Origin of the sequence: Methanobacterium sp. BRmetb2 (assembly GCA_003491285.1) — an archaeon.
GTDB lineage: Archaea > Methanobacteriota > Methanobacteria > Methanobacteriales > Methanobacteriaceae > UBA117.
In genome coordinates, this window is the sequence record CP022705.1 from 848,186 (window position 1) to 963,528 (window position 115,343).

The 115,343-nt window shown below is 33.3% G+C and carries 126 protein-coding genes, 5 tRNA genes, 1 other RNA gene and 2 pseudogenes; 51 read left to right on the forward strand and 83 right to left on the reverse strand.

Going from position 1 to position 115,343, the window contains the following annotated elements:
* The first annotated feature begins 11 nt into the window (after positions 1–11).
* The 4 genes and pseudogenes from CIT01_04275 (at position 12) to CIT01_04290 (ending at position 3,870) form a co-directional block, all read left to right on the forward strand.
* Positions 12–233, forward strand: a complete 222-nt coding sequence (locus CIT01_04275; GenBank protein ID AXV37469.1) for a deoxyribonuclease — start codon at positions 12–14, stop codon at positions 231–233.
* Positions 234–628: 395 nt separating this feature from the next.
* Positions 629–2,055 (forward strand): annotated as a pseudogene (locus CIT01_04280) (potassium transporter).
* A 154-nt stretch (positions 2,056–2,209) separates the two neighbouring features.
* Entirely contained in the window at positions 2,210–2,860 is a 651-nt protein-coding gene (locus tag CIT01_04285; protein AXV37470.1) for a potassium transporter TrkA, read from the forward strand.
* Between the two features lie 65 nt (positions 2,861–2,925).
* Positions 2,926–3,870 carry a metal-dependent hydrolase gene (locus tag CIT01_04290; GenBank protein ID AXV37471.1) on the forward strand — a complete coding sequence of 315 codons (945 nt, stop codon included), beginning with the start codon at positions 2,926–2,928 and terminating at the stop codon, positions 3,868–3,870.
* A 24-nt stretch (positions 3,871–3,894) separates the two neighbouring features.
* Here the strand turns inward: CIT01_04290 and CIT01_04295 are convergent, their stop codons facing one another.
* The 7 genes from CIT01_04295 to CIT01_04325 all read right to left on the reverse strand — a co-directional run bounded on the left by CIT01_04295 (position 3,895) and on the right by CIT01_04325 (position 10,164).
* On the reverse strand, positions 3,895–4,512 hold the full coding sequence (locus CIT01_04295; GenBank protein AXV37472.1) for an MBL fold metallo-hydrolase: 618 nt from the start codon (positions 4,510–4,512) through the stop codon (positions 3,895–3,897).
* Positions 4,513–4,749: 237 nt separating this feature from the next.
* Positions 4,750–4,891 (reverse strand) — tRNA-Trp (locus CIT01_04300).
* A 55-nt stretch (positions 4,892–4,946) separates the two neighbouring features.
* A tRNA-Cys gene (locus tag CIT01_04305) sits at positions 4,947–5,018 on the reverse strand.
* 228 nt (positions 5,019–5,246) lie between these two features.
* Complete coding sequence (locus CIT01_04310) at positions 5,247–6,026, reverse strand: hypothetical protein (protein AXV37473.1); 780 nt, start codon at positions 6,024–6,026, stop codon at positions 5,247–5,249.
* A gap of 116 nt (positions 6,027–6,142) precedes the next feature.
* On the reverse strand, positions 6,143–6,907 hold the full coding sequence (locus CIT01_04315) for an SAM-dependent methyltransferase (protein ID AXV37474.1): 765 nt from the start codon (positions 6,905–6,907) through the stop codon (positions 6,143–6,145).
* A 69-nt stretch (positions 6,908–6,976) separates the two neighbouring features.
* Entirely contained in the window at positions 6,977–8,989 is a 2,013-nt protein-coding gene (locus tag CIT01_04320) for a hypothetical protein (protein AXV37475.1), read from the reverse strand.
* Positions 8,990–9,048: 59 nt separating this feature from the next.
* Positions 9,049–10,164, reverse strand: coding sequence for an ABC transporter permease (locus CIT01_04325; GenBank protein ID AXV37476.1), 1,116 nt, complete (start codon positions 10,162–10,164; stop codon positions 9,049–9,051).
* A gap of 497 nt (positions 10,165–10,661) precedes the next feature.
* Between CIT01_04325 and CIT01_04330 the strand changes: the two genes are divergently transcribed.
* Both CIT01_04330 and CIT01_04335 read left to right on the forward strand, forming a co-directional pair.
* Positions 10,662–11,048, forward strand: coding sequence for a hypothetical protein (locus tag CIT01_04330; protein AXV37477.1), 387 nt, complete (start codon positions 10,662–10,664; stop codon positions 11,046–11,048).
* 44 nt (positions 11,049–11,092) lie between these two features.
* Positions 11,093–12,118 (forward strand): hypothetical protein, encoded by a 1,026-nt coding sequence (locus tag CIT01_04335; GenBank protein AXV37478.1) that lies wholly within the window; start codon positions 11,093–11,095, stop codon positions 12,116–12,118.
* A gap of 371 nt (positions 12,119–12,489) precedes the next feature.
* Here the strand turns inward: CIT01_04335 and CIT01_04340 are convergent, their stop codons facing one another.
* The 4 genes from CIT01_04340 to CIT01_04355 form a co-directional block, all read right to left on the reverse strand.
* Complete coding sequence (locus CIT01_04340) at positions 12,490–13,158, reverse strand: peptide transporter (GenBank protein ID AXV37479.1); 669 nt, start codon at positions 13,156–13,158, stop codon at positions 12,490–12,492.
* Positions 13,151–14,203 carry an ABC transporter permease gene (locus CIT01_04345; GenBank protein ID AXV37480.1) on the reverse strand — a complete coding sequence of 351 codons (1,053 nt, stop codon included), beginning with the start codon at positions 14,201–14,203 and terminating at the stop codon, positions 13,151–13,153. The genes CIT01_04340 and CIT01_04345 overlap by 8 nt, the downstream gene beginning before the upstream one ends.
* 446 nt (positions 14,204–14,649) lie before the next feature.
* Positions 14,650–15,261 carry a hypothetical protein gene (locus CIT01_04350; GenBank protein ID AXV37481.1) on the reverse strand — a complete coding sequence of 204 codons (612 nt, stop codon included), beginning with the start codon at positions 15,259–15,261 and terminating at the stop codon, positions 14,650–14,652.
* Positions 15,262–15,278: 17 nt separating this feature from the next.
* Positions 15,279–15,599, reverse strand: coding sequence for a PadR family transcriptional regulator (locus CIT01_04355; protein ID AXV37482.1), 321 nt, complete (start codon positions 15,597–15,599; stop codon positions 15,279–15,281).
* 254 nt (positions 15,600–15,853) lie between these two features.
* On the opposite strand from CIT01_04355, the gene CIT01_04360 reads away from it, so the two are divergent.
* Both CIT01_04360 and CIT01_04365 read left to right on the forward strand, forming a co-directional pair.
* Positions 15,854–16,402, forward strand: a complete 549-nt coding sequence (locus tag CIT01_04360) for a hypothetical protein (protein AXV37483.1) — start codon at positions 15,854–15,856, stop codon at positions 16,400–16,402.
* 167 nt (positions 16,403–16,569) lie between these two features.
* Entirely contained in the window at positions 16,570–18,378 is a 1,809-nt protein-coding gene (locus CIT01_04365) for a DNA polymerase (GenBank protein AXV37484.1), read from the forward strand.
* A 54-nt stretch (positions 18,379–18,432) separates the two neighbouring features.
* On the opposite strand, the gene CIT01_04370 is transcribed toward CIT01_04365, so the two are convergent.
* The 20 genes from CIT01_04370 to CIT01_04465 form a co-directional block, all read right to left on the reverse strand.
* The gene (locus CIT01_04370) at positions 18,433–19,023 is read right to left on the reverse strand and encodes an NAD(P)H dehydrogenase (GenBank protein ID AXV37485.1); all 591 of its coding nucleotides are present in this window, start codon (positions 19,021–19,023) and stop codon (positions 18,433–18,435) included.
* Positions 19,024–19,062: 39 nt separating this feature from the next.
* The gene (locus CIT01_04375; GenBank protein ID AXV37486.1) at positions 19,063–19,866 is read right to left on the reverse strand and encodes an SAM-dependent methyltransferase; all 804 of its coding nucleotides are present in this window, start codon (positions 19,864–19,866) and stop codon (positions 19,063–19,065) included.
* Positions 19,867–19,875: 9 nt separating this feature from the next.
* Entirely contained in the window at positions 19,876–20,676 is an 801-nt protein-coding gene (locus CIT01_04380) for a hypothetical protein (GenBank protein ID AXV37487.1), read from the reverse strand.
* Between the two features lie 48 nt (positions 20,677–20,724).
* Positions 20,725–21,558 (reverse strand): 2,3-dimethylmalate lyase, encoded by an 834-nt coding sequence (locus CIT01_04385; GenBank protein AXV37488.1) that lies wholly within the window; start codon positions 21,556–21,558, stop codon positions 20,725–20,727.
* 191 nt (positions 21,559–21,749) lie between these two features.
* Complete coding sequence (locus CIT01_04390) at positions 21,750–22,049, reverse strand: hypothetical protein (GenBank protein AXV37489.1); 300 nt, start codon at positions 22,047–22,049, stop codon at positions 21,750–21,752.
* 30 nt (positions 22,050–22,079) lie between these two features.
* Entirely contained in the window at positions 22,080–22,361 is a 282-nt protein-coding gene (locus CIT01_04395) for a transcriptional regulator (protein AXV37490.1), read from the reverse strand.
* A 150-nt stretch (positions 22,362–22,511) separates the two neighbouring features.
* A complete protein-coding gene (locus tag CIT01_04400) occupies positions 22,512–23,066 on the reverse strand; it encodes a hypothetical protein (protein AXV37491.1) in 555 nt (184 codons plus the stop codon).
* The gene (locus tag CIT01_04405; protein ID AXV37492.1) at positions 23,057–23,251 is read right to left on the reverse strand and encodes a hypothetical protein; all 195 of its coding nucleotides are present in this window, start codon (positions 23,249–23,251) and stop codon (positions 23,057–23,059) included. The genes CIT01_04400 and CIT01_04405 overlap by 10 nt, the downstream gene beginning before the upstream one ends.
* Positions 23,248–24,162, reverse strand: coding sequence for an ABC transporter ATP-binding protein (locus tag CIT01_04410; GenBank protein ID AXV37493.1), 915 nt, complete (start codon positions 24,160–24,162; stop codon positions 23,248–23,250). Before CIT01_04410 ends, CIT01_04405 begins: the two co-directional genes overlap by 4 nt.
* Before the next feature lie 395 nt (positions 24,163–24,557).
* Positions 24,558–24,995, reverse strand: a complete 438-nt coding sequence (locus CIT01_04415; protein AXV37494.1) for a hypothetical protein — start codon at positions 24,993–24,995, stop codon at positions 24,558–24,560.
* A 132-nt stretch (positions 24,996–25,127) separates the two neighbouring features.
* The gene (locus CIT01_04420) at positions 25,128–25,544 is read right to left on the reverse strand and encodes a hypothetical protein (protein ID AXV37495.1); all 417 of its coding nucleotides are present in this window, start codon (positions 25,542–25,544) and stop codon (positions 25,128–25,130) included.
* Complete coding sequence (locus CIT01_04425) at positions 25,496–26,215, reverse strand: hypothetical protein (protein AXV37496.1); 720 nt, start codon at positions 26,213–26,215, stop codon at positions 25,496–25,498. Before CIT01_04425 ends, CIT01_04420 begins: the two co-directional genes overlap by 49 nt.
* Before the next feature lie 198 nt (positions 26,216–26,413).
* Complete coding sequence (locus CIT01_04430; protein AXV37497.1) at positions 26,414–27,424, reverse strand: NAD(P)-dependent alcohol dehydrogenase; 1,011 nt, start codon at positions 27,422–27,424, stop codon at positions 26,414–26,416.
* Positions 27,425–27,428: 4 nt separating this feature from the next.
* A complete protein-coding gene (locus tag CIT01_04435) occupies positions 27,429–27,941 on the reverse strand; it encodes a flavodoxin (GenBank protein AXV37498.1) in 513 nt (170 codons plus the stop codon).
* A gap of 74 nt (positions 27,942–28,015) precedes the next feature.
* Entirely contained in the window at positions 28,016–28,471 is a 456-nt protein-coding gene (locus tag CIT01_04440; GenBank protein AXV37499.1) for a hypothetical protein, read from the reverse strand.
* A gap of 191 nt (positions 28,472–28,662) precedes the next feature.
* Entirely contained in the window at positions 28,663–29,478 is an 816-nt protein-coding gene (locus CIT01_04445; protein ID AXV38720.1) for a ferredoxin, read from the reverse strand.
* A 180-nt stretch (positions 29,479–29,658) separates the two neighbouring features.
* Positions 29,659–31,620 (reverse strand): cell surface protein, encoded by a 1,962-nt coding sequence (locus CIT01_04450; GenBank protein ID AXV38721.1) that lies wholly within the window; start codon positions 31,618–31,620, stop codon positions 29,659–29,661.
* A gap of 582 nt (positions 31,621–32,202) precedes the next feature.
* Positions 32,203–33,030 (reverse strand): hypothetical protein, encoded by an 828-nt coding sequence (locus CIT01_04455; protein AXV37500.1) that lies wholly within the window; start codon positions 33,028–33,030, stop codon positions 32,203–32,205.
* Positions 33,031–33,079: 49 nt separating this feature from the next.
* Positions 33,080–33,544, reverse strand: a complete 465-nt coding sequence (locus tag CIT01_04460) for a flavodoxin (protein AXV37501.1) — start codon at positions 33,542–33,544, stop codon at positions 33,080–33,082.
* Between the two features lie 27 nt (positions 33,545–33,571).
* Positions 33,572–34,231, reverse strand: a complete 660-nt coding sequence (locus CIT01_04465; GenBank protein AXV37502.1) for an MBL fold metallo-hydrolase — start codon at positions 34,229–34,231, stop codon at positions 33,572–33,574.
* 425 nt (positions 34,232–34,656) lie between these two features.
* Here CIT01_04465 and CIT01_04470 point away from each other — a divergent pair, with 425 nt between their 5' ends.
* The gene (locus CIT01_04470; GenBank protein ID AXV37503.1) at positions 34,657–35,082 is read left to right on the forward strand and encodes a MarR family transcriptional regulator; all 426 of its coding nucleotides are present in this window, start codon (positions 34,657–34,659) and stop codon (positions 35,080–35,082) included.
* Between the two features lie 117 nt (positions 35,083–35,199).
* A complete protein-coding gene (mraW, locus tag CIT01_04475; GenBank protein ID AXV37504.1) occupies positions 35,200–35,979 on the forward strand; it encodes a 16S rRNA (cytosine(1402)-N(4))-methyltransferase in 780 nt (259 codons plus the stop codon).
* A gap of 46 nt (positions 35,980–36,025) precedes the next feature.
* Here mraW and CIT01_04480 read toward each other — a convergent pair whose 3' ends face one another.
* The 10 genes from CIT01_04480 to CIT01_04525 form a co-directional block, all read right to left on the reverse strand.
* Positions 36,026–36,661, reverse strand: a complete 636-nt coding sequence (locus CIT01_04480) for a hydrolase (protein AXV37505.1) — start codon at positions 36,659–36,661, stop codon at positions 36,026–36,028.
* 1 nt (position 36,662) lies between these two features.
* Positions 36,663–37,256 (reverse strand): hypothetical protein, encoded by a 594-nt coding sequence (locus tag CIT01_04485; protein ID AXV37506.1) that lies wholly within the window; start codon positions 37,254–37,256, stop codon positions 36,663–36,665.
* Positions 37,257–37,430: 174 nt separating this feature from the next.
* A complete protein-coding gene (locus CIT01_04490) occupies positions 37,431–38,027 on the reverse strand; it encodes a hypothetical protein (protein ID AXV37507.1) in 597 nt (198 codons plus the stop codon).
* A gap of 101 nt (positions 38,028–38,128) precedes the next feature.
* Positions 38,129–38,692 carry a GNAT family N-acetyltransferase gene (locus CIT01_04495; protein ID AXV37508.1) on the reverse strand — a complete coding sequence of 188 codons (564 nt, stop codon included), beginning with the start codon at positions 38,690–38,692 and terminating at the stop codon, positions 38,129–38,131.
* A gap of 72 nt (positions 38,693–38,764) precedes the next feature.
* Positions 38,765–39,334: a methyltransferase type 11 gene (locus CIT01_04500; GenBank protein ID AXV37509.1), complete on the reverse strand. Its 570-nt coding sequence runs from the start codon at positions 39,332–39,334 to the stop codon at positions 38,765–38,767.
* A gap of 39 nt (positions 39,335–39,373) precedes the next feature.
* Positions 39,374–39,709 carry a hypothetical protein gene (locus CIT01_04505; GenBank protein ID AXV37510.1) on the reverse strand — a complete coding sequence of 112 codons (336 nt, stop codon included), beginning with the start codon at positions 39,707–39,709 and terminating at the stop codon, positions 39,374–39,376.
* Between the two features lie 202 nt (positions 39,710–39,911).
* The gene (locus tag CIT01_04510) at positions 39,912–40,343 is read right to left on the reverse strand and encodes a hypothetical protein (protein ID AXV38722.1); all 432 of its coding nucleotides are present in this window, start codon (positions 40,341–40,343) and stop codon (positions 39,912–39,914) included.
* Between the two features lie 417 nt (positions 40,344–40,760).
* Positions 40,761–41,513: a daunorubicin ABC transporter permease gene (locus CIT01_04515; GenBank protein ID AXV37511.1), complete on the reverse strand. Its 753-nt coding sequence runs from the start codon at positions 41,511–41,513 to the stop codon at positions 40,761–40,763.
* A complete protein-coding gene (locus tag CIT01_04520) occupies positions 41,510–42,499 on the reverse strand; it encodes an ABC transporter ATP-binding protein (protein ID AXV37512.1) in 990 nt (329 codons plus the stop codon). The genes CIT01_04515 and CIT01_04520 overlap by 4 nt, the downstream gene beginning before the upstream one ends.
* Positions 42,500–42,679: 180 nt before the next feature.
* Positions 42,680–43,282 carry a GNAT family N-acetyltransferase gene (locus CIT01_04525; GenBank protein AXV37513.1) on the reverse strand — a complete coding sequence of 201 codons (603 nt, stop codon included), beginning with the start codon at positions 43,280–43,282 and terminating at the stop codon, positions 42,680–42,682.
* Positions 43,283–43,359: 77 nt separating this feature from the next.
* Between CIT01_04525 and CIT01_04530 the strand changes: the two genes are divergently transcribed.
* The 11 genes from CIT01_04530 (at position 43,360) to CIT01_04580 (ending at position 52,117) form a co-directional block, all read left to right on the forward strand.
* Complete coding sequence (locus tag CIT01_04530; protein AXV37514.1) at positions 43,360–43,863, forward strand: hypothetical protein; 504 nt, start codon at positions 43,360–43,362, stop codon at positions 43,861–43,863.
* A 9-nt stretch (positions 43,864–43,872) separates the two neighbouring features.
* Positions 43,873–44,826: a hypothetical protein gene (locus tag CIT01_04535; GenBank protein ID AXV37515.1), complete on the forward strand. Its 954-nt coding sequence runs from the start codon at positions 43,873–43,875 to the stop codon at positions 44,824–44,826.
* Positions 44,827–44,890: 64 nt separating this feature from the next.
* The gene (locus CIT01_04540) at positions 44,891–46,042 is read left to right on the forward strand and encodes a nicotinate phosphoribosyltransferase (GenBank protein ID AXV37516.1); all 1,152 of its coding nucleotides are present in this window, start codon (positions 44,891–44,893) and stop codon (positions 46,040–46,042) included.
* A 16-nt stretch (positions 46,043–46,058) separates the two neighbouring features.
* Positions 46,059–46,754, forward strand: coding sequence for a hypothetical protein (locus tag CIT01_04545; GenBank protein AXV38723.1), 696 nt, complete (start codon positions 46,059–46,061; stop codon positions 46,752–46,754).
* An 8-nt stretch (positions 46,755–46,762) separates the two neighbouring features.
* Positions 46,763–47,725 (forward strand): hypothetical protein, encoded by a 963-nt coding sequence (locus tag CIT01_04550; protein ID AXV37517.1) that lies wholly within the window; start codon positions 46,763–46,765, stop codon positions 47,723–47,725.
* Between the two features lie 59 nt (positions 47,726–47,784).
* Complete coding sequence (locus CIT01_04555; GenBank protein ID AXV37518.1) at positions 47,785–48,468, forward strand: (Fe-S)-binding protein; 684 nt, start codon at positions 47,785–47,787, stop codon at positions 48,466–48,468.
* Between the two features lie 91 nt (positions 48,469–48,559).
* Positions 48,560–49,039 (forward strand): GNAT family N-acetyltransferase, encoded by a 480-nt coding sequence (locus CIT01_04560; GenBank protein ID AXV37519.1) that lies wholly within the window; start codon positions 48,560–48,562, stop codon positions 49,037–49,039.
* Between the two features lie 30 nt (positions 49,040–49,069).
* Positions 49,070–49,762 carry a methyltransferase type 12 gene (locus tag CIT01_04565; GenBank protein AXV37520.1) on the forward strand — a complete coding sequence of 231 codons (693 nt, stop codon included), beginning with the start codon at positions 49,070–49,072 and terminating at the stop codon, positions 49,760–49,762.
* 44 nt (positions 49,763–49,806) lie between these two features.
* Complete coding sequence (locus CIT01_04570; protein ID AXV37521.1) at positions 49,807–50,511, forward strand: 4Fe-4S ferredoxin; 705 nt, start codon at positions 49,807–49,809, stop codon at positions 50,509–50,511.
* A gap of 456 nt (positions 50,512–50,967) precedes the next feature.
* Positions 50,968–51,660, forward strand: coding sequence for a hypothetical protein (locus CIT01_04575; GenBank protein AXV37522.1), 693 nt, complete (start codon positions 50,968–50,970; stop codon positions 51,658–51,660).
* A gap of 118 nt (positions 51,661–51,778) precedes the next feature.
* Positions 51,779–52,117 (forward strand): transcriptional regulator, encoded by a 339-nt coding sequence (locus CIT01_04580; protein ID AXV37523.1) that lies wholly within the window; start codon positions 51,779–51,781, stop codon positions 52,115–52,117.
* Between the two features lie 78 nt (positions 52,118–52,195).
* On the opposite strand, the gene CIT01_04585 is transcribed toward CIT01_04580, so the two are convergent.
* On the reverse strand, positions 52,196–52,969 hold the full coding sequence (locus CIT01_04585) for a hypothetical protein (GenBank protein ID AXV37524.1): 774 nt from the start codon (positions 52,967–52,969) through the stop codon (positions 52,196–52,198).
* 224 nt (positions 52,970–53,193) lie between these two features.
* Between CIT01_04585 and hypF the strand changes: the two genes are divergently transcribed.
* Positions 53,194–55,509, forward strand: a complete 2,316-nt coding sequence (hypF, locus tag CIT01_04590; protein AXV37525.1) for a carbamoyltransferase HypF — start codon at positions 53,194–53,196, stop codon at positions 55,507–55,509.
* A gap of 47 nt (positions 55,510–55,556) precedes the next feature.
* Here hypF and CIT01_04595 read toward each other — a convergent pair whose 3' ends face one another.
* Positions 55,557–56,030 (reverse strand): transcriptional regulator, encoded by a 474-nt coding sequence (locus CIT01_04595; protein ID AXV37526.1) that lies wholly within the window; start codon positions 56,028–56,030, stop codon positions 55,557–55,559.
* Positions 56,031–56,206: 176 nt separating this feature from the next.
* Here CIT01_04595 and grpE point away from each other — a divergent pair, with 176 nt between their 5' ends.
* The 4 genes from grpE (at position 56,207) to CIT01_04615 (ending at position 60,849) form a co-directional block, all read left to right on the forward strand.
* Entirely contained in the window at positions 56,207–56,785 is a 579-nt protein-coding gene (gene grpE / locus CIT01_04600; protein ID AXV37527.1) for a nucleotide exchange factor GrpE, read from the forward strand.
* Positions 56,786–56,910: 125 nt separating this feature from the next.
* Entirely contained in the window at positions 56,911–58,785 is a 1,875-nt protein-coding gene (locus CIT01_04605; GenBank protein ID AXV37528.1) for a molecular chaperone DnaK, read from the forward strand.
* A 192-nt stretch (positions 58,786–58,977) separates the two neighbouring features.
* On the forward strand, positions 58,978–60,117 hold the full coding sequence (gene dnaJ, locus CIT01_04610) for a molecular chaperone DnaJ (GenBank protein ID AXV37529.1): 1,140 nt from the start codon (positions 58,978–58,980) through the stop codon (positions 60,115–60,117).
* 252 nt (positions 60,118–60,369) lie between these two features.
* Positions 60,370–60,849, forward strand: a complete 480-nt coding sequence (locus CIT01_04615; GenBank protein AXV37530.1) for a hypothetical protein — start codon at positions 60,370–60,372, stop codon at positions 60,847–60,849.
* A 168-nt stretch (positions 60,850–61,017) separates the two neighbouring features.
* Here the strand turns inward: CIT01_04615 and rnpB are convergent.
* The 7 genes from rnpB to CIT01_04650 all read right to left on the reverse strand — a co-directional run bounded on the left by rnpB (position 61,018) and on the right by CIT01_04650 (position 64,233).
* An RNA gene (rnpB, locus tag CIT01_04620) (RNase P RNA component) lies at positions 61,018–61,315 on the reverse strand.
* A 104-nt stretch (positions 61,316–61,419) separates the two neighbouring features.
* Positions 61,420–62,091, reverse strand: a complete 672-nt coding sequence (locus CIT01_04625; GenBank protein ID AXV37531.1) for a 2-heptaprenyl-1,4-naphthoquinone methyltransferase — start codon at positions 62,089–62,091, stop codon at positions 61,420–61,422.
* A gap of 205 nt (positions 62,092–62,296) precedes the next feature.
* A tRNA-Met gene (locus CIT01_04630) sits at positions 62,297–62,371 on the reverse strand.
* 64 nt (positions 62,372–62,435) lie between these two features.
* The gene (locus CIT01_04635; GenBank protein AXV37532.1) at positions 62,436–62,768 is read right to left on the reverse strand and encodes a hypothetical protein; all 333 of its coding nucleotides are present in this window, start codon (positions 62,766–62,768) and stop codon (positions 62,436–62,438) included.
* A gap of 12 nt (positions 62,769–62,780) precedes the next feature.
* On the reverse strand, positions 62,781–63,326 hold the full coding sequence (locus CIT01_04640; GenBank protein AXV37533.1) for a hypothetical protein: 546 nt from the start codon (positions 63,324–63,326) through the stop codon (positions 62,781–62,783).
* Positions 63,327–63,328: 2 nt separating this feature from the next.
* On the reverse strand, positions 63,329–63,760 hold the full coding sequence (locus CIT01_04645; protein AXV37534.1) for a hypothetical protein: 432 nt from the start codon (positions 63,758–63,760) through the stop codon (positions 63,329–63,331).
* A gap of 122 nt (positions 63,761–63,882) precedes the next feature.
* Entirely contained in the window at positions 63,883–64,233 is a 351-nt protein-coding gene (locus CIT01_04650; GenBank protein AXV37535.1) for a hypothetical protein, read from the reverse strand.
* A gap of 128 nt (positions 64,234–64,361) precedes the next feature.
* Here CIT01_04650 and CIT01_04655 point away from each other — a divergent pair, with 128 nt between their 5' ends.
* Positions 64,362–65,288: a type II methionyl aminopeptidase gene (locus CIT01_04655; protein AXV37536.1), complete on the forward strand. Its 927-nt coding sequence runs from the start codon at positions 64,362–64,364 to the stop codon at positions 65,286–65,288.
* A 232-nt stretch (positions 65,289–65,520) separates the two neighbouring features.
* Here the strand turns inward: CIT01_04655 and frhB are convergent, their stop codons facing one another.
* The 4 genes from frhB to frhA are packed head-to-tail and all read right to left on the reverse strand — an operon-like array spanning position 65,521 to position 68,874.
* Complete coding sequence (gene frhB, locus CIT01_04660; protein AXV37537.1) at positions 65,521–66,366, reverse strand: coenzyme F420 hydrogenase subunit beta; 846 nt, start codon at positions 66,364–66,366, stop codon at positions 65,521–65,523.
* A 12-nt stretch (positions 66,367–66,378) separates the two neighbouring features.
* Positions 66,379–67,170, reverse strand: a complete 792-nt coding sequence (frhG, locus tag CIT01_04665; GenBank protein ID AXV37538.1) for a coenzyme F420 hydrogenase subunit gamma — start codon at positions 67,168–67,170, stop codon at positions 66,379–66,381.
* 3 nt (positions 67,171–67,173) lie between these two features.
* The gene (frhD, locus tag CIT01_04670) at positions 67,174–67,644 is read right to left on the reverse strand and encodes a coenzyme F420-reducing hydrogenase, FrhD protein (GenBank protein AXV37539.1); all 471 of its coding nucleotides are present in this window, start codon (positions 67,642–67,644) and stop codon (positions 67,174–67,176) included.
* A 9-nt stretch (positions 67,645–67,653) separates the two neighbouring features.
* The gene (gene frhA, locus CIT01_04675) at positions 67,654–68,874 is read right to left on the reverse strand and encodes a coenzyme F420 hydrogenase subunit alpha (GenBank protein AXV37540.1); all 1,221 of its coding nucleotides are present in this window, start codon (positions 68,872–68,874) and stop codon (positions 67,654–67,656) included.
* A 459-nt stretch (positions 68,875–69,333) separates the two neighbouring features.
* Here frhA and CIT01_04680 point away from each other — a divergent pair, with 459 nt between their 5' ends.
* The 4 genes from CIT01_04680 to CIT01_04695 all read left to right on the forward strand — a co-directional run bounded on the left by CIT01_04680 (position 69,334) and on the right by CIT01_04695 (position 70,807).
* Entirely contained in the window at positions 69,334–69,780 is a 447-nt protein-coding gene (locus tag CIT01_04680; GenBank protein AXV38724.1) for a hypothetical protein, read from the forward strand.
* On the forward strand, positions 69,777–70,496 hold the full coding sequence (locus tag CIT01_04685; protein ID AXV37541.1) for a proteasome assembly chaperone family protein: 720 nt from the start codon (positions 69,777–69,779) through the stop codon (positions 70,494–70,496). Before CIT01_04680 ends, CIT01_04685 begins: the two co-directional genes overlap by 4 nt.
* A gap of 35 nt (positions 70,497–70,531) precedes the next feature.
* Positions 70,532–70,605 (forward strand) — tRNA-Arg (locus CIT01_04690).
* A gap of 127 nt (positions 70,606–70,732) precedes the next feature.
* Positions 70,733–70,807 (forward strand) — tRNA-Arg (locus CIT01_04695).
* Between the two features lie 3 nt (positions 70,808–70,810).
* Here CIT01_04695 and CIT01_04700 read toward each other — a convergent pair.
* The 17 genes from CIT01_04700 to CIT01_04780 all read right to left on the reverse strand — a co-directional run bounded on the left by CIT01_04700 (position 70,811) and on the right by CIT01_04780 (position 82,041).
* Positions 70,811–71,314 (reverse strand): N-acetyltransferase, encoded by a 504-nt coding sequence (locus tag CIT01_04700; GenBank protein ID AXV37542.1) that lies wholly within the window; start codon positions 71,312–71,314, stop codon positions 70,811–70,813.
* 182 nt (positions 71,315–71,496) lie between these two features.
* Positions 71,497–71,709: a hypothetical protein gene (locus CIT01_04705; GenBank protein AXV37543.1), complete on the reverse strand. Its 213-nt coding sequence runs from the start codon at positions 71,707–71,709 to the stop codon at positions 71,497–71,499.
* A 50-nt stretch (positions 71,710–71,759) separates the two neighbouring features.
* Positions 71,760–72,392, reverse strand: a complete 633-nt coding sequence (locus tag CIT01_04710; GenBank protein AXV37544.1) for a hypothetical protein — start codon at positions 72,390–72,392, stop codon at positions 71,760–71,762.
* A 186-nt stretch (positions 72,393–72,578) separates the two neighbouring features.
* Positions 72,579–73,763 carry a TIGR00375 family protein gene (locus tag CIT01_04715; GenBank protein ID AXV37545.1) on the reverse strand — a complete coding sequence of 395 codons (1,185 nt, stop codon included), beginning with the start codon at positions 73,761–73,763 and terminating at the stop codon, positions 72,579–72,581.
* A 49-nt stretch (positions 73,764–73,812) separates the two neighbouring features.
* Entirely contained in the window at positions 73,813–74,586 is a 774-nt protein-coding gene (locus CIT01_04720; GenBank protein AXV37546.1) for a proteasome assembly chaperone family protein, read from the reverse strand.
* Positions 74,549–74,758: a ribosome biogenesis protein gene (locus CIT01_04725; protein AXV37547.1), complete on the reverse strand. Its 210-nt coding sequence runs from the start codon at positions 74,756–74,758 to the stop codon at positions 74,549–74,551. The genes CIT01_04720 and CIT01_04725 overlap by 38 nt, the downstream gene beginning before the upstream one ends.
* Positions 74,755–75,534 (reverse strand): translation initiation factor IF-2 subunit alpha, encoded by a 780-nt coding sequence (locus CIT01_04730; protein ID AXV37548.1) that lies wholly within the window; start codon positions 75,532–75,534, stop codon positions 74,755–74,757. Before CIT01_04730 ends, CIT01_04725 begins: the two co-directional genes overlap by 4 nt.
* 20 nt (positions 75,535–75,554) lie before the next feature.
* Positions 75,555–75,740: a 30S ribosomal protein S27e gene (locus CIT01_04735; GenBank protein AXV37549.1), complete on the reverse strand. Its 186-nt coding sequence runs from the start codon at positions 75,738–75,740 to the stop codon at positions 75,555–75,557.
* Positions 75,741–75,745: 5 nt separating this feature from the next.
* A complete protein-coding gene (locus tag CIT01_04740) occupies positions 75,746–76,027 on the reverse strand; it encodes a 50S ribosomal protein L44e (protein ID AXV37550.1) in 282 nt (93 codons plus the stop codon).
* 104 nt (positions 76,028–76,131) lie between these two features.
* Positions 76,132–76,965 carry a hypothetical protein gene (locus CIT01_04745; protein ID AXV37551.1) on the reverse strand — a complete coding sequence of 278 codons (834 nt, stop codon included), beginning with the start codon at positions 76,963–76,965 and terminating at the stop codon, positions 76,132–76,134.
* 199 nt (positions 76,966–77,164) lie between these two features.
* Positions 77,165–77,899: a proliferating cell nuclear antigen (pcna) gene (gene pcn / locus CIT01_04750; protein AXV37552.1), complete on the reverse strand. Its 735-nt coding sequence runs from the start codon at positions 77,897–77,899 to the stop codon at positions 77,165–77,167.
* 22 nt (positions 77,900–77,921) lie between these two features.
* Positions 77,922–78,521, reverse strand: a complete 600-nt coding sequence (locus CIT01_04755; GenBank protein AXV37553.1) for a hypothetical protein — start codon at positions 78,519–78,521, stop codon at positions 77,922–77,924.
* Positions 78,522–78,548: 27 nt separating this feature from the next.
* Complete coding sequence (locus CIT01_04760; GenBank protein ID AXV37554.1) at positions 78,549–78,869, reverse strand: transcription factor S; 321 nt, start codon at positions 78,867–78,869, stop codon at positions 78,549–78,551.
* A gap of 296 nt (positions 78,870–79,165) precedes the next feature.
* Positions 79,166–79,588: a DNA mismatch repair protein MutT gene (locus CIT01_04765; GenBank protein AXV37555.1), complete on the reverse strand. Its 423-nt coding sequence runs from the start codon at positions 79,586–79,588 to the stop codon at positions 79,166–79,168.
* A gap of 80 nt (positions 79,589–79,668) precedes the next feature.
* Complete coding sequence (locus CIT01_04770) at positions 79,669–80,265, reverse strand: hypothetical protein (protein ID AXV37556.1); 597 nt, start codon at positions 80,263–80,265, stop codon at positions 79,669–79,671.
* 59 nt (positions 80,266–80,324) lie between these two features.
* Positions 80,325–80,735: a DNA-directed RNA polymerase subunit L gene (locus tag CIT01_04775; protein ID AXV37557.1), complete on the reverse strand. Its 411-nt coding sequence runs from the start codon at positions 80,733–80,735 to the stop codon at positions 80,325–80,327.
* Positions 80,736–81,459: 724 nt separating this feature from the next.
* Entirely contained in the window at positions 81,460–82,041 is a 582-nt protein-coding gene (locus tag CIT01_04780) for a hypothetical protein (GenBank protein ID AXV37558.1), read from the reverse strand.
* 214 nt (positions 82,042–82,255) lie between these two features.
* Between CIT01_04780 and CIT01_04785 the strand changes: the two genes are divergently transcribed.
* The 4 genes from CIT01_04785 to CIT01_04800 all read left to right on the forward strand — a co-directional run bounded on the left by CIT01_04785 (position 82,256) and on the right by CIT01_04800 (position 86,995).
* A complete protein-coding gene (locus tag CIT01_04785; protein AXV37559.1) occupies positions 82,256–83,995 on the forward strand; it encodes a hypothetical protein in 1,740 nt (579 codons plus the stop codon).
* Between the two features lie 58 nt (positions 83,996–84,053).
* On the forward strand, positions 84,054–84,887 hold the full coding sequence (locus CIT01_04790) for a hypothetical protein (protein ID AXV37560.1): 834 nt from the start codon (positions 84,054–84,056) through the stop codon (positions 84,885–84,887).
* A gap of 282 nt (positions 84,888–85,169) precedes the next feature.
* Positions 85,170–85,994, forward strand: coding sequence for a hypothetical protein (locus tag CIT01_04795; GenBank protein AXV37561.1), 825 nt, complete (start codon positions 85,170–85,172; stop codon positions 85,992–85,994).
* A 656-nt stretch (positions 85,995–86,650) separates the two neighbouring features.
* Positions 86,651–86,995, forward strand: coding sequence for a hypothetical protein (locus CIT01_04800; GenBank protein AXV37562.1), 345 nt, complete (start codon positions 86,651–86,653; stop codon positions 86,993–86,995).
* Positions 86,996–87,426: 431 nt separating this feature from the next.
* Here CIT01_04800 and CIT01_04805 read toward each other — a convergent pair whose 3' ends face one another.
* The 4 genes from CIT01_04805 to CIT01_04820 form a co-directional block, all read right to left on the reverse strand.
* Complete coding sequence (locus tag CIT01_04805) at positions 87,427–87,996, reverse strand: RNA-binding protein (GenBank protein AXV37563.1); 570 nt, start codon at positions 87,994–87,996, stop codon at positions 87,427–87,429.
* A gap of 105 nt (positions 87,997–88,101) precedes the next feature.
* On the reverse strand, positions 88,102–89,121 hold the full coding sequence (dph2, locus tag CIT01_04810; GenBank protein AXV38725.1) for a diphthamide biosynthesis enzyme Dph2: 1,020 nt from the start codon (positions 89,119–89,121) through the stop codon (positions 88,102–88,104).
* A gap of 40 nt (positions 89,122–89,161) precedes the next feature.
* Positions 89,162–89,731: an adenine phosphoribosyltransferase gene (locus CIT01_04815; GenBank protein AXV37564.1), complete on the reverse strand. Its 570-nt coding sequence runs from the start codon at positions 89,729–89,731 to the stop codon at positions 89,162–89,164.
* Between the two features lie 154 nt (positions 89,732–89,885).
* Positions 89,886–91,010 carry a hypothetical protein gene (locus CIT01_04820; protein AXV37565.1) on the reverse strand — a complete coding sequence of 375 codons (1,125 nt, stop codon included), beginning with the start codon at positions 91,008–91,010 and terminating at the stop codon, positions 89,886–89,888.
* Positions 91,011–91,513: 503 nt separating this feature from the next.
* Between CIT01_04820 and CIT01_04825 the strand changes: the two genes are divergently transcribed.
* From CIT01_04825 to CIT01_04885, 13 genes are all read left to right on the forward strand, one after another.
* On the forward strand, positions 91,514–92,842 hold the full coding sequence (locus CIT01_04825; protein ID AXV37566.1) for a signal recognition particle protein: 1,329 nt from the start codon (positions 91,514–91,516) through the stop codon (positions 92,840–92,842).
* A gap of 271 nt (positions 92,843–93,113) precedes the next feature.
* Positions 93,114–94,340 (forward strand): tRNA pseudouridine(54/55) synthase Pus10, encoded by a 1,227-nt coding sequence (locus tag CIT01_04830; GenBank protein ID AXV37567.1) that lies wholly within the window; start codon positions 93,114–93,116, stop codon positions 94,338–94,340.
* Positions 94,341–94,596: 256 nt separating this feature from the next.
* Positions 94,597–94,890: a 50S ribosomal protein L21e gene (locus CIT01_04835; protein AXV38726.1), complete on the forward strand. Its 294-nt coding sequence runs from the start codon at positions 94,597–94,599 to the stop codon at positions 94,888–94,890.
* A 4-nt stretch (positions 94,891–94,894) separates the two neighbouring features.
* Positions 94,895–95,227, forward strand: coding sequence for a DNA-directed RNA polymerase subunit F (locus CIT01_04840; protein ID AXV37568.1), 333 nt, complete (start codon positions 94,895–94,897; stop codon positions 95,225–95,227).
* 44 nt (positions 95,228–95,271) lie between these two features.
* A complete protein-coding gene (locus CIT01_04845; protein ID AXV37569.1) occupies positions 95,272–95,850 on the forward strand; it encodes a DNA-binding protein in 579 nt (192 codons plus the stop codon).
* Between the two features lie 50 nt (positions 95,851–95,900).
* Positions 95,901–96,767, forward strand: a complete 867-nt coding sequence (locus CIT01_04850; protein AXV37570.1) for a 16S rRNA (adenine(1518)-N(6)/adenine(1519)-N(6))-dimethyltransferase — start codon at positions 95,901–95,903, stop codon at positions 96,765–96,767.
* 144 nt (positions 96,768–96,911) lie between these two features.
* A complete protein-coding gene (locus CIT01_04855) occupies positions 96,912–97,343 on the forward strand; it encodes a hypothetical protein (GenBank protein ID AXV37571.1) in 432 nt (143 codons plus the stop codon).
* Between the two features lie 58 nt (positions 97,344–97,401).
* Positions 97,402–97,599 (forward strand): transcriptional regulator, encoded by a 198-nt coding sequence (locus CIT01_04860; protein ID AXV37572.1) that lies wholly within the window; start codon positions 97,402–97,404, stop codon positions 97,597–97,599.
* Positions 97,600–97,614: 15 nt separating this feature from the next.
* Complete coding sequence (locus CIT01_04865) at positions 97,615–97,923, forward strand: 4-carboxymuconolactone decarboxylase (protein ID AXV37573.1); 309 nt, start codon at positions 97,615–97,617, stop codon at positions 97,921–97,923.
* Positions 97,924–97,976: 53 nt separating this feature from the next.
* The gene (locus CIT01_04870) at positions 97,977–98,645 is read left to right on the forward strand and encodes a hypothetical protein (GenBank protein AXV37574.1); all 669 of its coding nucleotides are present in this window, start codon (positions 97,977–97,979) and stop codon (positions 98,643–98,645) included.
* Entirely contained in the window at positions 98,646–99,785 is a 1,140-nt protein-coding gene (locus CIT01_04875) for a hypothetical protein (GenBank protein ID AXV37575.1), read from the forward strand. It begins immediately after the preceding gene.
* Positions 99,786–99,914: 129 nt separating this feature from the next.
* Entirely contained in the window at positions 99,915–100,745 is an 831-nt protein-coding gene (locus CIT01_04880) for a hypothetical protein (GenBank protein AXV37576.1), read from the forward strand.
* A 14-nt stretch (positions 100,746–100,759) separates the two neighbouring features.
* On the forward strand, positions 100,760–101,350 hold the full coding sequence (locus tag CIT01_04885) for a methyltransferase (GenBank protein AXV38727.1): 591 nt from the start codon (positions 100,760–100,762) through the stop codon (positions 101,348–101,350).
* Positions 101,351–101,454: 104 nt separating this feature from the next.
* Here the strand turns inward: CIT01_04885 and CIT01_04890 are convergent, their stop codons facing one another.
* The 4 genes from CIT01_04890 to CIT01_04905 form a co-directional block, all read right to left on the reverse strand.
* Positions 101,455–102,855, reverse strand: a complete 1,401-nt coding sequence (locus CIT01_04890; GenBank protein AXV37577.1) for a hypothetical protein — start codon at positions 102,853–102,855, stop codon at positions 101,455–101,457.
* Positions 102,856–102,949: 94 nt separating this feature from the next.
* Entirely contained in the window at positions 102,950–103,828 is an 879-nt protein-coding gene (locus CIT01_04895; GenBank protein AXV37578.1) for a diaminopimelate epimerase, read from the reverse strand.
* Between the two features lie 59 nt (positions 103,829–103,887).
* A complete protein-coding gene (lysA, locus tag CIT01_04900) occupies positions 103,888–105,174 on the reverse strand; it encodes a diaminopimelate decarboxylase (protein AXV37579.1) in 1,287 nt (428 codons plus the stop codon).
* Positions 105,175–105,696: 522 nt separating this feature from the next.
* Positions 105,697–106,638 carry a hypothetical protein gene (locus CIT01_04905; GenBank protein AXV37580.1) on the reverse strand — a complete coding sequence of 314 codons (942 nt, stop codon included), beginning with the start codon at positions 106,636–106,638 and terminating at the stop codon, positions 105,697–105,699.
* 686 nt (positions 106,639–107,324) lie between these two features.
* Between CIT01_04905 and CIT01_04910 the strand changes: the two genes are divergently transcribed.
* Both CIT01_04910 and CIT01_04915 read left to right on the forward strand, forming a co-directional pair.
* Positions 107,325–109,400 carry a hypothetical protein gene (locus CIT01_04910; GenBank protein ID AXV37581.1) on the forward strand — a complete coding sequence of 692 codons (2,076 nt, stop codon included), beginning with the start codon at positions 107,325–107,327 and terminating at the stop codon, positions 109,398–109,400.
* A gap of 77 nt (positions 109,401–109,477) precedes the next feature.
* Positions 109,478–110,871, forward strand: a pseudogene (locus CIT01_04915) (MFS transporter).
* Between the two features lie 70 nt (positions 110,872–110,941).
* On the opposite strand, the gene CIT01_04920 reads toward CIT01_04915, so the two are convergent.
* Complete coding sequence (locus CIT01_04920) at positions 110,942–112,108, reverse strand: aspartate aminotransferase family protein (GenBank protein AXV37582.1); 1,167 nt, start codon at positions 112,106–112,108, stop codon at positions 110,942–110,944.
* A gap of 172 nt (positions 112,109–112,280) precedes the next feature.
* Between CIT01_04920 and CIT01_04925 the strand changes: the two genes are divergently transcribed.
* On the forward strand, positions 112,281–112,706 hold the full coding sequence (locus CIT01_04925; protein ID AXV37583.1) for a peptidylprolyl isomerase: 426 nt from the start codon (positions 112,281–112,283) through the stop codon (positions 112,704–112,706).
* 59 nt (positions 112,707–112,765) lie between these two features.
* Here the strand turns inward: CIT01_04925 and CIT01_04930 are convergent, their stop codons facing one another.
* The 3 genes from CIT01_04930 to CIT01_04940 all read right to left on the reverse strand — a co-directional run bounded on the left by CIT01_04930 (position 112,766) and on the right by CIT01_04940 (position 115,156).
* The gene (locus tag CIT01_04930) at positions 112,766–113,293 is read right to left on the reverse strand and encodes a histidine kinase (GenBank protein AXV38728.1); all 528 of its coding nucleotides are present in this window, start codon (positions 113,291–113,293) and stop codon (positions 112,766–112,768) included.
* A 170-nt stretch (positions 113,294–113,463) separates the two neighbouring features.
* Positions 113,464–114,066, reverse strand: coding sequence for a hypothetical protein (locus tag CIT01_04935; GenBank protein AXV37584.1), 603 nt, complete (start codon positions 114,064–114,066; stop codon positions 113,464–113,466).
* A gap of 112 nt (positions 114,067–114,178) precedes the next feature.
* The gene (locus tag CIT01_04940) at positions 114,179–115,156 is read right to left on the reverse strand and encodes a DNA lyase (GenBank protein ID AXV37585.1); all 978 of its coding nucleotides are present in this window, start codon (positions 115,154–115,156) and stop codon (positions 114,179–114,181) included.
* Positions 115,157–115,343: the final 187 nt, after the last annotated feature.

A 115,343-nucleotide genomic window follows, 5' to 3' on the forward strand; every position in this document is an offset into this window, starting at 1 on the left:
GATGTGATGAATTGTTTGAAAGTAGTTACAACAAACAACAGAACTATTCAACTCCTGTGAATGTGGGAGAAGAATATGATGTTAAAATTGAAGATGAAGGTAGAGATGGTGACGGAATCGCCCGTATAGAAGGCTTTGTGGTATTTGTATCAGGAGCTAAAGTCGGTGATGAAGTTAAAATAAGAATTAACTCTGCCCGAAGAAAATTCGCTTTTGCTGAAATAGTCGAATAAATAAACATATAAATTAGTATTAGATTAAGGTTCTTGAAAATTGATTTAATTAATTTTCATGAATTATTTATTTTTTGTAAACTTAACCAGTTTTAATCTGTTTTATCTATTTTTTCAAATCAATACCAAAATATTACTAATTTTGCATTAATAACAGAAAAGATGATTTTTTTAAACCTATCTAAATAAAGTTATTTAGATATATAGGACTTTTTATTGTAAATTAAACTATACAAGCAGATATAATACGTTTAAATCTATTTTTAAATTATAATAAATCATTAAAATGTTAACAGATAATTTATAGCCGTATTATATTTTAACAATATGTATAACTTAAGTTGTATTTATGACTAAATTTATATGCTGTGCTGATTATCTTTTATACGGTGTAAATGATAGGTCATTTAAATAGAACTGATATTCGAGTAATCTCGGAACATTTAGGAATAATTTTTCAAGGCATAGGAGTTGCAGTTTTAATTCCATTAATTGCTGCTCTGATATACAACGATACAAATTTTATGGCATTTATTATTCCTTCTGCAATTTCTATATTAGTTGGAACATTTTTTAGAAAATTTTTAGCAGGTAAAGGTCAAATAAAACTTAAACATGGTATGATTGTGGCTGGTATGGCCTGGCTCTGGGCTGCTTTGATTGGTAGTTTTGTTTTAATGCTTGCTGTTAACATAGATTTTTTAAATGCTTATTTTGAAAGTATGTCTGCCTGGACTGGCAGCGGTCTTAGTATATTTAGCAATGTGGAAATACTTCCAAAATCTATCCTGTTTTTAAGAAGCCTTGAACAGTGGATTGGTGGATTAGGAGTTGTTATAGTAGTTATAGGGATACTAATTAGGCCCGGAACTGCTGCGGCAAGATTATATAAAGCAGAAGCTCGAGAAGAGCGAATAAGGCCCAGTATAGTTAATACAGTTAAGACCATATGGTGGATTTATTTATTTTACACAGTTCTAGGAATTATTCTTTACATACTTGCAGGTATGTCTCTTTTTGATGCAATTAATAACACCCTGACCAATTTATCAACTGGTGGGATGTCCATCAATAACAACAATATTGGAGCATATAACAGCAATTTAATTTATGTTATAACTATGATATTAATGATAATCGGAGGTACAAGCTTTTTAGTGCATTACAGAGCCATAAAAGGCAAAATAACCGATGTTCTAAAAGACATTCAATTTCAGGCCATGATAATTATATTAACTCTGTTTTCCATTCTTATGATTGTAAATACAAATCTGGGTATTATGAATTCTGTTTTTAATGTTGTATCAGCCCTTACTTGTACTGGATCCAGCATTCAACCTACAAATATCATGATTGCCTGGCCAGCTTATGCTAAAGTTATAATAATAGGTGCCATGATGATTGGTTGTGCTGCAGGTTCGACCACTGGTGCTATAAAACTCATAAGAATAGTTACCATCTTAAAGGGAGTTTATTGGGAATTAATACGAATTTTATCACCTGTAGGAACTGTTATACCTCGTAAAATATCCGGTAAATCCGTTAGTGATGTGGAAATTAGAGAAGCAGGATCATACGTTTTCTTATATTTAATTTTTATTTTTATTAGCTGGAGCGTCCTAGTTAGCCAGGGATATGATGGTTTAAATTCCCTTTTGAAGTATTCTCTGCTCAAGGTAATGTGGGACTTTCCATGGGCATAGTTTCTTATAACATGCCCGATATAAGCCAGATAGCTTTAATAGGGAATATGTGGATTGGAAGACTGGAAATAATTCCTGTGCTTGTTTTATTAAAAAGTTTTTTTGATGTATTTCAATGATTATAGATACATTTTTAAGAGTAAAGTTGAAAATTAATATGCCGAATAACTAAATCAAGAAAATTGATAAATTTCATTATATTCAGATAATTAATGTTAATAAAATTTTTAATCACTATAATTCGTGAAAATAATTATTCTTAAAGGTGTGGACATGTATGTAGTAATCATGGGTGGAGGAAGAGTTGGACTTAACTTAGCATCATTTCTTATTTCAGACGGACACGATGTTACACTTATTGAAAACGATGACAGTTTATGTGGAAATGCAGCAGTTGAACTAGATGCACTGGTTATATGCGGTAATGGAACTGATACCAAAACTTTGGAAGAAGCAAATATAAAAGATGCTGATGTTTTCGTTGCCGCAACAGGTAACGATGAAGCTAACCTTCTATCGTGTATACTGGTAAGAGAATACAAAATACCCAAAATAATAGCCCGTGTAAGCAATCCCGACCATGAGGAAGCCTTCAGAAAGGTGGGTATTGACGATGTTATAAGTCCAGAACTGACAGCTGCAGGATACTTAGAAAAACTTATAACAAGACCAAAAGTCGCTGATCTTATTGTATTGGGAAAAGGAGATGCCGAAATACTGGATATTCCTGTTGAGAACAAAAAGGTAATTGGAAAAAGAATTGGAGAAATAAGTCCCTCCGAAGATTACATTATTGTGGCATTGTACAATAACGGTGAAATAACCATTCCCCATTCAGACATGACCTTGGAGAAGGGAAATAAAATTTCAGTTCTGGTCAAAACTAAGAGTGTAAAAAAAATTACAAAATTATTCACCCAATAACTCTTATTACTAATTATTAGTGAAACTATAGGCTTAAAAATGATATTCAATTAACCAGGGTAATTATGGATATAATAACTCATTTTATTGTTCCCTATATAATACTGTTTTTTGTTGGCAGTAAACATAAGCTAGAAGGGGCTCTAGGGGGAATTTCTCTTGATTTTGATACCTTCATAGTTTTTGTAGGCATATTATTTCCCCAGTTATTTGTTTTCAGCCACCGGGGCATAACTCATTCCTTTATTTTTGGTTTTATAACTGCTGTGATATTTTTATATATAATTACACGCCGCCCTGTGCAGAAATTAATTGGAAAAATAATACGAAGAAATCTCAATCTTAAATTCACAAAGAAAACAGTTTTACTTGCTTACTTTGGAGCCTTAACCCATTTATTACTTGATTTTCTCACCACTGGAGGTATACCTCTCCTTTTCCCTTTTTCTCTAACCCGATTTAGCGCTGAAATTTACAGCTATATTGATCCTGTTACTACCCTGGCTGCATTAATAGTATTGGCCACCATCTACTTCAGAATAGATGTTAGATACAAGAAAGCAGCTATGATCATCTTCATGGTAATGTTAATCTCTTTTGGAGGAATACGAATATGCGAAAAAAATAATGCCATAAACTCATTAAACCCTGATTTAAATGAAAATTTCACTCAAATATCGGCTTATCCAACTTCAGACATGTTTGTGTGGAAAGTAGTGTTGAATGACCCTGAAAAACAAAAATACAAGTTATATGAATACGACGGACTTACCGGGACTAAAAATTTCCAGGGAAACTACAAATCATTAACCATTAAAAATGGAAGCTATGAATCTGCTATTTCTGCAACAAAAAAGGCAAACCAATTGATTGAAGTTCAAGAATTTAGATGGAATGCTTTTTACACATGTATTAATGCCCAATACGAAAATAGTCAGTGGAAATTAACCTATTATGATTTTATAGGATCTTATTCAAGTCGGAGTAATTTGACTGTTTATATAGATTAAAAGATTTAAATTTCTTAATTTAAGTTAAATACCTTTAAAAAACTGTGAAACCATTTCAACATGTTTGGATCCATTTTTAACCCATGGTCCATGGCCCGGTAACAAATATTCAATTTCAAGTTTGTTTAATTTTTCTATAGAGTTTTTCATATCCTCTACACTACCACCAATATCTAAACGTCCGAAACCTCCACCAGCAAAAACCGTGTCACCAGAGATTAGAGTTTCTCCATCATACAAACAAATTCCTCCGGAAGTGTGGCCAGGGGTGTGAATTACTTGAAAATCATGGATCTTGTCACCTTCTTTAAGACGAAAATCAACGTTTACGGGTTCAAATGATCTTCCAAACATGTAAGAAACTGTAGCTATATCATCACCATTTTCCAGAGCAGCTGCATCCTCCTGGTGAATTGCTATTTTTTTAGAGATACAATGATCTCCCCCTGCATGATCATAGTGACAATGAGTATTAACAATCATTGATATATCATCCAAAGACATATCAGCTTTTTTAAGGGAATTTAATATGTATTCAATATTATCACCAGTTCCCGTATCCACCATTACATCATCAAAGACATAAATATTAGAATCAAAACCAGTACCTTCAATTATTAAAATATCATTGATTTTATCCATTATAACACCTGTAAAGATTATTTAATAATTATTTAACAGTATCATATTGTTCTCATCATAATTTAGTTTTAACTAGATATGGAATTTTGAATTATAATTTGATTTTAATTAGATAGTGTATTTTGATATTGATCCACATTTTAATAGTGGCCTATTAACTCAAAAAGTTAGTATATTAATTTATATTACTCATAACAACAAAAAATAATTAAATTAGTCCGAAATAAAATGTATAGATGGGGTCACCGGGATTTGAACCCAGATCCTAGGATTTCTCTTGTCTCAGTACTCCAATTGGTCATCATACTGTCCTCAGAGCGCGCATTTTCTTCAAAGACAACTGGAGTCCCAGATGATAGCCTGGTTACACTATGACCCCTAATATGCATAAAACATCTGCTTTTTATAATTAAAGCATTGAATGATATTTAAAAAGCCAAGGGTGAGATTTGAACTCACGTGTAATGGATCTGCAGTCCACCGCTTCGCCTCTAAGCTACCTTGGCATAGTAGTTATAGTTAAGTGTTGTTTATATTTAAACTTTACGGAGGAATATCTGGTTAATTAGTCATTTTTAAAGACTGAACAAAAAACAAAATCATCACTTGAACCAAGCCCATTAATGGAGAATCTTTTTAATAAAATTCAAAGATTTAGTTTACATTAAATAATATAAAATATAAGATTTTAGTAGGTGATTATCATAGAACGTGGTTGGGACTATTAACTAAAATCAAGCAGTTTTTATAGTTACCTGAAATAATTCCTTAAACATGGCGGATAACTCACTATCCATTACCTGTAAACCAGCTTCCGTTATTCCTCCCCGGGTAGCGACCCTTGAGATTAACTCATCAAAATCTATTTCCAAAAGTAATTTGGAAGTACCATCCAGTGTTGCTTTAATCATGTAATCCACTTCTTTTTGCGAAAATGTTCCCTGTCTAATTGCTTCATCACTAAATTTCTTGCAAAAAAATGTAATAAAAGCAGGAAAACAACTGGTTAAAACTGTAGCCCGCTCCATATCTTCTTCAAAAACAGTTTTTATTTGACCTAATGATTTAAAAAGCGTGTCTACAAAAATAATATCCTGATCATCAACTCTTTCACTATGAGATATAAGACTAACACCTTTAGAAACTTCACCAGTTACACTGGGAATAACATGACTGATTTTACCCGGAAAGATAGTTTCCAATTCTTTAATAGTTACACCTGCTGAAATGTAGATAATATGTGTATCTGGAGATAAATTTGGCTTAATTTCTTCTAATACATTTTTTAACTCCGCAGTATTAACCATGAGAATTATTTTACTGCATTTGTCTGCTAGCAATAATTTATTGGAAGTAATTTCTATTTTTGGATGAATTTTCTTTAATTCGTCCAGTTTATCCATGTTCCTTGTTGAGATAATCATTTCACCCGGTTCAATTATGTTTGAAGACATAAATCCTTTAATAATCATCTTTCCCATACTGCCATAACCAATAAATCCTATTTTATTCATTAAAACACCTTAAACAAATTATAATATTTTTCGAAGTTTAGAAACTTTGTGAAAATTCTTTAAATAAACTAACTTAAATTCATTTCTAGATAGTGAACTATTCTTAATTTTAAAATTTAATCAGAGATATGCTCGGCTATAACAAGCATCTCATAATCTTCAGTGGTGAGTATATCCTTTCTGCTAAATTTTCCCAATTTACAGCTATATATATCAATTTTATGGAAATTTAAAGATTTAAGAAGCCAAGTAATCTCTGATGGAACATAATATCTTTCATTACAATTTAAAAACAGCTTCTGGCCCTGGTCATCTTCTATTTCTAACTGATATACATCACGGAAAGTCATAAGATCAAATGTGTTTTCATGATTAATCTGGCTGGGAGAATTGGAATTAATGAAGTCCTTAACTGAATGAAACAGAGGATATAAACCATTAAGAGTGGTAAAAATTAGTTTCCCATTCTTTTTCAAGGCTTTTGCAGCGTTTTTTAGGATTTGAAAGTTCATCTCATCAGTTTCCATTAATGGAAAGGCTCCCTCACAGATCATGATCACCAGATCAAATTCATTTTCAAATGGTAGTTGCCGGGCATCGGCAGCCATAAAATTAGCATCAAAGTTACATTTTTTAGCTTTTTCTCTGGCTTTATTCAGCATAGACTCTGAAAGATCAATTCCAGTTATATCATAACCTCTTCTGGTTAATTCTATAGTATGACGTCCAGTACCACAACCAATATCCAGTATTTTGAGGCTTTTATCAAAATCTATCTCTTTTTCTATGAAATCAACTTCTCCAGTCGTTCCCTCAGTAAAAACTTCTTTATCATATTTTTCTGCATAATTAGTAAAAAGTTCCTCGTACCATTGTTTCATGTTAAAACCTCATTATAATAATTTATAAAATTATGTTTAAACTCGCTTAAAAAATTATTAGACGTATTATTATAATAATCTTCTGTATCGACTCAGTAAACCTGATTCTGACGCATTTTTCATATTTTCAGTAAGTAACTGCATATCAGATATGATCCATTGTAAATACTGTACAGTATCATCTGAAATATGGCCTTCTAAATTAAGGGAAAGCTCCTTTTTTAAATGTTTTAAATCCTTTTCATCCACATATTCAAATTCAACATTTTCCCTTATACTTTCAACCATATTAGTCATGGTTTTTTGCACAAAATTTGATAATGGCGAAAGATCTGATCCCGAATACTTTTTTAATTCTAATTTTGAGGCGATTGCCGATACATTTGCTGTTAATGCATAATTAACTGCTGTTATGTTATTATATAATCCCACATCATCCGAAACGTCGACAAAACTATCCTGAAGTTTTTTAATGGCAGATTCCAGGTTATTATGTTCCAGAAGGAAATTTTTTAAACTGGAAACAGTTTTATCATGATTATACTTATTCAAAGGCGATACAAAAACAGTTTTTATGTATTTACAGTTTGTTTCTAATGTTTTAGATAATTGCAACGGTAAATCTATTGTTACACGACTAGGAAATAGTGCATAAGCACATATCAGTGCAACCGTGGCCCCTATAAAAATGTCAACTAAACGGGCCAATCCATTTTCCATTACAGTTCCATAAGGCCATAAAAGTACTATAAAAATAGTCATAGCCATGACTGATGGTCCTATATAATTGGGTAAAAAAGCCCTAAATAAAAATATCATCAAAAATGCCAGCCATACTAACAGGAAATGGGGAAATATAAAGCCCAAAATAATAGCAATGATTACTCCTACGAAATTGAAGGATACTCTTAAAAGCATATTATTAACTGTGCTTGTTACATCTGGTTTAAGAACTATTAAAATTCCCATTACAACCCATAATGCATCTCTATTTTTTGTAAAGTGTACAATTAAGAGTCCTATTGTCATTGCTATGGTGAAACGGATTGCATGACGCATATACATATTTTTAAGGTTAAAATTCGCCTGAAGGGTTTGTTTAAGAGAACTGGAGGTACTTGGTAACTTGAAATCAGGAGAAGTCATTTTATCATTCTTTAAAAGGCGGTTGACACTGCTAAAAATAGTGCCTATACTATTTGCTACTGTATTTGCTGCATTTAAATCAGAATATCCTGTTGATTTACTTTTATCATTGATTTTTTTAAGTTCTAAACCAAATTCAGATAAATCAACCTGCTTATCCTTATCTACTATGTTTTTAACTATGTTATTGCCTGTTTTATCAGTTATTTCTAAGAATTTTTTGAAAACATTATTTGAATCTGATGATAACTTAGATATTACCATGTTACTGTATCCCCTGAAACCAGTATAATAAGTTCCAAGTCTCAGTAGCTGATACATATAAGGTTTTAGAGAGATTCCTTCTAGACTTTTCCGAATAACCATAGTTGATCTTAGTGAATTATGTGAACTAAATGTAGAAGCAACAAATTTCCGAATATCTTTATTTCTCTGTAAAAATTTAGGTATTAACAATATTGAAGCTACCAAATACCCGAAAACAGGATAACTAACCCATTCAATAAGTGTTGATTGAGCGTGGAATAATACTGCTGCTAAGAAATAGATAGAAAAAAAGAGAAACCCAACAAATCCATCAGTTTCCCCAAAAATATAGATGGATAATGTAAAAAATGACCACAAAATCGTGAAAAATATGAAAATAGGTAAAGATGTTGAAGATAAATAGACTGACAAAAATGCCAGAATAGTTATAAATGCTCCTAACAATCCTAAATAGAGAACTTTTTTAAAAGGCAACGGTAGATCCAATATCAACGATGCAAAGAGAGTAGTGATCATTATAACATTCACACCCACCCCTAAACCAAGATATTGTGCCAGAACTCCGGCAATTATCATTAAAATAATGGTTCGAATTGCTTGTTTCCATAAAATTCCGCCTTTAGGCCTGCTTAAAATTTTTATTCTACCCAATAAACCTATTTTTTCCATATTTAACCTCTGAAAAACTATTTTAAATCTAAAAAAGAAATGAAAATATTTAAAATATATTATTCATAGCGTAGTGCTTCTGTTGGTGGCAACTGACTTGCACGGTAAGCAGGGTAAAATCCTCCAATTAAACCTACTACTAAAGCCACTACAAATGCTCTTAAAAATACAGATGGTGTGTAAACCGGCTTGATAAATCCGCCCATTCCAATTGCCATAAGAACCTGAATAGCCAGTACCCCCATAATTGTACCAACTAAACCAGCAACCAATGTCAAAACCAAAGATTCTCCCAGTATCATACCCAGAATTCTCCTATTTTTCCATCCCACAGCTTTTAAAACTCCTATCTCTCTAGTACGCTCAAATACGGACATTATCATGGTATTTATAACACCTATACCTCCGATTACGATAGCCAAAAGAGATATAGCCCATGAAGCAGTATCTATGGTATCTAAACCCTGATTAACACTCTGTAAATCTTCTAATGAAGCTATGGTAGTAAGATCATTCCCATACTTATCTTCAATAGATTTGGTAACCTGATCAACGTTGGCATTATTATCAATCTTTACATAAATCATGGTCACCTTACCCTCCTTCTCCTCAATTTTTTGAAGATTGTCCATGGAAATAAATGCTCCTCCATCTTGCTGAAGATCTCCAGTTTGAAATATCCCTGTTATTTTATATTCTTCATCTTTTAGAGTTATAGTATCTCCAACTGTTTTATTCAATTTTTCTGAAGCTACTTTCCCGATTATAATCTCTTTAACATCTCCCCCTGAGAAAGCTTTGCCTTGTGTGATTTTAATTCCACTTAGTGATAATTTAGCAGGATCTATACCTATCAACACAAAATAGGGATTATCTCCTAACCGTTGAACGGCAAGCAGAACCCCGACACTATCATTTACTCCATCAATATTATTAATTTTGTCTACGAACCCCTCATCTATTTTGCTTAAGAACATGTCTGATACGTTGCTCTCAACTACCGTAAAATCAGCATCTCCTGCCTTAAGAGTTTCTTCTGTAGAAGCTTTAAGGCCATCGGTAATTATTCCCAATGCCACAATCGTAGCGATACCTATGGCAATGCCCATAACTGCTAAAGCCGTTCTTGTCTTGTTTCTGAATGGATTTTTCATTACCAGACTTAAAAATGACATTTTTTTCTCTCCCCATTCTAATTCAAATGGAATACTATGCAACTACATAAATTATGATATGAAATGGATTTCTTTAGAAATCTAAATAGGTTAAAGATGATTAATACTCTAACCTAATCATCATAAACTTATCTTCAATTATATCTTATAAAATTTAAATAATATATTAAATATGACATAAATTAAGTTGGAGGGGGACTTAAAATAACGGAAAACTACCATATTGACTTAAAAAAATACTCTCTTAATGAGTTTAAGAAAGAATTAGAGCAAGGCAATTTACTTCCAAGCCGAAAGATACTAAAAGAAGGAATAAATGAGAAATTTCATGTCTTAAAAGAGGAAGGCATCCAAAATCTTCATGACCTCTCTATTAAATTGAAAACCCCCAATAAAGCTAAAAAATTCGCTGCTCAGTCTGGTTTGCCTGAGGATTATGTTTTGATTTTAAGAAGAGAAGTTTACAGTTACCTGCCAAAACCTGTAAATCTGGATAAATTTCCAGGAATAAAAAAGAACCTATTGATAAACTAAATAATATAGGAATTAAAAACACTCTTCATTTGTTTAATAGAGTTAAAACTCCAGATGATCGGAATGAAGTGGCAAGTGAGACTGGTTTAAGCAATGATGAAATCATGAGATTAACTAAATTTTGTGATTTATCACGGGTTAAATGGATGGGGCCTATTTTTGCTCGGCTTTTTTTAGAATCAAAAGCAGATACTGTGGAAAAACTTTCCGAATCGAATCCTGAAATTCTATATGAAAAATTAGTTGAAATCAACAATAGCAAAGGTTATACTAAAGCCAAATTTGTTGAAAATGATGTTAGATTGTGTGTTAATATTGCTAAAATGGTTCCTAATGTTATAAAATATTAAATATAAATATTAAAAATTTATTATCTCTATTTTAGGATGTAACAATGACAAATTGGATATCTAAATTCAATTATAATCCTATTAAACCACTTCTTGAATCAAAAAATAATGCAGTTATCTATTTTACTAAAGAGTTATTAGAAAAGCCAGTTAAAGACATAGATTACATTTGGAATTTACCAGAAGTCCAGGAAATGCTAAAAAACCAGGCCAAAAATGGTTCATGGCCATCAAAAACAAAAAAAAATGAGAAACATGGAGTCAAATATCCATTAATTGAAACCTGGAAACAGTTAAGATTTTTAATTCAACAATATAATATGAACAAAACACATCCCTCAATTGAAAAAGCCGCTGAATACATATTTTCTTGTCAAAGCATAGAAGGGGATATAAGGGGTATTTTAGCTAATCAATATGCTCCTTATTATACCGGAGCTATAATGTACTTGTTAATAAAAGCAGGTTATGACGACGACCCTCGGATAAAAAAAGGATTTAAATGGCTTATAAAAATGCGACAAGATGATGGAGGTTGGGTTATTGGAAGTCCGGGGATGATTGGTGTTAAACTATCAAGGCAAGAATCCAATGATTTGACTTCAAATATAAATAGAAAAACTATGCAAGCTTTTGATAAATCTAAACCCTTTTCTGCTGCAGGTACTGGAATGGTAATAAGAGCTTTTGCAGTTCATCCGTCTTATCGAAGGTCCAAATATGCATTAAAAGCGGCTGAACTTCTAAAATCAAAATTTTTTAAAAAAGATAACTGGACATCATATCAACATCCTGATAATTGGGTTAGATTCCAATATCCATTTTGGTGGACAAACATAATCTCTGCATTGGATTCTATCTCTTTGATTGGTCTCCCTCATGAAGATGATGATATTAAAAATGTTTTAAAATGGCTTATAAAAAAGCAACAAAAGGACGGGCTGTGGAATGTGTCCTATTCACAGATCCATAAAACTCCGGATATCCAGAAAACTTTTGAAATGAGATTATGGATTAGTTTAGCAGTTTGCAGGATTTTTAAAAGATTTTTTAACAATGGAAATATTTAATTTATGAGGTTAAATATGATACGCAAAGCTAATAAAAAAAGATATGGATGAAATTGTGGATCTAAAAAGAAAAATAAGTTTAACTAATGGACAACATGCTTGAATAAGGCATTCCAATACTAGAGTGTATACAATAAATACATCGTAAACTTATAATTCCTTTGGAGTTAACATTTCTAATTATTATGCAGCCTTTGTGATTTCCATTATTATTGTCTGAATGAATAACTATTTAGATAATACTTTTACCTAGAGAATCGTGTTTAAATAATGATTAATATCATTATAGGAGGCGGTGATTCCCTAATTCAAAAAATTACCCACCCGCCCAGCATGATCTAAATAGTTATCATGATTCTGATATTCATTTTTTATTCCACACTATTTACAATCTCTCCATCCCTCATCTGGATAGTTTGATCTGCAAAACTTGCTAACTTAGGGTTGTGAGTAACTACAACTATACTTACCCCATCATTTTGATTTAGATCCTTAAGCAGTTGCATTATAGAATTTGCATTTTTTGTATCCAACTCTCCTGTTGGCTCATCAGCGAGTATAATAGACGGATTGTTGATAAGAGCTCGAGCTATTGCAACACGCTGTTGTTCTCCTCCTGAAAGCTGTCCTGGACGTTTGTTGTATTTACTTTCCAATCCCATTTTTTCCAATATTTCTTCTGCTTTTTTGAAATCTTCTTTGATCATAGGTAACATAACATTCTCAATGGCAGAAAGCTGTGAAATAAGATTGAGTCGCTGAAATATAAATCCAATTTCGTTCCTTCGAAGCTTTGCTTGCTCTTTTACGGGAAGTTTACTGGTTTCTTTTCCATTTAGTTTAAATGTTCCTTTGGTAGGCATATCCAGAATCCCTGCCACGTGCAGGAAAGTGGATTTTCCAGATCCAGAAGGTCCCATAACTGCTGTGAATGAACCATCATCCAAAGTTAAATTTAAACCTGCTAATGCATTTATTTCTTCGCCGCCCATATTGTAAGTCTTCCATACATTATTAAACTCAATTAAATGATTAGTCATCTCTCAAAGCCTCCACAACATTCAATTTTGAAGCACGCATCGCAGGATAGAGTCCTGCAATGATACTTAAAAATGTAGCACCAGCAATAACACCCCCAATTAACCATAACGGCATCATTTCCGGTATGTATTCAGTAAAATTCAACACATTTGCAACTACTATAATGCCCAAAATACCTAGAATAACTCCTATAACTGATCCTAAAAGTCCTAAAAGGCCAGATTCAAATAGTATACTTCCTTTTATTTCCCAGTTTGTAAATCCAATCGCTTTTAATACCCCCAATTCTCTTGTTCTTTCCATAACGCTCATTAACATGGTATTTATCACACTTATGATTCCTACTAAAAGAGCTATGCTGGCAATAAATCCTATAAAAAGTAGAGCCTGATTAGTCATTTCTTGAACCCGGATTATCTCTTCCGATTTAGTTCCCACGGAAATACCATCTATATCTTTTTCAAGTTCATCAGCAGTAGTTTCTGGGTCTCCCTTTGTCCTAGCGTAGATTACACTCACTTTATCATTTGTGATTTGCTTTGCAACATCCTGACTTATGTAGACATATGAAACTTGTTCTTCTTTAGATATTCCAGTGACAACTAATTCATAATTTTCGACATTTATTTTGCTGCCAATGTCATAACCCAACTTATCCACAACACCCTGAGTTATTACAACTTTCGGCGTACCTTTCTTCAATGTAATCTGTTTCCAGTCATTTATTCCTTCAAAATTTATCCTCTTTCCTTTTATATTCTCCGAAAAAAAAGTTACTTCACGAAAATCAGAAAGCTCAGGTGTGTTTTTTATTTTCGATATGGTTTCAGAATCAATTAAACTATTTCCACTGGTGGATGCTGGCGCTATTGTTACATCGTACATATATCTACTTGTTTCATTTTTAACTGCAGATGTTGCTCCTGCAGTTATTCCTAAAAGTACGACAATTGTTGCAACACCAATTATTATACCAAGCATCGTTAATGCACTTCTAAGTTTTTTTCTACGAATATTATTAAATGCCAATTTATAAAGATCCATTATTTCACCTCAAATAAACTATAAATAGTTCTATACTTCTAAATAAAAAAATGAAATTAATATTTGCCTTAAAATTATTTATAACTTTTTTATACATATTTACACTGGTTTTGAATAAGACAAGAAGTTTTAACATCACTTTTTTAGATTAGGTATTCATAGTGATCACATGTTTTTACAAGGTACCATTTAATGCAAGGTACTATTTATAGTTTTTGAATGTCGGATGTTAAAAAGTTGAAAAAACTAGGATTACCTTTTTACAAAAAATATCATTAGTAATCTGACTTATCTGAATATGTAAATATGAAAAGTCTATGAAAGGTCAGCAAAACCTGTTCATATTGCTTCATTGGCCCTGAAACTTATACAATAAAAAAAATATGTAACAAAAAATAAATTTGTAATTATATCCAAAATAAATTTTTAATGGAAGCATTCACTTATTAAAGTTCATTTGTTTGCTTTTTTATAAACCTCAAATTAAATTTTAAGTACCTGATTGCTAAGTTATAGAACCATTTAATTATGAATGCCATAATTCCTACAATAACAATGCCTCCTACTCCTAGAATGATGCCCCATACAATTGTAACCACCGTACTAAAAGTTCCATCAGCAGCAAATGGAAATGTTCTATAAAAAGTTTCATTTGGAATAAGTATTTGTAGCAAAGGTGAAAGCGCCGTTAAAATCCCAACAACAATTATAGCTACACCTGCTACAAATAAAGCCAGTATAATAAGTGAAAGTACTAAAGCAGGTACCGCTACAAATATCAGATTAAAAAAACCAAGTCCTGATATTGACAGTGCTGCTTTGATTATAGAGCCCAGTGATGGTTTATTTTCGGCCAGATTAACCATATACTCTGCTTTAATCTGTTTTACAATCGTTTTTGGATCCCCTAATGCTTTTGAAATTTCTTCTTCAGTTCTGCCTTTTTCTATACCAATCCTAAAATGTTCTTCATAATCTGAAAGTATATCTTCTCTATCCTCTTTTGGCAATTTTTTTAACATTATAGAGAGTTTTTTAAGATATTCATCCTTATTCATCCTTAATCTCCTCTAAACTAATCCTCGATTTTGGAATATAATAAATTAGTAACACCCACAGAAAATTTATCCCATTCTTCTACTAATTCTTTCTTTTTTTCTTTTCCCAAATCAGTAATACGATAATATTTTCTTGAAGGACCACTATGGGATTCTTTTAAGTATGAAATCACCAATCCTTCTTTTTTTAGTCTTTTTAGAAGGGGATAGATACTGCCCTCTGAAATTAATATATTTTTGGAGATTTCATCAACCATTTCATAACCATAACAGTCTTTTCTATCAAGAAGTACTAAAACACAAAGTTCCAATACTCCTTTTTTAAATTGAGTGTTCATAATACCACTGTATTTTTACAAGGTATTGTATATTATAGGGTACTATTTAAATTTTAGAAAAGTAAAATAAAAGGCATAATCTACATTCAGGATTTGCCGAAGATCCAGTAAAACATTTAAAAAGCAGTGCACATATATTTCATGATTTCTAAAAAAATTATGAAAATTCTGGAGTAAAATATTCATTAATCAAAGCATAGCAAAGAGTTACGATTTTAATCTAACAATATAATAATAATATATATCTCCTCAAAATGAGATTATGGATTAATTTAGCAGTATGTAACATTTTTAAGAAATTTGATGAACATACACTTTCATCAGATTATCAGATGGAAACTATGATACGCAAAGCTAATAAAAAAGATATGGATGCAATTGTGGGTCTATGGGAAGAAATGATGAAATTTCATGTCAAGTTAAGTAATTTGTACGAATTAAAAACTAATGCAAAAGAAACCTATCACGAATATCTTAACGAGATTCTTAAAAACGATGCAGCTATAATATTAGTCTATGAAATGGAAAATAGGCTATGTGGCTATTTAATAGCAGAAGAATCCGAACTTCCACCAGTTTATAAACAAACAAGAATAGGTTCCATACTGGAAATATCAGTAACCGAAAAGCATCAAAATAAGGATATAGGAAGCCAATTGTTAAAAGAAATCGAAAAAATATTCATAAGTAAAGGCATTGATAGAATGGAATGCATGGTGTCATGTTTTAATGAAATATCTAAGAAATTTTGGTTTAAAAACGGTTTTAAAACATATAATACGGTTTGTTTTAAGAATATTTAATAAATAATATTCTTTATGTATAATGGAGTTATTTTAATTACTTGAAGTTAATTCAATGCTTTTTGTAACTTTTAAATTTTAGATCATACAGTTGAAATTGATGGAAATATCATTATGAAATTATTATTTAACAATTTATATTAGATTCATATTATAAAGTGAATCACATGGAAACTAAGAAATTCACACTCCTGGACATTGATTATATAACGGAGGATGAAAAGCCAGTAGTAAGACTATTTGGAAAGATCAGGGAAGAATCTGAAGACAGATCTATAATAGCCCTTGACAAAAAATTCAAACCATACATTTACGTTATTCCTGAAAATGAAACTGACTTTAATGATTGTATCATGGATTTAAACGAATTAGATATTGAAAGTATTGAAACAGTACAAAAAACTGATATCAAGCAAGAAATAGAAGTTCTAAAAGTATTCTTGAAACATCCACAAGACGTCCCTAAACTCCGAGATAAAATATGGGGCTTAGAAACTGTAAAAGAAATCAGAGAACATGATATCCCTTTCTACAGAAGATATCTTATAGACAATGGCCTGTTTCCCATGGATGATGTGGAAATTGAAGGAAAAACAGTTAATGAATCGTTGGATAATCCATCCTCCTCAAAGAATATTATTAGATTTGAAATAGAATGTAAACCTGTACATGTGGAACCCGTAAATTCTGATCTTAAGGTTATGAGCTTCGATATAGAGGTAAGAAACCCTGAAGGCATGCCCCAGGCAGATAAGGATGAAATTATCATGATCAGTATGGCCAGTAATTTTGGTCTAAAAAAGGTTTTATCAACCAAAAAATCGTCTTTTGATTATGTGGAAACAGTTAAAACTGAAAAAAAAATGCTTGAAAGATTTGTTGATATTGTTAATTCTTATAACCCTGATTTAATTGTTGGTTATAATTCTGACAATTTTGATTTTCCTTACATTAATGAAAGAGCAATTAAATGCAGAGTTTCATTAAATATGGGGGTTGATGGTTCTAAATTAAAGTTCATGCGCCGTGGATTTGCAAACGCCGCATTTATGCGTGGTAGGATCCACGTGGATTTATATCTTTTGATGAGACGGTACATAAGACTCGATCGTTACACTCTGGAGAGAGTCTATAAGGAACTTTTTGGTGAAGAAAAAAAAGATATTAAAGGAGATATTTTATGGAAATACTGGGACGCTAACGGAGAAAAACTGCAAACCCTCTTTGAGTACTCTATGGATGATGCAATTGCCGCCTATAAAATAAGTGAAAAAATCCTACCCCTGAACATGGAATTAACTCGTATTGTAGGACAACCTTTTTTCGATATTGCTCGTATGGCTACAGGACAGCAGGTAGAATGGTTTCTCATTAGAAAAGCCTTTGAATATAATGATCTAGTTCCCAACAAACCATCACAAAGGGAACATTCACGCAGAAGAAGTGAAAGGGCTGTGGGAGGTTATGTAAAAGAACCAGAAAAGGGTCTGCATGAAAATATTGTCTATTTTGATTTTAGAAGCTTATATCCAAGTATAATTATTTCTAAAAATGTTTCTCTAGATACTTTGATACTTAATGAAATAAATGAAGATAGCCAGGATGATTCTAATTTTCATATAGCTCCAGAAGTAGGATATAAATTTTTAAAAGAACCTTTAGGATTTGTGCCATCAGTTATTGGTAAAGTTTTAGAAGAGCGGACCAAAATTAAAAATAGAATGAAGCAGTCACAGGATCCATTGGAGCAAAGAGTTTTAGATGTGCAGCAAGAAGCCCTAAAAAGACTTGCAAATTCGATGTATGGAGTTTATGGATTTTCAAGATTCAGATGGTACAGTATTGAATGTGCAGATGCCATAACAGCCTGGGGTAGAGATTACATCAAAAAAACAATGAAAAAAGCCGAATTATTTGGATTTCATGCTATTTATGCTGATACTGATGGATTTTATGCAGTTTATAAGCAAAGTTAAGTCCAAAATTAACTTTTCACTTGAATTATATTAATTACTCCTTTTAAAAAGATTTTAAGGAAAATAGGTATCAATTATTTCTTGAACCTCATTTAACCATCTTTTTCTCTCTTCAATTGTACTGCTGGCCACTATTCTAAATATTTTCCGGTGAAAATTCTTAATTCCGCAGAAATCGAAAATACAACTTTTCCAAATATTTTCCAGTGGATCTCCAAAAACTTCCATTTCCCTATCTTCCGGAGTATTGGAAGTATTAAAAACCATAGCGATTTCAGCTTTTAAAAGTCCATCTGGAACTCCGGATCCATCATCTCCTTCTTCAAATTCATAAGCCACTCCTGATCGAAGCACACGATCAATCCAACCTTTTAAAATTGCAGGGGGTTGACCCCACCAGTTGGGGTGAATGATGATAATTCCATTGGCTGTCTGGATCTCTTTTCGATGCTGAATTACCAGAGAATCTGAAGTTTCACCATTAACCAGTTCATTACCTTCCAATAAAGGATCAAATCCTTCTTTATAAATGTTATGGGCAAAAATATGGTGACCTTTTTCTTTGAGCGTTTTAAGGACTTTTTCATAAATGGCGTGATTAAAACTTTTTTCATAGGGATGGGCCAGAATTACCAATATATCCATGCTTATCACTTCCCTAAGTTTTCAGAACTTAATTTGATTTTAAGATTTTACAGCTACTCCTTTAAAAAAGTTATAAAAGAATGTGCCGTCTTTTTTGGCAGATTTATACAGATCGTCAATGCCTTTTTCCCATTCCTGGTGACTGACCAAACCTGATTTTATGGCTTGATCCTTAACTCCTTCCACCATGGCAATTATAGTCTTTTTTATAAATCCATCCACCAGTTGGGGCTTGCTATTATCCACATAAACTATCCGGGGTGTTACCACTATCCCTTCAAAACCTGCCTCATCCAGTAAAGGGTACAATCTTCTTCCTACCATAGGATCTCCCCCTAAATCTTGTTGAGATTTAATAAGACATTCCCATGCCTTGACTGCTTCCCTAGTTTCTGGATGGAAATAACATGATCCATGATCTCCTTCTATAATAGTTATGGTTCCTCTGGTTTTTAAATATTTTTTAAGTTCTAAGAGAGCTTCCACTGGATTTATTAGATGTTCCAAGACAAAACAAATAAAAATATGATCAAAACTTTCTTTTTCAAAGGGAAGATTCATGATATCTTCTTTTTGGAATTTAACATTATTTATTCCTTCTTTTTTAATCAAATCTTTGGCCTGGTTTAAAGAATCTTCTGAAATATCTATTGAAGTTATTTTTGCATCAGGACTGTTTTTAGCAAGTATTATGGTTTGAGCCCCTACTCCACATCCCGCTTCCAGGACTTTACTTCCTGCTGGGAATTGGGTGTCATAATGAAGTATTTCTGCCAGAGTATCGGCCTGATCTACCAGCCTTTCAGATTCTCTTTTAGAGTAACCATGTACATAATCGTTCAAATTTAACACCTAAATATATAGTTTTTCAAGAAATTCAAGCATACAATTGTTAAATTCATCAATATTTTCAAGATTACTGACATGACCTGCATTTGATATAATCTTTAATTGCGAATCCTTTATTTTTTCATACATAGTATTAGATGAAGCGATCGGAGTAAAATTATCATTTTCTCCAACCATTATCAACGTTGGAACGTTGATTTTAGGAAGTACATGAGTCATGTCAGTTCTCCCAGCCTGTGCAAGTAAAACTCCACATATCCCCAATTGGGATGAAGAAAGAATCATGTTTTGAATTAGTTTAATCGCATCAAAACATAATTTAAAGCTTTCTGGAGCAAATATTGTTTTTATGAATTCTTCTGTAAAAGGTTGTAATTCATTTTGTTTAATTGATTCTATGGAGTTTTCTCGCCAGTATTTTGTTTCATTTGAGTCAGCTTCAGCCCGTGTATCACATAGTATTAGTGCATGGGCACGTTGGGGATGCATTTCAAATGCACGTATAGCAATGGCTCCACCCATTGAAAGACCACAAAAAACAGCTTTATTAATTTTTAAATAGTCCATTAAAGCAATATGATCCTCTGCAAACATTTTATAAGTATATTGACCTTCTATCACATCGGTTTTTCCATGTCCACGTATATCGTAAGTGATTAAACGGTAATTTTCTTTTAAAAATTCGATTTGAGGAGCCCACATCCTATGATCCAATGTCATGCCATGTGCAAAAACAATTGGGAGAGCATCTGGATTTCCAACATCTATGTAATGCATTTTAATTCCATTAATCTTTGCTTTCATCAAAACACCCAATCTTGTTTTTTAAATAATTCCAATATAAATAAACTGTTAATCCAATATATCATTTAAATCATTAACTGAAAGTAATAGTCCCTTTTCCATAATTGATGCTAGTTTATCTACATTAGCATATTCAAGAGATTCTTTAATTGCTTGTAAACTGGATAAAATAAGTAATGATGGTAAACTTACTCTTTTTACACCGCAGTTTATTAAATCATTAATCGAAAACTCATTTATATTATAAGGCATTCCTGCAGCAATACTAATTGGTCCTTTAACTTCTTTTGTGACTTGTTTAACCTCATCAAGTGTTTCAATATAAGTTATGAATGTTAAATCTGCACCTGCATCTAAATATTGATTAGCACGATCAATGGCAATTTCTAATCCTTCGTCCCTATTGTCAGTTGATCTTAAAGCATCTGTACGGCCATTAATTATAAAATCAGGTTTTTCTTCAGCATCTGCTGTTTCACGAGCATTTATGATTTTTTGAACCATCAAATCTTCATCTACAATGGATAATTTGTTTTTTCCATTTGGAATCTGGTCTTCTATATTAAGTCCTGCGACACCAGCATCTATAAACCGTTTAATTGTGTTAATTATTTCTTCTGTACCCCCGTATCCATCTTCAGCATCTGCCATTACAGGAACATCTACTGATTCAACAATTCTACTTGTCCATTCAATATTTTCATCTAGAGTCACATCTGATTCTCTTTTATATCCTGCCTGAATTGAAAAACTATAGCCAGAACATTGTATTGCTTTAAATCCTGCGTTTTCAATTAATTTCGCACTTATAGAATCATATGCATCCGGCATAATAAGTGATTTGCCCGAATTTAAGAGTTTTTTAAGCTTATTACTTTTCATGAACATCCCCCTTTATTCAATAAAACTTAATCTGAAGGTTTGTTTAATATTATTAGGATAATGTCAATTTATTATTAACTGAAAAGAGTCAATTTTCTATAAAGTTTAAGCTGTTAATACTTAAAATAAAATATTGATAAATAAATGTGAATAAACACTTCTAACCTGATATATTGCGGGTAATCATTCATCTACCATGTAACTTTTAAAAGTACAGATAATGCAATAAATAATATTATATTATTTATTATCAGAAGTACCCCCACTCCACGACCAAAACCCCCATGAAAGAGTATGCTTAGTGTTAAAAAGAGACTCTGAAGTAAGAGGAATGAAGAAAAAATCAGAATCCCAATATTAAATCTAGATTTAATTTCTTGATAATTTTGCCAGTATATATAGGACAATACAATTAACAAAATTATGTTGCCTACTCCGATAATTGCCGCTATATTAAAAGACCATAATTCAATTGTAGTATTAACTGCCATTTTTTACACCCAAATTTATACTAATTAAAATTATTTTTCCACGATTTCTTCCCATATCTCTAAGAAATTTTCATAATTTACTTTCATTTTATCTGTAAGGAAGTATAAAGTTCCATATTTTCTTCCCACAGGTATAACAACTTCATTATCTTCTAAAACATTAATATGATAGCTTATAGTTTTATAATCTACTTCAAGTATATCCGCAAGCTGATTAACATTGTAAGGCCTTTCATTGAGGAGTTTAATTATTTTAGCCCTATTTACACCGCCCCTAGTGCCTGCAATCAAGTACCATAACATCCTTCTCATGTTAACCTCTCTAAAACCTAAATATCCTTATTATACTTTTAGAATTATATTAAGGTTACCAATCTGAGTTATGTACTATATACAAACATTATTTCATGAAATATATTCTACATTTTCCTAAATTCTAATTATAATATGTTGAATTTTATCTCAATACTGGTCCAAAAAATGGAAGTAAATTAATAAAACACTTAAAAACACCCCTGAATAAAATAAAATCGATATTACTGGATAAATGAGATCTATGTTACCTAAATAACCTGCAAATTTTAGTACAATCACTTCTGGAGCAGCCCAAGGAGAAAGATAGCATTTATCCCAATGGTAAACAGTCAAGTTGGGAATGATTCCAGCTACCGATATAACCATAGCTGGGATGAAATTGCGGAACAACAGAGTCAAAAGCATTGCAAATGGCAAGATTACCAGTGTAGTAACACTTGCTAACATTAAATAGCCAGTATAATTAAATATTTCACTAATAGTAATGCTAAAACCCAAACCAAATGCACATAAAATATTGACTAAAGCCACACAAGCATATAAACCAATAATCAAAAGAGAAATATATCCTAGCTTTCCCAAAATAATTTTTGATCTGGAATAGGGAGTGGTCAGCATATTTCCCATTGTGTGTGACTGATACTCATAAAAAACCGCGCTTACTGCAATAAACGAAGTAAGAAGAGGCCCTATTAAAAACATGAAAAAAAAACCACCCGACCAAAAAAGGAATGCCAAGTGTAGACTCCCTGAGTTATTAAATCTTCCCGAACCATTAAAGTACCAATCGCGATTAAGATAACCGGTGATATCATCCCTAAAATGCCAAGAGTATAAATATAAGTACCTTTGTACTTTTTATATTCTGATTGAAATAAGTTTATCATGACATCACCCTTAATTCCTGATTGGTTATTCCTAAAAATCGCTCTTCCAATGTTTTTGAAACTGATTTCAAATTATAAACATTAATATCTTGTTTAACCAGTTCACGATTAATAAATACATTATCTTCACGTTTGCAGAAGATTTTTAATCCTCTCTCCATTTTCTCAAAATCAAAATTCAAAGATGTGATAATTTGAATCGTTTTCTGTAACTGATCAGTTTCCACAAGCAGAAAACTTTGTTCGTCGGTGGTAATGAGTTCTATTTCGCCTTCATGGATCAATCGACCGTGATCAATAATCCCAATATAATCTGCAATTTGCTGTACTTCACTCAGTAAATGACTGGAAACAAGAATCGATATTCCCATGGATTCTGAAAGGTCCCGGATCAACTTCCGCATTTCAATTATTCCTGCTGGGTCTAAACCATTGGTAGGCTCATCCAGAATTAAAATCCGTGGTGAATGAATTAAAGCATTAGCTATTCCTAATCTCTGCTTCATTCCCAGAGAAAAATTACTTACAGGCTTGTCTCCAATATTTGAAAGACCTGCAAGTTTCAATGATTGTTCAATCCTATTTATTTTAGTTTTAAACATTTTAGCAGTTATTTCAAGGTTTTCGTAAGCCGATAGATTCTCATAAAAACCAGGAATTTCAATTATTGCTCCGATTTCAGCCAGATATTTACTGTTGTTGCGACTCATTTCCTGACCAAATATCTTTACTATTCCTTTATCTGGTTTAATAAGACCCATTATCATCCTTATTGTGGTGGTTTTCCCTGAACCATTTCTTCCTAAAAAACCATACACTTTACCTACAGGTACCCTTATTTCTAAGTCTTTAACTGCGTCAAGATCCCCATAACTTTTAGTAAGGCATTCTGTTTCAATTGCATATTCCATATGATCCCTCATTTTAAATTGATCGAAATATTGTAACATGTTTTAAATCAACACAGGATTTAGCATGATTACTTCAAATCCATGGTAAAATAGTGATTAAAAAAGAATATAAAGATTTTTCCAGTTCTTTTCTAGATTAGTTCAAGATCTCTTCCAGATCTCTTCCAGATTTAGATATTATTAAATAAATCATGAAAAATTGAAAAAACAAAAAATTAAATAATACTAAAAATTTTAAAATAGTGATTTAAGTCCATTTGTCTATTATATCTATTTAGGTCTATTTAGGAAGATTTGTCTCCTATTTCAGACAACAAACCACATATGATTTATCATTAAGGAATTTTACATAGTATTCGTGGCCTTTTTTATCCGTTTTTATCCAGAACATGGATTTATTCTCTCTTACGAGTTTTTTTTAAAGGTGATCTAACTAAAATTAAATCTTTAATATCGCTTAGGCCCGTTTTAGAAGTTACTTTTAGGTATATCCATTTACCTTCACGAATTGGTTCTTTATTTTCAATAATTTCCTTTGTTTCAGAACTAATATCCGATTTTAAGGCATTTTTAACCTCTTCTCCATTTAAAATAATTTGCACCATAAACTCATTCTCTCCAGGATAGATAGAAATTATTACCTTGCCTGATTTGCGATATCTTAAAGCCCAGCCAAAATTTTTACCATAAAACTTGAATTCACCACTAATTTTATAATTATCTTCTATAAAACTGATCAAATCCTCCCATAATGGTTTTATTGATGAAATGACTTCATAAACCTCTTTTTCAGTAGGTTTATGGTTTTTATCTGTAAATATGCCTTTACTCATTAAATAAACCCCCTAATTTACTTCTTTATTTAAATCTTATGAACCATTTGAGAATTTAGTTATTTTCATATCATTAAGAAGATAGCTTATTATTCCTTTAGTATTTCATGTAGATCAGTTAAAATGTGGATATTAATTCTCAACCATCAATTTTTCAATTTTAAAAATCACTGGTCGTATTGCATCAGTACAACAGGTTATCATGGTTTTATCATCTTTCATCCAACCCTCAAAAATATCCTTAGAGAAATTGCCTCCTGCCAATAAGACTGCAACAAATTTGTAAATATCGTTCCATGCCCAATCACAGAAACCTTCTGGTTTTTCAAATCCTGTGATAAATTCTTGTCCTTCTCTAAAAACGGGGCAAGTTGTCACTTCATTCTGGCAATATTCTTGAGCTAATTCTTCATCTAGATTTTTCTTTAATACTGTTATTTTACATTTTAACGACAAAAAAATACCCCCATAATATATTAATAATATGTGGTCCATAAAATTCATTTCGTTGAAAATAAGATTAAACTTCGACCAATTAAAACCAACCATACAAGTAAAAGTATGCCAGATAAAATGGCAATAATTAGAAGAAGTATGAGTTCAGATGGCAAAAAGATTATTCTGAGGTAATCAGCTAAGGAAATGGCAAAAGCCAATATTCCCACATAAGCCGTTGTTTTGCTGAATATATTGCTCTGTAGCATAATTTTCGATATCAAAAGACCAGCGATGGAAATTAGTAGAAATCCTGTGTTGAACCCTCCCACAGCTCTTTGACCTGTATTAACAAGTAAAGTCTGCCCCGCGGCCAGTAAAATAGATTTTTGCACTTCTGTGGTGGCAATTAAGTATTGATTGCTTAATGGAATCATGGAAAATGAGTTGTTAGTTGCTAAAAATATGGTTATCCCCACAATAGCAAGTGTTATTGAGAGCAACATGTAACTTTCATTTAATCGTTTGAGGGCCATGTATAGGGCAAGAAAGATGGGGATGAAAAGAGCATAGGCAATAAATTCTAAGAGATAAAAGTCGATTAATCCAATAAGTTTATTGCTCTGAATTAACGTAAAATAGCCTAAAGCAGTGGTAGGTTGGGGCCATAGCGTAAAAACTATGATTTCAATTAGAAGTAACACTGCGGATATAATGGCCGCTACCCCTCCCATTTTGTAGAGATTCTTCCATTTTGAATTTTCTTCTGCAATATATTTGTCCATATTCTAATTCCTCCCTTCATTTTCAAATAAAGTTAATGTCTGTGCAATACATAATTATTTCGTCAAAATAGAATTATATTCAGATAATAATATCTCCATTCTCTTCATTAAATAGTAAATGTCTTGATTTGAACCAGTTCAAAATTCTTTTCTCCCTCATCATAATTATTTGCTAGCAAATTCCAAATCGTTTCTGATTTAATAATTCCAATCCCCATCAACCATTTTAGATGTATCATTACCCACAGTTATGATCACATTACCCTTCTTATGTCCTTTTTCCACATACTTGTGGGCTTCAGCAGTCTGTTCCAAAGTATAACGTCTATCAATAACTGCATCTATGCCTCCAGATTCCATAAGTCCTTTTAGTAATATTAAATCTTCATTCTTTGCACTTTCTGTTCCACTTATAACCCTGTTGTTGCTTGTGACTCCAGCCCATCGCCCCCGAACCATCTGCGAGATCCCCGGATTGCCTAAAAGATAGCTTCCATTTCTTTTAAGTGATTTTAGGCTGTTTGAGAACGGACTTTTTCCAACTACGTCAAAAATAACATGATAAGTCTCTCCTCTATCGGTGAAATCTTCTTTAGCGTAATCAATGACATGATCTGCACCAATGGATCGCACCATGTCCAAATTTGTAGTACTGCATACACCAGTAACTTCTGCTCCTAAATACTTGGCAAAATGCACTGCTATCGTGCCAATACTACCTGATGCACCATTGATCAGAACCTTATCTCCACTCTGGATATTTCCTTTCTTTAAATAATGCAATGCTATAATTCCACCCATAGGAACAGTAGCAGCTTCCTCGTAGGTCATGTTAACTGGTTTTTCAGCCAACACCCCCTCTTCTGAGACGCATGCATATTCGGCATAAGCACCTAAACTGAAACCTGTAAATGCAAAAACCTGTGCCCCTTTCCTGAATCGTTTAACATCTTTACCTATCTCTTCAATTTCTCCGGCAAGCTCCTGTCCTAATATTTTTTTCCTTGGTCCTGTGAAACCAAATCCTATTCGTGCCGGGATCCATAACCAAGTAGGCATCTGGAATCTTCGAATCTCACAGTCCCCTGCAGTTACAGTTGCAGCATGTATTCTTATTAGCACTTCATTGTCTTTTGGAATGGGTTTTTCTACCTCTTTCAACTTAAGAACATCTGGAGGTCCGTATTTCGTGCAAACAATAGCTTTCATAATTTCAAATAAGATTAAAGTTTTTTTTAAGATTCACTGCAAACTCTTCAGCATTTTTAAGATCATCAGCATTAGGTCTACCCCTATTCATTCCCCCAAATAATTTAAGAAAACTATTGGTGTTAAAACCTTTGCATTGAAATTCATCGACAATAATGTAGCCTTTCAGTTCTAGTTTTTCCCTAAGGGCGGTGTGATCTTTGAAAGCTTTGGATTTCCCCGTTATTCCGGCAGTTGAAAAAAGGAATGCTTTCTTATTATCTACTTCCTTCAATTCATAAGTAAGTTCAAGCAGGGATTCATGATGCTTTGCACTATAAATCCCTGAACCAAAACCTAAAAGATCATACTCTTGAAGTTTTTCAGGGTTAACCTGGTTTGGTGTTTCTATTTCTGCATCTAAAACCTTCGCGAAGACTTTAGCTATCTTCTCAGTATTATGGTGATGATATGAACACAAAATTATGAGAGATTTCATTGGCAACGAATTTTCGGACTTTTTTTCGTTCTTTTCCATTTTTCTACCTTCATTTTTATCATTATATTGACCGTTATGACCACATTGCCATTTTTATATGTTTTATTTCATATTTACTCGGCATCTTCTGGAAAAATTTTCTTTCCTTTTTCTGTGTATTCAATAAACCCTAATTGTTTGAAGAAATCCAATTGGTCATCAAGCTCGCCACCTTCTACAATTTTACCATTTACTATGCGAAAGAAAAAAACCATAGGCATTGTTATCTTGTTGCCTGTCGGAGGTAATGGAACTCCAAAAAGATCCCAATCACCAGTATGTGTCCCTGTAGCTGTAACACGAACCCATACCCATTCCCCTTCAGCAATCATGTCTTCAATAGACTCATACCAATCTGGAAAGCCTTCGAAAGCTAGAGTAAATAATTGTTTGAATTTATCTCGACCTTGTTGTTGATGGGTGTGGTCAATATAATCTGGTGCCACTAAATCATCAAACACATCCAAGTTTCGATTATTATAGGCTTCAATAAACCTGCAAAGAATCGCTTTATTCTCTTCTACTGACATTCTAAAATCACCCGTCCTTACTTTTTAAATTATTTTGTTCAGATTATTTTGCCATTGTGTTAGCATTTATTCCTCCAAATACTTTTTCAACTTCTATTAGCTTCCGAGTAGTTAATATCTCCATTGAAAAGTGTAATCAACTTATAAAGTTACCTATTAATTTAAATCGTTTTTATAACAAGTGAAATACTTTAATATTTTTGTTCAACAATCTCGTCAGCAGATGCATAAGGATGAGAATACCTGTCATTTTCTTCAGTGTATATTTTATAAAAGCTTGAAGACTTTATCTGTACTGCTTGGTTGGGACAGTAATTTAAACAGGCATTACATAAAAAGCAGTGAACATCTTTCTGCCACACCGGTTTTCCATTATCCATCTTTATTTTACCAGACAAACAAACCTTTTCACATGTTCCACAACCTACACAATTTGAATCTGAATAAAAATCGGCACTGTATAATCTATTAACGTGCGGAAAAATCCATGAAAGAAGTGAAAATGCAGGAACTGGATCTGTGTAACTATTGTCTTCTTCCTGACTCTTTTCTTTATTCAAAACAATTTTCTGTATATAATCCAGATTATTTTGAACTTCATTTTCTAGAGCAGATATTTCTTTTTCAGTTGCAGCATGCCAGTTTTCACGTTTTGGATCATTACTGGCCATGTTTAAAGTAAAATAAGAATCTAAAATTTTGCCCTTTCTTTTTAATATATTTTCCAAGTCTTTAAATGCTCTATGCTGAGTACCTGCTCGTGTAGCGATGGCAAAAATATATTCAGCACCCTGTAAGTTTAGATTATCAAGAAATTTCAGTACAACCCATGGAGCCATCGTGAGGTGTATTGGAAATACGAAACCTATACTTTCGAAATTGGTTTGAATATTATCTTTGTTAAGAAGACTTATCAAAGGTATTAAACTTATATCTGGAATACGTTTTTGTAATTCTCTTGCCACGTACAGTGAATTGCCAGTACCTGAAAAATAATAAATTTCCACACTCATAAATAAAATCTTCCTATAATATTAAGTAGATAACAATTTATTAAACTTTCAATAAGTTATTAACTTTTTTCATGTTTACTCACTGAGCATTATTTTATCATAGCACTGTTTTCCTTTAGATTACTAAAAATTTATTGATTAAAATATTGATCTTTTATATAAAAATAGAGGCTTCTATTTTCTCCCGGTTACTGCTAAACTACATAAAACTATCAGAATTGCAAGTATTAGTCCCTGAACTGGCATTCCAGTTTTTTGCATTCCTACTGTTTTATTTGTCTTTGATCCTGCTAGGATGTTAACAAATGTTTGGACAGTTTGATAGTCTGATGCAGTTACTTTAGCAATTCCTGGCCCCTCATCTGCAGTTAAAGTGGCAATTGCACGTCCATTAATCCAAGGAACTGTAATAGACTTACTTCCCACACTACCTAAATTTGTTGTAAAAGTTACTCGTGACCCACTGAAGAATTGAGCAGTATTTGCACTATGATCACCACCTGCTGAATCCCTATAAACATCAGCAGCAATAATTGAAGTTTGACCAGCATATATCGTGGATGGAACTGCTTTGATAGTTAAAACCAACCATGGAGAGTAAATGAGAGTTCCATTACCCTTAAAGAATTTATTATTGTCCGGCTTATTAGTTCCATACCAGTTATAGGTAGCAGTAGTATGGCTGTTTTCCAATTGATGGAAAAGCTTATCTAAATCATCTCTGATTGGCTGTAGAATGGGTTTAAGTTCAGGATGATTTTTGATGGCATCATCAATAGGCTTAAGCATTTCATCAATACTAGGCCCGAAAGACGAAAATAAAAAGTTTTGAATGTAATGATTGAAGTTTACAATCCGATTATAAGTAATTATTCCATTAGGAGAACATGTTACAATTCCTATCCCTGATCCATCCCCTTCAAGATTGTTTCCTTTGACAACTGTATTATTAAAACCAATAGTTATCATAGCCACTTCATTAGCGCCTTTGACCTGATTTACTGTATTATGCAACATGAAAAGATCCTTTAATGCCGTGCCTACAATACCAGCTGCTATATTGGGTGAGTTAATATCAGAAACTATGTTATTTTCTAAATGGGCACTGTTCCCTAATCCAACGCCCAGAATTCCTATGGCTGCTTTGGCATTATAAATATTCGATACCTTATTATCTTCTAATTTCAAATTACCAAATGAGATAATCACAATTCCTGCTGCCTGTTCATCTGCAACTATTTGGGATACTTGATTTTTAGAAACATATACAGGCCCCGTGCCAATAATGGCAGCTTCCAATCCAAAAATTGAGCTACCACTAACACCATTTAAATTAGACAATTTGTTCTCTGATATTAAAACGTTTATACTGTTGCAAACTAATTCCATCCCTATAACAGCACCGTTAGCACTGTAACTATTAATGTCAGTAATTATATTTTTATTAACTGTCAAATTCGTGACGTTATCCACTTCAGGATTTCCATCGGCGCCTTTGCTTTTTCCAATTTGAATTCCGAATGCACTGCCACCGAATGCAGCTATGTTTGAAATAGTATTACCTATCGCTGTTAAATCAATTAAAGTTCCGTTAATAGTAATCGTAATACCATTTGCTGATCCTGCGCCAATTATGTTTGATACAACGTTTCCATTAAATGTGAAGAAACCCCCAGTAAGATTTCCTAGAACTCCATTTTCTGATTGACCAAATATAACATTATTAATTATTGTATTATTACTATTTGAAACCACGATTCCTGTTTTACCCCCGATAATTTCATTACCTTCAACATTACAGTTGTCTGCACTGATATTAACACCTATTCCTGTGGGGGAATTAGTTATTTTGAACCCGTATATGGTGCTTCCACTGCCATCACCGGTTGCATCGTTTACTAGCGTGAATCCTGTGTTTGTGGGTTTTAATTCTACATTATCACCCATATTGGCTTGAATAGTCAATTTTTTGTTTACCACAACATCTTCAGTATATATACCAGAATATACATTTATTATATCATCATCAAGAGTGTTTTCATTGTTTATTGCCTCTTGAATAGTGGTATAATCCTGACCATCACCAACATTCCACTGGGCAGCAGTTACTTCACTTACTCCAAAACATGACCCCATAATAATAGATATAAGCAAAAATGACAAAAATGAAACTTTTTTACTTTTTTTAGTTTTTTTCAACTTCTACACTCCATTTTACCTCAATAATGACAAATCAAAAATGAATTGGATAGCTAATTGAATACAAAGATTAAATAATAAACAAGGACTTTAAAATTGTAAATAATCAGTGCGTTATTATTAATTTACTGATTATTATCTTATTATAATAAACAAATTTCCATATATTAATTTTATTATTTTAGTCAAATCAAAAAGTTTTTATAAAGACAATTGTAGCTTGTCCCATTATTTTCGGGCATTCTTAGACTTTTATTAACTGAAATTTCATATATTTATTATCCTATGAAATCTGTTGATAATGAGTGGAACACCATTAACAACTGAATGATAAACCGGGAAAAACAATCCCTATCACATCTGCATCACTTTCTATTATCTCTTTATTCATCACCGATGGGATAGGAATAAGTTCACCATCAATTTTTCTCGCAATATCCCGAGCTACCACCAGCGAATTCCCAGTACCTGAAAAATAATAAATTTCAGCACTCGTAACAATTTTAATTATTTGAATTTCTAATTAAACATGTCTGAAACCTTGACATCTGGATGATGATACCTTGCTTCCTCTGATATCCAATCGCCATGAATTGCGTTGTTGGAACACCAGTTTAAACAAGCAAAACATACCACGCAGTGATGCTGCCATTCTGGCCTTCCTTCCACTATTCTAATATTATCCACTGGACAAACTTTTGAACAAGTTCCACAGCCTTCGCAATTTTCGTCACTATAAAAACGTTTGTCTGACAATGATACCAACTCATCAAATGGTAAATCTGATGAATTTGAGAGTTTTTTCAACAATTTTAAAGTCCGGGATTTATAATAGAAAAAAATGGGGGCAAATATTATTTTAAACAATAATGCCATACTTTCAAATCTACCCTCATCTCTGGCATTAACATATTCATAGATAAATTCAAGCTTCTCTTCCCATTCATCAAACAGTTTTTGTTGTTCCTCTTTAGATATAACATCTATGTTACTTGGCATTTGTACAGTAAAACCTGCAGCAAGATTTCCACCATTTGACTGAATAATTTTCCCTAAATTTTCTATCGCCGACCCAGACCAGCCCCCGCAAGTGCAAACTGCAAATATGTACTTTGAATTAATATTTTTCAGTTTTTTAGTAAATTTCTGGACTATATTAGGGACTCCATTAACTACTGAAAAGTGAACCGGAAAAACAATCCCTGTCACATCTGCATCACTTTCTATTATCTCTTTATTCATCACCGATGGGATAGGAATAAGTTCACCATCAATTTTTCTCGCAATATCCCGAGCTACCACCAGCGAATTCCCAGTACCTGAAAAATAATAAATTTCGGCGTTCATAATCAGACATCCTACCTGATATAATTGATCTTTCTGCTATAAACTGAAATCAGAATAATACACTGAACTTTCGAATCAAGTCTTCAATCTTTTTATCAACATCGCCTCTCCAGATCACAATATCTGTTCCTACAACAGTTCCGCCCTTAGACTCACAGATTTTTTTCATAATACCAATGGCTTTGTTTCCTCCAGTCCAGTTAAAAGGTAAACCCTTAGTAACAAAACACGCAATTTTTTTATCTTGCAAAGATGAAATTTGCTCCAAATATGCATTCATAGCTGGTGCAAGGGTAAATGCATGAACTGGTGAACCAAAAACAATAGCATCATATCCAGAAACCTCAGGCTCATTTTGGAACTCTACAACTTTTGCCCGTGGAGGTACATCACCAACTGGTACAACCCTTTCAACTTCCACTTCATGTCCACTTTCTACAAGCTTATCCTTAAGCTTTAAAGCCACAGAATAGCTATTTTCTGTTTGGGAAAAAACGATAATTCCAATTTTCATAACTCATCCCTCCTTTTATTCATTCACCTAGGTAAAAAGATTCCACAGGAACGGATTCCCATGGCCCGGGTAAACATTATTTATATTAAACTTCCTCAGCTTTTCAATACTATCATTTGCAGCTTTTTCATCAGGCATGATAGAATTTATAGCTGGTTTTTTGGTGTTGCTGAATAGGTCTCCACAGAAAAGATCCCCCTCTTTGGTTAGTATACCAATAGATCCTGACGAGTGGCCTGGAATGTGGATAATTCTGGCGTCAAACCCATATTCCGTTAAATTATAACCATCAACAACAAAAAAATCTGGTGTAAACCTTTCTGATTTATTTAAACCCATGAAAGGCATTATTATCCTGGAAATAATATTGCTTTTTCTGTTCCATAGCATGTCTCCATGTTCTGCCATTCCAGAATCTTTCTGGTGCATGGCTATTTTGGCACCGTATTTATCCTGGAGATATGCGCAATTTCCAATATGATCTGAATCACCATGAGTTATCAGGATTAAATTAAGATTTTCTGGTTTACAACCCGCTTCTTGCAGATTTTTTTCAAGTTTGCTGCGAGTTTTTGAAGTTCCAGTATCAATTAAAACAAATTCGTTGCCTGTTCTGACAAGGTAACAATTTACACTTGCTAAACCAGCAAACATTTCCAATTTAATGGTTTTAATTTCTTGGGACATTTTTAACCTCAATATATAGATATTTATCTTTAAGTTCACTAATTTGAGATCCAGAGATATAATCTTAACTTCTCATGTTCTATAATATGGTCATCTTAATTAAAATATGATGTGATATGGTCGGGATGGGGAATAATAATATTGCAGACCTTTTTTGTAAATTCCTGAGGAAAGAAATTTGTATTTTTTCAGTTCATTTTCATCCATAATCATTTTATCATACTTATTATTCATTTAAGATAATATTCTTATTTTAAAGAAAAAAATGGATATTTATAATCGTTTTCAGATAAATAACACTTTTAAAAAACCACTATTTAGTACATGGCTAAAACCGTTACAAATAATAAATATGACAATCATTTTAACAAAGTTTTTATAATAGTTAGTTAGATAAAACTATATATTTAGTGAGGATGAAATTTATGACCCAAGAGATTGAACTGGTAGAATCCATTGATAAAATAAGTGGATTAATTGAAAAATTAAAATCAGAAATTCTTACTGGGGATTTAAAAGAATATACACTGCGACAACTTTATTATATTGAATTAATTAATAAATACGAAAATATAAGCATCTCTGAAATATCTAGAATGTTAGAAGTCAAAAAATCAACTGTGTCTATCGCTATTAACCATTTGATAGAACAGGGGATAGTAATTAAGGTCCAGTCAACCACAGATAAACGCTTTTATTTCCTCAAATTAACACCAAAAGGGAAAAATATAATTAAAATACATATGCAAGTTCATAAAAATGCAATTAAACGTATTTTAGAAATTTTAAATAAAGAAGAAGTTGATAAATTCATTAAAATTGTAAACAAACTCACCACATCAGGATTATAATTTTTTTTTCAAATATGTAGTTAGTTTTATAAAACTAATTATATGAAAAAATAGGTATTTCATAAAGAATTGAGTTCATAGAAAAAAACATTCCAAGGAGGTTTTATTATAAAACAAATGAACAAAGATCGTTTTCATTCGAAAACTATGGCAAAAACGTACGACAAGATGTGTAACTTACTTGTACCAGGATATGATTTCATGCAGGATACACTAATAAATATCCTAAAATTTGAAAACATGGCCAAAATTGTTCTTTTAGATTTAGGTGCCGGAAGTGGTATTTTAATTGAAAAAGTATTAAAAGAATTTCCTGATTCAGTCTGCTATTATTTAGATTTTTCTGATGATTTTATATCTGTCGCAGAGGAAAAATTGGAGAAATATGAGAATAGAGTGATCTTCATCAAGTCTGATTTTTGCAGTAACTGGGAATCAAAGATTAAAGAAAAGCCCAACGTGATTACATCCATGTCTGCAATCCATCACCTCTCTAACATGAATAAAAAGCAGTTGTACTCAAATTGCTATAATATCCTAAAAGAAGATGGTTGGTTCTTCAATATCGACGAAATGAAAACCATACACAGAGATGCCTACGAGAAAAGTCTATATTACTGGATTTATCATGTTGAAAATCAAAAAAATCTAATTTCAAATGATGAAATGGATTTTTATTTTAAATGGATGGATCAATACGAGAATTGGAAAACCCGAAATGTGGATAATATCCATTTACCTAAAAAGGAAGGTGATGACCTGCATGAATCATTTTTATTGCAATTAAACTGGCTTAAAGAAATTGGTTTTAAAGAAACTGATGTATTTTCAAAACATTTCTTGTGGTGCCTGATAGGTGGAAAAAAACCTGCAACAACGTCTAATAACACCATATAGTCTAGGCCGGTTAAAATCATAATCCCGGTATTAACTTTTCTGATTTTTACTTAGATAATTTTCCAACTGCATCAACACGTTTAATGGGTTCACCATGCGCAAGGCATATCCATTCAAAATCATAATCAGCAATTTTTTCAATAGATTCTTCTAAAATAGTTTCATTCCAATTCATATGGGATTCCATGGGTTTTAACTGTCCTTTGGAATTCCTGATAAGATCTCCTGCAAACAAAACATTTTTATAAATTAGACAAACGTGCCCCGGAGTATGTCCTGGAGTTGGAATCACCTCAACATCGTTAATTTTTTGATTTTCCGGAAAAGATGTTATATTTTCTGGTTTTTTTACTCTCATAAAGAAGGATATGATTTTTTTAAGTCCAGGGCGGCTTTTATCACCATAAATATAGGGAATATCTTCTTTTGATGCCCATACATGAGCCCCCGTCTCTTTTTCAAGAAAAACAAGGTTTCCAATATGATCTAAATCATGATGAGTAATTAAAATATGTTTAATCTCTTTAGCTTTAATGTTCAGAGAATTTAATTCTTTTATAATACCTTTTCCCTGCCCGGGAAGTCCGGTGTCAACCAAAATTTTTTCTTCACCCAATATTAGATAAGCACAGCTCCAGTTTTTTGTTGAATCAAAAACATATACTTCATCATTTATTTTCAAATTATAACGCCTCCCCACTTCTTAAATCATGAAAATTATCGTATTCTTCTAATTCTTTAATACACTCTTCGGCCCATTTAATCAAAGTTTTTAAAGTCATTTTACCCCGTTTAATAGTAAAATGCCAGAAAAGTTCTTCTTTTTTTGGAGATTCCACTGAAAATTCACTGCTACAGATACTAAAATTCTTCTCGATTTCATTCAATTTATTTAAATGATCATTTTTTTGTGAAATAAATCGTTGAAGTTGTTTTAATAATTCTTTTTTTTCCAAATTCGAACCAAAAAATATTCTAAGCATGAATGCATCTCTCTTAACGGAAGATATCTTCTCCGGGGAATCTTTCAACCACTCTAAAAACGCATCCCTACCTTCTCTGGTTATATTGTAGATCCTTTTATCTGGCCTATCTTCCTGTTTTTGAATATTAGAAGATACATACCCCTTATTTTCCAGATCAGACAGTTCCCTATAAATTTGACTAAGACTAGCAGCCCAAACCTGGGAAATAGATGTATCAAAGACTTTTTTTAAATTGTAACCCGTCATAGGGCTGTAAGTTAAAATGCCCAGCATTGCATAAGATAATGACATCAAAATTCCTCCATATGAAAGATACTCATAATATATAACTTGTTATATATAACTTGTTGTATAATATGACATATGTTATATATAAAAATAAAGATTGTGGAGTAGCATATTAAAAAGTGTAAAAATGGAAATATAACCATCATCACAACCAACCAATAACACTGGCTCTGGGGATTATATTTCTCCTAAAAGTATCTTAGCCACTTCCTCTGGCTGAGTAATCATACAGTTGTGTATGGTGTCCAATTCGAAAGTTTTCCAATTATCCTTTTTTGCCCGAGAATCAAGATCTTTACATGCTTTACTACTTATGTCAATAAATTCACTCTTTGTACATCTAATATGAGTTTTGGGAATTTTTTTAAGTGTTTCTTCATCAAAATATAAAGGTTCTGTATAAGGATCAAATGCATCAAGGCCTTGTCGTTGTGCACTGATATTATAATGTTTAAAGTAGTCAAAAAGCGAAAATCCACTTATTGGAAAAAGAGTGTCGATATATACTAATTGATAAATATCTTCAGGGATTTTATTAGCAACACCAGTAATTACCAGACCCCCGTAACTGTGACCTACCAAAATAACTTTTTTAATATCATTTTTTTCAATAAGTTCATATACTTCTAAAATATGATTGGTCAAGGTACTGGTTCTCTCATTAGATAAATTAAGAGAATAAACTGTATGGCTCTTTTCTTTTAATAATGGCACTATTTTATTCCATACATATTTGTTAGAGCTACCACCATGTACTAAAACGTAGTTTGACATAATATAATTCCCAAGTGATAATCATATATCTTTTGTTTATTATTGATTATATTAGATTTTTTTGGGAAATGCCCTATAACTGTCTATATGCAAAGTTCGAATTAAAGATCCCTTATCATTATGGTCCTTTGGGGATTATTATAAAAGCCATTTTTTAGATAAAATTTTTCAGCTGGAATTTTTTTATTAGTTAATAATGTTAAACGAGTATAACCTTCCTTATTGAGATATTCACTCACACAATCGAGAAGTTTAGTTCCCATCCCTTCTCCTTGCCTATCATTAGCAACGAAAAATTCGTCAATAAAGAATTCTTTCCCCATCCACCATGATCTGCTGTGTCCCAAACATGTTCCAACAACTTTAGAAGCTTCACATATCACAAATCCGTCAAAAACAGGATTTTTAACTAGTTCATTTAAATATGTTTTTGTTTGATCTAGAGAAACCCATTCATCATACCATGGGCTTGATGAAAAGACCTGTTTAAACAGAACAGAACATTCATCCAGGTCTTTTAATGCAAATCTGCGGATATTCAATTTGTTATCAGTGAAAATTGGTTTTGAAATATTATTTTCATGATTATGTGGAAAAAAATATTCTAAATGCTCTGAAATAGGACTGTTTGAAAAATGATCTTTAACTAATGTTTTTATAGACATTTATTCCCGCCCCTGAAAGTAAAGTTTTATACTGTGCTTCGAATTACAGTTTAAACTTCATTTGGCAAAGATTTAGGATTTACTTTCAAATATTATGAATAACTGATCCTGTAAAAAATCAAAATTTTCTAAAGGTGAAAATCCAGCACTATCCATTGTTTCAATAAGAGTATTTTTTGATGTATAATGGCCAAATAACCCGGTGAAACTAAATTTTTTCTTTTTATAATCAATAATAGCTATCCTACCATTGTCTTTAAGAATTTTTTTGATATTTTTAAAATATTCAAGTGGTTCTGATAGATGATGGAATACATTTCTTTGAAAAAACAGATCCACACTTTTTCCAGGTAAATTTAAATTATATGGATTAGCCAGTTTAATTTCAATATTTTTTATTCCTTTTTTTTCGATATTATCAGATATAAAATCAAGAAATTCCTTATTTATATCGATGGCATAAACTTTACCTTTTTGTCCCACTTTTTTAGAAAATTCAATGGCAAAGTATCCTCCACCAGTTCCTACATCCCCAACAACCATTCCTTTCTCTATATTAAGTTTTTCTATTATTTTTAATGGTTTATTTTTTGGTGAAGACGCTCTTCTGTTTAACATTCTTAATTTAAACCCTGTTAACATTCAATAATCTCCAATTATTTTTTTTATAGTAATTAGATATTAAAAAGGCGCATTGGTGAGAACTGTGCCCCATGTTACACTTGAACTTGCTTCAGAGGCTGTCAATAACTCATTTTCTCCAATTTGTCCCAATCCTGCCATATTTGCAGCCAGTTTGTGAATATAAGAAAATCCTTCCGTGCCTATTTTTGGGACAACAAAGGCTTTGTATCCTTTATCTTGTAATAAAAATATTAAACTAGCCGTAATATTATCTAATTGACTTTCAATATCATGATAAAATGTTTTGTTCTCCAATATTGATAAGCGTGCTGAGTCCAAATAGGGCAGAGTTATCCCTATGGAAATGGCCCACTGATATTCATTAAGTAACAAACCATATTTTTGAACAGCGAATTTTCAACAGTAGAAAGGTCTGCAACGCCCAGATAATAATCTTCACATTCATTCTCAATGATATTTCTTACCAAATCCTCAAATTGCACATTATTACATCCAATTTTTTATTTAAAATTATAAAATCCCTTCAGTATTTTATAAAACACTTGGAGGCGGTTTTTTTACTTACCAAAGGGATCTATTTTTCATCATTAAGGGATTCCATTATCACTTTAATTCTATCATTCAGAGATTTTATCCTCTTTTTATGAGGAATGAGCTTTTCATTTTTGATATCTTCTAAATAAGAAAGATAATTGTCCATTTCTATTAATGCACTTTCAATGGCCAAATCCCCTCGATCAGAACTGCTTGGTCGATAATTATGTCCAAATAGTTCATAGACGGTTTCTCGTCCAGTATCTGTCAATTCATATCTTCCATCTTCTAATTTGGTTATTAGCTCTTCGGCCACCATTTTTTTCAGCATAGGATATACTGAACCGGGTGATGGGCGTGAAGATGCATGTCTCATTGTTTTTTTAAGATGGTGGTTGTAATGTTTGTCAGCTTTATCATGATGCATCCTAGTCCGGTACATCTCTTGGTGATGTTCTTCTATAGAGTCCATTATTTCTACACCATTTTTAGGGCCGTGACTCAAAACATGGAGTATCCATATCCTTAAACCACCTAACTTGTGCAATTTATCCATCCTTTCATGAAGATTCTTCCAGTTATTCAGTGTATTTCGCCAATTATTCCACATTGGAACAAGTTCTCCTATATCGTGTGTTTGATACAATATCGTTAATTTGATATTCAAAATATTTTTAAAAATATTTTTTTAGTTATTACAAATTTATTGATAGATATTGAATATAAGAATATCGATTAATTGATATCGACTACTTGATATTTCAGTAAAGTATCTTATAAAGATTTCGGTTGATATCCATCTCTGAAAAAAATAGAAACAATAATTTGTATAAATCAAGCAAAATATTAATTAATAATATTATAAATCTTTTTTATTTCTTCAAACAGGTTATTGTCTTTTACTGAATAGATACGTTCCAATAATAATCATCACCACGTCAAAAGAACATATAATCAATAGATCAATATGAATTGGCATTATAGTTTGCCATCCATTTATCATAACCCCCCGAAGAGCATCCACCCCATAAGTCAGGGGGTTGATATAAAAGGCCCATTTTATCCATGAAGGTAAATTGTTGATTGGGAATAGCGCACCACTTAAAAAAAACATTGGCATATTTACAAATGTCACAATAGTTCCAAAACTTTCCAAACTAGTTATGAGACTAGCAATTATCAATCCAATACAAGTCAAACCTACTGTAATTAATATCATTAAAGGAAGTGCTAAACTTATTGAATACAACGTTAAAGGGACACCTATAATAATTCCCAACACAATCACGATTAATCCTTGTATAAGAGCAGCAGAACCTACCCCAAACATCTTTCCTACGAAAATAGAAACCCTACTAATTGGTGCCACCAAAATTTCCTTCATAAAACCAAACTGCCGATCCCATATCACAGATATACCCAGAAATATAGCTGTAAAAAGAAGTGTTTGGGCAATAATACCCGGTAAAAGAAATTGCGTATAATTAAAACCAGACTTTGAAAGGGAAAGACCTAACCCCCCACCAAAAATTACGAGCCATAATACTGGTGAGAAAATTGAACTAATTAACCGTGCACGGTCACGAACAAAACGTTTAAGTTCACGCCGCCATAAAGCACTAATACCTCTAAATTCGCTTATTTTATCCTCCTCCTAAGTATAGCTCCCATACCTCTAAGTTCTTTACTACCACCACCATCACGAATTTTTTTACCTGTAAAATGCATGAAAACATCATTTAAATCAGGTTCTCTTATGGAAATATTGTTGATATACACACCAACTGAAACTGCCAACTCAACGATACGTGCCAAGGTAGTATGGGCATTTTTAACACATAAATTAAGTTCATTCTCTGTTTTAAGGATGTTATCAGCAAGTTTAGCGTCTTCAATCTTATTAGATAAAAGATCATTATCACTGGACTCGATAATGATAGTCTCGCCACCCAATTCATCCTTAAGTGTTTTAGGTGTGTCCAAGGCAATGATCTTGCTTTGATCAATAATGGCTATTCTATCACAGAGTTTATCTGCTTCTTCCATGTAATGGGTGGTAAGAATTATAGTTATATTCTCCTGTTCTTTTAAATCTTTTATATAATTCCAGATATACTCTCGACTTTGTGGATCCAACCCGATAGTAGGTTCATCCAAGAATAACACTTTAGGATAATGAATCAAACTCCTCGCTATCTCCAATCGCCTCCTCATACCCCCAGAATAAGTGTTAACATAATTTGAAGAGCGATCTTCTAATTCAACTAATTGCAGTACCTCCTCTATTCTGGAGTGCATCACATCCCGGGGTACATCATACAGATCAGCGTGCATTTCCATGTTTTCCATGCCTGTAAGTCTATCATCAATACTCGGATCCTGGAAGACTATGCCTATCGAACGCCGCACCTTTGATGCTTCTTTCAAGATATCATAGCCTTCCACCAGGGCTGTGCCAGATGAAGGCTTTAAAATAGTACATAACATGGAGATGAATGTACTTTTACCAGCACCATTTGGACCTAGTAATCCAAATATTTCACCCTGATCTACTTCTAAATTTACTTTATTCACTGCTGTGAGGCTTCCGAACTTTTTTGTCAAATTTTTAGTCTCTATCGCTTTCATTTGACTCTCCAACAAATATAAAAATAATTTACTTTTTTTAGAAGATGTTTCTAAAGCTTTTTTTAAAATTTAACTTCTTTTGTATGTTTTATTGCCAATTATTTCCCATTCAAATATTTTATATTTATTAACAATATTATATCTCCCGAATTGAAAATATTTATATAAATTTTTAAAAATTTAAATTAAAAACTGCATATTCAAAGCCCCTTTCTCTCCACCAATCCAAGGAATAGCATTTTTATTAAAAACTTTGAAACCCATCCTTTTATAGAGCCTATAAGCACCTTTATTATCTAAATCCACATCCAGAACTGCCCTTTTAAATCCATGCTTTCTTGCAATTTCTATGGCATTTTTCAAAATAAATGTACCAATACCTTTTCCACGAGCCTCTTCATCAACTGCCACGCAAGCTAAATAAAAATCTTCTTCATTTAAATCTGCCAGAAAATGGCTGTCCCACCATTCCATGATAGTAAATTTTAGTACATCCCATAAATTGAGATTTTCTCGTAAAACCTTAAATTCATCCATTTTTTTAGCTTCATCACCACAAGAATAAACCAAAACACCTTGAACTTCTTTATTATTATCAATAACCACCATGATTCTCTCAAAACTTAACCCATTATTTCCAGCTCGGACTAATTTTTCAATTTTTTTGGCAGCATTTTCCTTATCCCTAAAGAAAAAATCGAAAAGATCAGTATCTGTTTCATAAATCAATTCAGATACTTTTAGAGTGTCATGCCTCATCAAGTTAAGTTTTTGAATTTCCATATGAGTTCATCTCACTCTTTAGTATTATATTATATGTATGTAAAAAATATTATAAGAGATGTTAATCTGGTGATCTAATGGAAAATAGTTGTTATGAGAACTATCCTCTCAAAATGGTGCTTTTATCCAATTTACTCTCTTTATCTATATATATTATTGGTGCTTACATCCTCTTTAATCTCGCAATTATATTCGGGATATTATATCTTATTTATTGCCTTTTCTTGGAAATTAGACTATTGAGAAAGAGTTGTATAGATTGTTATTATTATGGAAAAACTTGTGGTTTTGGTAAAGGCCGTTTGAGTTCCCTATTTTTTAAAAAAGGCGATAATTCCAAATTTCCCCAACAGGAAATAAGTTGGAAGGACATGATCCCAGATTTAATGATTTTTATTTTCCCCTTAGTAGGAGGAGTAATCATTTTGATTTCAAAGTTCTCTTGGATTATTTTATTATTGATTCTAATATTATTGATTTTATCTTCAATAGGTAATGCTATTATAAGAGGTGTTTTTACCTGTAAATATTGTAAACAACATAAATTAGGTTGTCCAGCTGAAAGACTATTTAATAAATAGAGGGATTTTATGAATATCAATTTAAAACCGTATTCTGAAAGTTTAATTAGAGTTTTAGGAGTAATTCTCCTTGTAATTGGATTAATAGGCCTATTTTATGGCCCTTTAGAAATATATTGTTTCTACATGTTCTCTGCAGGGGGCCAGTTCTATTATGATGGCTTCCAGATAGGTTCATTATGGTTTGCCTATTTAACCATCCAAAATGCAGTATATTACATTGTAGCATTTTTCATGATACCCATTGGAATTGGAACTATTAAACTAAAGAATTGGGGCCGTAAACTTTCTTTAAACCTTTTATATATCTGGCTTATTGTGGGTATTAGCCTAACTATCAGTTTCATTACAACAACCCCCCAACTAAGTCAAAAACTTAATTTATTTGTTACTTTGATTATATTCGTATTCATTTGTTTAATGGGAATTATAATCCCATTTATTCTTATCAAAATTTATAACAGCCAGAAAATCAAACATTTATTCAAAAATAAGAGTAACAATTGCATAGATAAAATTTCCCAAGTTATATTATTAGTATGTTGCTTAAATATCCTGTTTATACTGTTTCTTCATACTAGCCCATTGTTCCAGTACATTTTTCCTTTATTCGGGAAAATTATTATTCACCGAGAAGCTGTTCCTTATATAAGTATCTGCGTGGTCTTTTTAGCAATTTTAACATATGGTTACTACAAAAAGTATTTATTAGCATTCTGGGGTTTGATCGTGTACTACGGATTGTTACTGGTTTCCATCATATTAACCTTCAGTAAATACTCCGTTTCTGAGATAATAACACTGTTAAATTATCCCGTTCATGAACAAAATGTTATGATCCCCCTCCTATATTTTGTTACAAACTATACTCTAACTGCGTTTTTAGCGTCATTCATAATTATTACATTATGTTTAATTATTTATTCTAGAAAATCTTTCTATAATAAAAAAATACTAACCTAAATTAGTTTTAATTAACATATAACTACTGTAACGTTAGTTAATTTATAAAAAACAAGGTGGCATTATGTTCCATATGGCAGAAGAAAAGGAGATTTTGGAAGGAAAGATAACTGACATCTACTTTGAACGTACTCTCCAGATTCTAAAAAGTAAAAATATTAACTGTAAAGTCCGTGCTGAGGTTGTTGCGAAGGATTTGCCTAAAAAATGGGAATGGGCTGTTTTAGCAGGTTTAGAAGAAGTATTATATATTCTAAAAGATATTCCTGTAAATGTTAGGGCTATGAAAGAGGGTACTGTTTTCCATCCACATGAAGTGGTGCTGGAGATAGAGGGAAACTATCAGGATTTTTGTGTATTTGAAACTGCTATTTTAGGGATGCTTTGTCAGGCCAGCGGAATCGCAACCAAAGCTGCCCGTTTTAAACAACTGGCCGGAGAAAGAATGGTAATGAGTTTTGGTGCCAGGAGAATGCACCCTGCAATTGCCCCCATGATAGAAAGAAGTGCCTACATAGGTGGGTGTGACGGAGTATCCGTGGTTAAAAGTGGTGAAATAATTGGTGAAGACCCTTTGGGCACCATACCTCATGCTCTAATATTATGCATAGGATCCACTTTAGAATCAATCAAAGCATTTGATGAAATTATTGACCCTGAAGTGAATAGAGTGGCCCTAATTGATACTTTTAATGATGAAAAATTTGAATCATTAAATATAGCTGAAGTTATGGGGAATAAACTGTTTGGTTTACGTTTTGACACTCCTTCTTCTAGAAGAGGTAATTTTTATAGCATACTTCAAGAAGCAAGATGGGAATTAGACTTAAGAGGATACGAAAATGTTCAAATTATAGTTAGTGGAGGTATCCAGGAAGAAGACATTCCCCTGTTAAATCCATTGGTAGATGCTTACGGTATTGGAACTTCTATTAGTAACGCTCCAGTAGTGGATTTTTCCATGGATATAGTGGAAATTAATGGGGAACCTATTGCCAAAAGAGGAAAGCATTCTGGTGCTAAAAATGTTTTAAAATGTTCTGAATGTGGCAATAGTATAATTTTACCTCTTGAAAAAGGATTAGATTATTGTAATTGTGGTGGAACCTATGAAAAACTTATTTATCCTGTTATAGAATATAATAAGATATTAAATGAATTACCTGATCCTGGTAGAATAAGACAATATGTATTAGAGCAAATTGGAAGAAAATAAAAGAGTAAGTGATATTATGATACCTTATGTAATATTGTTTAATGCAATGAGTGTTGATGGTCGTTTAGACTTTTTAGAAACCGAGTCAAGTATTTACTATCTTTATTATGAATTGGCGTCCCAGTGGCAAACTGATGCTGTTTTAATGGGCAGTGAAACCATATTAAAAGGGTTTAATGCCACAAATGGTGAAATTAGAGGTAATGCTAAAGAAGTGAGGGAAAAAAGGGATAAATTCTCTCCAGACAATCGACCACTTCTCGTGGTACCTGATAGCAAAGGTAGAGTAGGTGTTTGGGCCGAAGTATTAGAAATGCCATATATCAAAGAGGTAGTAGTTTTATGTTCTAAATCAACTCCCCCAGAATATACAGATTTCTTAGAAAATAATGAAATAGAATACCTTGTTTCTGGAAAAGATCGTGTAGAGTTAAAGGAAGCACTGGATGAATTGAACAAAAATTATGATGTGGAAAATGTCCGAGTCGATAGTGGAGGTACATTAAATGGTGTTCTTCTTCGTGAGGGTTTGGTTGATGAAATACGCCTCTTAATTAACCCCTGCCTTATCGGAGGAATCACACCAAGTTCAATTTTTCAAGCTTCTGATTTAAAATCTGTAAAAAATGTTATAAATCTTGAATTAATTGAAATAGAAAAGATGAAAGATGATATAGTTCATCTACGATATCAGATAATTAAAAAAGGTTAGTTGATTACATGTGGTTGGAAAAACTTCTTTATGACCCATTAGAACCTTTAATTAGTTCTGAAAATTTTGCTATTGAACATTTTACCAGAAGAGATCTTTTAGATGAAAAAGTATCCTCTTTAACTAATCTTTGGGATTTAGATTCTCCTCAAAAAATCATCCGCAAGCAGCAGGAAGATGGTTCCTGGAAATATCCTGGGGGACATAAACATGTTAGATCATCTGAAAATTATAATCAATTTGAAACTCTCAAACAACTGGGAGAACTGGTAGAGAAATATGGATTTAATAAAAATCACCCCTCAATTGAAAAAGCCGCAAAATTCCTTTTTAAATTTCAAACTGACGAAGGAGATATAAGAGGTATTTACGGAAACCAATACACTCCTACTTATACATCAGCCATTATGGAACTTCTAATTAAAGCCGGATACTATGATGATCCCCATATAAAAAAAGGATTTCAGTGGCTACTTAAAAATCGTCAGGATGATGGTGGCTGGGCCATACCACTTAGAACCATGAAAATAAAATATTCTGACGCCCTTAAACTTCAAGATACTATTAAAAGTGATAATAATAAGCCATTTTCGCATTTAGTTACTGGAATGGTGTTAAGAGCCTTTGCAGCACATCCAAAATATCGTGAATCTGAAGAAGCCATAAATGCAGCAGAATTACTGGTCAGCAGATTATTCCTGTCGGATAAATATCCTGATCGAAAAGATAAAAAATATTGGAAAAGGGTTTCATATCCTTTTTTGTTCACTGATATTATCAGTGCTTTGGATTCATTATCGTTTCTTGGATTCAATAGTGAAAATCATCATATTCAGGAAGGATTAGACTTTTTAAAGGAAAGACAAAACAATGAAGGACTTTTTGATTTGCATATTGTACGGGGAAGCGACAAGGATTTAAAATATTGGATTTGTCTGGCTATCTGTCGATTGTTCAAAAGATATGGTTAATAAATTGAAAAATAATAAGAAAATCAGAGATTCAAATAAGATATATGGGTGGTGATTCCATGAATTCAAAAACAATTAAAAATATCACATTAAAACTCGGGGCGGATCTTTGTGGAATCGCCAGTGTTGAAAGATTTCAAGATGCACCATCTGGATTTAATCCATTAGACATTTATTCCAACTGCAAATCTGTAATAGTTTTCGCCAAGAGAGTTCCAGCAGGTTCTTTATTAACTGAAAACTGTGTGCCATACACTCACGTAAACAACATAGTGACCCAAGAAGTTGATATAATAGGAGTTGAACTATGTCTGGTTTTAGAAGATTCTGGAGTAGAAACTGTTCCAATACCCTCTGATGATCCGTCAGAATACTGGGAAATTGAAAACCAGTATGCCAGAGGTATTTTATCATTGCGACATGCCGGTTATTTAGCGGGTTTGGGCGTTATGGGAAAAAATACACTTCTAATAAATGAAAAATATGGTAATATGATTCAGATAGGGGCAATTTTGGTTGATATCAAGCTGGAAAGTGACTCAATAGCAGATTTTGCTGCTTGCATGGAAAATTGCGGTCTTTGCATAGATAAGTGCCCTCAAAAAGCTTTGAATGGTGAAACAGTTAACCAAAAAAAGTGTAGAATCTTATCGAATTTTGTGACAGAAAGAGGATTTGTTTTAAAGAAATGTAACTTATGTAGAAGTGTATGTCCCAATGTTGTAGGATCAAATGGCAAATAATCCTATTGTAACCAGTATTTATTTATTCAGATTATTATCCAATGATATTAAAGATGGGTATTATGGAATATAATGTTTAGGAATAGGTTATATGGTAAATCTAACATTTATTGACACTGGATCTGAAACTCTGGATTTAATCCAGCCATTATGGGAAAAACTCAATGAACATCACCTGAATCAAAAATCAGATTTCAATGAACATTACGCAAATTTCACTTTCCAGGATCGCAAGGAAGTGCTCTTGAGGAAATCTCATGATGGGGACATGTTCATTAATCTGGCTGAGGATAAAGACTCTGGACTTATATTGGGATACTGTATCACTACTCTATCCTCTGAAAACGGGGGAGAAATTTATTCCATCTATGTTGAAGAAAAATATAGGTCTCTGGGCATTGGTAGCGAGATAATGAAACGTGCTCTGAAATGGATGGATGAAAAAGGTGTGAATACTAAAAAAGTGGTGGTGGGTGTGGGTAACCAGAAAGCAATGTCATTTTATGAAGGTTATGGATTTCATCCCCGGTCAATAACACTTGAACAAACAATTAAACCTAATAAAAGGTAATTTAATATAAATCATTAGGGTTGATTATTCTTGGAGAAAAAAAGTCTCGAACAGTTGTTAAAGGAAAAGTTCGGTCAGGGAACTGAAGAATATGACCAACAACGCAAACATGTTATTCCATGCCTGGAAGATCTTTACCAAATAACAGCTGATTTATCTACAGTCGAAACTTCCCAGCCAAAGATACTTGATTTAGGTGCTGGTACTGGGCTTCTGACCAGCTACCTTTATGAAAGATACCCACAAAGTAGTTTCACCCTCCTGGACTTATCAGAAGAAATGCTGGACATTGCCCGGGCCAGGTTCGAAAATGCACCAAATTTTAGTTATGTGGTGGCAGACTACTTGAAACATGATTTTGAAGGATTTTTTGATATTGTAGTTTCATCCCTTTCCATTCACCACATGGAACACCAAAATAAAGAGGTCCTGTACCACAAAGTGTATGATCACTTGAATCCGGGTGGTATCTTTGTTAATGTCGACCAGGTTCTGGGACCACACCCTGCCAATGAAGAAGAATATCAAAATAATTGGATGGACAAAATAAAGGTGGATTCCCTCTCTGAATCTGAAAAAAGGATCATGTTTGATCGTATGAAACTGGATAATCCTGCCAGTCTGGAAGATAACCTGAAGTGGCTGGATGAAAGTGGTTACCACGATGTGGACGTTTATTATAAATATTATAATTTTGTGGTTATGTTTGGAAGGAAAAAATAATATAATAATAAATATAATCAAATTATAATTTGTTGATGTTTATTATGAATCTCTACGAAAAAATAAAAGAAATCGCAGAAAACGACGGTATTGAATTTGTGGGAGTGGCTGATTTATCCCCTGCACGTGATTTTATCCAGGATTATGCCCAGAATATGTTAGATAAATATCCCAAAGCCATAACATTAGGTATGCGGCTTTTAGATGATGTAGTAAATGAACTACCTCTAAAAAAAGAGAAACCTGTTGCTGTTAATTATTTTCATGCCTATGAACTCACTAATCAACGTTTAGATATAGTATCCTATAAAATTAGCAACTTAATCCAAAAAGAAGGTTATCATGTTCTGCCCATACCTGCGTCCAAACGTTGTGATGATGAACGTATTGCTGCGGAATTTTCTCATAAATTAGCAGCCCATATGGCAGGTATTGGTTGGATAGGCAAAAGTTGTTTATTGATCAATCCGGAAGCCGGTCCTCGTGTTAGATGGATAACAGTTTTGACTGATGCACCTCTAGATGCAACTGGTAGTCCCATGGAAGAATCTTGTGGAGATTGTAATAAGTGTGTGGATATATGTCCCGTGAATGCCTTTAGTGGGCGGTCTTTTAAAATAGATGAACCTCGTGAAGCAAGATATGATGCTCGTAAGTGTGAACAATATTTTAAAGAATTAGAAGAAAAGGGTGAACTACCTGTTTGCGGGCTTTGTATTTATGTCTGTCCCCATGGACAAAAAGGTTGAAATTAAATAGTAAAAATAAAAATAAAATAAAAAAAAGATTTTATAAATCCAATTATTCTTCAGCGTCCATCATTTCACCGTAAATGACTTCTATTTCGCATCCTTTAGGACCGCAGCAGAAGTGTTGTAAGTCTAATTTTATTTGCATTTTTTTCACCTCGTAATTGTTCAACAATATAGTAAAGTTACTTATTGTATTTAAAGTATGTACTATCAATGAGAGTATATACATACAAATAGTATACTAACTATACATTTTGTAACATAATAATGAAAATGAAACTTCAGTAAATAATAAATTATAAATTACGTAGGAATTATTTCAATATTGTGGACTTAAACTAAACAATAATCAATTTATCAGTATCTTGCTGGATCTTAATATTTATCAAAAAAATGAATCTTTATAGTTTCTCTGCTAATGAAAAACTATAAGTTTAGACGGAACAGATATGAATAGAACTGGAGAAGATTCAGTTGTCAGATGTCATTAAAAAACATGCCCATGAAAAGGAGTACAAAGAAAATTCCGCGCTACAAGTGTTACTGCGCAATAAAAATCGGCTTGAAAATTTTGTTGATGCGGTTTTTGCCATAGCCATTACTCTTTTAGTCCTTGATTTAGCAGTTCCAATTTTAAAAGATTCTAATGATGCACTTTTTAGCTTTTTAATGATTACCTGGCCTAAATTTTTAGCATATTTCATAGCCTTTTTTGTTTTAGCTGCTCTTCTCAATAACCATCATCGGCAATTTATAAATATAAAATACGCGGATCAAAAACTTTGGTGGAACAACATGGCATTTCTAGCTTTCATTGTCCTTGTTCCATTTTCAACATCAGTTATCAGCGAATATGGCGATACTTTAATAGGTATAATAATATTTAATTTTAATCTCTTTATTGCAGGTCTGCTTTTATATATAAACTGGGCTATAGTAATGAAACGTAAGTATCTTCTCAGAGAGAACACCACATTTCAAACAACCGAAATAATTAAATATATAAACCTATCCGTACCATTAACCACATTATTGGTAATTGGATTAGCTTTTATTAATCCCAGAATGAGTATATTTGGATATTTATTGATAATAATTTTTTATTTATTTGCTAAACCGTTATTTAATGCTTTAAATCCCTATTAAACTTTTATAAAATTATTGATCATGTTTTTTATAATCCATCAGATACTTACTATTACTAAAAATATTTACATACAAATAGTATACTGAGTACCACGAAACATACTTAGAAGGGGTTAACATGCAAGGAAAAAATGGAGAATATATCTGTGCTGTGGAAGTGGCCATTAATGAAATTGGGGGCAAATGGAAATCATTAATATTATGTGCCTTAAAAGATGGAAAACTACGTTTTAGTGAAATTGGTGCTAAATTACCAGATATTACCCAACGAATGCTTACCAAAACCCTTCGGGAATTGGAAAGAGATGGGATAATAAATAGAAAAGTATATGCCGAAGTGCCTCCCCGAGTGGAATACTGTCTTACTGATAAGGGAGAATCAGTCATACCCATCTTAGATTCCCTTTGCGAATGGGGGGAAAAATACGGAACCCCACAGATAATTGAAATAAAATAATATAATTAAAAAAGAAAAAGATTATTAAGAATTAGAAAAGTTTTTAATAAATTTATTTTATAAACATAGCTTTTACAATTAATTTTTATTAACCTGTTTTAAGAGCGTAATTGCAAAAACAGCTGCCCCAAAACCATTATCAATGTTCACCACCGCAATTCCTGGTGCACATGATTGAAGCATGGTGTGAAGTGCAGTAAAACCATCTTTACCCACCCCATAACCAACTGAAGTTGGAACTGCTATCACCGGTACATTCACCATTCCCGCCACGACCGAAGGCAGAGCACCTTCCATACCTGCAGCCACAATAATCAGTTGAACTTCTTCTTCTAACATAGACCGCAAATGTGAAAATAAACGATGAATACCTGCAACGCCCACATCATATGAATACATTACCTGACAACCTGCTTCCTGGGCAACAATTCGGGCTTCTTCAGCCACAGGAATATCAGAAGTGCCTGCAGTTATGATACCTATTTTTCCCAGTGTTTCTGGCTTGAAATTTTCATTTTTCACTATTAAAATACGGGCCCGTTCGTTATATTCCATATCTACTTCTTGAATCTTTAAATTTCCTATTTCGGTTTTGATTCTATCAAATCTTTCTTTATCTAATCTAGTAATTAATATTGGGCCATTATCCACATAATTTAAGATAATTTTTATTATATCACTGTCTTCCTTTCCTTCTGCCAATACCGCCTCAGGATATCCAGCACGAGACTCTCGGTGCATATCTAATTTGGCAAAGTCCTCCACTTCCTTGATATGATTATCATTAATGAGTTTTTCAGCTTCTTGAAGTGAAATATTTCCTTTCAAAAGTTTTTCCAGAATTTGTCTCATGATGTTACCTCTTGTAATGAATATATATGAGTGGATATTATAAAAAGAGTGTTGATAATACACTTGAAATCAAGGTCAAACTCAACATTCAAAAACGTGACAATTTAACATTTAACTATTTAATGGATACAAAATATAATTTGTATAATTTGATAAAATTATATTCTACTTTAATGGAATTAAATAAAATTTAAGTGGTTATATATAAATTAGAGGTGTAAAATTTGGATAAAGCTCGAATATTGGTACAGGGAATTGTTCAGGGCGTGGGATTTAGACCCACGGTTTATCGTCTAGTCAAAAAACTAAAACTTACTGGTTACGTTCGAAACTTGGGAAATATTGTAGAAATAGTTTTACAAGGTGAAAAAAAGGAGATTGAAAAATTTGTCAAAGATCTGACTAATAAAAAACCTCCAATTTCTAAGATTTCCTCTCTGGATGTGGAATGGCTTGAATGTGAAGTAAGTGAATATTCTAATTTTTCTATATTGAAAAGTTCGCAGAATTTCTCTGGATCATCAGTTATACCTCCTGATGTTGCCACTTGCGATGCGTGCCTTCAAGAAATAAATAAAAATGATGATAGACGTTATTCTTATCCATTCACTGCCTGTACTGATTGCGGACCTCGATTTACTGTGATAGAATCGGTTCCCTACGATCGAGAAAGGACAAGTATGGAAGATTTTCCTCTCTGTTCTGATTGCCAAAGCGAATATACAGATCCTATAGATCGCCGTTATCATGCAGAAGCCACCTGTTGCCAGGAATGCGGACCTGAAGTTTTTCTCTACCAAAAATCGCGTTTAAATGTTAAAAATCCGATTAAAGAAGCTGCAAATCTCCTGGATGAAGGAAATATTTTGGCCATAAAAGGGATAGGCGGAACCCATTTGGTATGTAAAGTTAACGATGAAGAACCTGTTTTAAAACTTAGAAAACGTTTGAATAGATTCAATCAACCGTTTGCCTGTATGTCTCCTGATGTTTCCACAGTGAAAACATTTACTCTCGTATCAAAATTGGAAGAAAAGGTTTTAACCTCCCGCCGGAGACCCATTGTTGTGCTTAAAAAAAATGAAGATTACTTCCTGGCCCCTTCTGTTGCTCCGGATCTGCATAATATTGGGATTATGCTTCCTTATTCTGGACTGCAACATTTATTGTTTGAATATACAGAAGAACCTGCTTATATCATGACTTCAGCTAATATGCCTGGTGAACCCATGTTAATCAGGAATCAAGAGATTTTAAAGAATTTAGAGGGTATTGCAGATTATTACTTGCTGCATGACCGGCGAATAGTAAACAGGTGCGACGATTCTGTGGTTAGGTTTAGAGGAAATGATTTAGCATTTATCCGCCGATCCAGAGGTTATGTGCCTGAACCTTATGATCTATCCCCTATTTCCAATGATTTAAATGTCCTGGCCCTGGGTCCTGAGATTGATGTTACTTTTTCTCTTCTTAAAGAAGGCCAATGTTATCCATCTCAGCACATTGGTGATACCAGTAAATATGCCACCTATCAATACTTACAGGAAGCCATAAACTACATGATGAACATAACTCAGACCGATTCACTGGATGTGGTTGCTTGTGACATGCATCCTCAATTTTTCACTACTCAACTAGCACAAAAACTTTCTAAAAAATATTCGTGCCCGGTTTTACCAGTGCAACACCATCATGCTCACGGTGGAGCCTTGGGTCTAGATGTGGGTGTGAGTGAGATGATCCTTATTGCTGCTGATGGCGTGGGTTACGGCGAAGATGGAACTGCCTGGGGTGGTGAAATATTACATATTGACCTAGATGATAAAAATGCTGATTATGAACGTATGGGAAGCCTCATTCCTCAAAAAATGGCTGGAGGCGATCTTTGTACCAAATATCCTGCACGAATGCTAATTTCAATGCTCCAGAACCATTATGAATCAGAACACTTACAAAAAATGTTGATTGACAACTATGTGGATTATTTTCCCCATGGAAAAACAGAAATTGACCTAGTAATGAAGCAGCTGGAACGTGATTTTAATGTGGGCATCACAACCAGTACCGGCCGAGTGCTGGATGCTATTGCTGCTGCTCTCCATATCTGTGGAGAACGTACCTATGAAGGAGAATGCGCCATGAAATTAGAATCTCGAGCTTATAAAGGTGTTGAAAGATTTGAGATTCCTTTTGATATAAAGAAATATCAAGGCCGAGATGTGCTGGATACTTCCCTTATTCTCAAAGAAGTTTTAGATCTCATGAAAAAAAGAGAAACAGTGAATGATATAGCTCTGGCTGCTCAAAAATCTTTATCTCATGGTTTAGGAGAGCTTGCAATTAAAGCAGCTGCAGATAAGGGTATAACTACTATTGGAGGGTCTGGCGGAGTATTTTATAATGAATCCATCAGTTTAAGTATCAAAAAATACGTGGAGGATAATGGTTATAAATTTGTTCAACACCAGAATTCCTGTGCAGGTGATGGTTCTGTATCTCTTGGACAAGCTGTTATAGCGGCAATTAAATATGGAAAATAAACACGAATTTCAGGTCAATCTAAAATAAGAAAATAAAAAAAGTTTAATTATTCATTTTTTGGTCCTTCCACATCTTCTAAGACATCTTCTGCTCTTTTTTTTAGTGTCTCATACAGTTGTATCAAACTTTTTAATTCTTCTACAGCTTCCCATTGCCCCATACGAATTCTATGTTCTACATTCAACAAGCGGGACCATTCATCACCAGAGGGTAATTGTTTTCTGCTTAATGCTTCGTCAGTGATGTCGACTTGAAAAGTGTTCTGATTGATAATAATATTAACGGTTATGTCGTGGGACATATCATAATATTTTCTGGGACGACCCCTTTCTATCTTTTTAAAAGAAGATCTAAGAATTCCTAATTCTTCCATAGCCCTTAAATGTTCAATTATTGCCTTTTGTCCTATTTCTAATTCTCTCGAAATTTGGCTAACAAATCTGGGCTCTTCTCTCAATAAGTTAATTATTTCACGCCGGGTTCGGCATCCCATTACATCAAGTATAGCCTCTATATCCATGTTATCATATGAATTTGTAGTCATTATTATAATGTTGTCGAAAGGTTTATATAACCTTTTGTAACTATAATCTATACGGGGTTGTGATAGTATAACCTTTGGTAACTTTAATATTTGTAATGTTTAAAATAAAAAAATTATCATACTTATGATTCTATGGTGTGAAAGGTGAACTGATGTACGGCAAAAATGATTTAAAAAAAATTAAAGAAGAATTAAAAGAGAAAAAATCTCTTTTAACTGATAAAAAGAATGAACTTCAAGAAATAGAAGAGAAACTTGAAGAACTGCAAAAAGTAGCAGATGAGCAAGAAAAGGAACTTGAAGAAAAAGACAAAAAATTAGAGGAATACACCTCCCACTTACAACGTTTGCAGGCTGACTTTGAAAATTATAAAAAACAAACTGCTAAACGGCAGGAAGACTTCGTTCAATATGCTAACGAGGGACTTATCTTAAAATTATTGGATGTTTACCAGGACTTTGAACGTGCCTTTGAAAACTGTAAAACCACTGAAGATCTCCAAGAAGGGTTAGAAATCATCTACAATAAGTTAAAGGAAATTTTAGAAAAGGAAGGTCTGGAAGAAATCTCTGCAAAGGGCGAAAAATTTGATCCATTCAAGCATGAAGCTCTAATGACTGAAAATCATGAAGACTTTGAAAATGGCATGATAACCGATGAACTATCCAAGGGATACAAATTAAAAGACAAAGTAATTAAATATTCCATGGTAAAAGTTTGTAAAAAATGATAAAAAAATTAAATATAAATTAAAATCAATTATTTACTAAATTTAGTAATTAAAATCGTAAAATATAGAAAATAAATAAATTTCATTAAAGTTATGAAAAAATTATAAGATTTTGAGGTGAATTTATGGCAAATAAAAAAGAAAAAATTATAGGTATAGATTTAGGAACAAGTAACTCTGCTGCAGCTGTTTTAGTTGGTGGTAAACCAACCATAATTCCAAGTGCTGAAGGAGCCAGCCAGTATGGTAAAGCTTTTCCAAGTTATGTTGCTTTTACAGACGATGGTCAAAGATTAGTGGGAGAACCTGCCAGAAGACAGGCTGTCACCAATCCTGAAAACACTATAACTGCCATTAAAAGGAGCATGGGAACTGATCATAAAGTTACAGTTCAAGGAAAACAGTACACCCCCCAAGAGATTTCCTCTTTTATTCTACAGAAAATTAAAAAAGATGCCGAATCATTTCTGGGAGAAGAAGTTAAAAAAGCAGTTATAACTGTCCCTGCCTACTTTAACGATAACCAGAGAACTGCTACCAAAGACGCTGGAACTATAGCTGGTCTGGATGTTGTGAGACTGGTAAATGAACCAACTGCTGCCAGTTTAGCTTATGGTATAGATAAATCTGAAGATGATGAACTGGAAATTATGGTATTCGATTTTGGTGGAGGAACACTTGACGTTACAATCATGGAATTTGGTGGAGGAGTATTTGAAGTTAGATCCACCAGCGGGGACACTAAACTTGGTGGAACTGATATGGATACTGCCATCATGAAATACTTAGCTGAAGAGTTCAAAAAAGAAAATGGAATAGACTTGATGGATGACGATCAGGCAGTACAAAGATTAAGAGAAGCATCTGAAAAGGCAAAAATTGAGCTTTCCACTACCTTAACCTCAGATATAAATTTACCATTCATTACCGCAACTCAAGAAGGTCCAAAACACCTTACCACAAAATTAACTAGAGCTAAACTGGAAGAACTGGTGGACCCCATTATTAAAAAATGTTCTGGTCCTATGCAACAAGCCATATCCGATGCTAAAATGACTAAAGGAGATATTGATAAAATAATCCTGGTTGGTGGCCCTACCAGAATGCCTGCAGTCCAGAAATTTGTGGAAAGTTATATAGGCAAACCAATTGAGCGTGGAATAGACCCTATGGAATGTGTAGCAACTGGTGCTGCAATTCAAGGAGGAGTTCTGGCTGGAGAAATCAAAGATCTTGTTCTATTAGATGTTACCCCATTATCTTTAGGTATTGAAACTTTAGGTGGCGTATTCACCAATTTAATAGAAAGAAATACCACCATTCCAGCTAAAAAGAGCCAAATATTCTCTACTGCAGCTGACAATCAAACTTCGGTGGACATACATGTACTGCAGGGTGAGCGGCCAATGGCCCTAGACAACACCACTCTTGGAAGATTCCAGTTAGTAGGAATACCTCCTGCACCACGTGGAATACCTCAAATCGAGGTAACATTTGATATCGATGCCAATGGTATAATGAACGTATCTGCCAAGGATATGGGAACTGGTAAAGAGCAAGCAATAACCATAACTGCACCTAACAAATTATCCGACGATGAAATTGAACAAAAAGTCAAAGAAGCAGAAATGCACGCTGAAGAAGATAAAAAGAAACAAGAAGAAATTGAAGTAAGAAATAACGCAGATTCAATGATTTACACTTCAGAAAAAACTTTAGAAGAGCTCGGTGACAAAGTACCCAGTGATAAAAAAGAAAAAATAGAAAACCTGATTAAAGAACTTCGTGATTTAATTGGCGGTGAAGATCTTGCTGCCATTAAAGAAAAAACCGAAGAATTAACTAAAGTCGTTCAAGAAGTAGGGGCCACTATTTATCAACAAGCTCAACAAGAACAAGCCCAGCAACAAGGTCAACAACAGGGCCAAACAAATGAAGGGTCTGCCCAAGAAGGAAAAGATGATGACACTATAGATGCAGATTATGAAGTTAAAAAATAACTGCACAGTCAAATATTAAAGTGTTGAGTAGGGAGAATTCCCTACTTCCACCTCCTAAACATATTTATTAAAAAGTTTTATTTATGTAGATAGATTTAATAACATTCTAATAGTAAATTCTAATACTGTTAAATTATATTATAATTTTCATTATTTTTATTTATTTATAGTAAGAGTAAAGGTTAGATAACTATGGCAGAAAAGCGTGATTATTACGAAGTCCTTGGTGTGGATAAGGAAGCAGATAAAAAAGATATTAAAAAAGCTTATCGAAAGTTGGCTATGAAATACCATCCTGATGTGAGTGAAGATCCAGAATCTGCAGATAAATTCAAAGAAATAAGTGAAGCATATGCAGTACTCTCAGACGAAGAAAAAAGGCAAAAATATGACCAGTTTGGACATGCTGGAATGAATGGATTCAGTAATGAAGACATTTTTAATAATATAAACTTTGACGATATATTCCGAGGATTTGGATTTGATGTTGGAAATATATTTGACATGTTTGGATTTGGTGGAGGCCGACAGAGACACGGTCCTCAAAAAGGTTCTGATGTTTACTATGATCTGGATATTACGCTAGAAGATGCAGCTAAAGGTTTGGAAACTGATATAGATGTACCAACCACCAAAACTTGTCCCGTGTGTAATGGTTCCCGGGCCGAACCAGGAAGCAGTGTTAAAGACTGTCCAACATGTGGTGGGACAGGACAAGTGCGTCAGGTAAGTAACACCCCTTTCGGACAATTTATGAATGTTAAAACGTGCGGTCAGTGCAAAGGTGAGGGAAAAATAGTTGAAAATCCTTGTAAAAACTGTCATGGTAAAGGAATTGTAAGAGAAACCAGTAATATCCATATAAATATTCCCCCAGGGGTTGAAACAGGGTCACGACTGAGAGTACCTGGAGAAGGCCAGGCTGGTGTTCGGGGCGGCCCTCCTGGAGACTTATATGTACTCGTGAATGTTAAACAGCACAAATTATTTGAAAGAGACGGAGCTAATTTGTACTATGAAAAACCTGTAAGTTTTGTACAGGCTACATTAGGAGATGAAGTTGAAGTTCCTACAATTGACGGGAAATTAGAGTTAAAAATACCTAGCGGAACCCAAACTGGAAGTACTTTTCGTTTAAAAGGACAAGGACTCCCACATCTTCGATGGAGCGGGAAGGGAAATCTTTATGTTACAGTCAAAGTAGTGATTCCTAAAAAGTTAAGTCCAAAACAGAAGGAACTCCTACGTGAGTTTGCTGATATTAGTGGTGATGAGATATATCACGAAGATAAAGGATTTTTCGATAAAGTTAAGGACGCAATTGGACACTGAACATGTGAATACTTTTTCCTATTTTTAATATTTGCCAAGATTAATTCTATTTTTAAATTAATATTTTTTCTCAATACTAATTACTAATTTTTTTAGACCAAATTATTATTCACCATCTTATCTGTTAATTTATGAAAGCAATATCTCATTAATCCCCATATAATGTAATTAAAATTATTTACAAATTTTTTTATATACAAAAAATCATAATTTACAATTGAGAGAGTTTGTTGAATAAAAGGTGGTGAAACTATGCAAAGAAAAACTACAGCAATAATTCTTATAATTTTGGGTTTGATTGTACTGGCCTTTCCCCTGTTGGGAGTGATTCCAGTAAGTGTGCTAACTGGTTTGGGAGTACTCTTTTTAGGTATAGGTCTTCTTATAGCCGGTATTGTCGAAATGAGGGAAAGTGCTGCCCTTGGAATTGTGGAATTGATACTGGGAATAATAGCATTAGTGCTTGGTGTTGGTTTTATATTCAATCCAGGATTATTCAGCTTTGTAGCCTCATTAATTATTTACTTAGCAGGTATATTCCTAATAATCGTAGGTATTATCGCCATAATTAGTAAGACTGGTGGAAGCCGTTGGAACGGAACAATAGGAATAATTATAGGACTGATTTATATTCTTGTTGGAGCTCTAGTAGCTAATCCATTTTATTTAGGGATATTGATTGGATTATGGCTTTTAATAGTTGGAGTATTGATGTTTTTCCAAAGTGACTGAAAATAATTCAACCCAACAAACTCTCCTTAATTTTTTAAAAAAAGTCAGGACATTCCCCTTTAAAAATGTCAATTTAGAAGTTGATTTATTTAAAATAAAACCTTTTTTAACTATTTTTGGTAAATTGAGATGCTCATAAAATTAAAATATAGATCTAATATTGAAATGGCATGCCGAGAGTAACCCACCTCCTGTTTCAGCAGCATTCATCTAGGCGAACTACCTCTGCCTTATACAGTTTTTCATTGGCAGTATTTGTCCTTGCATCCCACGAAATGGCCGTTTCACCGTTTCATTCTAATATCAATCAGCTGATTGCGTCATTATCATTTATTAGAAGACGTATCGTTTCTGCTCCAGAGTTATGCCTCGCAGCATGTGCCTTACAGCACCGTGGTTCTGTATGATGGATGGAGTTTCCTCAGTTTAACCCTTACGGGAAACCGGTAGCTGCTCTTCGGCTTGCCATTAATTTATAAAAAGAAACTGTATTTTACACTCTTAAAAAAAGATTAAATACAGATACTTCAAATAATAATTAAAGTTATTTCCTTATAAATTTTACTTTCCTTATTTTTTAGCCACTACTACATCCACTGGAAGCTCCCACATGCTAAAATCATCCAGCCTCATGATAGTAAAACCTGATTTTTCCAGTTCTTGTTTAGTATAAATTGGTCTACAATCCACATAAGAGGGAAATTTCATGTGCGCCCATTTGTAAAGTTTAGTCATGACATTATCCACATCTTTTTCAGATATGGCTACCACTCCAATTCGCCCCCCAATTTTTAAGACCCTTTTGCACTCAGCAAGAAGTTCTGGTATTTCGGGAGTGTCAAAAAGTTCCAGAGTAAAACTCATAAACAAAACATCAAAAAATTCATCATCAAAAGGGAGTTTAAAAGCGTCCCCTAAAACCAGACGAGTTCTTTCCAATAATCCTTCTTTTTCTAATTTAGATTTAGTAACTTCGAGCATGCCTTCTGATATGTCAATTCCATAAACTTTACCTGAATCTCCTACTGACTGGCTTAAGTTTATTAATGCATCTCCAGTTCCAAAACCTATCTCTAAAACATTTTCCCCTTCTTTAACAGCCAGATTTTTCAATCCGATCTCAATGTATTTTTTTTCTGGTTTAGCAATGGTATCGTACCATTTACTCATTTTATTATAGCTGGTTCTTGCATCTTCCCGGGATCTATTTACCCTGCTGATTTCTGGTTTTTCAGATGTCATGATATCTATTAATTATTTTATGGAAAATAAGTTTTTTTTGTTTATCCAAACCTGAAAAAAGTGTATCACAAAATAATCACTAATTTAGATAAACTAATGTTTTTCCATAAATAACTAATCAGATTTTAGTACGTTTTATGGTTAATAAAAAACTCAATTGTTAATAAAATAGTAATTTAGGTATTTAATAAATAATAAAAAGAAATAGCGGGGCCTAGATTTGAACTAGGGCTCTCGGGGTTATGAGCCCCGCGGGATCACCAGACTACCCCACCCCGCTGTATTATAATCATTCACAATCAACATATATAAAGGTTTCCCTTGATCTTTTTTCGAGCTGAAATCTATTGGGACTTATCTTTTAAAGTAAGTTCTTTGGCTTCCTTATCTAGAAAATAACCAACTACAGTTCTTATTGCTACTATAACTGCCAGTACAACTACTTGATCAACTGTAGGTTCCAATATAGTTTTTATAAGATCAGCTGCAATGAAAAACTCCAGTGATAGTACTATTTTAGAAGTAAAATCAATTCTTATAGTATTATAAGCTATGGGTTTTCTAAGTATCTCAATGGATATTATTCCGGCAATAGCTCTTATTCCACCATAAAAAATAAAAATAGCCCCGAAATATGAAAAAAATCGGGTTATCCAAACGATGATGTCTGAATACATTTGTATCAAAGATTATTTTTCTACCTCTTCCTCTTCCCCTTCTAATTTTTTTAATCTTTTGTCAATAGATTCCAGTTTTTTGTTAGTGAACCCACGGTATTCATTAAATCTTCTTTCCAGTTCATCGATATCTCGAGTGGTCTTTTCAAATCTTTTTTCAATATCTTTGATGTCTGTTTTTGTGGCAAGTTCCCAATCTTTAATTAACTGGTCGCTTTGTTCATCTAAAAAACTTTCAATACGGTTGGATAAAATATCAGTACTGATGGGAACATCTCTAACCTTTCCCATTATTTTGTCACTTACTCCAGAAACTTTTTCACTAACACCTGACATCCTTTCACTCACTCCTGACGTCTTTTCACCGGTTTCTTCGTAATTAATTGGAATTTCTTCACCGGTTTTAGATACACGACTGGTTACTTTTTCACCAGCTTCAGAAACTTGTTTTCGAACTCCGCCTAGATTAACTATCTTATTGTCCTGTAAATAATAATATAAAAGTACCACAATAGCCCCTGCTAAAACCAGTATGGCAAATAATTCTAGTGGTCCCATAATTAATCTCCTTTACCTTTTATTTTACCTTCCATATTTTTTTCAAGTTCTTTTTCTTTCTTTTCAATGTCAATTAACATATGTTGAAGTTTTTTATATTCTGTCTGAGCTTCTAAACGTGTTACTCTTTCATTGATTTCACTATGAAGATATCCAATTTTATGCATTAGTTCTGATGTATTTTGTCTGATGTGTGCTAAATTTTTCTGTTGATCCTCAGGTAAGGGAATAACATTTTCCATTAGCCTTTTTGCTTCTAAATCTTTCTCAACCATAGCAATTTTCTTAAGTTGAATCTGTTTATCTGCAAAAGCTACATTATTTTGAGATTCTCTTACTCTTCTCCACTGTACAACCACAACAAGAACTGCCACTAACGCAATGACAGCAATAATAATATAAAACAAATTTTGCGGAATAGTAACCGTGGCCATATCAATACCTCCTTTATATAATTTATTTGAAGCTATATATAAAAATATATGAATAATTCTTTAAAATTTTAATTTTTATCCTGAATTAATATTATTACAATTCAAAATGTGCCTATGTTAACTCATTTCAAAATTCTATCAATTTTTGAATCTTCATCTAACTTTTCTTCTAACCATTCCACATCAGTTGACTTTTTAGATCTATTCCTTAAACCAGAAATATGACCTTTAACCTTAGAACGTCTTAAAACTAATTCTTTATCTGTTTCTTTTATTTTTTTATTTCTATAAAATAGATAAATTAATAAAAATGTCAATAATAAAACTAATAAAACTAAAAATATATAAAAATTATCAATTAAAAACATCCCAGGAGTAATGCTTGAAGCAGTAGCAAATCTGTTATAGTTACTTTTCATTAAACTTAACGATCCCATATCCAAGAATCCCCTCCCATCTTTATTATCTGACATAATACAACTTTGTCCAATAATATTAATGAATAGGATTAATATATTCTATATACTTTATAGGTAAAATAAGTTATACTGATTCTAAATATATAGACTGGAATAATATTATTAAATTTATGAGTGATTATATGATTAAAATGTATAGAAAAGCTGGTAAGATTACATCTAAAGTTAGGAAAATGGCTCTTGATGAAATTAAACCAGATATGAAGATATTGGAATTAATTGAATTGGTAGAAAAGGAAATAATCAAATTAGGAGGAATACCTGCTTTTCCGTGTAACATATCTGTTAATGAAGTAACTGCACATTACACATCCCCTCCTAATGATGATTCAACTTTAAAATTTGGAGATTTAGTAAAAATAGATCTTGGAGCCCATGTTGATGGTTACATCGCCGATACTGCCATAAGTACCATGGTTGGTGGTGAAGAATATCTGGATTCCACTGCTATTGATGAAACTTTAATTTCAAAAAATTTGAATATGATTGAAACCTCTATCCTAGCAGTTGAAAGTGCAATAAGTACAATAAGGGAGGGTGTAGAAGTTGGAAAAATTGGTGAAGTAGTGGAAGAAACCATAACCAGTAGAGGTTTTAAACCTGTTTCTAATTTAACAGGCCATAGTATGGATCAATATATTTTGCACTCTGGACTTTCAATTCCCAATGTAAAAGAAAAAAATCCCCATAAATTAGAAGAAGGAGATGTGCTAGCCATAGAACCGTTCGTAACTGATGGTGTGGGTCGAGTTACAGATATGAGCGATGCATACATATTCAGATTTTTAAGGGATCGGCCACTTAGAATGATTCATGCCAAAAAACTTTTGGGACAAATAAAAAGTGAATATCGTAATTTACCATTTACCCCAAGATGGCTTTTAGATCACTTTGAGGAACATAGATTGAATGCATCCTTGAGACAACTTATACAATCACGGGCTGTTTATCCATACCACGTACTCAAGGAAAAAAGTGATGCATGGGTGGCTCAGGCAGAACATACCATAATAGTTGAAAAAGATGGTTGTGAAGTAATCACCAAATAATCATAGAAATGGGACGAAATCCAACCATATAATAAAATAAATAAAATCTTAAAAATGGTGGAATAAAAGCTTAAAAATATAAACATTCTAGTTAAAAAGGTTATACCTACTTAATAATTTACAAAATTAATTTTAATATTTATTTTATTTCAATAACCTATAATTGGCCACTTATTTACAAAAATAGATTTACAAAATTACGTGTGCAAAAAAATAGAAAAAAAGAAAGAATTTAGAATGGGACTGGTAAGCCCATTGCTTTTCTTTCATCAATTGTTTTCTGGTTTTTAGTTTTTTTGTCACCGGAAAGTTTTTGGAGTAATCCTAATCCAGGTTTAACATCCTCAATGGATTTAGTTTCGATTGCACCGGCTTCCACAGCTTGTTTAAATACAGTGTCACCAGCATCAGTTCTGGTAATAACGGTTGACCATCCGTCTGGAGAACCAACTGATCCTGTAGATACGTCAGCAAGTTCTGCTACATAGTCAAGACAGACATTACATCCGTTTTGTTCGTATCCATGGGTTTCTTTGAGTGGTATACTCAAAACATCATCCTGAGTGTAAACCCAGAATTTACCTTTACCTATATCCATTTTTTCCACTAATTCTGGACTAACTCCCATTTTTTCAGATATGAATGTTCTTAAAGATTCAAATGGGAAGTTCTCCATACAGTAAATTCCGACTACTAATTTGATTTTATCAGCCAAGAATCTAACACCAAATGGATAGGACTGCGTTTTTCTTATACCCATAGTTTGGCATGGAATTGCAACTGTACCTACTTTTTCTAAACCATATTGTCTTACAGCTTCTTTTAGCATCCAAACGTTAGGTGAAAACGTGTATTTCGTACCTGCTGCTGCTAGTATCTCATCAGATGACATGGCCACCATTGGTTTTGGTTTCCAGAAGTCGTCTCCAGGTCCAGCTACTACTGCACCTTCGATAATTTTTTCATCTAGAGCAAATGATAGGAGAGCAGATACAATTCCTCCATCCTGTGCTATATTTTGGATTTGTTTATCTGTTGATCTTGCAGAAACTATTTCTTTGTATGTTCCTAATACCATTCTCACAGCCTCCTATAATCCTAAATCCTGTTTAATCCTTTCTTCTGGCCACCAGCTTCTTGGACATTGAGTGTAACAAATACCACATTTTATACATCTGTCTTCATTAAGTTCTGGTCTTCCGTTGGTCATACTGAGTGCTCTGGTCTGACAGGACATAGCACAAGTTCCACATCCAATACATAATGCTTGATTTACAACTTTAAGTTGTAAGTCGCATCCACATGCTTCTGTGTATCCTACTAAATCCATCATAGGCTGTAAGTAATCCATATCACCGTTTATAGCAGCTACTACTGTTTTAGCTATAATTTCTGGTGATGGTGGGCATCCGGGTATTGCTAAGTCTACTTTAACTAAATCCGCTATTGGAACAAATGATTCGTGAGCTGGCTGTGCTTGCTGTCCCCCTCTGCTGTATCGGGTGAAACATCCGGTAGCAGCACATGAACCAAAAGCTACAACTAATCCTGCTTTTTCCCTTACTTCTTTAAGTTCATGTAAACTGTGTTCATCTTGCAGACAACATGATCCTTCAACCAGAGCAATGTCCATTTCTGGCATTTCCCATAGGTCTACTAAAGTTTGTCCATAAACTATGTCCACCATATTGGTTAATAATTCTGCTAAAATGTCGTAATTCTCTGTTAACGACATACCATCTCCAGTACATCCACTCAAGTGGATGTATCCTATTCTTGGTTTAGGTTTTTCTTCCGCCACTTTTTCAACCTCCTCTTCTGCACCTATTTCTTCGGTTGGCTTTGTTTCCATTCCTAAAAATTCTTTTATTCGGGCTAACATTGGCTAAACCCCTATTTCTTTTAAAATCATTTTAATGGCTACGGGAATAGCATCTTCCACACTTTTGGTTAATCCCAATTTTACATCGGGGGCAGAGACAGATTCTGGCTGGCATCCAATCACTATAACTTCAACTTGTTTACTTAAGTCATGCAAAGGCTGACTTACTGGCCATGAATGTACATTCTCATAAGCTCCTTCAGGCAATTCATCTACGCTGAATATTCGAAGGGTTCCAGGTTCTGCTCCAAAATCCACAATATCCACAACTATCATTTTCTTCCATATGTCATGGGGAAGTGTAAATATAAAGTGGGGAGCACCGGTTCCTGCATCTACTAACATTGTACTTTCTGGAAGTTCGTTTTCTTTGGAATACTCTTGTAAAGCCTCTATCACTGCTGGTCCAAATCCGTCATCTTCGAACAGGACGTTTCCACAGCCAACAATTATATTCTCCGCATCGTATGGCATTTTATTCCCTTAAATCCTAACCATTTCGTTTTTAATAATGCTCCTGTCTTCGTCGTCTATTACTATAAGGTGTGTAGCGCAAGAAAGACATGGATCGTATGCTCTTATTACGTGGGGTCCAAATTCGTGGTGGAATCCTTCAGTTGCAGGGCCCATAGTTGGTATGTTCCAAGTTGTTGGAACCAAACAGCTGTAGAATTCAGTTTTACCTTGATCATTTACCTGAGCCAAATGTACATCCATACCTCTAGGTGCTTCAATAGCTCCTACTCCCAGTTTACCTGTACCTCTGACATCAAAGTCAACTTTAGCGGGTGCTGAAGTGTTTAATTCATCCAATATATCTATCGCCCTAGATAAAGCCGATTTCATCTCTAAAGCTCTTGCTACATGCTGAGCAACAACACCTTTTTCTTTAAAACCTTGATATTCAACCATTCTGGCCCTTGGACCTACTTCAACACTTCTACCATCATATAATGGCACAGTGGAGTTGGCTCTTTTGGCTATTTCTGGGTCATCGTACCAACTTTCAGGCATTCTTTCCGTGAACCTATCTAAATCAAAGTTGTTCCGGTCACCGTATAAAACATCAGTGGCTAAGGTTTTCTGATCGTGTACACCTAAACCTTCTGGTAAGCCTTTATCAGCAACTAAACCTATAATTAACTCTACATGTTCATTTAATTTCGGTGTAAGTTGTTTTAATCTGGCGTATAATTTTTTCCTTGCCAGTTCACTTATATTTCTCGCCATTCCCCCGATTCTAACATCAGATGGGTGAATTCCTTCTCCAGCTACCATATCAACTACGTATTGAGCAGTTTTTCTTACTTCAGAAACAGAGTTCACTGCTGTAGCAAACAAGTTTTCTGGAACAACATCAGGTGCAATCAAAAATTGATGTATTGCGTGGCTGTTAATATGGTGTGCGCATAAGGTTAACTCTCTTAGAAGTTTACCAGCTTTTGGTGGTTCTATACCTAATGAATCATCCATAGCTTCTACAGATGCCAATGTGTGAGGTATAGGACATACACCACAGATCCTCTGAACCATTACTGGTGCTGTTTCTGGAGCTTTACCTGTGACCATCGTTTCTAGCCCTCTAACAGGAGTAATACTAAAGTATCGCCCCTTAGTTACAATTCCTTCATCATCGACTTCCATGACCAATTCGGCGTGTCCTTCCTGTCGTGATGTTGGCGATATAACAATCCTTTCGCTCAAATGTATCACCTCGTTTTTTAGAATTTCAACAATATAATTCAATTATATAAATATTATCATAAGTTATAAGTTTTTCTTTGGGAGCGAAAATGAAAAGTATTTATATGATAAAAATGTAAGCTTTTATTTCACATATTCTGAAAGTTTTGATTAACATCCTGAGCTTAAAAGAAATATCAGATTGATATAAATCCCGATAATTATTTTGATTATGAAAAAAGGAATTTACCAGGCTAGTTTTTGATGAATCAGCTTTAAATTTCTCAATAAATGAAAACTATGTGTTATATTTAATTTAAATCCTGAAAGACTAGTTAGCATAGTAAACTTTATAAGTTGTTTTCTCCATAAAGGTGAAGGTGCGACAAATCTTATGGATTTTTCAGTAAATGGTAAAAATGTAATAAAGGAAAATTTAATAAGAGATGGTATGACATATTACCTTAAGGTGAGCAAATGTTGAAAAATTCTAAAGTTATAGTTTCTATTGGTGTTGTACTGATGATTGGAGTTGTAGCTGCAGGTTATCAGATCACCAATAACCAAGAACAATGGCAGCTTGCTGATTTACAGCAGAATAAAAATCCTGCTGACAGTAGTGTTTCAGACCAATCCTCATCTGTCGACGGTCAATCTAGTAGTGGAACTGGTACTGGAACCTCCTCTGGACAGAGCCAAAGTGGTAGTGGAGGTGATAATGTGAAAATATCGCCCTCAGAAGCTAAAACACTAGCACAAAAATACATACGGACCAGTGGTGTAGAAGCTGGAACCCCTAAACTTGTTGAAATGGGAGGAATTCCCACCTACGTAGTACCATTAATTTCTGGTGGTAAAGTTGTTGGTGAGATTTACATTGACCCTACAACAGGTAAGAATGTTGGAGGCGCTGGTGGTGCTCCATGAGAGTAAAAACTCAAACTGAGTGCTGTACCATAATATCAGAGGACATTGAAGATGCTATAGTTCTCGAAGGATCGCCAGGAGTAGGATTAGTAGGAAACATAGTGGGCTGGCTCTTAGTAGAAGACCTTAAAATGAAAGAAATTGGTTACATTGATTCCAAATACTTTCCCCCATTAGCCGTCCTTTACAAAGGCGTGGCAATCCATCCATTCAGGATATATGAATCTGAAGGCATAGTTCTATTCTTATCAGATTTTATAGTGCCACCGAATGTAGTTTATGATATGACCAATGCTATCGTTGATTGGATGGAAAAAAATAGCAGCAAAGAATTAATAACGTTTAACAGCATGGTTGTCCGAGAAAAAACCCAACCTGCCGCTGGAGCTGCAAATTCTCCAGAAGCTCTTCAAAAATTGGCTAACATGGAATTACCCATACTTCCATTCGGAAATTTAAATGGTTTATCTGGAACATTATTAACTAGATGTGCCGTAAAAAATATACCGGCATCATGTTTATTTGCTGAAATATTGAATCCTTATCCAGATCCAAGAGCAGCTGCAGGAGTCATTGGTACACTGAACAAAATGTTAAATACAGAAATTGACCCAGAACCACTCCTTAAAGAAGCAGAAGAAATCGAATCAAGACTCAAAAAACTTGCTGAAGAGGTTCAAACCGGACCAGGACCAGAATCTCCAATATATAGTTAAAATATTCCACGGCTAAACAGTTATCAAGTTCATACGGGCCCGTAGCCTAGTTGGATAGGGCGTCGGACTTCTAATCCGAAGGTCCCGGGTTCAAATCCCGGCGGGTCCGTTACTCAAACAATTTTCTTTTTCTTATATTAATGACACTTAAAAAAACTGGCATACAATTAATAATTCTAATTTTATTTATAAAAAAATTAATATAATTAAGAGAGATAATGAAACATAGCACACAGGGGCCCGTAGCCTAGCCAGGATAGGGCATCAGACTCCTAATCTGAGGGTCCCGGGTTCAAATCCCGGCGGGTCCGCTATTATTCATCATCAATACCAACTATTTTGCTACGTCGTTCCATCAAAACAACATCTCGCCAAATACCATCCATTTTTCCTATCTTTTCCCGAATACCCACAATTCTAAAACCGCATTTTTTGTGTAAATTTATACTGACTTGGTTCTCCGGAAATATTCCTGCTTGTAATGTCCAAATACATTTATTCTCTGATAATTCTATTAGTTTTCTGAGAAGAGATAAGCCAACGCCTTTTCGTTGATATTTTTTACTCACATAAACACTTACTTCCGCTACTCCAGAATATGCTTCTCTATTAGATGTTAAGGATAATGCTGCCCATCCTAAAATCTTTTCTTCCCTACGTGCTACTATATTACATTTTGGTATATGATTTGAAATCCAAATATCCCATGAAGGGAAAATTGTTTCAAAAGTTGCATTACCTGTATCAATGCCATCCTTATATATCTGTGAGACTCGTTTCCAATCTTTATATCTCATTTCATCAATTTTGTAATCCATAAAAAAAGAATTTATTTTCAGTCTATTAAACTTTTTTATTAATAACTAATAATTTTAATCTATAACTGTGAATCCAATACTGTTAAAGCCTTTCAAAAAGTTTTAATTTAATTTATGGCAGTAATTTAATTGGTAGGATAAATAGGTGCTTTCAATGAAATAATAATTTAAGAAATACTTTTTCATTTATTAACATCAAGATCTTCAAGATTTTTTATATCTTCAATGAACTTTATCAACTTAGACATATCATCTGAAATTTTAAAAAAATCTTCCGATTTAATAACAATTACCAGATCATTATTTTCATACAAATCAGGTTCTTTTGGTATGATAACAACTTCTTTACTATCCTCAACTCTTCTACAAACACCTATACTGGCATTAAACTTCATAATATTAGCCCCTAATAGTTTATATTATTAACTAAAACCTGAATTATCCATTATTTTACATGAAAACTATTTATAACCAGGTCCATCACTTCTTTATAATCAATGAGAGGTCCGTCAAATACAAAAATAATAAAATATGCGATTTTATTCTTTTCAATTGCTATGCCCCTAGAGCTATACTTACTTGAACCAACAGTATACGTTGACTGAACATCATAGGCAGTTACGCCATCCACATTTATAGTACGCTCATAATAAATGTCACCTTGAGAAGCTATGTTTTCCCTCCATTCTTGGAGTCTATCAACAAAATTTTTATTCCCCAGATCTTCGCTGAAAACTGAAAAACTGTTGGTTGAATTCTTTTCTATGGTGACCATCAGAGGAGGTTCTACTGTTCCCTGTGAAACTTTCCATCCCGGAGGATAATTAAAACTAATCATTTTATCCTCATAATGACCAATGGAATTTGTAGTTTTATTTTGTTGATTTTTAGTAGTACTAGTAGATGAAATATCATTATTTGCAGTTAAAACATAAGCTATAGATACTAAAATCAAAATTATGATTATGATTAAAATTATAGAAGGTCTTCCCTTACCTAATACCTTGTCTATAAAATATTTACTCTTATCAACCCTTGAAGGTTTGCTCTTCTTGCCTATTGAAGGTTTTTTCACCATGTTCCCTCCACTTAATAAAAAGATGTTAGAAAATTCAATTATTCCTTTATTCAATAATATTCAATATCCATTAAAATATTTACTATATCCTAAAAGACATAAAATTATAAAGTAATATGAATTTTTTTGAATTTTCACATCATGCCCATTGAAAATAAGTTTAATTAGGATTAAAAAAGTTGAAAATTATAAATAAATGTCCAATGTACTATCTGGCTCGAAAATGATTTCTCCATACTTTCCTCCCCCACCAGGGACAATTTTAAGTGTTTTTTCCCGGAATGATTTAAGTACCTGGGCTATTTTAGGATCTATTTTTTCCATCTCTTTAAGGGGGGCATATATTAGGACTTCAATTTCACTACCAAATCTCTCCACTAATTCCTTCCAGATTTTTTGTACAAAAACAGTGGTAACTCCCTTACCATAAACTAAACTTATTATTTCAGCTAAGGGTAATATGTGAATGTAGGGTGGACGGTGCGGTGGATGATGAGGCTCATTCCACGTAGCAATTTCAGATATTCGGTAATCAACACCTTTTTTAATAGTTCCCCCGCATGAACATTTCATATTAAGTTGTTTAGCCTTTTCAATATCATATATTTGATAACAACGAGTACAAGCAGTTTTATGATATTTCCCCAATCTTGGATCAAACCCATAATTGGCTTTAATATTACATTCTTCAATAGAATCTTTAATGGATTTAAAAGTCAAGTTTTTTAATTCAATTTCGTTAAATTCTCTTCCTAAACGATGCGGCCAGGGTGAATGTGCATCTGAATTGGTCAAAAAAGGAATATCTTGTAATTCTTCAATTGTATCTGCCATATCCGTATCTGCAGATAGGCCCAGTTCTAAAAAGTCTGGTTTTGTACCGTAACATTCATGATAATTATCATACGCTTTGTACATGCTGGTCCATGGGGTAAAAGCATGAGATGGTCCTATTAACCCATCAAACTCATGAACTAAATCCATAATCTCGTCACCAACCATCCTAACACGGGGTCTTCCATCAGCATCTATATTATTTGATTTTAGTCTTTCTCGAATATTATAAGCTGATTCTAGAGAGGGCAATAAGATCAAATGATGTACCCTCCGTTTGTCCTCTACTTCTGCAGTTAAAATAAAGTTGCATGACTCTATTCCTGGATCTTCGGATTTTAGAGAAAAAATGCCGTCTTCAATTTCTTCTGTGCCCTCTTCAATCATTCTCAACCAACCAGAGTGGAAAGCGTCTCCAGTACCCACCAGATCCAGGCCTTTAAATTTTGCTTGTGGACCTAAAGTGGTTATGATCATGTTTTTTGATGTGGCACGAGAAAAACAACTATGAATATGAAGATCAGCGCTTACTATCATTTTAACTCCCTAATAAAAAAATAAAAATAGATTTTATTGGGTATTCTATTTAACCTATGTATCTTAAGTCTTCTTCACCGGGTTTGAGATGCATCCGCTCCATCATTTCCCTTTCCATCTGCTCTGCCTTGGAAATCATCTTCCTTGTCTCTTTAGCCCTTTCTTCTAATTTTTCTGTGTCCAATTCTATATTTAATAACTCAAGTAGAACTGAAAGAAGTGCCTTTGCCGCCTCTGCATCTATGAAATAGCCAGGTGTTTCACCCATTAAACATGCGCCCCCCATATTTCGAAGCATTGAAAGTCCAAGTAAAAGTCCTGAAGCTCCTATAATACCCCCTTCAGCAGCCCTTAATGTGACATTATGTTTTTTAAGTGTTTCAGCCAGCTCAGCTGTAGTTGCAGCTCCGAATATTTTAGGTTTTTCCACAGGATGGCCGGTTCCAAGACCACCTAAAGTGAAAATTTCTTTTGTACCATATTTTTCCACAAAATCGAGAATTATGCTACATATTTCATATTGTCCTTCAGGGCTTAAGCCTTGGGTGTTACCTGCAAGTATGATATAATCTTTCTCTTTTTTACCCTCAGATTTCAGATAGTAAAATTCATTTTTCATGGTTTCTATTACACCATCGTCATCTACAAGGACTTGTGGTGGAAATGAAGGGGAGTAAAGTTCTGCGAATTTGGTGGCATTTAATTCATGAATTATATGATCTGCAGCTAGTTTTCCCACATGCCCGATTCCTGGAAGAGCTTCTATTAGTATAGGGTCGTTTAATTCAACTTCTTCCAGTATTTTTATGAATGTTTCTTTCATTTAAGTCCTCCAACAATAACTGTTTCTTAAGTTTTCTTCTATATTTTCCATATTTATCTTCTGGAGAATATTTTGGAGGAAAAATCTCTCCTAAATCGCCTCCACAATACTGACAAATACTTTCAAGGGTATATTCTCCGCAAGACTTGCACCTTTTCATCTTCATCTTCATTCTAACTCACGGTAAAATTCGCCTTTACCTTCTGCAGCTACTACAGCATCAATACATTTATCTGCTGCATCTTTTAACATTTTTTCCGCTTGAATGTAATCAGTTGATTTAACAATCAATCTATAACGGGGTGCTCCCACACACTGTACAGATATATTGTCATCTTCAGCTTTCATTAGAGCTTCTTTTATGACTTCAACACCATTAATAGAATACGATTCTAAATCCACATATCCAGTTATTTGAACTTCAGGAGGCACAATATTCTTTTTAGCTATCTCTGTTATTATTTTAGCCCATTCAGAATCTATTCCCTTATCTAGTAATGCATTTTCGCCTTCTTCTGCTGCAGTTTCAAATGCACCATATAAATCTCCAAATGTATCCATCAGTTCATATCCGACTTCATTGTATGCCATGTCTAAATCTTTACCAAGACTTTTTGCAGAAAATTCTAGTAATTTTTCTGCCTTTTGTTCAATTTTCCATTGTTGTATCTTTTTGGTTCTTTGATCTTCCCTGATACGCTTCATGGAAACGTCTACATGGCCTTTTCGTGGATTAACCCTTAGAACTCGAGCTACAATTTTCTGGTTTTCTCGAACATAGTCTCTTATATTTTTCACCCAACCTGATGAAACTTCAGATATGTGGATAAATGCTTCTTTACCTTCATATTCTTCCAGGCTGGCGAATGCACCATAATTTAAAACCTTATGAACCGTTCCTACTACGAGTTCGCCTTCATCTGGCCATTGACTTTTCCTTCTTACCATTTGAACACCTTATTGGACATTTAATCTAAAACTTCAACCACTTGTGCTAAAATTTCGGATTTGCCACCCTTTGGTTTAACCAGTGTCTTTCCGCAAATTATACACTGTACAACTGAGGCTGCGTGATCAAATACTATTTGCTGATTTCCGCAGTCCATACATTTAACTTTCAAATAATTACTTTGGTGGTTTTGAAATATAACCATGATAATCACCTTGCAACAAAGTCTACTTTTCCCACACGGAATGAATTTCTTTTTATATGGGATTTTCCACATTCTTTACATTTGTATCTTAGATCCAGTTTTTTAACTGGTTTGTTACCTGATGGTAATGGTCTGGGGTAACCCCTGTAACCACTTGTAACTCTTCGGAACTGTCTTTGTCCCCATTTTAATTCGCTTGCTTTTCTTTTTTTGGATTGAAAAACTTCATGATCTGTATGTTTTTTACAACTTGGACAGTAAGTTCTCCTTTGTTTAGGAATTTTCATATAATCACCTCTTAATCTTAGAAAAATAAGTTGTAAGCATTTATACTTATTTTTAAATTATTAAATAAAAAGTTTAATATTGAAATCATTTATCTGTTAATACGTTATTTATATGTTTGGATATACTTCCCTTTTTTACTGCGGATAATAATAGATGCATTAGCTTCAGGCAGGGTAATCACATCTTGAGGATAGATGGGACCATAGACATTTTTATCTACACCAACAATGGAAGGAAACTCTTCATAAACTATGACTGCTTTAAAATTTTCTCTTTGTTTTTTAAGAGAATCTGAAGCCTTTTCTAACTCCTTCAAACTATAGGCATTGACTCCTTTTTTATACTGGAATTCTGTATCTACATCTTTTGCTGTTTCCCCAGTTTTTTGGGGGGAAATTTCGGGTTTAATTTTTGTATGAGAAGTTTTAATATCTTTATATGCCCTCTTCTCTTTTTTTTCGTCTTTTTTAATTTTTGTACTTGAAAGATCTTCCTTAAGAGTTTCAGATCCTGAATCAAGTTCCTGTTCATCAATAGATAATAATTGTAGTGAAGGAATTAGTTTTCCCCGATATTCTTTTATAACGCCAATAAGAGCAAAATAAAGTTCTTCTTCTTCGGGTGTGAGGTTTAGTGGAGTGGTATCCTGGAGATCGAACTTTGGTTTTCCCTTAAATAAATGGTAAGACCTTTGAACATTCATAACTGCGCTATCGGTGATTTTATGCTCACGTTTTTCGCATATTTCCATGGTTATTCTTTGTGTATCCCTAAAAAGATAATATTCCGGACAAAAAGGGTCATTATCAATCCGCTTAGTGAGTTGATCAACATATTCGTGGACTTTCTTATAGAAATTATCCCCCACCCGAGCTAAGCCACCAGTACTTCTTTCTTTTTTTTGAATAGTTCTCAATTTTTGGAAAAACTCATCCAACCTTATTCCTCGCTTTTACTCCTTATGGAGCATTTTCATCCGTATTATTCCTTAATCTGTAAAGTAATCCAATGTACACCTCTACAAACATTAAGGACTATTTAGAAAATTGAAACCATTAATATATGATTTTGAAAAAATTTAAATTTAATAAACTAAATTTAAACCTCTTCAAATCTTTAGAATAACTACTATTAGTTTATTCTTCACTTTCAATTCTTGGTGCTAACAAGAAACTGAGTTCTCCATCATCAGATACCATTTTAAGACGTAGATTCAACGGCATGTCATTACCTAATCTCAAGGAAATTATATCTGAGAATTTATCTGCTTTCAGCATTTCTTTAATTTTCTCCAGTGAAAAGACAGATTTAGCCTTTTCTTCAATTTTTTCACCGTGTAGATACTCTATTTTGGCATCTCCAAATTCCCCTTCTGCTGATGCAAAGAATTTATCCTCATCTACCGTAAGAACTATCTTATCTGAGAATATGTCAATATCCTGAATTGAATCTTTAAGTAAGCTGAACGGAACTTCAAATACCGTTGGATATTCCAGTTCTGGAGGGGCTGGAGCTTCATATTCTATATCAATTAACCTTATTTTGAATACACGTCGAGCTTCTCCCTCAAAAGTAACAATCAAATTTCCTTCATCAAGTGATAATTCTAAAACATCGTCGGCTTTGGCCCTTTTTAGAACTTTCATTAATTCTTCAGTGTCCACGTTAATTTTTTGTGGTTCACTGCAAGAATATTCATCAAAAAGATCGGCTTTAAGTTCCAGATGTACAAATGTGATGTGGGATCTGTCAAGTGCATCAAGTCTTAATCCTTCATTATCTGTTTGCATCTGAACTTCATCTACAATGGATGAAATAGCATCAAAACTCGTTTTTAAGATACTTGGATCGGTTAGAACTGCTTTAAACATTTTTTTCCTCCTTTATCTACTTCTATTTTTTTTTAGAAACTTTTGAATTGGATTTATCTATATCTTCTGATTTTTTTTCAACAACTTTAAGATCTTTAAATAACTTATTAAGAAAAGTTTTATTTAATAATTTATAAGCCACAGCAATGGCCATTACAATAACTCCAATAAGTATCATGAAAACTGCTAAAACAGCTCTTTCACCAAAAACAACATTATCCGCTACTTTTTCTGATGAACCAGATAAAATTATGATTCCAAGTATAATCAGAAGCACTCCAATTATCAAGGTTACTATATTAACCCATGTAAGTTTTTCAGACTTGAATGAATCAATAAACTTGCGTTCCAGTTCAAAAATTTTATCTGAACCGGGCAATACATGATGATTATTTGGAGATTCTTCTGAAGTTTTAGGTTCTTCTTTGGTTTCGTGAGGTTTATGGTGATTTGTTGATTTACTAGAAGGAGTTTCAGAACTTTTATCCTCCGTTTCAACTTCAATACTTGTTTTTTCAAGATAATTGTTAAAAAGAACTTTTAATTTAGAAAAGAAGCGATTATCCTGTTTAACAGACTCATTTGAACCTTTTTTTTCCGCCTTTTTTTCAGATCCTTTCATTTAAAAAGCTCCTAACTCAATGATTAGTTAATCATATTCACGCCAAGTTTGACCACAAGCAGTACATCTTAAAAACCTGGTTTCGGATTCATCTGCTCTTCTAGTTTGTTGAAGCCACCAAAAAGCTTCTTTATTCCCGCATTTAGGACAAATGGCCCTGGTGGTTGGTAATGTTTTTATATCATCTCCTGTGAAAATTACAGTTTCTTTGGTAGATATTTTCTGAGAAACTTCATATTGATTTGATAACTCTTTGGTTATCTTCTTTTCTTCTCCACAGGACTTACATACAAAACATCCATCTTTATTAGGAAACATGATAGTTCCACATTTTGGACAAAATTCCATTTTTATCCTCCTTAACTTGTAAAATTGTTAAATTTAATTCATTTCAGTAGTTCTTACACAAATCTGAAATGAATGCAAAATCTATAACATATTAATTTATTTTTAAGTATATTATTGAATATATTAAGTGTAAATATTCTATTTTGTCTTTATATTTTATATTAATTCAAATATTATTATTTAAAGTATTATTTTTGTATTTTGACACAAATTTTATTATTTATTATAATTGGGATTATTTAGGAATTAACTTTATCTTTAATAAATTAATCTTTTACTTAAATTTTGTAAATAATTCAATTGCCTTCTATATTTTTTATTTTTAATTTTATGGCATCCTTAATAATTTTTTCATGATCAAACGCTAATTCCAGATTAGCGATTTCCTTTAGATTAAAAAGGTTTACTTCAGATGCATCCGTATCTGCCTTTAGTTTATCCCCATCACTGGTTGCTAAAAAACATATGGATACAACATATCCCCGAGGATCCCGATCCGGATCAGAATAGACGCCAACAATTCCTTCAATATTTACATCAAGACCTGTTTCTTCTTTTGATTCCCTTATAACTGCTGATTCCACAGTTTCCCCACACTCAACAAAACCCCCAGGTAGTGCCCAATACCCTCTAAACGGTTTATTTTTTCTTTTAATCAGTATTATAGATTCATTACCACAAAATATAGCTGCATCAACAGTTAAAAGAGGTCTTTTTATAAAAACACTTCCTAGATTTTATTTATATTATATTAGTTATTAATAAAATTATGGATATTCTGCTTAGATCATCCTATTATTTATGCATTCCCCTTGGATTCGCCAGTCTCGACACCTGCTGCGATGATATGGGCTGCTCTTACTGGTTCTGGTATGGCACTTCTGGTTGTTGAGATTTTAATTATCTCTTTAGCATCATCAAGACTAATTCCGTAGGTTTGAATGAATATTGTCTCTTCATTTTCAACTTTATGAACTTCACCGGCTATTAAAACTCTATTCCACCGTTTTTCCCAGTCTTTAAAACGTTTTAAAGCCGTTTGTATTTTATCAAAATTGGGAAATTTTCGCATGACAACAATTACTGGTATTTCTGTTTTTTCAAATATTTTTTTTATATTAACAATGTTAAATCCGCCAAAAGTAATCCCATCCAGCATTATTACCCCTAATTGATCTTTATTTCTGGAAGAACAAACCATTTTAACAATTTTATCAGTTGCATCAGAACCATCAATTATTATTTGGGTTCTTAAAACACCATCCAACCATGTCCCTCCCCTGAAAACAGTTCCAATAAGCATAACTTCTCCAGAAGTGCGGGGAGTAAAAGGAGCATCATCAATTCCCAAAATACGTATCTCTTGCTTTATCTTTCTAAATCTCTTATTATTCATTTATTCATCTTTCAATTATTAAAATATAGTAATAAGCCTAAATAAGATAATATATTAAATTACTTTTTAGATTTTTTCGTTGACTTTTTAGTTTTAGCTTTACTAGTTTTAGTTGTTGACTTTTTAGCTTTACTAGTCTTGGTTGATTTTGCTTTCTTTTTAGTGGTTTTTTTAGTTTTACTGGATTTCTTAGATTTAGTTGTTTTATCAGTTTCTGCTGCAGCTATTAAATCTTTAAATTCTTCACAACGTGATTTTAATGTTTCTGATGCCTTTTTAAGTGACTTTTTAGGATTTTTAGCATTAATATATAGTTTCGGTTCCCCTACAATAGGATGTTCAATTACATATGCTGCAGATGAAACATCTTTATCTTCCATTAAAATGTTTCTAAGAGCGTTACATAATGTGTGAGATTCTCCTTCGATCTCTATCTCTAATTCTTTCTTTGTATCTTTAATAATCTTCATTTTATCCCTCATAAAATATCAAAATACTTCATTTTTACCTGAATTTTTATTAATAACTCCATAATATTTACAAAATGAATAATATACTATTGTATAATACTGTTATCAAACTTATTTCATTTAATAATTATAGTATGAAATCATATATTAAATTTTAGATTATATACTTTTCGACAATTATAAAATTACTTACTTTTCAAATGTTCTAACTCAAAACCCATAAAATGTAATGTCCATGTATACAGCAGTGTTTAAATTGGATATTAATTGAATCCAGAGTTAAGAAATGCAATGATATAACTATAATTATTGATAAGAAAATGATAGAACGTAGAATAGAATATGATAAATATATTATTCCATTAAGCGAAAGTAATCCTTTTGAATCCGATGAATTTGTTAAAATACTAAGAAAATCATATTTAAAAAACCGTCATAACACTGTCAAAATCTCCGATTTTGACGCCACAAAAAACTTCGTTTTTTTGTAGGCTTCGTGTTTGGGCCTGCGAAATTTATAAAATCTATGATTTTTGAGGATTTTGAAGGAATTTTCGAGGGTTCTTTTTTTGTTTTTAAATCTAAAATTCTAAAATATTAAATTTTAAACAATTTTCTTTATACTTTTGCTGTTTTTGATCAAATCGGTCTAAGTTCTTCAATTGCGAAGAAGCTCTTGAAGAGTTCATAGACCATGCCATCAAAATGTCTGTAATTTATTAGTTCAATAATTAGACCCTTTAAATATTTTTAAGAAAACAGCCCGTTTTGAGAAATGAGTCTCGGCCTTGACCCCGTAACTTTTTAACAAACTTTCAAACTCCATTACCATAAGTTTGGCAAGATTAATGCCCAGATTGTTAGTTATAATTATCATATGACAGTCATCATCTTCCATGTGATTTATCGTGTCGTTCGGACCTAGAACGTTTATGCCAAGGATTATTCCATCGATTAATTCCTGTAAACTACACTCTTTAAGAGGTTTATTATAGTACCATTCACATGTAAACTCTAGTGGTTTTTGATCGTTAATGTATTCTCTGAAACGCTCCATATCAGCAGTTTCTAATAACATTTTAGCGGTATTTTTATTGAAAATCATTAATAAATCTTTTATTTCTCTTCCTATCCGCATCCAAATTTCTTCTTCAATGGACAATGCAGAATACTCTTTTGAATTGTTTTCTAAGCCTTCTATGGCGATTTCTAAGACTTTTTGTTGTGTTCCATGTTTTTCTACGTGCTTTTTAAGTAATTTGTAGTGTTCTTGGGAGATAGTAGTGTTAATACGATGCTTTTTCATATTATATATCCCCTTTTTCAGTCATGCTTTATTAATTCTAGTATTTTTTTATCATTTCTTAAAACTTTCTATACGTATGATATAAAAACATACACATATTATACGCATGCTGTACAAATAAACTATTAATAATTGCGCATAAGAATAAATTTTCGATAGAAACTTACCAATAACACGAAAATAGTATATTAATTCTTTAGTTGGAGGCTTGAACTTGGATAATAAAGTTTTAGGTGGAGTACTAATAATTTTTGTAATGGTAGTGGGCGTAGCAGGTGTAATGTTCTTTAATTCAACGAATCCAAATACATTGGGGGTAATTAACCCTATTGTAAGTACAAATAACCAAACTATGGAAAATAATACCACCAATACTAATAATAATTTTCTTTCTTCATCTAATTCTGCTTTAACTGTAATCCCATTCTCAACTGGTTATAATGGTCGATCCGCACCTACTCCAAGCCCCAGTCCAACACCTGGGCCTGACCCTATTCCGGATCCTATGAATCGTATAATCACTCTTTTCGATGATTATTTGACATCTAATTATGATCAATCTTTGATGCCCGGTATGGCGGTAGTCATAGTCCAGGACGGGAAAATAATCTACATGAAAACCCTTGGAGTTAAAGATCTGGCTTCCGGAGAACCAGTTGATAAGAATACGTTATTTGGAATATGTTCCATATCCAAACAATTTACTTCAACAAATATCGCCCAATTAGTAGATAAAGGGTTGATGGGTTGGGATGATCCCATAGCTAATTACTATTCAGTTCCAGACGAATTCCTGTTATGCAGTGATTTTTATGTCAGCAATAACATCACTATTAGAGATGTTCTGATGCATAACAGTGGATTAAGTAGGGAACTGGGAAATGAGTATCCTACATATTTCAATGATTCATTTTCTGAAGCTATTTTTAAGCTCCGATACGTAGAGAATGCCACTTCTTTCCGCAGTACATATGCATATAATAGTTTAATTTATGCTTTGGCAGGTTACAGTGCAGCACAGGCAAATAATACCACATGGGATGAATTAATTAAAAAAGACATCCTGGATCCATTGGGGATGACCACTACAACTACTAGCTACTGGGATTTCTTGAATTCACCAAACCATGCCACACCTTATAAACTTCTTAAAAACGGCACCATGGTGCCCTATGATATTATTCCTGATCCAGTTGGCCCCGCAGGAAGCATATATAGCTCCATCAGTGAGATGGCCAACTGGTTGAAGTTCCAGATCGCCGATACAGGGTATTATAATGGCATACAAATTGTTTCTAAAAAGGAATTAGATGAAACACGTACCTCACAAATAAATATTACTGACCCCCTTGATTTAATGTTTGGTTCACAATATGGTTTAGGTTGGTTTATCCATCCCAATGATACAGTTCTTCCATATTATGTAAACCATCCAGGAGATAGTAGTGATTTCCATGCCCAAATTACAATTTATCCATCACAGAATTTAGGCATAGTTATATTGACCAATGGAGGAGTATATCCATCTAGTTTCAGAAGTATCTTGGATGCTAAATTCAGGCAGTTGTTAATTGGTAATGAAGATTTTGATCCATGGCCTGCTACAAAGAATGCACTTGACGCTGTATGGAAATCCGAGTCTCCCGTACCACCTTTAGTAGGTCCAACACTGAATTTAACTGGTTATGTTGGTGCTTATTCCAACATGGTCTATGGAAACATAACTATCACATCATCAAACGACACTTTGATCTGTCATTATGGAACCAATAAACAAGCCTTTAATTTAGAACATTTCAATGGTGATGTGTTTAATGAACCGTACAACGATTTTACATTTAACTTCACCGACATTTCTAATGGTAAGGCTAATAACTTAACAGTTTCATTGCCAGACTATACCACTTATCCAGCTACCAGTACAACCGCGTTCAACCGCACAAATAGCACCTAAAACTTTCCCATTTCATTATTATGAGGTAAGGAATAATATATTATGTAACAGAAATTTAATGAGGGATTTAATGGAAAACATGAAAGAAAATATTTCAACAGTTAAAAAATCTATTATTTGTTTTGTGCTACTAACTTTTGCCATTAGCGGTGTTATCTGGTTTTCAATGGTTAGTACCGGATTGACACTTATATATAACATATTATTAATGTGGACCCCTGCAATAGCAGCCATAATTACAGCTTTAATATTTTTCAGGAGTCTTAAAGGATTCGGATGGGGGCCAGGGAAAATAAAATATTTAGCTCTGGGTATTATCCTACCTGTATTGTTGAGTATATGTACCTACGGATTGTTCTGGTTAATAGACGGAGGTCTTGGAACTTATACAGGAAAATTTGGAAATCTACTGATCTTCAGTATTATCGTCAGCATATTCCTGGGATTGGGTGAGGAAATTGGTTGGAGAGGTTTTCTGGTACCCCAACTTGCTAAATTAACCAATTCATTTACGGGGATAGGATTTCTCAGCGGTATAATATGGGCGTTCTGGCATTTCCCAGTTATATTAATGGGATCCTATGTTGCAGAAGTTCCATTATGGTGGTCGTTACCCCTATTCTTCGTTGGAAACATATTATTTGCCTTTGCATTAGCATGGTTCAGACTGAAATCTGGTAGTATATGGCCAGTGGTGTTATGGCATGGACTCGATAACAATATGACAAAAGTATTTACTCCATTATTTGCTGGTGGAGCATCAGCATATTATGTGGGAGAATCAGGAATCATCACAATAATACCCATGCTAATACTGGTAATCATATTATGGTACTATAAGGATAGATTACCTGATCTAAGAATTAAAAATGATGAAAAGGTAAATTCCTGAATTAAAATTCTTTTCATGATTCATTGAAATTCAATACACATTGAGGAATGTGAAGATATGGATAGAAAGGTTTCAAATGTTTTAATATTGGTTTTAGTGGTATTTTGACTGGAGCGTCGATTTATTTTCTGCAGAAAATGGATACAACAAAGATGAACACTCCCAGCTAAACAAATACAACAAGTATTATAAAATAACTTTATCAATAAGAACTGAAAGGAAAAATTTATTATTAATCAGATACGTTTCGTTTATAATTTAAATTCGTGGAGTAGGGATTAAATGGAATCTGTTGGAAAAATAAAAAAAGCAATAATAACCTTTTTAATTTTGAATTTCGGTTTAAGCAGTGTTTTTTATTATCTTATGGTTACAGGAGAAAATAGCCAGTTTTATGTTTATCTTGTAATGTGGTGCCCAGCAATTGCCGCCATAATCACTAGTCTAATTTTTTATAGGAGTATTAGAGAGTTTGGATGGAGACCGGGTAAGGTTAAATATCTTATAGGGGCTTATTCCATTCCTCTAATTTATGCTTTGATCTCTTTTGGGGTTTTCTGGATTTTAAATCCAGGCACCCTAAAAGGGGGGATAGATCCTATTGGTGTGCTTATGGCGGTGATATCTGGGACTTTAACTTGTGTCCTGACAGCTTTGGGGGAAGAAATTGGTTGGCGTGGTTTCTTGGTACCTCAGATGGCCAAAATAACATCATTTACCAAGGTGGCGTTAATAACTGGAATTATCTGGGCTGGCTGGCACTATCCTGGAATCATATTTGGTATATATAATGCGGATACTCCTTTATGGTATGCTCTGCCAGTGTTTACCGCAGCGATAATAGGAATGAGTTTTTTACTGGCATGGTTCCGCTTGAAATCGGGCAGTCTGTGGCCACCAGTGTTATTCCATGCCAGTAGTAATCTATTCTTGCAATTCATTTTTGATCCACTAACCATGCAAACCGGGATAACCAAATACTATTTAGGAGAAACAGGAGTCTTCACTGTGGTAGCTATCTTAGTGTTTGCATTCATTTTCTGGACATGGAGAGATAAACTGCCGGATACTTTGATTAAAAAGGATCAGGAAAATAGTCCCAGTTAAAAAATAAACTCTGAATCGAAAATTCGTAAATGATGCACAAAGTAGGGGGTATAAGTATTTAAACTTTTAGAAATGCTTTTTTAAATCTACAAATGTCCATTCCATATGAGGTGGAACATTGAACCGCACTTTTAATCTTCAGGTTTTATTACCATTTGATAGGAGGTTCCTTATCAATAAAAGGCCCTCCTTTTCTTCCTCTTCCGGTTTTTTAAACAAATTTTTCTGGATATGTTCTAGAAATTCCTTCCATGATAAATTTGAATTATCTAACCGCTGAACACATCCCCCCCCCCCCCCCAGAATAATTTCATTATATTAACTTATCATTTTACGAGACAAAGCTAATAAATTGTTACAAGTATAAAACAATCATTTTTGGACTATCCAATATGCATCCATCATAATAATTATTGAGAGTTTTTGGATACCTTACTAATAATTAGTCATTTACAATCTCATTTCCAGTAATATTTATTCTATTCTAGAAAAACTTATGTGGACACCTTTTTCTGTAAGTAAGGTGTTCCAGTTTCACGTGGTTTGAAACTATTTTACATAATTTAATGGATTAAATCTAATTTAGCTAATTTTTAGGTGGAGTATCAAGTGAATTTATTTTAGATTTCATTCAACCCACATTTTCAAAGGTCTAAATTGGGATTATTTGGCATTTACCTGTACTATTAGTTGGTAGTTACGTCGGCGGCACCCCATTATGGTGGACTTTACCCATATTTATAGCCGGAACCATTACGGCCAGCTTTATATATTCCTGGTTAACCATAAAATCAAAAAGTCTATGGCCAGCAGTGCTGCTACATGCAAGCGACAATTATTTTACTCAACATCTTTTTGAACCTTTAGCGACTGGAAATCTGGTTCCATGGTTATTAGGTGAAGGAGGAATATTGGTTCTGGCAATAGTAGTTATATTTGCCCTTACATTCTGGATGTTAAAATATAGATTACTCGATCTAACAATTAATAGACAAAATTAACATAAAATAAGAAGTAATGGGTTTAATGAGCCTAAAACTGAGATTTAAATATTATAATTTCTTTTTATTTTTTTAGTATCATGATACCTGTTTATTTATTTAATAAGGATATTTAATAAGGATTATTTGGAGTTATTTACTTTTGTTTTGGTGAACACCGTTAAATTCCGCCATAATGAAATTCAATCAACTTAAAAATAAAAAGCAATTATAAAACTAATAACTCCTATTAAAAACAAAATACTAGTAACTAATTTGAAGAAATCTTATAAAGCCCTTCAGATTTCCTTTTTACCATATATGAAATGCCTAAAAGTATAAAGAATAATCTGTTGATGCGTATGGAATAATCATAATACTTCTTTTCTAAATAAACTGTAAAAAACTTTTTTTGACATTCCAAATAGATAAAATAAAAAAATTAGGGAATTTTATCCCTCATAATTTACAGAAAGTTTTCTGGTTTCTTTATTTTCACATCTAGGACAATAAACTTCGTTTTTACCAGTTTGTTCCATGTAATGTCGACATTTGGTACACATTGCTTTTAGAACACCTAAATCATTCTGGGAAGTTTTCAAATCAATATTATCTAGACCCATAACCTTGGTTACTTGAGCCTCTACAATATCACCAATCCTAAATGCATCTGTAAGCTTAGCAACATAACCCTTCTGGGCTTGTGAAATATGTATTCCCCCGGTAAATCTTATTTGAAGCTCCCTATCATTGTTTTTAAGTTTATCTATTCTCACAAGAGCTCTTTGACCCCTAACTTCAGCTATTTGTCCTAAAACAGTCATTCCTGGCGCTAAAGTTGATGGAGTATTTGTTTTTGGGACTACAGATATTTTTTTATTTTTAGCATCTACAGAAACAGTTCCTGTAATCAGGGCTTTTATCTTACCTTTTTCTTCATATGTCCATTCAGATGGAACAAATTCTTCACTGACACCTAATAAGTCTCCTGGAAGTACAAAATCTCCAGATTTAGTTTTCATCTATTCACCTCGACTTAAAAAAGTAATAATCATTCAATATTAGAAAATAATATTAACTTTTTGTATTATAAATAAACTTAGGAATTAAACTTTTAGATCTTACTATTATATAGAGTTTATCATGTTTTCATTCTCATCATATTTAATCTCATCCATTTCATAGTCTGACCAATCCCTTTTATCCAGAACAATTTCAAGTTCTTGAGGAGTTATCAACGGTTTTTCATACATATTAGAATCATCTATCGCAATTCTAGGACAAGCTGTTATAACAAAGGCATCCACATCCCTATAAGCCATCAACAAAGTGGGAGAAATACTATCCATCATAATTATTTCTGCACTCTTTCCACTACTTTGAATCATTTCTTTTAACCTGCAAGCCAATTCCAATCTAAACTGCCCCTCTTTAGAAGACACAATAATACCAAATTTATCCGAATCCCCTGCTTTGACAATTTTAGCAAACCTAACCCGGAGAATTTTATCTGAAAATTCATCAATAGATCGGACATCTCCCATGTAAGGATCAGCGATTATTACCGGTCTTCCTGTGAAAAGTTTGATTCCTAGCGGATGGAAATTACCACCCCCCACATATAAAAATGCATCCACTGGCAGATCCTTTATAGATGAAAAATTACAACCTAATACTTGTCCTTCTGAAGTTCCTACCCCTTTTTTTAGAAATACTTTCTTTCCATTATCCTCTAAAAACGTCTTCATTTCTTCTAAACGATTCAAATGTTGAGTGGTAGTAACTAAACCAATCTTATCATATCCATCTAAATCTTTTAGGGATTTTTTCATAGTATCCTCAACTTTGATCAAGGAATTGGCCTCAACAAAAAGCACTGGTATTTTATAATCTAAAGGCAGAGGAGTGTGGCCAAAATGCACAATAAGATCTACAATACCCCCCATATCTTTGTCTACAACGTCACAGGCCCCATAACAAGCATCACCAGAGATTATAACTTTAGTATTAGTTTTATTTTCTATTTCTTCTGCAATGGTAGTTGCATAAATTTTAAGACCTTCCGGAAACTGTAAAGCTACTTTTTTAGCTTTTAATTCTTTAATTTTTTCTATGATTTCTTCCATCTTAAAATCATAATTAAACATGAAAATCAACAAGTCCCTTATAACGATATTTTTAGCTTAATCAATCATCTACACTCTTTTCAATTACTACCTTTCCATCTACTACGTCCACTTTAATGAGTGTTTTAACTGAAAATCCAGTTTCATTTTTTACAATTTCTTTTCCTTTCCCTTTCTCGATGACGGTGATTACATCAACAATGTCCACACCCATATTTTTTAGAGCATTTAAAACCGCTATGATGGTCCCTCCAGTACTTACCACATCATCGATAAGGATAACCCTGTCACCCTTTTTAATACCATTAATGTATAATTCTCCTTCACTGTAACCAGTTACTTGATGCACAGCCACCTCACCTGGTAGGCCATAAGATCTTTTTCTAACCACCACAAAGGGTACCTCTGTCTTTAAAGATAGTGCAGTAGCAATATGGATTCCCATTGCTTCAACACATACAATCTTATCTACATCCAAATTTCCATATTTTGCTATTCCCTCTGCAGCCTCCCGTAAAATTTTACTTTCTACTAATGGAATTCCATCGGTTATAGGATGCACGAAATAGTTATACTCGCCCTTCTTAACAATAGGCGATTTGATCAGACTTTTTTTTAATTCTTCCAACATGTTATCACCATTTATTGTATAAAAAATAGTTATGTGAATCTTGAAATCTTATTTAACAATTAATGTTTGTTACTTCACCTACATTAAATATTTGGGGAATTCAATTTAAAAAATAGTGATATTCACTAAAAAAAGAATTTAACTCCCAAATTCCTCAATTTTTTCTAGGAAAAGTCACACGAAATGAAGTGCCCGGGCCTTTTTCCAATTGAATTTTACCATTTAACTGATTAGTTAAATTGTTTACTAACTGCAAACCTAAAGTATCTGCTTTAGTAAAATCAAAATCGTCTGGAAGCCCTTTACCATCATCTCTAAGTGTCAAAGAAAAAAAATCATCATCCAAATCAAATATGACCTCTATTTGACCCTTTTCATCTGAAAATGCATATTTAATGGAATTAGTAACAAGTTCGTTAACAATTAACCCACAAGGAATTATAGTCTCCATATCCATGTAAACATCTGGAATATCGATTTTAAGGTCTATGACTTGTATCGAATCTTTATATGAATCAAAAAGTCTGCGGGTTAATCCTCGCACATATTCTCCGAAATTAACCATTGGCTGTTCATTTGAATATCTGAGCTTTTCATGGGCCAAAGTAATGGCTCTAACCCTGTTCTGAATTTCTCTAAAAACATTAATTGTTCCAGTATCCTTAGAATATCTCGACTGAAGATTAATCAGGCTTGAAATTAAATCTAAATTATCCTTAACTATTTTTGAAGTTTGTTTCTGTGGAATAGGTGACGCATATTCCTCTTTTTCAAGTTCAACTTTTGTTTTTAGGGATTCTACTTCGCATTCTTCAGTTTTTGATTGAAGAATACTATCTTCTACCCTTTGTGAGTCTTCAACTATACTCAAAACTAGTTTTTCATTGCCAACTTTTATTATTTTTTCTTTAACATTTAACTGCAAATTAGGATCATCATCTACAAAATTATCAATTATAAACTCGATTTTACCATCAGTATGTAATTTTGATATGCGTCGTTCATGGATTTCTGGGTTTAATCTAACATCCATAGAATAGAAATTATATTTTGAAATTTCTTCTTCTGCAATACTGGTTAATTCAAGCGCTTTTTTATTAGCATACCAAATATTACCCTCTATATCATGGACAAATAGAGATACTTGCAAATTATCTAAAATAGCAGATCTCAAGCTAAGATTTCCATTCAAATTCTGCTGTTCGATTTCTAATTTAGCCAGAGAAATTGTTCTCTTAACAATTTGACTTAAATAAGTATTATTTGAGGTATTATCCATTAAACGACCCCCTTAAAAACTGTTAATCCAATAATTATTTTATCTGAACTGATGATTAATTATCTTTATAATGAAAGTATTCTTGTCATTAATAGATATTATTTAAAGTGTTATATAACCCCTAATACAATAAGTTTTAGAAAGATTTACATCTAACTCTATTAACTCCCCTTTTTTAGATAAGAAATTAAAATTAAAATCTGTCATATGATTATTATAATTCTTTTAAATCGTTATAATCACGCTTTTATTTATAAATTCCATATAAACTTTTAAAAAAAAATAATCAGATTCAAAGAGAGTAAAAAGTGACTTAAAAATTCTTATTTAAACCAAAGGTATGTTAAAAGAAGAATAATTGATTTATAATAATATGGAGAAATTACTTATAAAATCGATCCATAAATTAATTAAAGTAAAGTAAAATTATATAATGTTATTAAAAGTTCATATAAAACTAATTTTTATAAAATTTATTGCATTCAAGTATAACGAGGGTGACCATGTTAGGTAATCTCGGAAAAAATTTAACCAAAACAATGAAAAAATTGGCTGGAATGTCCATTATTGATGAAGAAGTGGTAAAAGAAGCCATAAAAGACATCCAAAGGGCTTTAATCCAAGCTGATGTTAATATTAATTTAGTATTCAATCTTTCTAAATCCATAGAAGAACGTGCGCTTAAAGAAGAACCCCCTAAGGGAATAACACCTAAAGAACATATAATAACCATTGTTTATGAAGAACTGGTTAAACTTTTGGGTGAAAAACCAGTTGAAGTCGAAATTGACAGAAAACCATATAAAATATTGTTCCTAGGACTTCAAGGTAGTGGTAAAACCACCACCATTGCAAAACTCACCAAGTACCTCCAGAAAAAAGGCTTCAACCCGGCAATCATATGTACCGACACATGGAGACCAGCTGCATACGAACAGCTTAAACAACTCACTGAAGATATGAATGTTCCCCTATATGGAGATCCTGAAAACAAAGATGCTCTTGAACTGGCCCGTGCCGGATTGGAAGAATTTAAAAAACAAAGCGTTGTAATTATAGATACTGCTGGACGTCATAAAGATGAAAAAGATCTTATTGATGAAATGGAACAACTTTCAAAAGTAGTGGATCCTGAAGAAGCAATACTGGTCATTGATGGAACTATTGGACAGCAAGCCAGAGAACAGGCCCAGGCATTTAGTAAAGCTACTGAAGTTGGATCTATAATTGTAACTAAACTTGATGGTTCTGCCAAAGGTGGTGGAGCGTTATCTGCAGTTTCAGAAATTGGTGCACCTATCAAATTCATAGGTACTGGAGAAAGAGTTGATGATTTCGAAGCATTCGACCCTGAACGATTCATCTCTCGACTCTTAGGAATGGGAGATATTAAAAGCCTTATTGAAAAGGCAGAAGAGATCGCAGATGAAGATGTAAGCATGGAAACTATGGATGCCATTTTAAGTGGTAAATTCACCCTTAAAGATATGCGTTCCCAGTTTGACATGATGGGAAAAATGGGACCCATGCAACAGGTAATGAATATGATACCTGGTGGAGGAAAACTTCCTAAAAATGCTTCGCAAATGACTGAAGAAAAAATAGACAAATACAAGGTATTAATGAACTCCATGACTGAATACGAGCTTCAACACCCTGAAGTGATTAAACAGTCCCGGGTTAAGAGAATAGCCAGAGGTTCAGGTATGCGAAATGAGGATGTTAAAGAGCTTCTTAAATATTATAATGTAACAAAAAAAGCCATGAAAGGTTTTGGAAGAAGAAAAATGGGCGGTCCGTTGGGACAAATGATGAGACAGTTCATGAAATAAACAAAACTTGGATTCTATTGTAAAATGGATATATGGATACATATAATTTGATGATAAGGTGAATGTAGAAGTTATTTATATTATCTCAAAGACAATAAGCAACCTGAATTTTAGAATTTTTATACTTTTTTTGCTATTACTAAAAAATTTAAGTATAATTTTTTAAATCCATGCTTTATTCAAAACTTTTAACCAATGATGTGCAGAATAAAACTCTTCTAACCATTTAATACTGCCGGGTTGTTAATATTAATTTATAGGTGATGTGGAAATGGATTCCCAAATTAAAGATAAAGCCTTACAAATAATGAAAATTACTGATGGGGAAATATGCAATAATTGTTTAGGTAGGAACTTCTCTAAATTAATAGAAGGCGTAGACAACAAACAAAGAGGCCAATATATAAAGAAAATTCTCGCTGAAGAGGGTTATAATAATTTAAACTCGGATTCGTGCTATATATGTCAAGATATAATTAAAGAAATCACTCCTGAATTGATAGAAAGGGTTATAAAAAAAATCGACAGTGTTGGTGTCGAATTTTCAACATTTTTAGTTGGAACTCGGGTTTCTAAAGAACTAATTCAAAAAGAAGAGAATTTACATGAAAAATTGGGTTTAGATGTTGAAAATATAAAAAAAGAACTAAACCGAGAAATAGGTAAAAAACTTTCACTTAAGACTGGAAAAGAAGTTGAATTTGACACTCCTGAGATAATAATATTGGTAGACTTTTTAAATGATAATATAGAAATTCAAATCAACCCTTTATTTATAGAAGGTCGTTATAGGAAGCTTATACGAGGAATACCTCAAACAAAATGGCCTTGTAGAAAATGTAAAGGAAAGGGCTGTGGTTACTGCAACTATACTGGTAAAATGTACGCAGAATCTGTAGAAGAATTAATAGAACCAGAAGCATTGAAAATGACTAAGGGAAATATTTCTAAATTTCACGGCGCCGGAAGAGAAGATATAGATGTTAAAATGCTTGGAAATGGTCGTCCATTTGTGCTTGAAATTAAAGAGCCCTTAAAAAGAAAAATTGACTTGGAAGATTTAGAAAAAAAGATAAATAAGAGTGCCCATGGAAAAGTGGAAGTCCTGGATTTAAAATTTGTTGAAAAAGATCGGCGCAGCGTCATTAAATCTTCCTCCAAAGATACTTACAAAGTTTATTTAGCTCGGGTGACTTTAGATGAAGAAGTTGCACCAGAAAAATTAAAAATATTAAAATCTTTAAAAATTATACATCAAAGAACACCAATACGTGTGTCACATAGAAGAGCAGATAAAATAAGAATCCGGAGTATAAAACATATAGAAGTAAAAATGGTTAATCCAAAGGAATTAGAACTTGTTATTGAATGTGAAGGCGGTTTGTACATAAAAGAACTTATATCTGGAGATGAGGATCGAACCAAACCAAGTGTTTCCCAACTACTTGAGAAACATGCCAAGTGCAAGAAATTGAATGTGCTTGATGTTAACATTTAAGTTAATGCTAAAATATATTAATAACAACACCTAAAAATCAAACTTTAACTGTATAAAATAACTAGTAACAATAATATTATAGACTTCTAAAAGCTTATTATACCCATTTAATCAAGATTTTAAGTTTAATACTGAAATCATTTAATCCATACATTTGGATTATAAAAGAGGACATTAGGCTATTTTTGAAGTTAAAATTTATAGATAAAATCATTTTTTATCAACTTCTAAGATGAGGTTGATTCGTGGAGGTTTAATAATGAGAAGATCAAGAGGTTCAAGAAGTAAAACCCGATATAAACTTAAAAAAAGTGTGAGAGAGACACGTACAAACCCTATAACTAAAAAAATACAGAAATTTGATGAAAATGATATTGTTCACATCATAATCGACCCTAGTATCCAAAAAGGACAACCACACCCCAGATTCCATGGTAAAACTGGCAAAGTAGTGGATGAAAGAGGTAGAGCTTACATTATAGAGATTAATGATGGGAATAAGGCCAAAAAATTAATCATAAGACCTGAACATCTTAAAATTCAAGAGTGATTTCATGATCGGAAAAAAAGTAGTGGAAACTGACCCTATCACAATTTCCGAAGTTAAAAATATGCTCGAAGAATTTTCAGAATCACATGAACTCACCTACGAGCAAAATTTAACCATGGATCACGTTAGTAAATTTTCAAAATTGGATACAGAGCCGGCAGAGAAATTAGTGGAAGAACTTCTGGAGATAGTGAAGAAAAAATATGCAGTTCGAATAACTGACATTATGCCAGAAGATCTAGCAGATTTGAGACTAATATTTGCAAAAGAAAGGGTCCCTATAAAAAAAGAAGATTTAGAAAAAATTTTAGAAATTGTTAAAAAATACCAAGAATAGGTATATTTCGACTACCTAATTGGTAAAATCACAGATGTGATTGAATGGAAGAATATGCAATTATTCTTGATTACCTTCCTCTAGGTTATGTTAAGGAAGGTTTACCCTCCTTTAAAAGAAAACCAGTAGCGCAAGCTATCGGTAAGGAGGAGTTCACCCTTCTTGAACTTATCCCCAAAGAGAATGTTGATCTGGATATACACGAAAAGGTTTACATTGGATCTGGGAAAAGGGATAAAATCGCCAGGGTGAACCGAAGACTTAAATACGATGATTTAACCGCCACCGCTAGAGTGGAATTAAATTACGTTGTAGAAGAAATAATAAAGGCTAACGAAGATAAATTCATAGAATTCTTTAATGAATCCGGACCTATAAGTACACGATTACATCAACTTGAGCTTTTACCCGGAATCGGGAAAAAGCACATGTGGGATATTCTCAATGCCCGTAAAGAGAAAAAATTCGATAGTTTTGAAGATATTAAGGATCGAGTACCAATGCTTGCCGATCCAGTGAAACTCATGGTAAAAAGAATACTATTAGAACTGGAAGCCACCCCTGAGAAAAAAGGTAAAAGGAAGTATATACTCTTTACAAGACCTCCCAAACCACGAAGATAACTTGTTTTTTATTTATTAAATTTTATATTATTTTTTAGGAGTAAAATGGAATGTCCCTACTCGGTAAAGAACCAGGGGCAATTTCTCTGGCCCAAGAAACAAAAAATATTTTGAAATCTCATGGAATCCATTTGAACCGCCGTTTAGGCCAAAATTATCTTATTGATGATTTTAAAAGGGAAAAAATACTTAATTTTGCTAATTTAAGTTCAGAAGATGCTGTTTTGGAAGTGGGTCCCGGTATTGGTACTTTAACTCTCCCCTTGGCTCGTCGTGTAGGAAAAGTAGTGGCCATTGAACATGACACCCAAATCCATAATATTTTGGAAGAGAGATTAGAGGAAGAAGGATTAAAAAATGTGGAATTGATCAATGAAGACGCTCTTTCTGTTGATTTTCCTTATTTTAATAAGATTGTATCTAACCTGCCCTATCAAATCTCATCCCCTATCACCTTTAAGTTCCTAGAATATGATTTTGATCTGGCAGTTTTAATGTATCAAAAAGAGTTTGCCCAGCGCATGAATGCCCCTGTGGGAAGCAAACACTATTCTCGCCTGTCAGTAATGCTACACTTTAAGGTTCAAGTGGAAATAATGGATCATGTGCCTCCTCAAGCTTTTATTCCTCATCCTAAAGTGGAATCATCAGTTGTAAAGTTGGTTCCCCTTAGAGATGTTGAAGTTGACGATTTTTTTGCCTCGGTTTGCCGGGCTCTTTTTCAGCACCGGCGCAAAAAAGCCAGGAAAGCTTTGAGGGAATCTTTTCACGAGATCGGAGAAGTGGAGAAGGATGAGGTAAAAGAGATTTTAAATGAATTAAGTGATAATTTAGGAAATGAGAGAGTGTTTAAATTAACACCTGAACAGATTTTAGATATTTCTAATTTTTTAAAAACTAGTTTAGATTTAAAATGATTTAAAGAAATTTATTAAGAGTATTTATTTTATGTTCTTTTTTCAATTTTCAAACTTTTAAAAGAGTAACAAACCCAAAATTTAAATATGATGTAAACTATTTTTTACATATGTAACATATTTTTTACATGGAGGTGAAATTATATGATAATTGCCAAACCTGAATGGTTCAGTCGAAGAAAATATGGTGGCTGGGGATTAAACATTAAAACATGGCAGGGTGCAGTTTATCTGATCTGCGTCCTTTCAATCCTAGTTTTAATCCAAACCCTGCCCTTCTGGAATACCACCCAACGCCTGATAATTACTGGTGGATGGCTAACATTTTTATTCCTGGACCTAGTGGATGTAATGTGGAAACTCAAAAAAGACGAAAGAGAACGAATGCACGAAGCCATTGCCGAAAGGAATGCTGCATGGGGAATGATGCTGGTGCTGGTCATAGGAGTTTTGATAGAACTCCTCTACTATGGCCTGCATCATAAGTTATATGTAGATCCTTTCCTCATAGGGGCTTTAATTATAGGTGTGATCATAAAAGCAGTGAGTAACTACTGGTTGGGTAAACATGACTGATCAAATCTATTTATCTTTTAGATTAAAATAACTATAATTAAATATTGGTAATGAAAGCATGAGAACCAATATCCGAAAATTCAGAGAAGAGATGGGTTTAACGCAGCAGGAACTAGCCAATATTGTGGATGTTACACGACAAACTATAATAGCACTTGAAAGAGGGAAATATAACCCTTCACTCATTTTAGCCTATAAAATAACCCTAGCTTTAAAGAAAAAGTATATTGAAGAAGTTTTTGAAATTGAAAATTAAGCCGGAGTGTTTAAAATGAATAAAAACCCTTTTGAAATATTTCAAGAAGAATGTCCAGAACTAGCAGCAAGTTTTAATAAACTGGTGGAAGTCCAAAAGGACTTGCCTGGCCTGGATCCTAAAACCAAACAACTCGTTAATATTGCCATTCAGACATCTAACCATAATGTAATTGGGGTTAAGATGCATGCTGCCATGGCCCGACAAATGGGAGCCACACTTGAAGAGGTTAAAGGAGCTGTTGTGATGAATTTACATCTATCTGGACTTAGCAGTGTATTGGAATCTCTTCCAGCAGTTTTAGAAGTATATAGAACTGAATAATTCGATTTTTATAGTAAACATATATCAAATCAACTTAAAAAGGAGTTATACTAATGGACCAACGCCACCAAGAATATATAAAATATTATAGATCTCGGATGTTAAAATATAAAAACAACCCCCTATACAAAAATTCATTTGAAACAGAAAAATCACTGTATAATGCAATAAGTAATTCCAAAAATCTTGACGAATTTGGCAAAAAAATAGAAGAAAATAATCTGACAGTGAAAAATGCCATTGCACTGGTTAAAGATCAAGAAACTGCACGAAAAAAACATCTCAAAGAACTAAAAGAATACGTTAAACTAAAAGCCCCACTACGAATTCTGGAAATAATTGATTCAATGGAATCAGACATGGAACTGGTGGAAACTGTTTCAAAAATAGAGGCAGATGTAAACATTGAAATCAGTATTGATTTAATGACTGACTATTTTTATAATGATTTTTTAAGTCTGGAAGAGATTGAAGTTTATAAATCTGCAGAAGTTCCAGAAAAGTGGCAGAACGAAATAAATCATGAATACCCTCAGGAAATGATCAGTTTAGGGCGTGAAAATTGGACAAATGATGTTCTGCCAAGTGCACATAATTGGGATCCACAATGGGAATTTGATTTCGATTTAATCTGGGAAGAAAGGAATAGAAGATTAATACCTGTTAGTGATGAAGTTGTCAGGAAAAGGATAGAGCAATTTAAGATATATAGGGGGATTTAAATGCCTGTTGATAAAAATATGGTTGATCCTATTCTTGATACTTATCGAAACATGTTAAAAGAAGTAGAAGGAAGAGCCAGTGGCGAATATTATGATAAAATGAAAAACACCCTCCAGAGAATGGAATCTCTGGCACTGAAAATGGATGATCTGGCAGCATATACTGCAAAACTTACTACTGAAAATCTTTTTATTGAATTCAGCACTGCCTATTCTAATCTCTTATCTTCAATGGCTAAAGAAGAATATTCAAAGGGAAATTCTGATGAGATATTGCTTCAAAAAACATTAGAATCTTATGAAAATGCCTTAAAAAGTTTAGAAGAGACTCCAAATTCTGAAAAACTCGTAGAACCCATTAAAGAGCTAATAAAACTGGGAAATTCTGGAGTATCTTATCCTGTATTCCTAAGAATTTCTGAGGAAAAAGGATTGAACAAAGCTCTGGACGGGAGTATGGTGGTAAGAGATGCTATTTTGCAAGATGTGGAATTTGCTAAACTCATGCATTTACCTCTGGAAGTGGAAATACACCAGAAGATACTGAAAAAATTTGATGAATTAGCCTCCAAATCCGTTTTTAAAGTTCCAGATAGTTTTGAATTTGGTTTAAATCGGCAAAAGATAGAATGGACATATAAACCAAAAATAAACCAATGGCATATGATAATTAGACTATGGGAAAGATTACTGGATAATGTTTATGATTGGCTTGATTCTTACGGTAATTTCGCACCACAGGATGAAAGATGGGCAGATCTACGTGGTAAAATGTATACTATGCAAAACATTAAAAGAACTCAAGAATGTAACCCCGGAATACTCAAAGCTCGGAAAAAAATATTCTATAACTACTTCGAATTAAAATGGGAGGATATATTTGATCATGAGACCTTCATTAATGAATATCATGCCCGGAGAGTCTGGTATTCTGATGAAACATTGGAATTAATAAAAAAGGTTCATACATACTGTAAACCTTTCCATAGTCCTCCTGAAGAATTAATAAAAGAAGCTGAAGACATATATGCTGGTAAAAGATATAAACGTCCAGATGCATTCCAATTATCTGCAGAAGATCAGGCCCGTTTTATAAAACTATTTGGTGAAAATAAATATAAGGAAATGTTTAAAAAATAGTTTTAAGCATATTACCCCTGTATTATGGATAAAAAATGGTTGATAAACCTCTATAAGTTTCTGTTAAAATGGAAAATAATTTATATTAATTAATAAAAATTAAATGCATAAAAATGTGGCAGAGGGACTATGATGGATAATAATAAAAATAGAACTTCGGGGCGTCCATTTTCGCTTCTGATATTTATAATGATTGTTTTTGGATTATCATGGCCTTTTTTTATTATAGGTGCTATTATAGGTGAAGGATTATTCTGGATATATTTATTTAATTCTATTGCCATGATAATGGTAGCTGTAGGTACATTTTTGGCAGATAGATTTGTTTTCAAGCAGGGTTTTGCCAATTCTGGATTAAACTGGGGAAAACCTATCCATTATGTTCTAGTTATTGGTCTGGCATTCTTGTTATATGTGTTTCCTGCCATTATTGATTCTGGACTGGGTTATAGCAGCTTTCTTGGTGGTATGAGCTGGGAACAACTCTTAATACTGATGGGGACGCTCATCGTGGCTACTATAATACCTGGTTTTGGAGAGGAATTTGGTTGGAGAGGTTACATGTTACCCCACCTAGCCGAAAAGTACACTCCACGCAGGGCAGTTTTACTGCACAGCATTATCTGGTGGGCCTGGCATATACCTGCCCTTGCAACTGGTTGGATCGTACTTACCAGTGTCAGTGGAGGAATGGTGGCCCTATCTATAATATTAGGGGCCGCAGTGACTGTATTCGGTTTAGGTGTTATTTTTGCATACATCTGGTCTCGAAGTAGAAGTTTAGCTGTGGTTTCAGTTTACCACGCCTTTAACAATGGTTTTAAGGATTCTTTGCAACTAGCGGGCATTGGACTTATTGGTCCCATCTCATCTATCTGGTCCTCGATTCTTATGGTAATTATAGGTGTGAGTCTGTTGTGGAAAGGAAGCTGGAAAACCCTGGAAAAACTGAAAAAATAATGTTTGAGGATTCTATGATTAAATATAAGGGCCTTAAAATTAAAACATGCAAAAATGTCTATATACCTGCTGAAGATACCTTTCTATTAGCAGATAATCTAATTATCAATGAATGTGACAGGGTGCTGGAAATTGGAACTGGAGCTGGGCTGGTTGCATTGACTGCAGCCCAAACTGTCCAAAATGTAGTGGCCACCGACATTAATCCTTATGCAGTGAAATGTGCACAAGATAATATTCAATTAAACCATACATATAATGTTGAGGTGAGATCAGGAGATCTATTTCATCCAGTGAAAGATGAGAAGTTTGACCTGATTTTATTTAACACTCCATATCTACCCACTGAAGAAGATGAAAAAATAGATGAGCATTTAAATGCTGCATGGGATGGTGGTGCAGATGGCCGGAAAATTATTGATCTCTTCTTAGATAAAGTAAATGATCATCTAAATCATGGGGGTCGGGTGCAGCTGGTACAATCTTCACTATCCAATACTGAAAAAACCATTAAAAAATTGGAAAACGACGGTTTCGAAGTGGAAATAACTGCGTCTGAAAGATTCTTTTTTGAGGAAGTGGTAGTTATAAGTGGTTTTCTTTAAGAAAATTAGTAAGAATGTAATAGAGCGCACACTTATCAATTTTAAGTAAAATAGAATTCATCAAAGAAGAGTTTAGGTGGAATTGGAGGTATTAAAATAATAAATTATGAAATTACCTCTCCAAATATATCTAAAGCAGTTTTTAATTGATCTTTTGGAATGGTAAATGGCGGTATAATTCTAAGCATGGAAAGATATCTACCCTGTCCTCCACCCATGGTAACCACTCCTCTTTTAAAGAGTTCTGTTTTAATCGTATCTCGGTACTGGGTTAATGGTTTACCTTTAGATTCACGAAAGTCCACTGCCTTCAAAAGACCCCATCCCCTAGTTTGGTAAACCTTATCCAACTCTCTCCATTCATTAAACCGTTCCTCTATAATATTGGCAAGAATATTCACTCTATCCAGTAATTTATATTTCTGCATATATTCCAGGGCAGCCATGTTACCGGCCAGTGCTATTGGAGCTCCTCCATAGGTTGATCCATGGTACGCTGGAATATCCTCCATTATCTCATCTTTAATTATTGCAGCACTTAAGGGAGCCACCCCTCCCCCAAAAGATTTGGCAGTGGTGAATATATCTGGGTTCACACCATAATGTTCATGAGTCCACATTTTACCGCTACGACCCATGCCTGATTGGACTTCATCAAATATAAGTAAGATACCATTATCTTCAGATATTTCCCTTACAGCCTTGATAAATTCCTCCGGTGCAGGGTGCATGAGTCCACCAGTGATGTAGGGCTCTAAAATAAATGCCGCCACCTCTTCGGGATTTACCTGATAAGATAATACCCTATCCTTGAGCATGTGCTCGATACAGTAGCCGGCACAATCATCTGGATCGTCGCAGAACATGCAGTTGGGACAGTTAGCGCCTTCTGTGAAGTAAATATTTGCTGAACGCAGGGAACGGAAAGTTTGAGCATCAGCAGCCTTCTGGGCCATGCAGGATAATGAACCCATGGTACGACCGTAAAATCCACCCATGAATGACACAATACACTCTCTACCAGTATAACTAACTGCAGTTTTTATTGCAGCCTCATTAGCCTCAGTACCATCACAGGCATAATGTACCCTGTAAATTTCCCCTTTAGGTACGGTTTCTAAAATTTCCCTACTCGTATCTATCATTAAGGGTAGATTATAGTCATTAGAGGGAAATATACCCCTGACTCCATATTCTTCCATGATATCCGTTGATCTTTGCCAGATCTCCGGGTTGTTGTAACCGAAATTCATGGTAGATATGCCTGCATTAAGGTCTATGAAAACATTATTATCCACATCTTGAATCAGGGAATTGGCCACCTTTTTAACTGTTAGTGGAAGATCCCAACCATCAACTAATTCACATCTCTTACCTGCCCAACATGATGTTACATACTTCTTGGACTTAATTATATAACCAGCTGAAACAGGACCTGGAGGGCTTTTTTTAATATAAGGCACTCCATTTCCCTCCAAATCTTCTGACCAGTTAGGTATTTCCATTCAACTCCCCCATGTCTAATTTTTATAAAACAAATTTCCCATAATTTATGGATTAGGATTATCCGGTTTTTTAAAATGTAATCAGCTATTTTTTTCAAATTTGAACATTGATAACTCCTTCAAAGGATAAAACTGCATCTCCTTCCATATAAGCACCTAAAGTATCATCTTTTTCATATACCTCTATCTTAAGTTCTCCACCAGGAAGATGAACTAATACATTATTATCCAGTTTTCCGAGCCTATAACCTGCAATAACAGATGCTGTGGCACCAGTACCACAGGCCATGGTCACTCCTGTGCCACGTTCCCAGGTTATCATTTTCATCTCACTTCGACTCGTAATACTGACAAAATGAACGTTTATTCTTTGTGGAAATTTTTCATGCATTTCTATTACTGGTCCTAAAGATTCTAGATCCACTTCTTTCAGATTATCAGTAAACGTTACAGTGTGGGGATTTCCAACATTCACCGCAGTTAATTTAATATTTTTATCGTTTAAAGGTAGTTCCTGGTCAATAAATTCATCTAATTTAGAGATCATGGGAATTTCTTCTGTTTTAAATGTTGCAGTACCCATATCTACCTTTGAGGATATGACCTCTCTGCCTGTTAACTTGTTTTCCACTATTTTAATTCCAGCCAGAGTTTCCACCTTAATTCTTTCTTTGAGGTTGATCCCATTTTCGTAGACAAATTTGGCAAAACATCTAATGCCGTTTCCACACATTTCAGCTTCACTGCCATCAGCATTAAATATTCTAAATCTTATATCTGCCTCATCTACCGTAGCTGGAGAGACAAATATCACACCGTCTGCACCAATCGAAAATCCTCGCTGACAGGTCTCTTCCACAAATTCCGGCTTTTTATTCTCAGGTATTATCTCTTCTTTAGTTTCATCAATTACAATGTAATCATTTCCCAATCCCTGCATTTTTGAAAATAATATAAACTTTTCTTCACTCATTGAAAGCCCTCAAATTAATTATAAAAGATTCTATAAAAAGTAAATAAGATTTTATTTTATTATTTTAAAAGTCTTACGGGTACATTCTGATTGCTTAAAACATCTGCAAATGATTCTCTTTTCCTTATGATCTCAGATTCCCCATTATTTACCAACACTTCCATGGTTTTTGGTCTGGAATTGTACTGAGACGACATGGAAAATGCGTATGCGCCTGCATTTAAGATAGCTAATAAGTATCCTTCTTTAATTTCAGGCATAGGACGATCTCTGGCAAATAAATCTCCGGATTCACATATATTACCTGCTATGTCAATATTCTGAACAGGTTCTGCCAATGGTTGACTGGCAGATACAATATGATGATAAGATCCATACATGGAAGGCCTAAGCAAAGTGTTAAATCCAGCATCCACACCGGCAAATTTACGATAACTCTGTTTTATAGTATTAACCCGAGTTAAAAGTATTGATGCATCCCCTACAATGTATCGGCCCGGTTCAATGTACATAGCAGGTTTTCCCAGATTATATTCAGCTAACTTGTCCTTATAGAGCGTGGTTATTTCTTTTGAAAACAGTTCTATATCTAATTTAGATTCATCTGGTTGGTAAGGTATTCCCAAACCGCCCCCAAAATCTATAAACTCAAATTTAACTCCTGCTTCATTGCTAACCCTTCCAGCAACATCCATCAACGTCTCCACTGCCAGCATGAATGGTTCAGGATCCAGTATACCTGACCCTATGTGAGTATGTATACCTACAGGATTAAATCCTGAATCCTGAGCCATTTTATATGCGTCAACTGCTTCTTCTTCCATAACCCCAAATTTACTTAGATCCCCTCCAGTTATACAGTGTTCATGGTGGCCGGCGCCTACTTTAGGATTTACCCGGAATGAAATATTTAGATTAGAAGGTTGAGTAATCCTTGAAAGTCTCTGCAGTTGTGAAATAGAGTCAACATTAATGGTTACACCAGAGGAGACTGCAAATTTTAATTCCTCATCAGTGACATTGTTTCCAGTGAATAATATTCTGGATGGTTCAAACCCTGCTAAAAGAGCCGTGTATACTTCTCCAGGAGAAACTGCATCTATAGAACTTCCTTCCTGTTCCATGATCCTCATTACTGCCAGGTTGGTGTTGGCCTTACATGCATAAAATATTTTGAAGTCTGAATAGTGCTGAGCGAATGCCCTGTATAATCTTCTGTAGTTTTCCCTAATTCTAGATTCATCCACCACATAAAGGGGAGTTCCATATTTTTCAGCCAATTCTATTGTGTCGGCCCCTCCGATACTCAAATTACCTTTTTCATTAGTTTTTAAATCGAAATCCATTATATATCCTCCAAAATAATATGAATTCATTTTTCCATTCATGGACGTGAAATATATGTATATTTACTTTATTGTTTTTGTTCATTATTTGATATTTAATTCATTTTACAAAATTGTTACTAAATTTTTGGTTTAAATTCTTTATTGTAAAAATAGAAATAGATATAATTTGTTGGCATTTATTATAACTGGGGAAACAGATACTTACAAGAAGCTTTGATCATGTTGAATTCAATTTTAGCCCCCGCTAAAATTTGAATTTTTTAATTAAAACATTATGGTTACATTATTGTTTAATTTACATCCCATATAACACTTAACTCCAGTTTAGCCATCTCCACTATTATAGGTCTAAATTAAATAAAATCCTTTCAATAATATTAATTTTAAATTTTAGAATTTTTATAGAATTTTATTAAAAAAAGAAGACTAACTTGATATTTATATCTAAAAAAAAGAAAAAAATTGGAAAGTTTATTGCGTATACTTTCCTTTATATAGTATATAATTTAATATTGAAGGTTATTCTGCCAATTCACCGACTTCTTCTGTATTATCCACTGATTCGCTGATCGGTTCAACATTATCTACAGAATCACTGGTTTCTTGAGTGTTAACTGGTTCACTGATTGGTTCAACTTCTTCTACAGAATTGTTAACTTCCTCATTGACGTTTTCACTGACTTTTTCTGTTGGTATAGAATTACTGGAAGTGCTCACAGAAGTGCTCACATTTGCTGATTTAGTGTTTTCACTGGTTTTAACTGTTTGGCTGGTAGTTTCTTCCTTGGTTTCTCCTTTGTAGCTAGCTATAGTTGTATATTTTGTTGCAATGTTGGTTGAGTAATGTTTGGAACCGTATTTTTTGGTAACCATGGTAGGATCAAATCTTACATATGAACCATCCACTAGTACTTCTAACCAGCGGTGTCTGGCTGATTCTGGACTTGCACCCTGTACTATTTTAACATCATATCCATTTTTAACTAATATCTGTGCAGCCCAGTCTGAAAGACCCCAACAGTCACCATATCCAGTTCTTTCCACTCCTGCTGCAGTAGTTGCTGCTCCGTATCTATGATTAAAGTTCTGGTTTATATAAGCGGCAAGTTTACTTAATCCACTTAATCCACTTAAATTACTCAGTTCGGGGCGGAGTATTATTCCATAACTAGAGATAGTACTACTTCCATATCTTCCAATATTTTGGGTAGTCCGTTGATAGGAGCTGGCAGCTTTAACTTGACTGGTTGTACCAGCAGTGTTTCCACCTAACAGTTCGGATTGAACACTGTCTGTTGAGCCAGTGACTCCACTATCTATTGTGGAAGTTTGTGTATCTTCCCCTACATTATTTTTATCTTTATTAAGATTGTTTCCCTGGCTTAAACCACCATTGGAAACGGTTTCAGCATTGTTATCTGTCATACCTTGGCCAGATAGCCCCCAGAATGCAGGGACCATGGTAATGACCAGGCAGGACACCATGAACAGTGCATATATTGATCGTCGCTTAATCGTATCGCCTCCGATTTTATAGCTTTCGTTGGATAGTACCTTAAAAAAGGTATTTTCAACAGGACTAACATCAATTCCATACCATATATAAATATTATGGTTTAAAATTAAAAAAAAGACAGTTTATAGGCCTTTTATTGTGTTTAAAGATGTATAAAAAAGTATTTCAGATAGATAAGAAAAAGCTCAGATAGTCCTTTAAAATATAAATTAAGCTACAATTGACAGATATTTTTTAGAAATAAGGCATTTATTCAAATTTGATATTACAGGTAGGTGGAAACCTATACAATTTATCAAAGATTTAAACCTTAAATCATCGAAAAAAGAAGTAATTAAAACGTTTTATAAATTTAAGGAACAAATTTAAAAAATTATTACTAAAAAGCCATTATTTATTTTTATTACTTAAAAAAATAAAATTTATAGAATTTATTTATACTTCAGAAAAGTTTTAGGTTACAACTAATAAGAACTCAAGTTAATCAAATAATTATAACAAAGATTGAAAACAGATCTAATAAATAAGTAATACATGTACTTGTGAACCTGTTTAAGATAAGATTTCAGGTACTAATGAAGGTCATTTAAAATTCTTAATATTAGGAAATCCTAAAGATTAAGTGATTTAATTGAATAAAAATCATCCTAACAAATATTTTAACCTTCGAAATGGTTTTATTTTATCTGCAATTATCATAGCTATTAATATAATATTTTTGATTATAGGTAGTGGTGATGAAAATCTTAAAATACTTTTTGGAGACATTTATGCACCTTTAATAAATTTAATTACTACCATTATATTATTTTACGCTGCTAGAATGTCGTACCTCCATCACCGGGAGAGTTATCGTGGATGGGCTTTAATAGCGATAGGCCAATTGATGTTTCTTTTAGGAGATCTAATCTGGGGTATATTTGAGTTGGGACTTGGTTTAGAACCTTTTTCATCAATTGCAGATATATTCTATCTGGCATATTATCCCCTCTTTGCTATGGGTATTTTTCTGCTGCCTAAAAATCCATTTTCTCAAATTAGGCAATTTAAAACTATTTTAGATATTTCAATAATCATTTTAACGTCAGCTTTAATCTTTTGGATATTTTTAATTTCCCCAAATCTATTTAATAATTCAACTGACATCCTTAGTCTGGTAATATCCATTACATACGTAATACTAGACTTTGTTCTTTTATTTGCTTTGATAATTTTACTATTTGAAAAACTAGGAACAAGCAGTAAAAAACCATTCATATTTTTAGCAGCAGGTATAGGAGTTCAGATTATCAGCGATGCCATTTATAGTTACCAGGTGGCAGAACTTTCCTATATATCAGGAGGTTTTTTAGATATAGGATGGATACTAGGTTTTGTTTTAATAGCATTAGCTGGTATTGCTCATGTTGAAAACATTAAGCTGAAAAAATATTCCCAACCAATTATATCAGAATTTACTCCTATAGAATCTCCTTGGCTCTCTTATCTGCCTCTTTTCTGGATATTTATAGCTTACTTACTTTTAGCAAGTAGTCATGATCTTTTTCATGTTAATTTCTATCGAATTTTAGGGTTTGGCTCCATAATATTGTTTTTAGCAATAATACGCCAGATTTTATCTTTAAGAGAAAATAGAGAGCTCTACAGTGATGCTAAAAATGAAATTGCCATGCGCAAAAAAATAGAAAAAGCCCTGAAACAATCTGAATCACATTATAAATCGATATTTGAAAATACTGGGACTGCAACACTAATAATTGAAGATGATAACACCATATCCATGGTAAATAGTGAATTTGAAATGCTTTCAGGTTTTAAAAAAGAAGAAATAGAAGGAAAAATGAGTTGGACTCAATTTATAGCGAAAGATGATCTTGAAAGAATGAAAACCTATCATAAATTGCGGCGTGCAGAACCTGATGTTGTTCCCAGAAATTACGAATTCAAGTTTATAGATAGGAAAAAAAATATGAAAAACATTTTCCTAACTGTATCCATTATTCCAGATACAAAAAAGAGTTTAGTATCACTTATGGACATAACTACTCGCAAAGAATCAGAAAAAAAACTGAAATCATCCCTTAAAGAAAAGGAAATGCTTTTACGTGAAATACATCACCGGGTTAAAAATAACTTGCAAATTATATCTAGCCTTCTGAGTCTGCAATCTCGTTATGTAAAAGATGAAAATGACCTTGAAATATTTAAAGAAAGTCAAAATCGAGTTAAATCCATATCGTACATACATGAATATTTGTATCAGTCCAGAAAAATGTCTAAAATAAATGTATTAGATTACATTAGGCGTGTAACTACCGATTTAATCTATGCCTATAATCTGGACCCAGAAAGAGTGCATATACGAATAGAAATAGAAAAAATTGATTTAAACATTGAAACTGCAACTCCTTTAGGTTTAATCGTCACTGAATTGGTTTCAAACAGTATTAAACACGCGTTTCCCCATAATCAAAAGGGAGAAATAATAGTTAGTCTTTCCTGTGATAATGATGAATTTCTATTAACAGTAAGCGACAATGGAGTTGGAATTCCTGAAGATTTTGACATAGAGAAAACTGAGACTTTAGGTTTAAAACTAGTTAATACGTTAGTAAAACAGATAGATGGTGTAGTTGAACTAGATAAAACTAAAGGAACCAATTTTAAAATTAAATTCAAGGAATTAAAATACATTGAAAGAATTTAAAAATTAGAGGTGCCATATTGAACCATCCATATTCAAAAAAATGGTTAATACTTTTTTCAATGGCTTTAGGAACCATTATGGTGCCTATAAATAGTAGCATTGTGAATGTTTCCCTACCCACTATAACATCATTCTTTTCCGCCTCAGTTTCCACAGCAGAATGGATATTAACATCTTATCTTATAGTTTTACTGGGATTAGTGCTGACTTTCGGGAAATTAGGTGATCTATGGGGACGTGGTAGACTTTATATCTGGGGATTGGTCTTTTTTGTTGTAACATCCATTCTGTGTAGTATTGCTCCGTCTATAAATTTATTAATATTATTTAGGACTCTGCAGGGAATAGGGGCCGCCATGATGATCTCTGTATCCTTAGGAATAGTGAAAAATGCATTTCCAGTTCAAGAGAGAGGAAAAGCGCTTGGTATGTATGCAGTAGCCATAGCTGCCGGTTTGGCGTTGGGACCGGCTATTGGGGGTTTGGTGGAAAGTCTGGGGGGATGGCGTGCCATATTCCTGGTAAATGTGCCTTTAGGAGTTGTCAGTTTTATTAGCTGTTACCATATACTGGAAAGAGGAGATCGTAAATCAGTTGAATGGGATTTTAAGGGTACTTTTCTCCAGTTTGTAGGTCTTTTTCTGATTGTATATTTCTTAAATATTATAGAAATACCAAAAATTACTTTAGAATCATCCATAATAGGAATTATTGCCCTGATATTTTTAATATTGTTTATATGGAATGAAAAAGTTTCTAAAACGCCTCTATTAAATCTTTCATTATTTAAAAACAGAACTTTCACTGCATTCAACACTAGTCTGCTTTTCAACTATTTGTGTATGTATATGATATTGTTTATCATGCCTTTCTATCTTAAGATGGTTTTACATTTAAATGATAGGTATATCGGCCTTATTTTAGCTGTAAGTCCAGTTGTAATGATGTTAATGGCCCCATTAAGTGGATATCTCTCTGATAAAATTGGTTCCCGTCCTTTAGCCCTTACTGGATCTTTAATTTGTGCTGGAGCTCTCTATTCCATGGACAGCTTACACTATTTTCCAGTGCATATGATGTGATATTACGACTGGGACTTTTAGGTTTAGGTGCAGCGATCTTTCAATCCCCCAATAACAAAGCAATCATGAATTTTGCACCAAAAAAAGAGTCAGGAACAATTTCAAGTATAGTTGTTACTATGAGAAATCTTGGAATGGTTTTTGGGGTGAGTATGGCTGGTTTATTGTTGCATACAACTATATCTTCAACATTATTAGAGAAAGAAAAACTGTTTAACCTGGCAGCTTATGATTTTACCCAAGGAATGCATTTAGTAGTGTTATTTGGAGCAGTTTTAAGTGTGGCTATGGCAGTTTTAGCCGTGGTGGGAATGCCTGACCGAATTTATAGAACTAAAAAAATTGTAAAAGAAGTTAAAAACATAACTCTAGATTCTATTAAAGAGTAATGGAAGACATTGCAAAGAAATAGATCATGAAAAATAAGAAAAATAGGTGACTATATCAAATAAATCATATTTAAGCTAATATTTCACTTAAAATAGAAATTGATTTATCTATCTGTTCTTTAGTGATATTCAAAGGTGGTAAAAACCTTAAAACTGTATTTGCAGTACAATTTAATAGAACACCCTTTTCTGCAGCTTTATTCACTATTTTTATGCATTCATGATTAAATTCAACCCCTAACATCAGCCCATATCCCCTTATCTGAATTATATTGTCATTTGCTTCATTTAATGCTTCTAATTTACCTTTGAGATATTCACCATTTTTTTGAGATTTTTCAACCAATTTTTCTTCAATTATCGCCTCAACAGAAGCCTTAGCTGCAGCACATCCCAGAGGATTTCCGCCGAAAGTTGTACCATGATCTCCTGGTTTAAAAGCGTTGGCAACTTCTTCTTGAGCCAATATACCTGCAATAGGATATCCACCACCTAAAGCCTTAGCTATAGTGGTTATATGGGGTTTTATATTGAAGATTTCGGATGCAAACATCTTACCGGTTCGTCCAAAACCAGTCTGAATTTCGTCCATAATTAAAAGAATATCATTTTCTTCACAGATATTCTCTAATTCTTTTAAATAGCCTTCCGGTGGTACAACTATTCCACCTTCTCCCTGAATAGGTTCAACCATTACTGCCGCTGTATCTGATGTTATTGCCTCATTTACAGCTTCAGAATCTCCATAAGGAACATGGACATATCCTCTAGGAAGAGTGCCTATTCCTTCTTTGTATTTATGCTGTCCTGTAGCAGCCACCATAGAAAGGGTTCGGCCGTGGAAAGAGTTTTCCATGGTTATTATGTCATTTTTACCTGTGAATTTCCGTGCCAGCTTAACTGCCCCCTCATTAACCTCAGCACCACTATTGGCAAAGAAAACCTTATCATGAGAAGAGATTTCGCATAATAAACGGGCTAATTCCACTTGTATCTCTGTATAATAAATGTTTGAGCAGTGAATAAGCTTTTCTGCCTGTTTACTTATGGCCTCAACTACCTTAGGGTGAGCATGTCCCACATTATTAACTGCAATACCTGAAAAACAGTCAATATATTCCTTACCCTCTACATCCCACACAAGGGCCCCCTTACCCTTGTCCAAGGCAATTGGTAATCTTCCAAATGTATGCATTATATAATCTTTTTCTAAATCTATTATCTCTTGAGTATTCATTAAATCACCTTTAAGATTAAAATAAATATGTGGAATAAAATAGTATTCTACTAAATAATCTAATTTAATATAAATTCAACATTATTTATAAATGGTTTTAATTAATCGTATTTATTAGTAATTATTAATAATTATTGAGAAATTGAATTATTCAACTGATGAAGGTGAAAATATGAAAAAAGTTATAATAGAAACAGAAAAAGGAGATATAGAATTAGTCTTATTTGATAAAGAAGCACCAAATACTGTTGCTAATTTTGAAAAACTTGCCAAAGATGGATTTTACGATGGTTTAACATTCCATAGAGTCCTTCCAAACTTTGTAATTCAAGGAGGATGTCCCAGAGGAGATGGAACTGGAGGTCCTGGTTACACTATAAAATGCGAAATTAACGAACACAAACATGGCACTGGAGCCCTATCCATGGCCCATGCCGGGAAAGATACTGGTGGAAGCCAGTTTTTCATAACTCACTCCCCACAACCTCACCTTGATGGAGTTCATACTGTATTTGGTAAGGTAGTAAAAGGAATGGACGTTGTGAACAGTATCAAACCTAATGATGTAATGAAAAAAGTCACTGTTTTCGACGAATAAATACTAATTTTATTTTTATTTTTTTATATTAAAATTCAAAATTCCCCTATAACTTGGGATTAATCCATAAATTTTTTCAATACCACAGCATAAATATCGGCGATTTCATCAGCAATTTCCAGGTGATATTCATTATAATCATTCTCAGGATTGCCTAGCACTATTTGTCCCAAAATTCTGTCTTTATATATAACCGGGACTGATAAAAATTGATCCACAGGCATGTGCCCTGGGGGTAAGCCGTGGGCTACTGGATGAGATGCTATATCATGAACATAAAATGATTCCCCTGTATCAAGGGAATAACCTAAAAGTCCGCCATATGTTCCATCCTTTCTAATTTTGAATCTAGCTTCACCAATATTAGCATAATATTGACAACCATCTGTTAAATGAGAGAAAGAAATACCTACACTATCTTTATTCTTGGGATCTACGTAAGCAACATAACAGTGCTTGCTTTGGGTGAGTCGGGTGGCTTTCTCCAAGACATAATCTGATATTTCTTTAAGAGAAGAAATTTCAAGCATTTCTAAAATATTTTCCCTAAATTGAAGCAAATCATCTTTTATGTTATTATTTTTCATAATCCCAGAATTTCTAGATTCATCTTCACCTTTCATAACGACCCTTAAGTATGAATGATCTAAATTAATAAATAAATTTTTCTTAAATGAATTTGCCAATAAAATAAAAAAAACAGTTGAATGCTGTTTTATTGCTTTACTAATAAATGAATATCATATATTATATGATTTTAAAGAAATTTAGAATTTTTTTTGTCTAAAATTTTCATCACTCGCCCTATTAAAAGCTGTGGAGATATTTGAATACCTTCATGAGTTTTGATAAACTTTCCACCACTCTCATGAAATATCTTTGAAACTTTGGCCATTTTAAAAGGTAATTTATCATTGTATTTTATTCTAGAAAATCCATAAACATGTAAAAGACATATTTTAGGAATTAAAACAAGATCATCCTTTTTTATAATCTCACAGTTTTCTTCAATAATTAAAACACTTCCTTTAGGAGCGTAAGGCTTTAAATCTGCTTTTAATTTTATCAAGAGTTTCCGATCATATGAAAACTGGTTTTTACTGATTTTATTTAAATATTTCATTTGCACAAAATTCCGTGCTTCAGGGGAAAGTTTTTCTTCCATGTTCTCTTTAACAGCATCTTCAAGGGCGTGTGTTAATCTAATCCATGCATCTACTTCTCGACAGAAAGTCTTGCTACTGGTAGTTCTCATAGGACACTTCCAGCAGTAATTTTCCTTCAAAATATTCATGATCTTTTCATGAAATTCACTGGAAATATCTTCAAATTCTTTCAAAGTTTTTAAAAGATCCCCCATAGTAACCACTTAATGATATTACTTAATTCATTATTCAAATTAAAATCCTTAAATTAATTATGAATTTAAATGAAAGATGGATGTATGTAATTTTATTAACAACTCAAAAATATCATTTTTTAGGCTTTAATCTATCTAAAAGCCCTGATTTTCGAGCATAATGAAATAAATAGAGCTGAACATATCCTGCGTAACTGCCGAATTGTTTTCGTCCAAAATCTCTAATTTTTTTAACTGGAATGTCTTTTCCATCAAAGTATAAATGGGATACAATTCTTTTTATCCAAACATCAGTGGGAAATGCTTCTCCCATACCATAACCATATAGCAAAATACAATCCGCCACTTTGGGTCCCACCCCTGGCAACTCTGTTAGAGTTTGAAAAGCATCATCATACTTCATGTGGCCCAGTTTTTCCAGATCTATCTCTTCCATTACCATGCGGGCTGCTTCCTTCATAAACTTTCCCCGATAACCCACACCACACGATTTTAAATTGTTTATACATTCTGTTATATCTTTCTCTCCACTACACATTTCCATTTCCTCAAATTCGTGCTCTGGTGCTTGGAGAATTTTACTGGGTACAGGAAAACTATAAAAAGTACCCTGGGAGAAAATACCTTTATCGCCCCATTTTTCCCTCATCAACCTAATAGACCTATTCCACCTTATTATAGAATTATTAGCAGAACATACTGAAGACATTAAACATTCAAAAAGGTTTTGTGCCTTGAATAATCTTAATCCCTGACAAAAATCAATGGTAGGAGCCAGTTGAGGATCATCATTTAAAAATTCATAAAAATGAGTCAGATCAAATTCTAGATCAAAAATACGTTTAATTTCCATGATCAGTGATTTTAAATGAATTTCGTCATTAGATTCAACCTGCAATTTCAAAGGTCCGTACCAATTGTCCTGAGTTAAACTGACCAATACTAACTGCTCATTAACAACTAACAATTCTTGAAAATAATTTTTATTATTAAACCAAGCCGGTTGGGAAGTTTGACCACTATTTATCGTGATTTCAAGATTAAATGGGCCTTTGATTTCTTGGGAAGAAATAGTGAAAGGAGTTATCATATACTTGTCTGTAACTAGATTATCTGATATATAATTTTTCGCCCAGATATAGTATTGTAGATTTAAAACTGGTTTTTAGTGGATTTTCAATCTATTAACTTATTGATAAATGCTAATTATTATAATTTAGTCCATATATCCTGAATTTATTTAAAACTTGTATACGGGTGTGAAATTGTGCATTCCT

Coding starts and splice junctions, on each gene's coding strand:
- CIT01_04285 (AXV37470.1), top strand. CDS start 2,210: ATGTATGTAGTAATCATGGGTGGAGGAAGAGTTGGACTTAACTTAGCA.
- CIT01_04290 (AXV37471.1), top strand. CDS start 2,926: ATGGATATAATAACTCATTTTATTGTTCCCTATATAATACTGTTTTTT.
- CIT01_04295 (AXV37472.1), bottom strand. CDS start 4,512: ATGGATAAAATCAATGATATTTTAATAATTGAAGGTACTGGTTTTGAT.
- CIT01_04310 (AXV37473.1), bottom strand. CDS start 6,026: ATGAATAAAATAGGATTTATTGGTTATGGCAGTATGGGAAAGATGATT.
- CIT01_04315 (AXV37474.1), bottom strand. CDS start 6,907: ATGAAACAATGGTACGAGGAACTTTTTACTAATTATGCAGAAAAATAT.
- CIT01_04320 (AXV37475.1), bottom strand. CDS start 8,989: ATGGAAAAAATAGGTTTATTGGGTAGAATAAAAATTTTAAGCAGGCCT.
- CIT01_04325 (AXV37476.1), bottom strand. CDS start 10,164: ATGTCATTTTTAAGTCTGGTAATGAAAAATCCATTCAGAAACAAGACA.
- CIT01_04335 (AXV37478.1), top strand. CDS start 11,093: ATGACAAATTGGATATCTAAATTCAATTATAATCCTATTAAACCACTT.
- CIT01_04340 (AXV37479.1), bottom strand. CDS start 13,158: ATGACTAATCATTTAATTGAGTTTAATAATGTATGGAAGACTTACAAT.
- CIT01_04345 (AXV37480.1), bottom strand. CDS start 14,203: ATGGATCTTTATAAATTGGCATTTAATAATATTCGTAGAAAAAAACTT.
- CIT01_04350 (AXV37481.1), bottom strand. CDS start 15,261: ATGAATAAGGATGAATATCTTAAAAAACTCTCTATAATGTTAAAAAAA.
- CIT01_04355 (AXV37482.1), bottom strand. CDS start 15,599: ATGAACACTCAATTTAAAAAAGGAGTATTGGAACTTTGTGTTTTAGTA.
- CIT01_04360 (AXV37483.1), top strand. CDS start 15,854: ATGAGATTATGGATTAATTTAGCAGTATGTAACATTTTTAAGAAATTT.
- CIT01_04365 (AXV37484.1), top strand. CDS start 16,570: ATGGAAACTAAGAAATTCACACTCCTGGACATTGATTATATAACGGAG.
- CIT01_04370 (AXV37485.1), bottom strand. CDS start 19,023: ATGGATATATTGGTAATTCTGGCCCATCCCTATGAAAAAAGTTTTAAT.
- CIT01_04380 (AXV37487.1), bottom strand. CDS start 20,676: ATGAAAGCAAAGATTAATGGAATTAAAATGCATTACATAGATGTTGGA.
- CIT01_04385 (AXV37488.1), bottom strand. CDS start 21,558: ATGAAAAGTAATAAGCTTAAAAAACTCTTAAATTCGGGCAAATCACTT.
- CIT01_04390 (AXV37489.1), bottom strand. CDS start 22,049: ATGGCAGTTAATACTACAATTGAATTATGGTCTTTTAATATAGCGGCA.
- CIT01_04395 (AXV37490.1), bottom strand. CDS start 22,361: ATGAGAAGGATGTTATGGTACTTGATTGCAGGCACTAGGGGCGGTGTA.
- CIT01_04400 (AXV37491.1), bottom strand. CDS start 23,066: ATGTTTTTAATAGGGCCTCTTCTTACTTCGTTTATTGCAGTAAGCGCG.
- CIT01_04405 (AXV37492.1), bottom strand. CDS start 23,251: ATGATAAACTTATTTCAATCAGAATATAAAAAGTACAAAGGTACTTAT.
- CIT01_04410 (AXV37493.1), bottom strand. CDS start 24,162: ATGGAATATGCAATTGAAACAGAATGCCTTACTAAAAGTTATGGGGAT.
- CIT01_04415 (AXV37494.1), bottom strand. CDS start 24,995: ATGAGTAAAGGCATATTTACAGATAAAAACCATAAACCTACTGAAAAA.
- CIT01_04420 (AXV37495.1), bottom strand. CDS start 25,544: ATGGTTGGTTTTAATTGGTCGAAGTTTAATCTTATTTTCAACGAAATG.
- CIT01_04425 (AXV37496.1), bottom strand. CDS start 26,215: ATGGACAAATATATTGCAGAAGAAAATTCAAAATGGAAGAATCTCTAC.
- CIT01_04430 (AXV37497.1), bottom strand. CDS start 27,424: ATGAAAGCTATTGTTTGCACGAAATACGGACCTCCAGATGTTCTTAAG.
- CIT01_04435 (AXV37498.1), bottom strand. CDS start 27,941: ATGGAAAAGAACGAAAAAAAGTCCGAAAATTCGTTGCCAATGAAATCT.
- CIT01_04440 (AXV37499.1), bottom strand. CDS start 28,471: ATGTCAGTAGAAGAGAATAAAGCGATTCTTTGCAGGTTTATTGAAGCC.
- CIT01_04450 (AXV38721.1), bottom strand. CDS start 31,620: ATGGGGTCATGTTTTGGAGTAAGTGAAGTAACTGCTGCCCAGTGGAAT.
- CIT01_04455 (AXV37500.1), bottom strand. CDS start 33,030: ATGAACGCCGAAATTTATTATTTTTCAGGTACTGGGAATTCGCTGGTG.
- CIT01_04460 (AXV37501.1), bottom strand. CDS start 33,544: ATGAAAATTGGAATTATCGTTTTTTCCCAAACAGAAAATAGCTATTCT.
- CIT01_04465 (AXV37502.1), bottom strand. CDS start 34,231: ATGTCCCAAGAAATTAAAACCATTAAATTGGAAATGTTTGCTGGTTTA.
- CIT01_04470 (AXV37503.1), top strand. CDS start 34,657: ATGACCCAAGAGATTGAACTGGTAGAATCCATTGATAAAATAAGTGGA.
- mraW (AXV37504.1), top strand. CDS start 35,200: ATGAACAAAGATCGTTTTCATTCGAAAACTATGGCAAAAACGTACGAC.
- CIT01_04485 (AXV37506.1), bottom strand. CDS start 37,256: ATGTCATTATCTTATGCAATGCTGGGCATTTTAACTTACAGCCCTATG.
- CIT01_04490 (AXV37507.1), bottom strand. CDS start 38,027: ATGTCAAACTACGTTTTAGTACATGGTGGTAGCTCTAACAAATATGTA.
- CIT01_04495 (AXV37508.1), bottom strand. CDS start 38,692: ATGTCTATAAAAACATTAGTTAAAGATCATTTTTCAAACAGTCCTATT.
- CIT01_04500 (AXV37509.1), bottom strand. CDS start 39,334: ATGTTAACAGGGTTTAAATTAAGAATGTTAAACAGAAGAGCGTCTTCA.
- CIT01_04510 (AXV38722.1), bottom strand. CDS start 40,343: ATGGACTCTATAGAAGAACATCACCAAGAGATGTACCGGACTAGGATG.
- CIT01_04520 (AXV37512.1), bottom strand. CDS start 42,499: ATGAAAGCGATAGAGACTAAAAATTTGACAAAAAAGTTCGGAAGCCTC.
- CIT01_04525 (AXV37513.1), bottom strand. CDS start 43,282: ATGGAAATTCAAAAACTTAACTTGATGAGGCATGACACTCTAAAAGTA.
- CIT01_04530 (AXV37514.1), top strand. CDS start 43,360: ATGGAAAATAGTTGTTATGAGAACTATCCTCTCAAAATGGTGCTTTTA.
- CIT01_04535 (AXV37515.1), top strand. CDS start 43,873: ATGAATATCAATTTAAAACCGTATTCTGAAAGTTTAATTAGAGTTTTA.
- CIT01_04540 (AXV37516.1), top strand. CDS start 44,891: ATGTTCCATATGGCAGAAGAAAAGGAGATTTTGGAAGGAAAGATAACT.
- CIT01_04545 (AXV38723.1), top strand. CDS start 46,059: ATGATACCTTATGTAATATTGTTTAATGCAATGAGTGTTGATGGTCGT.
- CIT01_04550 (AXV37517.1), top strand. CDS start 46,763: ATGTGGTTGGAAAAACTTCTTTATGACCCATTAGAACCTTTAATTAGT.
- CIT01_04555 (AXV37518.1), top strand. CDS start 47,785: ATGAATTCAAAAACAATTAAAAATATCACATTAAAACTCGGGGCGGAT.
- CIT01_04560 (AXV37519.1), top strand. CDS start 48,560: ATGGTAAATCTAACATTTATTGACACTGGATCTGAAACTCTGGATTTA.
- CIT01_04570 (AXV37521.1), top strand. CDS start 49,807: ATGAATCTCTACGAAAAAATAAAAGAAATCGCAGAAAACGACGGTATT.
- CIT01_04580 (AXV37523.1), top strand. CDS start 51,779: ATGCAAGGAAAAAATGGAGAATATATCTGTGCTGTGGAAGTGGCCATT.
- CIT01_04585 (AXV37524.1), bottom strand. CDS start 52,969: ATGAGACAAATTCTGGAAAAACTTTTGAAAGGAAATATTTCACTTCAA.
- CIT01_04595 (AXV37526.1), bottom strand. CDS start 56,030: ATGGATATAGAGGCTATACTTGATGTAATGGGATGCCGAACCCGGCGT.
- grpE (AXV37527.1), top strand. CDS start 56,207: ATGTACGGCAAAAATGATTTAAAAAAAATTAAAGAAGAATTAAAAGAG.
- CIT01_04605 (AXV37528.1), top strand. CDS start 56,911: ATGGCAAATAAAAAAGAAAAAATTATAGGTATAGATTTAGGAACAAGT.
- dnaJ (AXV37529.1), top strand. CDS start 58,978: ATGGCAGAAAAGCGTGATTATTACGAAGTCCTTGGTGTGGATAAGGAA.
- CIT01_04615 (AXV37530.1), top strand. CDS start 60,370: ATGCAAAGAAAAACTACAGCAATAATTCTTATAATTTTGGGTTTGATT.
- CIT01_04625 (AXV37531.1), bottom strand. CDS start 62,091: ATGACATCTGAAAAACCAGAAATCAGCAGGGTAAATAGATCCCGGGAA.
- CIT01_04635 (AXV37532.1), bottom strand. CDS start 62,768: ATGTATTCAGACATCATCGTTTGGATAACCCGATTTTTTTCATATTTC.
- CIT01_04640 (AXV37533.1), bottom strand. CDS start 63,326: ATGGGACCACTAGAATTATTTGCCATACTGGTTTTAGCAGGGGCTATT.
- CIT01_04645 (AXV37534.1), bottom strand. CDS start 63,760: ATGGCCACGGTTACTATTCCGCAAAATTTGTTTTATATTATTATTGCT.
- CIT01_04650 (AXV37535.1), bottom strand. CDS start 64,233: ATGTCAGATAATAAAGATGGGAGGGGATTCTTGGATATGGGATCGTTA.
- CIT01_04655 (AXV37536.1), top strand. CDS start 64,362: ATGATTAAAATGTATAGAAAAGCTGGTAAGATTACATCTAAAGTTAGG.
- frhB (AXV37537.1), bottom strand. CDS start 66,366: ATGGTATTAGGAACATACAAAGAAATAGTTTCTGCAAGATCAACAGAT.
- frhG (AXV37538.1), bottom strand. CDS start 67,170: ATGTTAGCCCGAATAAAAGAATTTTTAGGAATGGAAACAAAGCCAACC.
- frhD (AXV37539.1), bottom strand. CDS start 67,644: ATGCCATACGATGCGGAGAATATAATTGTTGGCTGTGGAAACGTCCTG.
- CIT01_04685 (AXV37541.1), top strand. CDS start 69,777: ATGAGAGTAAAAACTCAAACTGAGTGCTGTACCATAATATCAGAGGAC.
- CIT01_04700 (AXV37542.1), bottom strand. CDS start 71,314: ATGGATTACAAAATTGATGAAATGAGATATAAAGATTGGAAACGAGTC.
- CIT01_04705 (AXV37543.1), bottom strand. CDS start 71,709: ATGAAGTTTAATGCCAGTATAGGTGTTTGTAGAAGAGTTGAGGATAGT.
- CIT01_04710 (AXV37544.1), bottom strand. CDS start 72,392: ATGGTGAAAAAACCTTCAATAGGCAAGAAGAGCAAACCTTCAAGGGTT.
- CIT01_04715 (AXV37545.1), bottom strand. CDS start 73,763: ATGATAGTAAGCGCTGATCTTCATATTCATAGTTGTTTTTCTCGTGCC.
- CIT01_04720 (AXV37546.1), bottom strand. CDS start 74,586: ATGAAAGAAACATTCATAAAAATACTGGAAGAAGTTGAATTAAACGAC.
- CIT01_04725 (AXV37547.1), bottom strand. CDS start 74,758: ATGAAGATGAAGATGAAAAGGTGCAAGTCTTGCGGAGAATATACCCTT.
- CIT01_04730 (AXV37548.1), bottom strand. CDS start 75,534: ATGGTAAGAAGGAAAAGTCAATGGCCAGATGAAGGCGAACTCGTAGTA.
- CIT01_04735 (AXV37549.1), bottom strand. CDS start 75,740: ATGGTTATATTTCAAAACCACCAAAGTAATTATTTGAAAGTTAAATGT.
- CIT01_04740 (AXV37550.1), bottom strand. CDS start 76,027: ATGAAAATTCCTAAACAAAGGAGAACTTACTGTCCAAGTTGTAAAAAA.
- pcn (AXV37552.1), bottom strand. CDS start 77,899: ATGTTTAAAGCAGTTCTAACCGATCCAAGTATCTTAAAAACGAGTTTT.
- CIT01_04755 (AXV37553.1), bottom strand. CDS start 78,521: ATGAAAGGATCTGAAAAAAAGGCGGAAAAAAAAGGTTCAAATGAGTCT.
- CIT01_04760 (AXV37554.1), bottom strand. CDS start 78,869: ATGGAATTTTGTCCAAAATGTGGAACTATCATGTTTCCTAATAAAGAT.
- CIT01_04770 (AXV37556.1), bottom strand. CDS start 80,265: ATGAATAATAAGAGATTTAGAAAGATAAAGCAAGAGATACGTATTTTG.
- CIT01_04775 (AXV37557.1), bottom strand. CDS start 80,735: ATGAAGATTATTAAAGATACAAAGAAAGAATTAGAGATAGAGATCGAA.
- CIT01_04780 (AXV37558.1), bottom strand. CDS start 82,041: ATGAAAAAGCATCGTATTAACACTACTATCTCCCAAGAACACTACAAA.
- CIT01_04790 (AXV37560.1), top strand. CDS start 84,054: ATGAGGGATTTAATGGAAAACATGAAAGAAAATATTTCAACAGTTAAA.
- CIT01_04795 (AXV37561.1), top strand. CDS start 85,170: ATGGAATCTGTTGGAAAAATAAAAAAAGCAATAATAACCTTTTTAATT.
- CIT01_04805 (AXV37563.1), bottom strand. CDS start 87,996: ATGAAAACTAAATCTGGAGATTTTGTACTTCCAGGAGACTTATTAGGT.
- dph2 (AXV38725.1), bottom strand. CDS start 89,121: ATGTTTAATTATGATTTTAAGATGGAAGAAATCATAGAAAAAATTAAA.
- CIT01_04815 (AXV37564.1), bottom strand. CDS start 89,731: ATGTTGGAAGAATTAAAAAAAAGTCTGATCAAATCGCCTATTGTTAAG.
- CIT01_04820 (AXV37565.1), bottom strand. CDS start 91,010: ATGGATAATACCTCAAATAATACTTATTTAAGTCAAATTGTTAAGAGA.
- CIT01_04825 (AXV37566.1), top strand. CDS start 91,514: ATGTTAGGTAATCTCGGAAAAAATTTAACCAAAACAATGAAAAAATTG.
- CIT01_04830 (AXV37567.1), top strand. CDS start 93,114: ATGGATTCCCAAATTAAAGATAAAGCCTTACAAATAATGAAAATTACT.
- CIT01_04840 (AXV37568.1), top strand. CDS start 94,895: ATGATCGGAAAAAAAGTAGTGGAAACTGACCCTATCACAATTTCCGAA.
- CIT01_04845 (AXV37569.1), top strand. CDS start 95,272: ATGGAAGAATATGCAATTATTCTTGATTACCTTCCTCTAGGTTATGTT.
- CIT01_04850 (AXV37570.1), top strand. CDS start 95,901: ATGTCCCTACTCGGTAAAGAACCAGGGGCAATTTCTCTGGCCCAAGAA.
- CIT01_04855 (AXV37571.1), top strand. CDS start 96,912: ATGATAATTGCCAAACCTGAATGGTTCAGTCGAAGAAAATATGGTGGC.
- CIT01_04860 (AXV37572.1), top strand. CDS start 97,402: ATGAGAACCAATATCCGAAAATTCAGAGAAGAGATGGGTTTAACGCAG.
- CIT01_04865 (AXV37573.1), top strand. CDS start 97,615: ATGAATAAAAACCCTTTTGAAATATTTCAAGAAGAATGTCCAGAACTA.
- CIT01_04870 (AXV37574.1), top strand. CDS start 97,977: ATGGACCAACGCCACCAAGAATATATAAAATATTATAGATCTCGGATG.
- CIT01_04875 (AXV37575.1), top strand. CDS start 98,646: ATGCCTGTTGATAAAAATATGGTTGATCCTATTCTTGATACTTATCGA.
- CIT01_04880 (AXV37576.1), top strand. CDS start 99,915: ATGATGGATAATAATAAAAATAGAACTTCGGGGCGTCCATTTTCGCTT.
- CIT01_04885 (AXV38727.1), top strand. CDS start 100,760: ATGATTAAATATAAGGGCCTTAAAATTAAAACATGCAAAAATGTCTAT.
- CIT01_04890 (AXV37577.1), bottom strand. CDS start 102,855: ATGGAAATACCTAACTGGTCAGAAGATTTGGAGGGAAATGGAGTGCCT.
- CIT01_04895 (AXV37578.1), bottom strand. CDS start 103,828: ATGAGTGAAGAAAAGTTTATATTATTTTCAAAAATGCAGGGATTGGGA.
- lysA (AXV37579.1), bottom strand. CDS start 105,174: ATGGATTTCGATTTAAAAACTAATGAAAAAGGTAATTTGAGTATCGGA.
- CIT01_04905 (AXV37580.1), bottom strand. CDS start 106,638: ATGGTCCCTGCATTCTGGGGGCTATCTGGCCAAGGTATGACAGATAAC.
- CIT01_04920 (AXV37582.1), bottom strand. CDS start 112,108: ATGAATACTCAAGAGATAATAGATTTAGAAAAAGATTATATAATGCAT.
- CIT01_04925 (AXV37583.1), top strand. CDS start 112,281: ATGAAAAAAGTTATAATAGAAACAGAAAAAGGAGATATAGAATTAGTC.
- CIT01_04930 (AXV38728.1), bottom strand. CDS start 113,293: ATGAAAAATAATAACATAAAAGATGATTTGCTTCAATTTAGGGAAAAT.
- CIT01_04935 (AXV37584.1), bottom strand. CDS start 114,066: ATGGGGGATCTTTTAAAAACTTTGAAAGAATTTGAAGATATTTCCAGT.
- CIT01_04940 (AXV37585.1), bottom strand. CDS start 115,156: ATGATAACTCCTTTCACTATTTCTTCCCAAGAAATCAAAGGCCCATTT.